At 59.0% G+C, this 115,343-nt stretch carries 100 protein-coding genes, 3 tRNA genes and 2 pseudogenes (2 of these 105 cut by a window edge); 40 read left to right on the plus strand and 65 right to left on the minus strand.

What is annotated here, in order from left to right; translation table 11 throughout:
• The 8 genes from lptC to F6R97_RS10260 all read left to right on the plus strand — a co-directional run.
• Window positions 1–190: the end of an LPS export ABC transporter periplasmic protein LptC gene (gene lptC / locus F6R97_RS10225; RefSeq protein ID WP_038978969.1), read on the plus strand. Its footprint begins 383 nt before the window's first position; only the last 190 of its 573 coding nucleotides appear in the window; the start codon falls outside the window, past its left edge; its stop codon occupies window positions 188–190.
• The gene (lptA, locus tag F6R97_RS10230; protein ID WP_038978968.1) at window positions 177–725 is read left to right on the plus strand and encodes a lipopolysaccharide transport periplasmic protein LptA; all 549 of its coding nucleotides are present in this window, start codon (window positions 177–179) and stop codon (window positions 723–725) included. Before lptC ends, lptA begins: the two co-directional genes overlap by 14 nt.
• Entirely contained in the window at window positions 725–1,450 is a 726-nt protein-coding gene (gene lptB / locus F6R97_RS10235; RefSeq protein WP_007901537.1) for an LPS export ABC transporter ATP-binding protein, read from the plus strand. Before lptA ends, lptB begins: the two co-directional genes overlap by 1 nt.
• Window positions 1,451–1,635: 185 nt before the next feature.
• Complete coding sequence (locus tag F6R97_RS10240; protein ID WP_038978967.1) at window positions 1,636–3,129, plus strand: RNA polymerase factor sigma-54; 1,494 nt, start codon at window positions 1,636–1,638, stop codon at window positions 3,127–3,129.
• A 79-nt stretch (window positions 3,130–3,208) separates the two neighbouring features.
• Window positions 3,209–3,517 carry a ribosome hibernation-promoting factor, HPF/YfiA family gene (gene hpf, locus F6R97_RS10245; protein WP_003178005.1) on the plus strand — a complete coding sequence of 103 codons (309 nt, stop codon included), beginning with the start codon at window positions 3,209–3,211 and terminating at the stop codon, window positions 3,515–3,517.
• Window positions 3,518–3,529: 12 nt separating this feature from the next.
• On the plus strand, window positions 3,530–3,994 hold the full coding sequence (gene ptsN, locus F6R97_RS10250) for a PTS IIA-like nitrogen regulatory protein PtsN (protein WP_007901530.1): 465 nt from the start codon (window positions 3,530–3,532) through the stop codon (window positions 3,992–3,994).
• A gap of 2 nt (window positions 3,995–3,996) precedes the next feature.
• Window positions 3,997–4,854, plus strand: a complete 858-nt coding sequence (gene rapZ, locus F6R97_RS10255) for an RNase adapter RapZ (protein WP_008008622.1) — start codon at window positions 3,997–3,999, stop codon at window positions 4,852–4,854.
• 15 nt (window positions 4,855–4,869) lie between these two features.
• Window positions 4,870–5,145 (plus strand): HPr family phosphocarrier protein, encoded by a 276-nt coding sequence (locus F6R97_RS10260; protein WP_030128014.1) that lies wholly within the window; start codon window positions 4,870–4,872, stop codon window positions 5,143–5,145.
• A 99-nt stretch (window positions 5,146–5,244) separates the two neighbouring features.
• On the opposite strand, the gene F6R97_RS10265 is transcribed toward F6R97_RS10260, so the two are convergent.
• The 6 genes from F6R97_RS10265 to pmbA form a co-directional block, all read right to left on the minus strand.
• Window positions 5,245–6,138 (minus strand): ZIP family metal transporter, encoded by an 894-nt coding sequence (locus F6R97_RS10265; RefSeq protein ID WP_038978966.1) that lies wholly within the window; start codon window positions 6,136–6,138, stop codon window positions 5,245–5,247.
• Window positions 6,139–6,166: 28 nt separating this feature from the next.
• On the minus strand, window positions 6,167–6,778 hold the full coding sequence (locus tag F6R97_RS10270; RefSeq protein WP_315866484.1) for a superoxide dismutase: 612 nt from the start codon (window positions 6,776–6,778) through the stop codon (window positions 6,167–6,169).
• 1 nt (window position 6,779) lies between these two features.
• The gene (locus F6R97_RS10275; RefSeq protein ID WP_038978964.1) at window positions 6,780–7,220 is read right to left on the minus strand and encodes a hypothetical protein; all 441 of its coding nucleotides are present in this window, start codon (window positions 7,218–7,220) and stop codon (window positions 6,780–6,782) included.
• 27 nt (window positions 7,221–7,247) lie between these two features.
• Window positions 7,248–8,624 carry a class II fumarate hydratase gene (locus F6R97_RS10280; RefSeq protein WP_038978963.1) on the minus strand — a complete coding sequence of 459 codons (1,377 nt, stop codon included), beginning with the start codon at window positions 8,622–8,624 and terminating at the stop codon, window positions 7,248–7,250.
• Window positions 8,617–9,012 carry a hypothetical protein gene (locus tag F6R97_RS10285; RefSeq protein WP_050682828.1) on the minus strand — a complete coding sequence of 132 codons (396 nt, stop codon included), beginning with the start codon at window positions 9,010–9,012 and terminating at the stop codon, window positions 8,617–8,619. Before F6R97_RS10285 ends, F6R97_RS10280 begins: the two co-directional genes overlap by 8 nt.
• A 215-nt stretch (window positions 9,013–9,227) precedes the next feature.
• A complete protein-coding gene (gene pmbA / locus F6R97_RS10290; RefSeq protein ID WP_038978961.1) occupies window positions 9,228–10,574 on the minus strand; it encodes a metalloprotease PmbA in 1,347 nt (448 codons plus the stop codon).
• 108 nt (window positions 10,575–10,682) lie between these two features.
• On the opposite strand from pmbA, the gene yjgA reads away from it, so the two are divergent.
• Window positions 10,683–11,207, plus strand: coding sequence for a ribosome biogenesis factor YjgA (yjgA, locus tag F6R97_RS10295; RefSeq protein ID WP_007901505.1), 525 nt, complete (start codon window positions 10,683–10,685; stop codon window positions 11,205–11,207).
• Between the two features lie 51 nt (window positions 11,208–11,258).
• Here the strand turns inward: yjgA and tldD are convergent, their stop codons facing one another.
• The 8 genes from tldD to mreB all read right to left on the minus strand — a co-directional run bounded on the left by tldD (window position 11,259) and on the right by mreB (window position 22,644).
• On the minus strand, window positions 11,259–12,701 hold the full coding sequence (gene tldD, locus F6R97_RS10300; RefSeq protein WP_038978960.1) for a metalloprotease TldD: 1,443 nt from the start codon (window positions 12,699–12,701) through the stop codon (window positions 11,259–11,261).
• A gap of 12 nt (window positions 12,702–12,713) precedes the next feature.
• Window positions 12,714–13,568, minus strand: a complete 855-nt coding sequence (locus F6R97_RS10305; RefSeq protein ID WP_315866485.1) for a carbon-nitrogen hydrolase family protein — start codon at window positions 13,566–13,568, stop codon at window positions 12,714–12,716.
• 175 nt (window positions 13,569–13,743) lie between these two features.
• On the minus strand, window positions 13,744–17,547 hold the full coding sequence (locus F6R97_RS10310; RefSeq protein WP_315866486.1) for a YhdP family protein: 3,804 nt from the start codon (window positions 17,545–17,547) through the stop codon (window positions 13,744–13,746).
• A 75-nt stretch (window positions 17,548–17,622) separates the two neighbouring features.
• Complete coding sequence (gene rng / locus F6R97_RS10315) at window positions 17,623–19,080, minus strand: ribonuclease G (RefSeq protein ID WP_008067330.1); 1,458 nt, start codon at window positions 19,078–19,080, stop codon at window positions 17,623–17,625.
• 57 nt (window positions 19,081–19,137) lie between these two features.
• On the minus strand, window positions 19,138–19,734 hold the full coding sequence (locus F6R97_RS10320) for a Maf family protein (RefSeq protein ID WP_038978957.1): 597 nt from the start codon (window positions 19,732–19,734) through the stop codon (window positions 19,138–19,140).
• Window positions 19,735–19,823: 89 nt separating this feature from the next.
• Window positions 19,824–20,315, minus strand: coding sequence for a rod shape-determining protein MreD (mreD, locus tag F6R97_RS10325; protein ID WP_038978956.1), 492 nt, complete (start codon window positions 20,313–20,315; stop codon window positions 19,824–19,826).
• A complete protein-coding gene (gene mreC / locus F6R97_RS10330; protein WP_315866523.1) occupies window positions 20,315–21,463 on the minus strand; it encodes a rod shape-determining protein MreC in 1,149 nt (382 codons plus the stop codon). The genes mreD and mreC overlap by 1 nt, the downstream gene beginning before the upstream one ends.
• A 143-nt stretch (window positions 21,464–21,606) precedes the next feature.
• The gene (gene mreB, locus F6R97_RS10335; protein ID WP_002555108.1) at window positions 21,607–22,644 is read right to left on the minus strand and encodes a rod shape-determining protein MreB; all 1,038 of its coding nucleotides are present in this window, start codon (window positions 22,642–22,644) and stop codon (window positions 21,607–21,609) included.
• A 210-nt stretch (window positions 22,645–22,854) separates the two neighbouring features.
• Between mreB and gatC the strand changes: the two genes are divergently transcribed.
• The 6 genes from gatC to F6R97_RS10365 all read left to right on the plus strand — a co-directional run bounded on the left by gatC (window position 22,855) and on the right by F6R97_RS10365 (window position 28,075).
• On the plus strand, window positions 22,855–23,142 hold the full coding sequence (gatC, locus tag F6R97_RS10340) for an Asp-tRNA(Asn)/Glu-tRNA(Gln) amidotransferase subunit GatC (protein WP_007901429.1): 288 nt from the start codon (window positions 22,855–22,857) through the stop codon (window positions 23,140–23,142).
• A gap of 16 nt (window positions 23,143–23,158) precedes the next feature.
• Window positions 23,159–24,610 carry an Asp-tRNA(Asn)/Glu-tRNA(Gln) amidotransferase subunit GatA gene (gene gatA / locus F6R97_RS10345; RefSeq protein ID WP_038978954.1) on the plus strand — a complete coding sequence of 484 codons (1,452 nt, stop codon included), beginning with the start codon at window positions 23,159–23,161 and terminating at the stop codon, window positions 24,608–24,610.
• 10 nt (window positions 24,611–24,620) lie between these two features.
• Window positions 24,621–26,066 carry an Asp-tRNA(Asn)/Glu-tRNA(Gln) amidotransferase subunit GatB gene (gene gatB, locus F6R97_RS10350; RefSeq protein WP_048396576.1) on the plus strand — a complete coding sequence of 482 codons (1,446 nt, stop codon included), beginning with the start codon at window positions 24,621–24,623 and terminating at the stop codon, window positions 26,064–26,066.
• Between the two features lie 148 nt (window positions 26,067–26,214).
• Window positions 26,215–26,589, plus strand: a complete 375-nt coding sequence (locus tag F6R97_RS10355) for a septal ring lytic transglycosylase RlpA family protein (RefSeq protein WP_315866487.1) — start codon at window positions 26,215–26,217, stop codon at window positions 26,587–26,589.
• A gap of 50 nt (window positions 26,590–26,639) precedes the next feature.
• A complete protein-coding gene (locus F6R97_RS10360) occupies window positions 26,640–27,701 on the plus strand; it encodes a calcium/sodium antiporter (RefSeq protein ID WP_052965592.1) in 1,062 nt (353 codons plus the stop codon).
• Complete coding sequence (locus F6R97_RS10365) at window positions 27,698–28,075, plus strand: carboxymuconolactone decarboxylase family protein (RefSeq protein ID WP_050682830.1); 378 nt, start codon at window positions 27,698–27,700, stop codon at window positions 28,073–28,075. Before F6R97_RS10360 ends, F6R97_RS10365 begins: the two co-directional genes overlap by 4 nt.
• Window positions 28,076–28,163: 88 nt before the next feature.
• On the opposite strand, the gene F6R97_RS10370 is transcribed toward F6R97_RS10365, so the two are convergent.
• The 5 genes from F6R97_RS10370 to kdgD all read right to left on the minus strand — a co-directional run bounded on the left by F6R97_RS10370 (window position 28,164) and on the right by kdgD (window position 34,844).
• On the minus strand, window positions 28,164–29,105 hold the full coding sequence (locus F6R97_RS10370; RefSeq protein WP_315866488.1) for an AEC family transporter: 942 nt from the start codon (window positions 29,103–29,105) through the stop codon (window positions 28,164–28,166).
• Between the two features lie 184 nt (window positions 29,106–29,289).
• A complete protein-coding gene (garD, locus tag F6R97_RS10375) occupies window positions 29,290–30,843 on the minus strand; it encodes a galactarate dehydratase (protein ID WP_038978949.1) in 1,554 nt (517 codons plus the stop codon).
• Window positions 30,844–30,854: 11 nt separating this feature from the next.
• A complete protein-coding gene (locus F6R97_RS10380) occupies window positions 30,855–32,216 on the minus strand; it encodes an MFS transporter (RefSeq protein ID WP_315866489.1) in 1,362 nt (453 codons plus the stop codon).
• A gap of 209 nt (window positions 32,217–32,425) precedes the next feature.
• A complete protein-coding gene (locus F6R97_RS10385) occupies window positions 32,426–33,871 on the minus strand; it encodes an aldehyde dehydrogenase family protein (protein ID WP_315866490.1) in 1,446 nt (481 codons plus the stop codon).
• A gap of 61 nt (window positions 33,872–33,932) precedes the next feature.
• Window positions 33,933–34,844 (minus strand): 5-dehydro-4-deoxyglucarate dehydratase, encoded by a 912-nt coding sequence (gene kdgD, locus F6R97_RS10390; protein ID WP_048396583.1) that lies wholly within the window; start codon window positions 34,842–34,844, stop codon window positions 33,933–33,935.
• A 235-nt stretch (window positions 34,845–35,079) separates the two neighbouring features.
• On the opposite strand from kdgD, the gene F6R97_RS10395 reads away from it, so the two are divergent.
• Window positions 35,080–36,411: a hypothetical protein gene (locus F6R97_RS10395; RefSeq protein ID WP_048396585.1), complete on the plus strand. Its 1,332-nt coding sequence runs from the start codon at window positions 35,080–35,082 to the stop codon at window positions 36,409–36,411.
• A 14-nt stretch (window positions 36,412–36,425) separates the two neighbouring features.
• Window positions 36,426–36,617: a hypothetical protein gene (locus tag F6R97_RS10400; RefSeq protein ID WP_038978944.1), complete on the plus strand. Its 192-nt coding sequence runs from the start codon at window positions 36,426–36,428 to the stop codon at window positions 36,615–36,617.
• Window positions 36,618–36,754: 137 nt separating this feature from the next.
• Here F6R97_RS10400 and F6R97_RS10405 read toward each other — a convergent pair whose 3' ends face one another.
• The 4 genes from F6R97_RS10405 to F6R97_RS10420 all read right to left on the minus strand — a co-directional run bounded on the left by F6R97_RS10405 (window position 36,755) and on the right by F6R97_RS10420 (window position 41,315).
• Window positions 36,755–37,504, minus strand: coding sequence for a FadR/GntR family transcriptional regulator (locus F6R97_RS10405; protein WP_038978943.1), 750 nt, complete (start codon window positions 37,502–37,504; stop codon window positions 36,755–36,757).
• A gap of 171 nt (window positions 37,505–37,675) precedes the next feature.
• Window positions 37,676–39,403: an ABC transporter ATP-binding protein/permease gene (locus F6R97_RS10410; RefSeq protein WP_038978942.1), complete on the minus strand. Its 1,728-nt coding sequence runs from the start codon at window positions 39,401–39,403 to the stop codon at window positions 37,676–37,678.
• Between the two features lie 96 nt (window positions 39,404–39,499).
• Window positions 39,500–40,060 (minus strand): response regulator transcription factor, encoded by a 561-nt coding sequence (locus tag F6R97_RS10415; RefSeq protein WP_007901386.1) that lies wholly within the window; start codon window positions 40,058–40,060, stop codon window positions 39,500–39,502.
• Complete coding sequence (locus tag F6R97_RS10420; RefSeq protein WP_030128039.1) at window positions 40,053–41,315, minus strand: ATP-binding protein; 1,263 nt, start codon at window positions 41,313–41,315, stop codon at window positions 40,053–40,055. Before F6R97_RS10420 ends, F6R97_RS10415 begins: the two co-directional genes overlap by 8 nt.
• 377 nt (window positions 41,316–41,692) lie before the next feature.
• On the opposite strand from F6R97_RS10420, the gene F6R97_RS10425 reads away from it, so the two are divergent.
• Entirely contained in the window at window positions 41,693–42,409 is a 717-nt protein-coding gene (locus F6R97_RS10425) for an SIMPL domain-containing protein (RefSeq protein ID WP_038978941.1), read from the plus strand.
• 275 nt (window positions 42,410–42,684) lie between these two features.
• Here the strand turns inward: F6R97_RS10425 and F6R97_RS10430 are convergent, their stop codons facing one another.
• On the minus strand, window positions 42,685–43,110 hold the full coding sequence (locus F6R97_RS10430; RefSeq protein WP_231669679.1) for an NIPSNAP family protein: 426 nt from the start codon (window positions 43,108–43,110) through the stop codon (window positions 42,685–42,687).
• A 94-nt stretch (window positions 43,111–43,204) separates the two neighbouring features.
• Window positions 43,205–43,567, minus strand: a complete 363-nt coding sequence (locus F6R97_RS10435) for a DUF6124 family protein (RefSeq protein ID WP_050681315.1) — start codon at window positions 43,565–43,567, stop codon at window positions 43,205–43,207.
• A gap of 544 nt (window positions 43,568–44,111) precedes the next feature.
• Here F6R97_RS10435 and F6R97_RS10440 point away from each other — a divergent pair.
• The 9 genes and pseudogenes from F6R97_RS10440 to F6R97_RS10480 form a co-directional block, all read left to right on the plus strand.
• Window positions 44,112–44,387 (plus strand): annotated as a pseudogene (locus F6R97_RS10440) (ABC transporter substrate-binding protein); the annotation flags it as partial.
• A 258-nt stretch (window positions 44,388–44,645) separates the two neighbouring features.
• Complete coding sequence (locus F6R97_RS10445) at window positions 44,646–46,271, plus strand: ABC transporter substrate-binding protein (protein WP_050681313.1); 1,626 nt, start codon at window positions 44,646–44,648, stop codon at window positions 46,269–46,271.
• Window positions 46,272–46,570: 299 nt separating this feature from the next.
• The gene (locus F6R97_RS10450; RefSeq protein ID WP_315866491.1) at window positions 46,571–48,172 is read left to right on the plus strand and encodes an ABC transporter substrate-binding protein; all 1,602 of its coding nucleotides are present in this window, start codon (window positions 46,571–46,573) and stop codon (window positions 48,170–48,172) included.
• 172 nt (window positions 48,173–48,344) lie between these two features.
• On the plus strand, window positions 48,345–49,781 hold the full coding sequence (locus F6R97_RS10455; RefSeq protein WP_038978935.1) for an OprD family porin: 1,437 nt from the start codon (window positions 48,345–48,347) through the stop codon (window positions 49,779–49,781).
• 75 nt (window positions 49,782–49,856) lie between these two features.
• Entirely contained in the window at window positions 49,857–51,452 is a 1,596-nt protein-coding gene (locus F6R97_RS10460) for an ABC transporter substrate-binding protein (protein WP_315866492.1), read from the plus strand.
• 73 nt (window positions 51,453–51,525) lie between these two features.
• Window positions 51,526–52,536: an ABC transporter permease subunit gene (locus F6R97_RS10465; protein WP_038978933.1), complete on the plus strand. Its 1,011-nt coding sequence runs from the start codon at window positions 51,526–51,528 to the stop codon at window positions 52,534–52,536.
• Between the two features lie 10 nt (window positions 52,537–52,546).
• Window positions 52,547–53,458: an ABC transporter permease subunit gene (locus F6R97_RS10470; RefSeq protein WP_038978932.1), complete on the plus strand. Its 912-nt coding sequence runs from the start codon at window positions 52,547–52,549 to the stop codon at window positions 53,456–53,458.
• Window positions 53,459–53,468: 10 nt separating this feature from the next.
• The gene (locus F6R97_RS10475; RefSeq protein WP_050681312.1) at window positions 53,469–54,437 is read left to right on the plus strand and encodes an ABC transporter ATP-binding protein; all 969 of its coding nucleotides are present in this window, start codon (window positions 53,469–53,471) and stop codon (window positions 54,435–54,437) included.
• Entirely contained in the window at window positions 54,437–55,417 is a 981-nt protein-coding gene (locus tag F6R97_RS10480; RefSeq protein ID WP_305448184.1) for a peptide ABC transporter ATP-binding protein, read from the plus strand. The genes F6R97_RS10475 and F6R97_RS10480 overlap by 1 nt, the downstream gene beginning before the upstream one ends.
• A 173-nt stretch (window positions 55,418–55,590) precedes the next feature.
• Here F6R97_RS10480 and F6R97_RS10485 read toward each other — a convergent pair whose 3' ends face one another.
• Both F6R97_RS10485 and F6R97_RS10490 read right to left on the minus strand, forming a co-directional pair.
• Window positions 55,591–55,806: a hypothetical protein gene (locus F6R97_RS10485; RefSeq protein WP_038978929.1), complete on the minus strand. Its 216-nt coding sequence runs from the start codon at window positions 55,804–55,806 to the stop codon at window positions 55,591–55,593.
• Window positions 55,807–56,120: 314 nt separating this feature from the next.
• Window positions 56,121–57,704, minus strand: coding sequence for a peptide chain release factor 3 (locus F6R97_RS10490; protein WP_038978928.1), 1,584 nt, complete (start codon window positions 57,702–57,704; stop codon window positions 56,121–56,123).
• 442 nt (window positions 57,705–58,146) lie between these two features.
• On the opposite strand from F6R97_RS10490, the gene F6R97_RS10495 reads away from it, so the two are divergent.
• The 6 genes from F6R97_RS10495 (at window position 58,147) to F6R97_RS10520 (ending at window position 65,927) form a co-directional block, all read left to right on the plus strand.
• A complete protein-coding gene (locus F6R97_RS10495) occupies window positions 58,147–58,863 on the plus strand; it encodes an ABC transporter permease (protein ID WP_007900385.1) in 717 nt (238 codons plus the stop codon).
• Window positions 58,864–58,883: 20 nt separating this feature from the next.
• Entirely contained in the window at window positions 58,884–59,777 is an 894-nt protein-coding gene (locus tag F6R97_RS10500) for a glycine betaine ABC transporter substrate-binding protein (protein ID WP_315866493.1), read from the plus strand.
• A gap of 12 nt (window positions 59,778–59,789) precedes the next feature.
• Window positions 59,790–60,443: an ABC transporter permease gene (locus F6R97_RS10505; protein WP_038978925.1), complete on the plus strand. Its 654-nt coding sequence runs from the start codon at window positions 59,790–59,792 to the stop codon at window positions 60,441–60,443.
• Entirely contained in the window at window positions 60,440–61,597 is a 1,158-nt protein-coding gene (locus tag F6R97_RS10510) for an ABC transporter ATP-binding protein (protein WP_315866494.1), read from the plus strand. Before F6R97_RS10505 ends, F6R97_RS10510 begins: the two co-directional genes overlap by 4 nt.
• Before the next feature lie 467 nt (window positions 61,598–62,064).
• A complete protein-coding gene (locus F6R97_RS10515; protein ID WP_038978923.1) occupies window positions 62,065–63,228 on the plus strand; it encodes a type III PLP-dependent enzyme in 1,164 nt (387 codons plus the stop codon).
• 170 nt (window positions 63,229–63,398) lie between these two features.
• A complete protein-coding gene (locus tag F6R97_RS10520) occupies window positions 63,399–65,927 on the plus strand; it encodes a PepSY domain-containing protein (protein WP_038978922.1) in 2,529 nt (842 codons plus the stop codon).
• Window positions 65,928–66,105: 178 nt separating this feature from the next.
• Here the strand turns inward: F6R97_RS10520 and F6R97_RS10525 are convergent, their stop codons facing one another.
• The 4 genes from F6R97_RS10525 to ptsP all read right to left on the minus strand — a co-directional run bounded on the left by F6R97_RS10525 (window position 66,106) and on the right by ptsP (window position 73,341).
• Entirely contained in the window at window positions 66,106–67,647 is a 1,542-nt protein-coding gene (locus F6R97_RS10525; RefSeq protein ID WP_315866495.1) for an alkaline phosphatase D family protein, read from the minus strand.
• A 140-nt stretch (window positions 67,648–67,787) separates the two neighbouring features.
• Window positions 67,788–69,527, minus strand: a complete 1,740-nt coding sequence (locus F6R97_RS10530) for a PTS fructose-like transporter subunit IIB (protein WP_038978920.1) — start codon at window positions 69,525–69,527, stop codon at window positions 67,788–67,790.
• Between the two features lie 11 nt (window positions 69,528–69,538).
• Complete coding sequence (gene pfkB / locus F6R97_RS10535) at window positions 69,539–70,480, minus strand: 1-phosphofructokinase (protein WP_315866496.1); 942 nt, start codon at window positions 70,478–70,480, stop codon at window positions 69,539–69,541.
• Window positions 70,480–73,341 (minus strand): phosphoenolpyruvate--protein phosphotransferase, encoded by a 2,862-nt coding sequence (gene ptsP / locus F6R97_RS10540; RefSeq protein WP_315866497.1) that lies wholly within the window; start codon window positions 73,339–73,341, stop codon window positions 70,480–70,482. The genes pfkB and ptsP overlap by 1 nt, the downstream gene beginning before the upstream one ends.
• 301 nt (window positions 73,342–73,642) lie before the next feature.
• Between ptsP and cra the strand changes: the two genes are divergently transcribed.
• The gene (gene cra / locus F6R97_RS10545; protein WP_038978917.1) at window positions 73,643–74,638 is read left to right on the plus strand and encodes a catabolite repressor/activator; all 996 of its coding nucleotides are present in this window, start codon (window positions 73,643–73,645) and stop codon (window positions 74,636–74,638) included.
• A gap of 3 nt (window positions 74,639–74,641) precedes the next feature.
• Complete coding sequence (locus tag F6R97_RS10550) at window positions 74,642–75,418, plus strand: TatD family hydrolase (RefSeq protein ID WP_048396614.1); 777 nt, start codon at window positions 74,642–74,644, stop codon at window positions 75,416–75,418.
• 210 nt (window positions 75,419–75,628) lie between these two features.
• Here the strand turns inward: F6R97_RS10550 and F6R97_RS29560 are convergent, their stop codons facing one another.
• The 5 genes and pseudogenes from F6R97_RS29560 to F6R97_RS10570 all read right to left on the minus strand — a co-directional run bounded on the left by F6R97_RS29560 (window position 75,629) and on the right by F6R97_RS10570 (window position 81,553).
• A complete protein-coding gene (locus F6R97_RS29560) occupies window positions 75,629–76,342 on the minus strand; it encodes a methyl-accepting chemotaxis protein (RefSeq protein ID WP_390176102.1) in 714 nt (237 codons plus the stop codon).
• 144 nt (window positions 76,343–76,486) lie between these two features.
• Window positions 76,487–77,656: pseudogene (locus tag F6R97_RS29565) on the minus strand (HAMP domain-containing protein); the annotation flags it as partial.
• A 216-nt stretch (window positions 77,657–77,872) separates the two neighbouring features.
• Window positions 77,873–78,709, minus strand: a complete 837-nt coding sequence (ampE, locus tag F6R97_RS10560; protein WP_038978914.1) for a regulatory signaling modulator protein AmpE — start codon at window positions 78,707–78,709, stop codon at window positions 77,873–77,875.
• A 2-nt stretch (window positions 78,710–78,711) separates the two neighbouring features.
• On the minus strand, window positions 78,712–79,281 hold the full coding sequence (gene ampD, locus F6R97_RS10565; protein ID WP_038978913.1) for a 1,6-anhydro-N-acetylmuramyl-L-alanine amidase AmpD: 570 nt from the start codon (window positions 79,279–79,281) through the stop codon (window positions 78,712–78,714).
• A 64-nt stretch (window positions 79,282–79,345) separates the two neighbouring features.
• Window positions 79,346–81,553 (minus strand): DUF1631 domain-containing protein, encoded by a 2,208-nt coding sequence (locus F6R97_RS10570; protein ID WP_315866499.1) that lies wholly within the window; start codon window positions 81,551–81,553, stop codon window positions 79,346–79,348.
• A gap of 364 nt (window positions 81,554–81,917) precedes the next feature.
• Between F6R97_RS10570 and nadC the strand changes: the two genes are divergently transcribed.
• The gene (gene nadC, locus F6R97_RS10575; protein WP_048396619.1) at window positions 81,918–82,766 is read left to right on the plus strand and encodes a carboxylating nicotinate-nucleotide diphosphorylase; all 849 of its coding nucleotides are present in this window, start codon (window positions 81,918–81,920) and stop codon (window positions 82,764–82,766) included.
• 50 nt (window positions 82,767–82,816) lie between these two features.
• Here the strand turns inward: nadC and F6R97_RS10580 are convergent, their stop codons facing one another.
• A complete protein-coding gene (locus tag F6R97_RS10580) occupies window positions 82,817–83,122 on the minus strand; it encodes a DUF6388 family protein (RefSeq protein WP_030128074.1) in 306 nt (101 codons plus the stop codon).
• Between the two features lie 284 nt (window positions 83,123–83,406).
• Between F6R97_RS10580 and F6R97_RS10585 the strand changes: the two genes are divergently transcribed.
• Entirely contained in the window at window positions 83,407–83,952 is a 546-nt protein-coding gene (locus tag F6R97_RS10585; protein ID WP_315866500.1) for a hypothetical protein, read from the plus strand.
• A gap of 9 nt (window positions 83,953–83,961) precedes the next feature.
• Here F6R97_RS10585 and F6R97_RS10590 read toward each other — a convergent pair.
• The 16 genes from F6R97_RS10590 to rlmE all read right to left on the minus strand — a co-directional run bounded on the left by F6R97_RS10590 (window position 83,962) and on the right by rlmE (window position 99,576).
• Window positions 83,962–84,037: transfer RNA gene (locus tag F6R97_RS10590), tRNA-Thr, on the minus strand.
• 211 nt (window positions 84,038–84,248) lie between these two features.
• Complete coding sequence (pnp, locus tag F6R97_RS10595; RefSeq protein ID WP_038978909.1) at window positions 84,249–86,354, minus strand: polyribonucleotide nucleotidyltransferase; 2,106 nt, start codon at window positions 86,352–86,354, stop codon at window positions 84,249–84,251.
• 195 nt (window positions 86,355–86,549) lie between these two features.
• Entirely contained in the window at window positions 86,550–86,819 is a 270-nt protein-coding gene (gene rpsO / locus F6R97_RS10600; RefSeq protein WP_003177875.1) for a 30S ribosomal protein S15, read from the minus strand.
• 142 nt (window positions 86,820–86,961) lie between these two features.
• The gene (truB, locus tag F6R97_RS10605) at window positions 86,962–87,879 is read right to left on the minus strand and encodes a tRNA pseudouridine(55) synthase TruB (protein ID WP_008067213.1); all 918 of its coding nucleotides are present in this window, start codon (window positions 87,877–87,879) and stop codon (window positions 86,962–86,964) included.
• 3 nt (window positions 87,880–87,882) lie between these two features.
• Window positions 87,883–88,284 carry a 30S ribosome-binding factor RbfA gene (rbfA, locus tag F6R97_RS10610; RefSeq protein ID WP_030128077.1) on the minus strand — a complete coding sequence of 134 codons (402 nt, stop codon included), beginning with the start codon at window positions 88,282–88,284 and terminating at the stop codon, window positions 87,883–87,885.
• A gap of 159 nt (window positions 88,285–88,443) precedes the next feature.
• Complete coding sequence (gene infB / locus F6R97_RS10615; protein ID WP_038978907.1) at window positions 88,444–90,975, minus strand: translation initiation factor IF-2; 2,532 nt, start codon at window positions 90,973–90,975, stop codon at window positions 88,444–88,446.
• 27 nt (window positions 90,976–91,002) lie between these two features.
• Window positions 91,003–92,484 (minus strand): transcription termination factor NusA, encoded by a 1,482-nt coding sequence (nusA, locus tag F6R97_RS10620; RefSeq protein ID WP_007900474.1) that lies wholly within the window; start codon window positions 92,482–92,484, stop codon window positions 91,003–91,005.
• 47 nt (window positions 92,485–92,531) lie between these two features.
• Window positions 92,532–92,990 (minus strand): ribosome maturation factor RimP, encoded by a 459-nt coding sequence (rimP, locus tag F6R97_RS10625; protein WP_010463487.1) that lies wholly within the window; start codon window positions 92,988–92,990, stop codon window positions 92,532–92,534.
• Window positions 92,991–93,128: 138 nt separating this feature from the next.
• Window positions 93,129–93,205, minus strand: a tRNA-Met gene (locus tag F6R97_RS10630).
• Window positions 93,206–93,301: 96 nt separating this feature from the next.
• A tRNA-Leu gene (locus F6R97_RS10635) sits at window positions 93,302–93,387 on the minus strand.
• A 22-nt stretch (window positions 93,388–93,409) separates the two neighbouring features.
• Entirely contained in the window at window positions 93,410–93,793 is a 384-nt protein-coding gene (gene secG / locus F6R97_RS10640; RefSeq protein WP_030128079.1) for a preprotein translocase subunit SecG, read from the minus strand.
• 4 nt (window positions 93,794–93,797) lie between these two features.
• Window positions 93,798–94,553 carry a triose-phosphate isomerase gene (gene tpiA, locus F6R97_RS10645; RefSeq protein WP_315866501.1) on the minus strand — a complete coding sequence of 252 codons (756 nt, stop codon included), beginning with the start codon at window positions 94,551–94,553 and terminating at the stop codon, window positions 93,798–93,800.
• Between the two features lie 66 nt (window positions 94,554–94,619).
• On the minus strand, window positions 94,620–95,957 hold the full coding sequence (glmM, locus tag F6R97_RS10650) for a phosphoglucosamine mutase (RefSeq protein WP_038978905.1): 1,338 nt from the start codon (window positions 95,955–95,957) through the stop codon (window positions 94,620–94,622).
• Between the two features lie 16 nt (window positions 95,958–95,973).
• Window positions 95,974–96,825, minus strand: coding sequence for a dihydropteroate synthase (gene folP / locus F6R97_RS10655; protein ID WP_048396626.1), 852 nt, complete (start codon window positions 96,823–96,825; stop codon window positions 95,974–95,976).
• Between the two features lie 8 nt (window positions 96,826–96,833).
• The gene (gene ftsH, locus F6R97_RS10660; protein WP_030128083.1) at window positions 96,834–98,744 is read right to left on the minus strand and encodes an ATP-dependent zinc metalloprotease FtsH; all 1,911 of its coding nucleotides are present in this window, start codon (window positions 98,742–98,744) and stop codon (window positions 96,834–96,836) included.
• A 202-nt stretch (window positions 98,745–98,946) separates the two neighbouring features.
• A complete protein-coding gene (rlmE, locus tag F6R97_RS10665; RefSeq protein ID WP_007900501.1) occupies window positions 98,947–99,576 on the minus strand; it encodes a 23S rRNA (uridine(2552)-2'-O)-methyltransferase RlmE in 630 nt (209 codons plus the stop codon).
• A gap of 101 nt (window positions 99,577–99,677) precedes the next feature.
• Here rlmE and F6R97_RS10670 point away from each other — a divergent pair, with 101 nt between their 5' ends.
• Window positions 99,678–99,986 (plus strand): YhbY family RNA-binding protein, encoded by a 309-nt coding sequence (locus F6R97_RS10670; RefSeq protein WP_007900503.1) that lies wholly within the window; start codon window positions 99,678–99,680, stop codon window positions 99,984–99,986.
• A gap of 9 nt (window positions 99,987–99,995) precedes the next feature.
• Here F6R97_RS10670 and F6R97_RS10675 read toward each other — a convergent pair whose 3' ends face one another.
• The 8 genes from F6R97_RS10675 to grpE all read right to left on the minus strand — a co-directional run bounded on the left by F6R97_RS10675 (window position 99,996) and on the right by grpE (window position 110,460).
• The gene (locus F6R97_RS10675; protein ID WP_315866502.1) at window positions 99,996–100,400 is read right to left on the minus strand and encodes an MFS transporter; all 405 of its coding nucleotides are present in this window, start codon (window positions 100,398–100,400) and stop codon (window positions 99,996–99,998) included.
• A 28-nt stretch (window positions 100,401–100,428) separates the two neighbouring features.
• Window positions 100,429–100,905 carry a transcription elongation factor GreA gene (gene greA / locus F6R97_RS10680; RefSeq protein WP_010463507.1) on the minus strand — a complete coding sequence of 159 codons (477 nt, stop codon included), beginning with the start codon at window positions 100,903–100,905 and terminating at the stop codon, window positions 100,429–100,431.
• Window positions 100,902–104,123 carry a carbamoyl-phosphate synthase large subunit gene (gene carB, locus F6R97_RS10685; RefSeq protein ID WP_038978902.1) on the minus strand — a complete coding sequence of 1,074 codons (3,222 nt, stop codon included), beginning with the start codon at window positions 104,121–104,123 and terminating at the stop codon, window positions 100,902–100,904. Before carB ends, greA begins: the two co-directional genes overlap by 4 nt.
• 117 nt (window positions 104,124–104,240) lie before the next feature.
• Window positions 104,241–105,377 carry a glutamine-hydrolyzing carbamoyl-phosphate synthase small subunit gene (carA, locus tag F6R97_RS10690; RefSeq protein ID WP_038978901.1) on the minus strand — a complete coding sequence of 379 codons (1,137 nt, stop codon included), beginning with the start codon at window positions 105,375–105,377 and terminating at the stop codon, window positions 104,241–104,243.
• Between the two features lie 259 nt (window positions 105,378–105,636).
• Entirely contained in the window at window positions 105,637–106,443 is an 807-nt protein-coding gene (gene dapB / locus F6R97_RS10695; RefSeq protein ID WP_048396633.1) for a 4-hydroxy-tetrahydrodipicolinate reductase, read from the minus strand.
• Window positions 106,444–106,452: 9 nt separating this feature from the next.
• Complete coding sequence (gene dnaJ / locus F6R97_RS10700) at window positions 106,453–107,577, minus strand: molecular chaperone DnaJ (protein ID WP_007900528.1); 1,125 nt, start codon at window positions 107,575–107,577, stop codon at window positions 106,453–106,455.
• A 297-nt stretch (window positions 107,578–107,874) separates the two neighbouring features.
• On the minus strand, window positions 107,875–109,791 hold the full coding sequence (gene dnaK, locus F6R97_RS10705; RefSeq protein ID WP_038978899.1) for a molecular chaperone DnaK: 1,917 nt from the start codon (window positions 109,789–109,791) through the stop codon (window positions 107,875–107,877).
• Window positions 109,792–109,893: 102 nt separating this feature from the next.
• Window positions 109,894–110,460 (minus strand): nucleotide exchange factor GrpE, encoded by a 567-nt coding sequence (grpE, locus tag F6R97_RS10710; RefSeq protein ID WP_038978898.1) that lies wholly within the window; start codon window positions 110,458–110,460, stop codon window positions 109,894–109,896.
• Window positions 110,461–110,701: 241 nt separating this feature from the next.
• Between grpE and recN the strand changes: the two genes are divergently transcribed.
• On the plus strand, window positions 110,702–112,375 hold the full coding sequence (gene recN / locus F6R97_RS10715) for a DNA repair protein RecN (protein ID WP_038978897.1): 1,674 nt from the start codon (window positions 110,702–110,704) through the stop codon (window positions 112,373–112,375).
• Between the two features lie 75 nt (window positions 112,376–112,450).
• On the opposite strand, the gene fur is transcribed toward recN, so the two are convergent.
• The gene (gene fur / locus F6R97_RS10720) at window positions 112,451–112,855 is read right to left on the minus strand and encodes a ferric iron uptake transcriptional regulator (RefSeq protein ID WP_003197684.1); all 405 of its coding nucleotides are present in this window, start codon (window positions 112,853–112,855) and stop codon (window positions 112,451–112,453) included.
• 97 nt (window positions 112,856–112,952) lie between these two features.
• On the opposite strand from fur, the gene F6R97_RS10725 reads away from it, so the two are divergent.
• Window positions 112,953–113,480 (plus strand): outer membrane protein assembly factor BamE, encoded by a 528-nt coding sequence (locus tag F6R97_RS10725; protein ID WP_038978896.1) that lies wholly within the window; start codon window positions 112,953–112,955, stop codon window positions 113,478–113,480.
• Window positions 113,481–113,541: 61 nt separating this feature from the next.
• Here the strand turns inward: F6R97_RS10725 and F6R97_RS10730 are convergent, their stop codons facing one another.
• The 3 genes in view from F6R97_RS10730 to F6R97_RS10740 are tightly spaced (at most 7 nt apart) and all read right to left on the minus strand, a layout consistent with a single transcriptional unit that may run on beyond the window.
• Window positions 113,542–113,856: an RnfH family protein gene (locus F6R97_RS10730; protein ID WP_048396636.1), complete on the minus strand. Its 315-nt coding sequence runs from the start codon at window positions 113,854–113,856 to the stop codon at window positions 113,542–113,544.
• On the minus strand, window positions 113,849–114,283 hold the full coding sequence (locus tag F6R97_RS10735; protein ID WP_030128093.1) for a type II toxin-antitoxin system RatA family toxin: 435 nt from the start codon (window positions 114,281–114,283) through the stop codon (window positions 113,849–113,851). Before F6R97_RS10735 ends, F6R97_RS10730 begins: the two co-directional genes overlap by 8 nt.
• A gap of 7 nt (window positions 114,284–114,290) precedes the next feature.
• A protein-coding gene (locus F6R97_RS10740) for a sodium-dependent transporter (protein WP_038978894.1) crosses the window boundary here: on the minus strand, window positions 114,291–115,343 show its 3' portion. Its footprint extends 351 nt past the window's final position; 1,053 of the gene's 1,404 nt are visible here — the last part of the coding sequence; the start codon falls outside the window, past its right edge; the stop codon is at window positions 114,291–114,293.

Here is a 115,343-nt window from a genome sequence, read left to right on the forward strand (position 1 = left end):
GAACCGCAAAACCCTGATTACCACCACCCGTATGACAGTGTTCCCGCAGCAGCAATATGCGCAGACCGATCAACCCGTTAGAATCGACGGCGCTGGCGGTGTATCGACAGGCAACGGAATGAAAGCGTACTTGAAAGAAAGCAGGATACACCTGCTATCGAACGTAAGAGGACAGTATGAGGCTCGTTAAAACCCTCCCTATTTTGCTCAGTCTGGGCGCAGCACTGGGAAGCGTGAGCGCCTGGGCTCTGCCGAACGATCAAGAGCAGCCCATCCGCATTCAGGCCGACGATGCCCAACTGGACGACAAGAACGGCGTTGCTACCTATAAAGGCGATGTGATCATTACGCAGGGCTCGATGAAGGTCACCGGCAATACCGTGACCATCACCCGCACCCCGGCCGGCGACATCGACGTGGTGACCTCGGTGGGCAACCTCGCCTACTTCGAGCAACTGCAAACGGCGGGCGATACCAAGCCGGTTCAGGGCTACGGCGTAACTATTCAGTACCACGCCTCGCAGAACCGCGTCGTGCTGATCGATCGCGCCAAAGTCATCGATAAAGACAACAACGTCACCCAAGGCGAGAAAATCGTCTACGACACCGTCAAAAAGCTTGCGAGCGCCGGTCGTGCCACGGGCAACAAGGTCACCGAGTCGCGCCCTCGCATCGACATGGTGATCCAGCCGAAGAAGAAAACCGACGAGCAAAAGGCCCAGTAATGGCAACTCTGAAAGCTCAGCATCTGGCCAAGAGCTACAAGAGCCGTCAGGTCGTGCGCGACGTCAGCCTGTCCATCGACAGCGGTCAGATCGTCGGCCTGCTTGGCCCTAACGGTGCCGGTAAAACCACCTGCTTCTACATGATTGTCGGCCTGGTACAGGCCGATCAGGGCCGCGTACTGATCGATGACCTGGACGTCAGCCACCAGCCGATGCACGGTCGTGCGAAGGCGGGTATCGGTTATCTTCCGCAAGAAGCGTCGATCTTCCGCAAACTGTCGGTGGCCGACAACATCATGGCCATCCTCGAGACTCGCAAGGAACTCGACAAGGCCGGTCGTCGCAAAGAGCTGGAAAGCCTGCTGCAGGAATTTCACATCCACCACATCCGCGACAACCTTGGCATGAGCCTGTCCGGTGGTGAACGCCGCCGCGTGGAAATCGCCCGGGCACTGGCCACCAATCCGAAATTCATCCTCCTCGACGAACCCTTCGCCGGCGTAGACCCGATTTCGGTGGGCGACATCAAGCAGATCATTCATCATCTCAAGGCCAAAGGCATTGGTGTGCTGATCACGGACCACAACGTCCGCGAAACCCTGGATATCTGCGAAACCGCCTACATCGTCAACGATGGCCAACTGATCGCTGAAGGTGACTCCGCCACCATCCTGGCCAATGAACTGGTCAAGGAAGTGTATCTGGGTCATGAGTTCCGCCTGTAAGCACTGAGGTGCCCGGGTCGCCGAGAGAGCGCTCGCTTCAATAAAAAAATCAATAAGTTTTTATTGTTACAGCGCTCTAGGCAAACACTCCAGTTTCAGGCATATAATTTGCTTATGTTTGGCGCTTCGGCGCCCTGTAGTGGATGGCGCATGTGCGCCGGCGAATAAGGTGTTAAGCCCCTGCCATGAAACCATCGCTAGTCTTGAGAATGGGCCAGCAGCTGACGATGACACCGCAGCTGCAACAGGCCATCCGCCTGCTCCAATTGTCGACCCTGGACCTGCAACAGGAAATCCAGGAGGCCCTGGAGTCCAATCCGATGCTCGAACGCCAGGAAGAAGGCGACGACTTCGATAACGCCGACCCCTTGGCCGATAGCGCCGAACAGAAACCCAACGCCGACATTCAGGAACCCTCCTACCAGGAAACCGCCCCAACGGTGGATAACCTCGAGGAAGGCGACTGGAACGAGCGTATTCCCAACGAATTGCCCGTCGACACTGCCTGGGAGGACGTCTACCAGACCAGCGCCAGCAGCCTGCCGAGCAACGATGACGACGAGTGGGATTTCACCACCCGCACATCGGTCGGTGAAAGCCTGCAAAGCCATTTGCTCTGGCAACTGAACCTGGCACCGATGTCCGACACCGATCGCCTGATCGCCGTGACCCTGATCGACTGCATCAACAATCAGGGCTACCTGGACGAAACCCTCGAGGAAATCCTCGAAGCCTTCGACCCGGAACTGGACATCGAACTGGACGAAATCGAAGCCGTCCTGCACCGCATCCAGCAATTCGAACCCGCTGGCATCGGCGCCCGCAACCTCGGCGAATGCCTGCTGCTGCAACTGCGCCAGCTGCCCGCCAAGACCCCTTGGCTGGCCGAGGCCAAGCGCCTGGTCACCGATTACATCGACCTGCTCGGCAGCCGCGACTACAGCCAGCTGATGCGCCGCATGAAGCTCAAGGAAGATGAACTGCGTCAGGTCATCGAATTGGTCCAGAGCCTCAACCCGCGCCCGGGTTCACAAATCGAGTCCGCCGAAGCCGAATACGTCGTTCCCGACGTGATCGTGCGCAAGGACAACGAGCGCTGGCTGGTGGAGCTGAATCAGGAATCGGTGCCACGCCTGCGGGTCAACGCCCAGTACGCCGGTTTCGTGCGTCGCGCCGATACCAGCGCTGATAACACGTTCATGCGTAATCAGTTGCAGGAAGCTCGCTGGTTCATCAAGAGCCTGCAAAGCCGCAATGAAACCCTGATGAAAGTCGCCACCCAGATCGTCGAGCATCAGCGCGGCTTTCTTGAATACGGTGACGAAGCCATGAAACCGTTGGTGCTGCATGACATCGCCGAAGCGGTGGGCATGCACGAATCGACGATTTCACGGGTGACCACGCAAAAATTCATGCATACCCCACGGGGCATCTATGAACTGAAATACTTTTTTTCCAGCCACGTCAGTACCTCCGAAGGCGGTGAATGCTCGTCCACGGCGATCCGCGCGATCATCAAAAAACTGGTTGCCGCGGAAAATCAGAAAAAGCCGTTGAGTGACAGCAAGATCGCTGGTTTACTGGAGGCACAAGGCATTCAGGTAGCCCGTCGCACCGTCGCCAAGTACCGCGAATCCCTGGGGATCGCGCCTTCCAGCGAACGGAAGCGGTTGATGTAGCCGCCGGGCTCGCCACAGCGTTCCAGTGGCAGGCATTTCTGCCTGCCGCTTTATGCACTGGCAACGAAGGAGAAGCTGTATGCAAGTCAACATCAGTGGACACCAACTGGAAGTGACCGAACCCCTGCGCACCTATATCGGCGAAAAACTCGACCGATTAGAGAGGCATTTCGACAAGATCACCAATGTACAAGTCACGATGAACGTCGAAAAACTGCTGCAGAAGATCGAAGCCACGCTGCATATTCCCGGCGGAGAAGTGGTCGCCAATGCCGAGCATACGGACATGTATGCCGCCATCGACCTGCTGACCGACAAGCTGGATCGCCAACTCAAAAAGCATAAGGAAAAGACCCAGAGCCTCCTCCAGGGCGCAACCGGTCGTTAACCCCCCCAATCCATGATCCGACTAGAAACCATCCTGACCCCCGGCCGTTCTCAAGTGAACGCGCCGGGTGGCAGTAAAAAGAAAGCCCTCGAGCAAATTGCCAACCTTATCCACCGCGAAGTACCGGATCTGGAAATGCAGGACGTCTTCGAGGCCCTGATTGCCCGTGAGAAACTCGGTTCTACCGGTTTCGGCAACGGCATCGCCATCCCCCACTGCCGGCTCAAAGGCTGCACCTCGCCAATCAGTGCGCTGCTGCACCTGGAAGCCCCTATCGATTTCGACGCCATTGATGGCGCACCGGTTGACCTGCTGTTTGTGCTGCTGGTCCCGGAAGCCGCCACCGATGCACATCTGGAATTGCTCCGCCAGATCGCCAGCATGCTTGATCGCAAGGAGGTGCGTGAAAAACTGCGCAGCGCCCCGAGCAATGAAGCGTTGTATCAGGTTGTCCTGGACGAGCAGAACGGTCACTAATCATGCGCCTGATCATCGTCAGCGGCCGCTCCGGCTCAGGTAAAAGCACCGCCCTCGATGTTCTCGAGGACAACGGCTACTACTGCATCGACAACCTGCCTGCCGGCTTGCTGCCGGAACTGGCCGAACGCGCGCTGATTCACACCGAGTTGGCACAACCGTTGGTGGCCGTGTCCATCGATGCGCGTAACTTGCCAAGCCACCTGTCACGGTTCCCCGAATTGCTGGAAGAGGTCCGCAGCCGGCATATCCAGTGCGATGTGCTGTACCTGGACGCCGACGAAGAAACCTTGCTCAAACGCTTTTCGGAAACCCGCCGTCGTCACCCGCTGAGCAGCGCCAATCGCTCGCTGGCGGAAGCGATAGAGGACGAAACCAATCTGCTGGGGCCTATCGCCGATCTGGCCGACCTCAAGGTCAATACCACCAATCTGAACCTGTATCAGCTACGCGATACCATCAAGCTGCGCCTGCTGAATCAGCCGGAGCCCGGTACTGCGTTCCTGGTGGAATCTTTCGGGTTCAAGCGTGGCATGCCGGTGGACGCCGATCTGGTGTTCGACGTGCGCTGCCTGCCCAACCCTTATTGGAAGCCGGAGCTACGGGCACAGTCCGGGCTCGATCAACCGGTGGCCGAATACCTGGCGGCACAGCCTGACGTCGAAGAGATGTTCCAGGACATTTCCTCCTACCTGCTCAAGTGGCTGCCCCGCTTTGCCGCCAGCAACCGCGCCTATGTCACCATTGCCATTGGCTGCACCGGCGGGCATCACCGCTCTGTCTACCTGACCGAACGTCTGGGTCAGGTCCTGCAAAAAACCCTGAAGAACGTCCAGGTCCGCCACCGCGACCTCAGCTAAAGGATTCACATCGCGATGCCTGCTCTGGAAATCGAAATCATCAACAAGCTGGGCCTGCATGCCCGCGCGTCTGCAAAATTCGTTGGGGTCGCCGGTCAGTTCAAGGATTGCACGATCAGGGTAGGACGCACGCCAGAATCCGTGGTAGACGGTAAAAGCATCATGGCGATGATGATGCTGGCCGCTGGCAAGGGCACAAAAATCCACCTGAGTACCGAAGGCGAGCAGGAGCAGGAAGCGCTGGATGCACTGGTGGCGCTGATCAACAACTACTTCGACGAAGGCGAATAAAAGCCAAAAGATCGCAGCCTCGTTCCACTCGACAGCTCCTACAGGATCGGCGTAGGAGCTGTCGAGTGAAACGAGGCTGCGATCTTTTGATCTTGTTTTTCAAGCCAACGCCGTATCCATCACCATCATCAGACAAAACCCGATCAGCAGCCCTAGACTGGCCAGTTTATCGTGACCATGGCGACGCGATTCAGGGATGACTTCGTGAGTCACCACCAGCAGCATCGCACCGGCTGCCAGTGCCAGCCCCAAAGGCAACAGTAGTTCGGCCAGACTCACCAGCCAGGCGCACAACAGTGCAAAGACCGGCTCGACCAATCCTGACGCAGCACCGATCAGGAACGCCTTGACCCGCGACATCCCTGCTCCGGCCAACACCAACGCAATCACCAGCCCTTCCGGCACATCCTGCAAGGCGATGCCCATGGCCAGGCTGTCGGCGTCAGGCATGCCACCGCCGGCCGAGACGCCGACCGCCATGCCTTCGGGGATGTTGTGGGCGATGATGGCAAACACAAACAACCAGATTCGCGGTGGAATCACTGGTCGCGCCAACGTTCCCACGAGCATTTCAGGCGTAGCGCCGGACACCTTGCGATCCACCAGAAACAACCCGAATGCGCCCAACAGGATACCGAAGCTGATCAGGCCGCTGGCCGCCCAAGGCGTCAGGCCGAGGTTTTCGGCCGCGGCAATGCCCGGCACAATCAGCGAAAACGCCGTCGCCGCGAGCATCACTCCGGCCCCGAAACCGAGCAATATATCGCTGACTATCTGAGGTATCTGCCGAATCACCAGCACCGGCACCGCGCCCAAAGCTGTACCCAAGGCACAAATCGCCCCGCCTTGCAGGGCACGCTGCAGTTTCGGTTCGAGGTCCAGCCAGCTCAGCCCTTGGGCAGCCAATAACGTCATGCCCGCCAGCAGTAACAGCGATCCCAGTGCGTAACGAAACATCCGTCCACTTCCGACCGCCAGTGTTTCAGTGCCCATAGTCAGCCCTGGATTGTTTTATAGAGACTTAAACCAGCGCAGCCTGATAACGCGCGGCAACTTCGGGCCAATTGATCACGTTGTAGAACGCATTGATGTATTCCGGACGGCGGTTCTGATAACGCAGGTAATAAGCGTGCTCCCAAACGTCCAGGCCGAGAATCGGCGTATTGCCGTTCATCAATGGGCTGTCCTGATTGCCGCTGCTTTCAACGATCAAGGTCTTTTGCGGTGTCACGCTCAACCAGGCCCAACCGCTGCCGAAACGGGTCAGCGCAGCTTTGGTGAAGGCTTCCTTGAAGTTGTCGAGACCACCCAGCTGTTCGTCGATTGCCTTGGCCAGTACGCCTTCAGGTTGACCACCGCCGTTGGGTACCATGACTTCCCAGAACAACGAATGGTTGGCATGCCCACCGCCCTGATTGATCACCGCCGCGCGAAGTTTTTCCGGCAATTGCTGGACAGCCGCCACCAGTTTTTCCACCGGCCATTCAGCAAATTCAGTGCCTTCGACTGCAGCGTTGAGGTTGTTGATGTAGGTCTGGTGGTGTTTGGTGTAGTGAATTTCCATGGTCTGCGCATCGATGTGCGGTTCCAGGGCGTCGTAGGCGTACGGCAAGGCAGGCAAGGTAAAAGCCATTTCAATGAACTCCATGTTGTAAGGGCGCAGGCTGATGCGAGGGCGAAGCGGTGTCGGTGTGCAACAAACGATGGGTGCGCGGATACTCGCCGTGATCGCTGATGAAATTCAGCAGCTCGACATAGGTTTTGCTGCTCTGGCGCAGCGCGGCTTCACGCAAGGCCGGCGCCAGTCGCGGGTCCTGCATGGTCCGCAACAGTCGTTGATGGATCGCGCACAGGTACTCGGCGCTCTCCTCCGGCTGGTTCAGGCGCAAGTGCAGGTCCGCCAGGTTATGGTGGGAAATCACGCAAGCCGCCACCGCTTCGTCGGCATCCGCCCAGCGCTCGAACAACACCTGAGCCAAGGCCAATGCCTGCAAATAAGCCTCGCGGGCATCAACGAGTTCGCCCAGCATGAAATGGCGGTTGGCCCTTTCGATCGTGCGTTTCCAGTGCTCCATGGTGAGCCTCCAAAGCGGTAGCAATGATTACACGCCGCCTGCGGTGAGCTTCTCTGGGTTGAGCAATTCTTCCAGTTGGCTGCGCGTCAGGTCGGTGTGTTCCAGGGCGACGTCGATCACCGGCCGGCCCTGCTGATAAGCCTTCTTGGCAATTTCAGCGGCATTTTGGTAACCAATGATCGGGTTGAGTGCAGTGACCAGAATCGGATTGCGCGACAACGCTTCCTTGAGCCGGGCCTCGTTGACCTTGAAGCTGGCGATAGCCTTGTCGCCCAGCAGCCGGCTGGCGTTGGCCAGCAACTCGATACTGCTCAGCAGGTTCTGGGCGATGATCGGCAGCATGACGTTTAGCTCGAAGTTGCCCGACTGACCGGCGACGGTGATCACCGTGTCGTTGCCGATCACTTGAGCAGCGACCATCGCGGTAGCTTCCGGGATCACCGGGTTGACCTTGCCGGGCATGATCGACGAGCCCGGCTGCAAGGCTTCGAGTTCGATTTCACCGAGACCGGCCAACGGGCCGGAATTCATCCAGCGCAGATCGTTGGCGATTTTCATCAAGGAAACCGCCGTGGCCTTGAGCTGCCCTGAAACGCTGACCGCCGTGTCCTGCGAGCCGATCAGCGCAAACAGATCCTTGCCCGGTGTGAACTGCACCTGAGTCAGTTGGCTGAGTTGCTGGCTGAAACGCGCCGCAAATTCCGGATGGGCATTGATCCCGGTGCCCACCGCCGTGCCGCCCTGTGCCAGGGATTGCAGGCTAGGCAGCAGATCCTGCAGGTGACCGATATTGGCCTTGAGTTGTTGCGCCCAACCATTGAGCACCTGGCTCATGCGCACGGGCATGGCGTCCATCAAATGAGTACGCCCGGTTTTGACGAACGGATGAACCTGCTCGGCCTTGCGCTCGATCACCTGCACCAGATGCACCAGCGCCGGCAGCAACTGCTCATGCAAGCTCAATGCGGCGCTGACATGAATGGTGGTCGGGATGATGTCATTGCTGCTTTGGCCGCAATTGACGTGATCGTTGGGATTCACCGGCTCGCCCAGCAAGCGGCTGGCCAGGGTGGCGATCACTTCGTTGGCGTTCATGTTGGAGCTGGTGCCGGAACCGGTCTGGAAGATATCCACCGGGAAGTGCTGCATGAAGTCGCCTTCGAGCAGGCCTTGAGCCGCATCGACGATCGCCTTGCCTTGGGATTCGCTGATCTGTTTGAGCTCGACGTTGGCTCGGGCGGCAGCAGCCTTGGCCAGAATCAACGCGCGGATGAACTGCACGGGCATCGGCTTGCCGCTGATCGGGAAGTTATCCACCGCGCGTTGGGTTTGCGCGCCGTAAAGGGCGTCCACCGGGACCTGAAGTTCGCCCATGCTGTCGCGTTCGATACGTGTGTTACTCATCGGGAGATCCTTGCACCAGTTCTATGAGAGAAATCGAAGGTTGCAACTCGCAAGTCGCCAGTTGCCAGGCGTAGCTTTGCCAACGTTTGAGGCGGCAGTCGCAGAGTGATTGCCGTTCGAGATCGCGTAGCGGTCGCCAGGCCTGGTCGAGACACAGGCTGCGCCAGTGCCAGGGCAGCGCGACGTCGGCGGCAGTGTCGAGCAATAAACGGAAGGAAGTTTCGGCGATGGTCCAGGGTGAGGTGGCCGTGCAACAGCCCAGATACCGGCCTTCAGCCAGATAATGTTCGATCAGGCGTGGCTCGTCAGGGTCCATGGCGCAACGGATCTGGCGACTCATCCAGCGCCAGCTTTCGAGGTAAGGCTGCTCGTGCAAGGCAGAACTCATGATCCGGGCTCATTCGGTAATGAGATTTATTATTAGATGATAATGAGAACCAAAACAAGCATGTAAATAAAGATCAAAAGATCGCAGCCTTCGGCAGCTCCTACATGGGCTCGGAGTGCATCTTGTAGGAGCTGCCGAAGGCTGCGATCTTTTGATCCACAAAAAAGGCGCACCACCTCATGGGTGGCGCGCCTTTTTGGTGCCGCAGTCGGAGGTTAGCTACCCGCCACTGTCATTCGTTCAATCAACACCGAACCGGTGCGAATGTTGCTGCGCAATTCCAGGTCATTACCGACCGCAATGATCTGCTTGAACATGTCGCGCATGTTGCCGGCGATGGTCACTTCCTGGACCGCGAACTGGATTTCGCCGTTCTCGACCCAGAAACCCGCCGCGCCACGGGAGTAATCGCCAGTGACCATGTTCAGGCCCTGCCCCATCAGTTCGGTGACCAGCAGGCCACGGCCCATACGGCGCAGCAAGGCGGCCTGATCTTCATCGCCATGGGTAACGAACAGGTTGTGCACGCCGCCGGCGTTGGCGGTGCTCGGCATGCCCAGCTTGCGGCCGGAGTAGGTGCCGAGTATGTAGGACACCAACTCGCCCTTCTCCACGAACGGCTTGGCGTAGGTCGCCAAGCCATCGCCGTCGAAGGCCGAACTGCCCAAGGCGCGCATCAGATGTGGACGTTCATCAATGGTCAACCATTCCGGGAACAGCTTCTGCCCCAGCGTGCCTTCGAGGAACGACGATTTGCGGTACAGACTGCCGCCGGAAATCGCCGACAGGAAACTGCCGAACAAACCACCGGCCAATTCCGCGGAAAACAGCACCGGCACTTCACAGGTCGGCACCGGACGCGCGCCCAGACGGCTCGCCGCCCGTTGCGCGGCACGTTGGCCGATGCTCTCCGCAGAGGCCAGCAAGTTGCCCTGACGGTTCACGTCATACCAATAATCGCGCTGCATCTGGCCATCGGCTTCGGCGATCATCACGCAGCTGAGGCTGTGACGAGTCGACGCGTAACCACCGATAAAACCGTGGCTGTTGCCGTAAACCCGGCAGCCCTGGTGAGTGCTGAGGGTGGTGCCGTCGGCATTCTTGATCCGGCTGTCGGTGGCAAACGCCGCCGCTTCACAGGCCAGCGCCTGCTCGATGGCTTGCTCCGGGGTAATGTCCCATTGATGGAACAGGTCGAAATCCTGCAGATCCTTGGCCATCAACGCGGCATCCGCCAAGCCCGAGGCTTCGTCTTCGGAGGTGTGCTTGGCAATGGCCAGCGCGGCGGCGACGGTTTCGCGAATTGCTTCCGGACCACTGGCCGAGGTGCTAGCCGAGCCTTTGCGCTGCCCCACATACAAGGTGATGCCAAAGCCCTGATCGCGATTGAACTCAACGGTTTCGACTTCCCGCTGACGCACCGTGGTCGACAGGCCCTGCTCCAGCGACACGGCCACTTCACAGGCACTGGCGCCCTGGCGCTTGGCTTCAGCGATGATCTGCTCGACTTGTTCTTGCAGTGCCGGCAACGCTTGTGGGCCGACGCTTTCAACTGCACTCATGCTGTTCTCCACTCAAATTCTGCTTTCGGCTAGGGCCTTCGAGCGACCGGGCCGGACAAGCGGCCCCCGACTGGTTATCATGGCGGCGTTTCTTTGCGGACGGCCACCATGGTTGATTCTTACGACGACTCCCTCGATACGGGAGAAAAAAGCAAATCCCAGGTTAAACGCGAGCTTCATGCTCTGGTTGACCTCGGCGAGCGCCTTACAACGCTCAAGCCTGACTTGCTGGCAAAACTGCCGTTGACCGACGCTATGCGCCGGGCCCTGGCCGATGCGCCGAAGCACACCGCGAATATCGCGCGTAAACGGCACCTTATGTTCATCGGCAAACTGATGCGCGATCAGGACACTGACGCCATTCTGACTCTGCTCGATCAACTGGATGCCTCCACTCGGCAGTACAACGAACGTTTCCATGGACTGGAACGCTGGCGCGATCGCTTGATCGCGGGCGACGATGCAGTCCTGGAGAAGTTCGTGCTCGACTACCCGGAAGCTGATCGTCAGCAATTGCGCTCCCTGATCCGTCAGGCCCAGCACGAACTGGCGACCAACAAGCCACCGGCCTCGAGCCGTAAAATCTTCAAGTACATCCGTGAGCTGGACGAGACTCAACGCGGTCTGCGTTAAGTCCCGAATCGGGTGAGTTGCCAAGCGGCTCACCCGAAGCTCCATCCCTTCTTACGATCCTGTACCACCTACAGTGATCGCATCGATTTTCAGCGTTGGCTGGCCGACACCCACCGGCACCGACTGCCCATCCTTGCCACACGTTCCCACACCGCTGTCCAGCGCCAGATCGTTACCGACCATCGACACCTTGCTCATGGCTTCCGGCCCGTTGCCGATCAACGTCGCGCCTTTGACCGGGGCAGTAATCTTGCCGTCTTCGATCAGGTACGCCTCGCTGGTGGAGAACACGAACTTGCCGCTGGTGATGTCCACCTGACCGCCGCCGAGGTTGGCGCAGTAGATGCCCTTTTTCACCGAGGCGATGATTTCCGCCGGGTCGCTTTCGCCAGCCAGCATGTAGGTGTTGGTCATGCGCGGCATCGGCAAGTGCGCGTAGGATTCGCGACGACCGTTGCCGGTGCGGGCTACGCCCATCAGGCGCGCATTGAGCTTGTCCTGCATATAACCTTTGAGCACGCCGTTTTCGATCAGTGTGGTGCACTCGGTCGGCGTGCCTTCGTCGTCGACGCTCAGCGAACCACGACGCCCGGCAAGGGTGCCGTCATCGACGATGGTGCAGAGCTTCGAAGCAACCATCTCGCCCATGCGCCCGCTGTAGGCCGAACTGCCCTTGCGGTTGAAATCGCCTTCCAGGCCATGGCCGACGGCTTCGTGCAGCAACACGCCGGACCAACCCGAGCCCAACACCACCGGCAACGTACCGGCCGGGGCCGGAATCGCTTCCAGATTCACCAGCGCCTGACGCAACGCTTCGCGGGCATAGCCCATGGCGCGGTCATCGCTGAGGAAATAGCGGTAATCGGTGCGACCGCCACCGCCATGACCACCGCGCTCACGACGGCCATTTTGCTCGACGATCACGCTGACGTTAAAACGCACCAGCGGCCGCACATCCGCCGCCAGGCCGCCGTCGGTGGAAGCAATCAAGATCCGTTCCCAGACTCCGGCCATGCTCACGGTGACTTGCTGGATACGCGGGTCCAGGGCACGAGTCGCCACATCGATACGCTTGAGCAGCTCGACTTTTTCGGCACGACTCATCACTTCCAGCGGGTTATCCGGCCCGTACAACTGGGCGACATCCTGAGTCGTGAAGGCTTGCACCGTGCCGTTCTGCCCAGCGCGGGAGATCGAACGTGCCGCACGGGCTGCGGCGCCGAGGGCTTCGAGGGTAATGGCATTGCTGTAGGCAAAACCGGTTTTCTCACCCGATTGCGCACGCACGCCGACACCCTGGTCGAGATTGAAGCTGCCTTCCTTGACGATCCCGTCTTCCAGTGCCCAGGACTCGGAAATCTGCCCCTGGAAATACAGGTCGGCGGCATCGATGCCCGGGCCGGCCAGATCGCCGAGCACACCTTGCAGGCTCTCGATCGTTACGCCGCCGGGCGCCAGGAGGTGTTCACTGACGGAGGACAACAACTCGCTCATATGCTTTACGCCTTAAATTCGTCGTTCTGATGCAGGTCGCTGAGCGCCCTGCGAGAAAAAGCGCCGGTGAGTGGACACCGGCATCCGCGCCCTGATGGACGCCTGTTCGCTGCTGTCGCGTTCGGCCAGCAGCACGGCCTCGCCCTGATCCTGTTGTGCCAGCACCCGCCCCCATGGGTCAACGATGGCGGCATGACCAAAGGTTTCTCGTGGCCCCGGATGCGTCCCACCCTGGGCGGCCGCGAGCATGTAACACTGAGTCTCGATGGCCCGCGCGCGAATCAGCACGTCCCAATGAGCCGCGCCGGTCACCGCGGTAAAGGCCGACGGCGCGGTAATCAACTCCGCGCCGGCCGCACGCAATTCACTGTAGAGCTCCGGAAATCTTAAGTCGTAACAGACGGTCAGACCGACTCGACCGACGGGCGTGTCGGCAACCACCACACCACTGCCAAAAGCATAGTCATCGGATTCGCGATAACGCCCGCGATTGTCCGCCACGTCTACGTCGAACAGATGCAGCTTGTCGTACCGCGCCACGGTTTCACCCTGGTCATCGACCAGCAACGAGCATGCATGCACTTTGGCCGTCGGTTGATCCACCGGCGGCAACGGCAATGTGCCGGCCACTATCCATAACTTGAGGTCGCGGGCGGCGTGTTTCAACCATGGCAGGATCGGGCCTTCGCCCAAGGCTTCGGCGCGGCCGATGTCGGCAATGTCGCGACGGCCCATGGCAGCGAAATTTTCCGGCAGCACGGCAAGCCGCGCGCCACCGGTCGCCGCCTGCTCAAGCAGACGACGGGCCTGGGCCAGATTGGCCAGCACGTCGCTCTGGCTGACCATTTGAATCACCGCTACAGACATGGCCTATTCCCTATGTGAAATCTACGCATACCTGTAGGAGCTGCAGAGTGAAACGAGGCTGCGATCTTTTGACCTTGATCTTTAAAGTCAAAAGATCGCAGCCTGCGGCAGCTCCTACAGGGGTAAGCGGCGCCGCATAAAAACATGCTACTCCATAGGTGCGCAGGATGGCTTTTCAAAAAGGCTTGTCGAAGGTGATTTTCGGTTCTTTCCATGGGCCTTTGACGGTGTATTTGACGCTGGCGAAGCGCGCCACGCGGTCACCGATCAGCTTATCGATCAGGAACAACGCCCCGCCGACGGCCGGTGCACCGACGATCAGCGCGGCAATCGGCAGGTTGTTAGTCACCGGTAAAGTCACCAACAACTTGGCATCGACCTGATCACCCACCAGGTCCAGTGTGCCGTTGAGCTCCACATTGCTCGACGGACCGGTCAGCAGAATCGGTTCACGGGTCACGTAGACCCCGTTACTGGCGACCAGCAGGCCTTTGACCCGGTCATAGCTCAAGCCTTTGCCGAACAGGTCGGAAAAGTCCAGGCGCAAGCGGCGGCCGATGGAGTTGAAGTTGAGCAGACCAAATACCCGCAGCGCCTGAGCGCTGCCCTCGACTTCAACAAACTGACCTTTATTGAGTGACGCATCAAGACTGCCGGAGAAGCGCTTGGTCGCCAGCCACGCCGGTGACCCAGGCCAGCGACCGTCGACATCCATATGAAACTCTTCACTGGTGACGCTCGGCGCAAACCCCCAGCCCTTGAGCACGTCGGCAAGGTTCCTGCCACTGACTCGGCCCTTGTACCAACTGCCGGAATTACCCGGCGTGCCTTCCCAGCCACCGCTGCCCCGCAAGAGGATGCCCTTGAGGCCCAGATCAAGGGCATTGAAGGCGACACCCTTGGCGGTCGGTCGAACTTTCAGGTGCCACGCGCCCACCAGATCCGGGCCCTGGAACAGCTGATTGATGGTGACATCCAGCGCCGGGATCTTCGTCGGGTCCACCGTGGCCAGCGGATCCGGCGAATTCTCGTCAGCCAGCGCCGTAGGGTCTCGTGCCGGCAAACGTACGTATTGCAGATTGACCGCAATCGGTGCAGCTTTCGCATCGGGAATTGCGACGCTGCCCTTGGCCTGCTGACTATCGAGTTGCAGGGCCCACGCGGCCGGTTTGCGCGCCAACTGCACCGACGCCTGATCCAGGGTGGTGCCAAAACCGCTGAGCTTGCCAATCTTCAAATCCGCGCCACTGAGCAACTGCTTGGCACTGCCGCCCGGATCCTGGCCAGCATATTTGGTCACCAGATCCTGCCAAGGGGCGACATCCAGCTCGGACAGTACGCCACGCACGCGCAAACCTTTGGCGCCAGGCAACACCGCACTGCCGCCACCGAGAAACAACTCGCCGCGACCGTCGGCGAAATCGCCGGTCGGTGCCGCAAACGTGAAGCTTGCCAGTTCACCATAGGTGGCCCAGTAACGCCGCTCGGCTCCTTGCAGGGTCATGCGGAACACGGTATCGCGCCCGACATCGGCGGCCATGCCGAACGGCGCCGGCAAATCCACCGCCACGCCTTTGAGGTTGGAGCTGACCATCAATTGACTGTCGGCGCCATCAAGGTTTAGCTGCAGCTGATAAGGGATCATCCCCGTCACCGGCAATGGCTGAGTGACATTCAGCCATTCGGTGAGTTTCTTGACCTCGACCTCACCCGATGCGGCAACCCGAGTGTTGAGCTTGCCCGGGCTGCCTTCGGCGAAGATCTGTGCTGTCACCGGCTTGTCGAAGGCTCGCGCCGTGATCTTTTGCCCGCTCAGACCCTTGGTGCTGTCGAAACGGAAATCGCCCTTGAGTTGTGTCAGTTCCAGGGTGGGCTCACTGAGCTTCAAACGGGCCTTGGCGGTCTTGAAGTCGACGAGGATTTTCGGCTGCTCGCCTTTGACCAGCGGGATATCGAGCTTGAGCTTGCCTTGCAGTTCGCCTTCGCCCTCCCAACCGGCGAACGTGTCGGCAGTGCCGATCGGCGCTTCCTGCAAAATCTTCAGGCCATCGCCCAACCCGCCATCAAAGGCGCCGTCGAGGAACAGATGACTGCTCTGCCCAGGGGGCACACGGGGAATATTGACGTAGACATCACGGACCTGAGTGTCGAGCAATTGGCCCTTGCTCGCGAGAATCCGCACACCGCTGTCTTCGATGAACACATCGCCGCTGACCTTGCTGACATGCGGCCAGCCCGGCTGAAACGCCAGCTCGGCATCGTGGACCTTGAAAAACAGGCTGATGCTGCGAGCCGTTTCGGCGGCGCCGTGGTTGAGCGAACCCTGGTACTGGAAGAAACCTTCATCCACCGCGCCTTTGAGAATCGCGGTGCGCAGCCATTCGTCCAGGCCCGGGCTGAGAACCGTTGGCAGGTATTTGGCGGTGTAGCGACCGTCGCCGTCGACCAGGCCGACCCGCAGGTCCATGTAGTCTTCCTGGGTGTGATCGAAATGCAGGCGGATCAGGAAGTCGCCGGCAATCTTGCCCTCCTCGCCCAGCACCTTCAGGTACGGCGAGATCAGGGTGAAACGTTCTTTGTCGAGTTTCCAGGTCAACCGGGCATTGGCCTGAATGTATTGCCATGGCTTGGCGAAAATCGGGTCCAGGTGCAGGGAGAAATCCTTGCTGTCCATGCGCAGCTCACCTTGCCCGAGATCGCCGCTGATGCTGCCACTGACATTTCGCACCGCTGGTGCACCGCGATAAGCGTCGAAGCCGACCTTTTCCAGATTGGCGGCAAAGCTGAATTTGCTGTCATCGGTAGCGGCTGGGCGGAAGTCGATCAGCACGTTGCGCAAAACTCCGGTGACCTTGAGCCGCTCGACCGCCGTGGCGACACCTTCGGGCAGTGGGCCCAGTGCGTTCAGCAGCGGAGTGAGCGGTGTGAGATCGAGACGGTCGGCTTGCAGATGCAAGAGCTCTGGCACCTTGTCTGTCGCGGCAGTTTGTTGAAATTGCAGTTTCGATTCCCAGCGGGTGTCACCCAGGCTCATCGCCAGAGAATCCAGGGTCACCAGAACGCCTGTGGAACTGCGCTGGAAATACCCGTTGAGCGCCAGATTGTTGATCTGGATCGGATTGCGCTCGGCATAGGCGCCCTTGAGTTGCGGCGCGTTCAAACGAATCGCGGCGCGTTGCAGGGTGCCCTTGCTCCAGTTCACCCAGAGCTCGCCACCGGCCTTGATCTCGGAGAAGTTCCATTGCTGGGTCAGACGCTCGGGCAACCATTTCGACCAATCACTCTGCGGCAGGCTCAGGTAAGCGTCCGCTTCGCCGTCCTTCCATTGAGCAGCGCGCAAACGGGTGCGCAGGCTCATCGCCACCGGCTGGCCGTCGGGCAGGGTCAAACGGGCATCGAGCCGCTGGCGGGATGGACCGGTTTTCAGATTCAGGCCGACGTACGTCAGGGTCAGCGGCGACTCCCCCAGCGGCTGCAAGGTGATCTGGCTGTCGAGTACCGACAGCTGCTGGACCCTCTGCATGCGATTGAGCAACTGCTCCGGATTTAGCGGCTGGTCCTGCTGCACCGGCAAGCCTTCCAGCGCCCAATGACCGTCTTCACCTTCCTTGAGGCTGATCTTCAGGCCGTTGAGTTCCAGGTGTGCGATGCGCACTTCGCGCGCCAGCAGGCTGGCCCAGAGATCCGGCACCGCGCGCACCTGATCCAGGCGCAAGGCATTGGAACCCTCGCCGACCATCACGTCATGGGCCAGCAGAACCGGAGCGAGGCCGCTCCAGTTGCCTTCCAGCTTGCCGATCTGCAGGGGCATGCCCAAGGCAACGCTGGCGTTGTCTTCGACGTCGGCACGGTACTCGGCCACCAGCGGCGTCAGCTCCCGGCCGAGGCTGACAAACAGCGCCATCAGCACCAAAACCAACGCACACAGGCCCAGACCCCAGCGGGTCAGTGCGGCCAAAATGCGTGTCAGACGGTCCATGTCAGTTGGCTCCCATGGCAAAAATACTGCAAAAAGCTGAGGCCAGCCGTTCTAGTGGAGTTGAAACACAACGATTCAGAGCAACACCACGTCGTATTGTTCCTGGGAATACATGGTTTCCACCTGGAACCGAATGGTGCGTCCGATAAAGCCTTCGAGCTCGGCGACGTTGCCCGACTCTTCGTCGAGCAAACGGTCGACCACTTTCTGATTCGCCAGCACCCGGTAGCCTTCGGCCTGATAAGCCCGGGCCTCACGCAGGATTTCGCGGAAGATTTCGTAGCACACGGTTTCCGGAGTCTTGAGTTTGCCGCGACCCTGGCAGCTGCTGCACGGTTCGCACAGCACTTGCTCAAGACTTTCGCGGGTGCGCTTGCGGGTCATCTGTACCAGGCCCAACTCGGTGATGCCGATGATGTTGGTCTTGGCGTGATCGCGTTCCAGTTGCTTCTCGAGCGTGCGCAACACCTGACGCTGATGCTCTTCATCTTCCATATCGATGAAGTCGATGATGATGATCCCGCCCAGGTTACGCAGGCGCAGCTGACGGGCAATGGCGGTGGCGGCTTCGAGGTTGGTCTTGAAGATGGTTTCTTCGAGGTTGCGATGACCGACGAAGGCCCCGGTATTGACGTCGATGGTGCTCATGGCTTCCGCCGGATCGACCACCAGATAACCGCCGGATTTGAGCGGCACCTTGCGTTCCAGGGCTTTCTGGATTTCGTCTTCGACGCCATATAAGTCGAAGATCGGCCGTTCACCTGGGTAATGCTCCAGACGGTCGGCGATTTCCGGCATCAGTTCGGCGACGAACTGCGTGGTTTTCTGGAAAGTTTCCCGCGAATCGATGCGGATCTTCTCGATCTTCGGGCTCACCAGATCGCGCAAGGTACGCAGCGCGAGGCCGAGGTCTTCGTAGATCACACTCGGCGCGCTGATGGTCTTGATCTGTTCGTTGATCTGGTCCCAGAGCCTGCGCAGGTAGCGGATGTCCATGAGGATTTCATCGGCCCCGGCCCCTTCGGCAGCAGTGCGCAGAATAAAACCGCCGGCTTCCTTGATGCCTTCTTTGGCCACGCAGTCGGTGACCACTTGCTTGAGGCGTTCACGCTCGGCTTCGTCCTCGATCTTCAGGGAAATACCAACGTGGGCGGTGCGCGGCATGTACACCAGATAGCGCGACGGAATCGACAGTTGCGTGGTAAGGCGTGCGCCTTTGGAGCCGATCGGGTCCTTGGTGACTTGCACCACCAGGCTTTGACCTTCATGAACCAGCGCGCTGATGCTTTCCACCGTCGGGCCTTCGCGAAGGGAAATCTCCGAGGCATGAATGAACGCTGCGCGATCCAGCCCGATATCGACGAAGGCCGCCTGCATGCCCGGCAATACCCGCACGACCTTGCCTTTATAGATGTTGCCGACGATCCCGCGCTTTTGCGTGCGCTCGACGTGGACCTCTTGCAGGACACCGTTTTCGACCACCGCCACGCGCGATTCCATCGGCGTGATGTTGATCAGGATCTCTTCACTCATGGCAGGGTCTCGTTCAGGCATGTTCACGATAATGGCCGCATCTTGTCAGTACGACGCTCAGCGCGCGTTAAGGGTTTGCCAACAGGGTATGCCGAAATGGCCGAGCAGCTCGCAGGTTTCGCACAGCGGCAATCCGACCACCGCCGAATAACTGCCGTTGAGCCCGGCGACGAACACCGCGCCCAGCCCTTGAATCCCGTAGCCGCCAGCCTTGTCCCGAGGTTCGCCGCTGGCCCAGTAGGCCGCCGCTTCGTCGCGGTCGATATTGCGAAAACGCACCAGGCTGCGCACCACCAAAGACTCGCAGCGCTCGCCATCGCGCACCGCAATCGCTGTCAGCACTTCATGTTCGCGCCCGGACAACAGCATAAGCATGGCGCATGCGTCGGCTTCGTCCACCGGCTTGCCGAGAATTTTCCCGTCCAGCACTACGGCGGTGTCGGCACCCAGCACGCAGAAATCGGCGTCGGACACGACCGTCCCGTGCCCGGCCTCGGCCTTGCCGCGCGCCAGACGCTCGACATAGGCCGATGGGCATTCTTCAGGTAAAGGGGTTTCATCGATGTCCGCGCTGATGACGGAGAACGACACGCCGATCTGCGTGAGCAGTTCACGCCGACGCGGCGAGCCTGAGGCGAGGTACAGCTGCTTCATCAAGACATCTCCCTGCTAGTGCCCTGTCTCACAAATACTGTTCCTTTTTGGCGAGACAGGGCACCGGCGCGAGCACATGCCTGACCGAATTAATTGATTTTGTAGCGTCGACGCAAACCGCGCAAACCGTAGCTGATCCATGGCCAGAGCAACGCGCTGACCAGTGCCGGCAACACCAGCGCGAGGGTCGGCTGACGATTGCCGGTCAGGGCGCTCAGCCACAACTGAACCAGTTGGGCGAGACCGAAGATCACCAGGATCACCAGGCTCTGTTGCCACATCGGGAACATGCGCAGGCGCTGTTGCAGCGACAGCACCAGGAAGGTAATGAGCGTGAGGATCAACGCGTTCTGGCCCAGCAACGTGCCATACAGCACGTCTTCGGCCAGCCCCAGGCACCAGGCGGTCACCATGCCGACTTTCTGCGGCAGGGCCAACGCCCAGAAGGCCAACAGCAAGGCCAGCCACAGAGGACGCAGGATTTCCATGAACTGCGGCAATGGCGAAACGCTGAGCAGCATGCCAATGGCGAAGGTCAACCAGACCATCCAGCCGTTTCGGGAGGAAGTTGCACCGCCCATTATTCTCTTCCCCCAGTGGTAGCCGGCGCGGAGACAGGCGGTTTGGCAGCAGGCTTCACGGCAGCGGGCTGAGCCGTCGGTGGTTTGGCGGCGGCTGGTGCCGACGCGGGTGGCTTGCTGGCAGCATGGGCAGCGGCCGGTTTTGCCGGGGTCGCGGCAGCAGGTGCGACAGCAGGCGCAGCGGCCGGAACAGCCGGAGCAGCGACCGCAGCCGGTATCACCGACACGGCAGGTTTGGGCACGGTTGCTGGAATGATCGGCCCACCGCCGTGCTGGTCTAGCGCTTCCTGAGCCTGGGCGGCTTCGTTGGCGCGTTCCTCAGGCGTGCGGCCATCACTGAACACCAACAGCAGATAACGGCTGCGGTTCAACGCGGCGGTCGGCACCGCACGAACGATGGCAAATGGCTGACCGGAATCGTGAATCACTTCCTTGACCGTCGCCACCGGGTAACCCGCAGGGAAACGCTGGCCAAGACCGGAGCTGACCAGCAGATCGCCTTCCTTAATGTCGGCGGTATCAGCCACATGCCGCAGCTCAAGGCGTTCCGGGTTGCCGGTGCCGCTGGCAATCGCCCGCAGACCGTTACGGTTCACCTGCACTGGGATGCTGTGGGTGGTGTCAGTCAGCAACAGTACGCGAGAGGTGTACGGCATCAACTCCACCACCTGCCCCATCAGGCCGCGGGCATCGAGCACCGGCTGACCGAGGACCACGCCGTCGCGCTCACCTTTATTGATGATGATGCGATGGGTAAAGGGGTTGGGGTCCATGCCGATCAACTCGGCCACTTCGACCTTTTCGTTGACCAGCGCGGAAGAGTTGAGCAACTCGCGCAGCCGAACGTTCTGCTCGGTGAGGGCGGCCAGCTTTTGCATGCGCCCCTGCAACAGCAGGTTTTCGGTTTTGAGTTTTTCGTTTTCGGCGACCAGTTCGGTCCGGCTGCCGAATTGGCTGGCCACACCTTGCCATAGCCGCTGCGGTAGATCGGTGATCCAGTAAGACTGCATCAGCACCAGCGACATTTGGCTACGCACTGGCTTGAGCAGTGTGAAGCGGGCATCGACCACCATCAGCGCGACCGATAGCACGGCCAGCACCAACAAGCGCACGCCCAGTGAGGGGCCTTTGGTGAAAAGCGGTTTAATAAGCCGCTCCTCCCAGGCAAATGTTCTCTTTATTCATACGGCATCAAACCGGCCTGGATGCAGACTGACAGAAGATAAACGCCAACAGGCAGCACTGCAAAGTGCTGCCTGTGCGCTCAACAGCATAGAGGCGATCCGGCGACTTATTCGCTGGAAAGCAGATCCATGGTGTGTTTATCCATCATTTCCAATGCACGACCACCGCCGCGAGCAACGCAGGTCAGCGGGTCTTCGGCGACGATCACCGGCAGACCGGTTTCCTGGGCCAGTAACTTGTCGAGGTCGCGCAGCAAGGCGCCACCACCGGTCAGTACCAGGCCACGTTCGGCGATATCCGACGCCAGCTCCGGAGGCGATTGCTCCAATGCACTTTTCACAGCCTGAACGATGGTGGCCAGGGACTCTTGCAGAGCTTCCAGCACTTCATTGGAGTTCAGGGTGAATGCGCGTGGAACGCCTTCGGCCAGGTTACGGCCGCGAACATCGACTTCACGAACTTCGCCGCCCGGGTAGGCCGTACCGATTTCCTGTTTGATACGCTCGGCGGTGGATTCGCCGATCAGGCTGCCGTAGTTGCGACGCACATAGGTGATGATCGCTTCGTCGAAGCGGTCGCCGCCAACCCGTACGGATTCGGCATAAACCACACCGTTGAGGGAGATCAGCGCGATTTCAGTCGTACCGCCACCGATATCGACAACCATCGAACCGCGAGCCTCTTCAACCGGCAGGCCAGCACCGATCGCAGCAGCCATCGGCTCTTCGATCAGGAATACTTCACGGGCACCGGCACCAAGGGCCGATTCACGGATGGCACGACGCTCAACCTGGGTCGATTTGCATGGAACGCAGATCAGCACACGAGGGCTAGGCTGCAGAAAGCTGTTTTCGTGAACCTTGTTGATAAAGTACTGCAGCATTTTTTCGCAGACGCTGAAGTCGGCGATCACACCGTCCTTCATCGGACGAATGGCAGCAATGTTGCCCGGCGTACGGCCGAGCATGCGCTTGGCCTCGGTGCCGACAGCAACGACACTTTTCTGGTTACCGTGTGTCCGAATAGCCACAACGGAGGGCTCATTCAGGACGATACCGCGCTCGCGCACGTAAATAAGGGTGTTGGCAGTGCCCAGGTCAATGGAAAGATCGCTGGAAAACATGCCACGCAGTTTCTTGAACATGGGAAAGGGACCCTAGGCAACGCGTGGGTAAAAAAGTGCGGCAAACTCTAACAACGACAGGGATTTTGGGCAAGGCGCCAATATGTTAAATTGGCCGCTTTTCTGTGCACCAAGCACCACAATCGCGGCCCTGAGACCGTAGATATGCGGTAGTGTTCCGACAATCTAACACACGGACGCGGTCCGTTTTGTTTTCCACTGGAGAATCCCATGGCGCTTGAACGCTCCGACGTGGAAAAAATCGCTCATTTGGCCTGCCTTGGCCTCAATGATGCCGATCTTCCACACATCACTTCGGCCCTGAACAGCATTCTCGGGCTGGTCGACGAAATGCAAGCGGTCAATACCGACGGTATCGAGCCGCTGGCCCACCCACTGGAAGCCAGCCAGCGCCTGCGTGCAGACGTCGTGACCGAAACCAATCATCGCGAGGCCTATCAGTCCATCGCACCAGCGGTCGAAAACGGCCTGTATCTGGTTCCGAAAGTCATCGACTAAAGGGAAAGAGCCTGCAATGCATCAATTGACTCTGGCCGAGATCGCCCGCGGACTCGCCGATAAAAAGTTTTCTTCCGAAGAGCTGACCAAAGTCCTGCTGGCGCGTATCGCCCAGCTCGACCCGCAGCTCAACAGTTTCATCAGCCTCACCGAAGACCTGGCGCTCCAGCAGGCGAAAGCCGCTGACGCTCGTCGGGCCAATGGTGAGAGCGGCGCCCTGCTCGGCGCGCCGATCGCCCACAAAGACCTGTTCTGCACCCAGGGCATCCGCACCAGCTGCGGCTCGAAGATGCTCGACAACTTTAAAGCACCGTACGACGCCACCGTGGTCGCCAAACTGGCTGCTGCCGGGGCCGTGACCCTGGGCAAGACCAACATGGACGAATTCGCCATGGGGTCGGCCAACGAGTCGAGCTACTACGGCGCGGTGAAAAACCCGTGGAACCTGGAACACGTTCCGGGCGGCTCGTCTGGCGGTTCGGCTGCTGCGGTTGCCGCTCGTCTGTTGCCAGCGGCGACGGGCACCGACACTGGCGGTTCGATTCGTCAGCCCGCCGCGCTGACCAACCTCACCGGCCTGAAACCGACGTACGGTCGCGTTTCGCGCTGGGGCATGATCGCCTACGCGTCCAGTCTCGATCAGGGCGGCCCATTGGCCCGCACCGCCGAAGACTGCGCGATCCTGCTGCAAGGCATGGCCGGTTTCGACCCGCAGGACTCCACCAGCATCGATGAGCCCGTGCCTGATTACAGCGCCGGCCTCAACGGTTCGCTGCAAGGCCTGCGCATCGGCGTGCCAAAGGAATACTTCAGCGCCGGTCTGGACCCACGTATCGCCGACCTGGTCATGGCCAGCGTTGAAGAGCTGAAAAAGCTCGGCGCCGTGGTCAAGGAAATCAGCCTGCCGAACATGCAGCACGCCATCCCTGCGTACTACGTGATCGCCCCGGCGGAAGCGTCTTCCAACCTGTCGCGTTTCGACGGCGTGCGTTTCGGCTATCGCTGCGAAGACCCGAAAAACCTGGAAGACCTGTACAAGCGTTCCCGTGGCGAAGGTTTCGGCCCGGAAGTGCAGCGCCGGATCATGGTCGGTGCCTACGCGCTGTCGGCCGGTTACTACGACGCCTACTACCTGAAGGCGCAGAAGATTCGTCGTCTGATCAAGAACGACTTCATGGCGGCCTTCAATGAGGTCGACATCATCCTCGGCCCAACCACGCCGAACCCGGCCTGGAAGCTCGGCGCCAAGAACAGCGACCCGGTCGCTGCGTACCTGGAAGACGTCTACACCATTACCGCCAACCTCGCCGGTCTGCCGGGCTTGTCCATGCCTGCAGGTTTTGTCGATGGCCTGCCGGTCGGCGTGCAGTTGCTCGCCCCGTATTTCCAGGAAGGCCGCCTGTTGAACGTTGCCCATCAGTATCAGCTCAACACTGACTGGCACACCCGCACCCCAACCGGCTTCTGAGGAGAAACACATGCAATGGGAAGTCGTGATCGGGCTGGAGATTCATACCCAGCTCACCACCCGGTCGAAAATCTTTTCCGGTAGTTCCACCACCTTCGGTTCCGAGCCGAACACCCAGGCCAGCCTGGTAGACCTCGGCATGCCCGGCGTATTGCCGGTGCTGAACCAGGAAGCAGTGCGCATGGCGGTGATGTTCGGCCTGGCCATCGATGCCGAGATCGGTCAGCACAACGTGTTCGCCCGTAAAAACTATTTCTACCCGGACCTGCCCAAGGGCTACCAGATCAGCCAGATGGAATTGCCGATCGTCGGCAAGGGCCACCTGGACATCGCCATGGAAGACGGCACGATCAAACGTGTCGGCGTGACCCGTGCGCACCTGGAAGAAGACGCCGGCAAAAGCCTGCACGAAGAGTTCAACGGTGCCACCGGCATCGACCTGAACCGTGCCGGTACGCCGCTGCTGGAAATCGTTTCCGAGCCGGACATGCGCAGCGCCAAGGAAGCCGTGGCCTACGTCAAAACGATCCATGCGCTGGTGCGTTACCTCGGCATCTGCGACGGCAACATGGCCGAAGGTTCGCTGCGTTGCGACTGCAACGTGTCGATCCGTCCAAAGGGCCAGGTTGAGTTCGGTACGCGCTGCGAGATCAAGAACGTCAACTCGTTCCGCTTCATCGAGAAGGCAATCAACACCGAAGTGCAGCGTCAGATCGAGCTGATCGAAGACGGCGGCAAGGTGATCCAGCAGACCCGTCTGTACGATCCGAACAAAGACGAAACCCGTCCGATGCGCAGCAAAGAGGAAGCCAACGACTACCGTTACTTCCCCGATCCGGACCTGCTGCCGGTGGTCATCGAGGACTCGTTCCTCAACGACGTGCGCGCCACCCTGCCGGAACTGCCACCGCAGAAGCGCGAGCGTTTCCAGGAACAGTTCGGTCTATCGGTCTACGACGCCAGCGTCCTGGCCACCAGCCGCGAGCAAGCCGATTACTTCGAGAAAGTCGCGAGCATCGGCGGCGACGCCAAACTGGCGGCCAACTGGGTGATGGTTGAACTGGGCAGCCTGTTGAACAAGCAAGGCCTGGACATCGACCAGTCGCCGGTTTCGGCCGAGCAACTGGGCGGCATGCTGCTACGCATCAAGGACAACACCATCTCCGGCAAGATTGCCAAAGTGGTCTTTGAAGCCATGGCCAACGGCGAAGGCAGCGCGGACGAGATCATCGACAAGCGCGGCCTCAAGCAAGTAACCGACACCGGCGCGATCTCGGCGGTGCTGGACGAAATGCTCGCGGCCAACGCCGAGCAGGTCGAACAATACCGCGCGGCAGACGAAGCCAAACGCGGCAAGATGTTCGGCTTCTTCGTCGGCCAGGCCATGAAAGCCTCCAAAGGCAAGGCCAACCCGCAACAGGTCAACGAACTGCTTAAAAGCAAGCTCGAAGGCTGATGAGAATGGAGCCAGCATTCAAACCTGGCTCCATTCCCTGTGGGAGCGGGCTTGCTCGCGAATGCTGTTCGGCACTCAATACAAGGTTGACTGTCAGAATGCATTCGCGAGCAAGCCCGCTCCCACATTTGTTTCCGGGATACCTTTTATGAAGCGTCTGCTCAGTGCCTGCGCCCTGCTCTCTCTGCTGGCCGGTTGCGCCAACACGGATATTGTTGATCCACACGGCTACGACAAGACTGGCGTAGCTTCGTATTACGGCGCCAAACACCATGGCAAACGCACCGCCAGTGGCGAGCGTTTCAACCAGCACGGCCTGACCGCCGCCCATCGCCAGTTGCCGTTCGGCACCCGAGTGAAGATTACCAACCTGAATAATGACAGGTCCTGCGTGGTGCGCGTCAACGACCGCGGGCCATACTCTCGTGGGCGCCTGATCGACGTGTCACGCGAAGCGGCCGAACAGTTGGGCATGCTGCGCAGTGGCACCGCGAAAGTTCGCGTGCAAGCCCTCGACGACTGATAGACGGAGCGCTGACTATTTTCGGACTTGCCGATTTACCCCTGATCAGCGTGATTGAATTGTTCAGCGGTCTGTTTTTACTGATCGCCGGTGCCGAACTGATGGTGCGCGCCGCTGTGCGCCTGGCCGCGCGACTGCATGTGCGGCCGCTGATCATCGGCCTGACCATCGTGGCCCTCGGCAGCAGCGCACCGCAGATGGCGGTCAGCCTGCAAGCCACCCTGGCGCAAAACGCCGACATCGCCGTCGGCAGCGTGATCGGCAGCAGCATCTTCAACATCCTCGTCACCCTCGGGCTCTCGGCGCTGATTATTCCGCTGCGGGTTTCGCGGCAATTGGTGCGCCTGGATATTCCGCTGATGATCGGCGCCAGCCTGCTGGTGTTCGTACTGGCTTGGAATGAAGAACTGAACCGCACAGACGGCATTATTCTGTTAGGCGCGCTGGTGCTGTATCTGGGCTTGCTGCTGCGCCAGTCGCGGCACTCGGCCCGTCCGTCATCGAGCGCTCATGACGCACCGCAGGCACCATGGTTCAGCAGCTTGCTGATGATCGTCGCCGGGCTGGCGATGCTGGTGTTCGCCGGGCACTTGCTGCTCGGCGCCGCAGTGGCGGTCGCGACCGACCTGGGGTTATCGGAGCGGATCATCGGCCTGACCATCGTCGCTGTCAGCACGTCCTTGCCGGAGCTGGCCACTTCGTTGATCGCCGCGTTGCGCGGTCAGCGGGACATCGCGGTGGGCAACGTGATCGGCAGCAACCTGCTCAACCTCTTGGGCGTGCTCGGGCTCACTGCATTGATCGCGCCGTCGCCGCTGTCGGTCTCGCCGAACGCCCTGGATTTCGACCTGCCGGTGATGCTCGGTGTCGCGGTGCTGTGCCTGCCGGTGTTCTATTCCGGCTACCGGGTGACGCGCGCCGAAGGCCTGCTGTTTTTGGGTTTGTACCTGGCCTATGGGCTGCACGTGGTGTCGTTCACCACCGGCATGCCGCTGGCCGGCAAGCTTGAACACCTGATGCTGTTTTTCGTCCTGCCGGCGCTGGGGGCGTTTTTGCTGTTCACGTCGCTGCGCGCCTGGCGTCGCCAACACCACAAGAGGGAACTGCCATGAGCACTGATAAAAAGGCTGGGGTTGAAGTCCGCCGCCAAGTGATGGGCGACGCCTTCGTCGACCGCGCCTTGGGCAACGCCACCGAGTTCACCCAGCCGCTGCAGGACTTCGTCAATGAACACGCCTGGGGCGGTGTCTGGAATCGCGAAGGTCTGTCGCTGAAAACCCGCAGCCTGATCACCCTCGCCGCGCTGACCGCGTTGAAGTGCCCGCAAGAATTGAAAGGCCATGTGCGTGGCGCGCTGAACAACGGCTGCACCGTGGAAGAGATTCGCGAGGCGCTGCTGCATTGCGCGGTGTATGCCGGCGTGCCGGCGGCGATCGATGCGTTTCGGGCGGCGCAGGAAGTGATCGACAGTTACCAGAAACCGTAGGAGCTGCCGAAGGCTGCGATCTTTTGATCTTGATTTTCGGCGCGCTCGAAGGTGGCAAAGATCAAAAGATCGCAGCCTTCGGCAGCTCCTACATCCACCCACCCCACTGCAACAAAAAGATCCCGACGTTGGTGGTGACCGCCGCCATCAGCGTGGTAATCACGATGATCGCCGCCGCCAGTTCATGATTGCCGTTGGCCTGCCGGGCCATGACAAAACTGGCCGCAGCGGTCGGGCTGCCGAAGTACAGAAACAGAATCCCCAGCTCCGCCCCACGAAAGCCCCAGAGCCAGGCACCCAGCGTCGCCAGCACCGGCAAGCCGATCATCTTCACCAGGCTTGAACTCAGCGCCATCGTGCCGCTTTTGCGCATCGCCGCCAGCGACAACGTGCCACCGATGCAGATCAACGCCAACGGCAAGGTGGTTTGTGCCAGGTACTGGCCGGACGTTTCCAGCCACCCCGGCAAACCGATTTTGAAATAGGCAAACGGCGCCGCCGCACACACGCTGATGATCAGCGGGTTGACCATCACGCTTTTGCAGATGCTCCACGGATCAGACTTGATCACCGGGCTGTAGACCGCCAACACGATGGTCGAAAGCGTGTTGTAGAACAGGATCACCAACGCTGCGAGAATGGCCCCGAGGGAAATCCCGTAGTCGCCGTACATGCTCGCCGCCAGTGCCAGACCGATTACGCCGTTGTTGCCGCGAAACGCGCCTTGGGTGTAGATGCCCCGGTCTTCCCGCGGACATTTCCAGATCGCCCAGCCCCAGGCAATCGCAAAACACAGCAGCGTCGCGATCGAGAAGTAGATCAGCAGCGCCGGTTGCAACGCCGCGTGCAGGTCGGCATGCAAGATGCCCAGAAACAGCAACGCCGGCATGGTGACGTTGAACACCAGGGCCGACGCGGTATGAATGAAATTGTCGTTGATCCAGTCGATGCGCTTGAGCAGCGCCCCCAGAAACAGCATGGCAAACACCGGCGCGGTGATGTTCAGGGTTTCGAGGAAAATAGCCAGCATGCCGGGAGAACCTTGGGTGGGCGTCGTTAGGGGGCTAATGATAAGCCACCAAGTCCCCTGCCGTCTGGTAGATCGCCATCGCGGGCAAGCCCGCTCCCACAGTGATCTTCGGTGTTCACACAATTTGTGCAACAAAGAAGCCCCTGTGGGAGCGGGCTTGCCCGCGATGAACGATAACGCGGTCTTACGTTATCGGCGCAGGGTTGAACAAGGTAATGTCGTTATGCAGCTTATGCTGCTCCGCCCACGTCTGTTTCTTGCCGCTGGCCACGTCCAGGTAGTAGTGGAACAACTCCCAGCCAAGCTCCTCAATCGACGCCCGCCCGGTGGCAATCCGCCCGGCATCGATGTCAATCAGGTCGGGCCAGCGCTGCGCCAGTTCTGTGCGGGTCGACACCTTCACCACCGGCGCCATCGCCAACCCATAAGGCGTACCCCGCCCGGTGGTGAACACATGCAGGTTCATCCCCGCCGCCAACTGCAACGTCCCGCAGACAAAATCACTGGCCGGGGTTGCGCAGAAAATCAGCCCTTTGCGTTTGAAGCGCTCGCCAGGGCCCAGCACCCCATTGATCGCGCTGCTGCCGGATTTGACGATCGAGCCCAGAGACTTCTCGACAATGTTCGACAACCCGCCCTTCTTGTTCCCCGGAGTGGTGTTGGCACTGCGATCCGCTTCGCCCTTGGCCAGGTAACGGTCGTACCAGTCCATTTCCCGCACCAGTTCCTGAGCCACTTCCTCAGTTTCGGCGCGGGACGTCAGCAGGTAAATCGCATCACGCACTTCGGTGACTTCGGAAAACATCACCGTCGCCCCCGCCCGCAACAACAGGTCTGAGGCATAGCCGAGCGCCGGATTGGCAGTGATGCCAGAGAACGCATCGCTGCCGCCGCACTGCATGCCGAGGATCAGCTCGGACGCCGGCACGGTTTCCCGACGACGCAGATCGAGCTTCTTCAAACGAGTCTCGGCCAGCGCCATGATCTGCTCGATCATCTCGGTGAAACCGTGACTGGAATCCTGCAAGCGGTACAGCCACGGATCGCTTAAATCCACCGAGCTGTCGTTCTCGTGCATCACCTGCCCGGCCTGCAATTTCTCGCAGCCCAGGCTGATCACCAGTGCTTCGCCCCCCAGGTTCGGGTTGCGCGCCAAGTTGCGCACGGTACGAATCGGGATGTACGCGTCGGTGGCGGTGATCGCCACGCCGCAACCGTAACTGTGGGTCAGCGCCACCACGTCGTCGACGTTCGGGTACTTGGGCAGCAACTCGTCCTTGATGCGCTTCACCGCATGATCCAGCACGCCGGTAACGCACTGCACGGTGGTGGTGATGCCGAGAATGTTGCGCGTGCCGACGGTGCCGTCGGCGTTGCGATAACCCTCGAAGGTGAAGCCTTCCAGCGGTGCCTGCGCGGCCGGCACTTCGGTGGACAGCGGCAGGCTGTCCAGCGGTGGCGCGGTCGGCATGCGCAGTTGATCTTCCTTGACCCAGCTGCCGCGAGGAATCGGCTGCAACGCGTAGCCAATGGTCTGGCCGTAACGAATCACTTGGCCGCCTTCGGGAATGTCCTCGAGCGTGACCTTGTGGCTCTGCGGCACGAAATCCACGGTGACCAGGCCATCGGGGAATTCCGTGCCGGCCGGCACGCCCTGATCGTTGACCACGATCACCACATTGTCCCGCTCGTGCAGGCGGATGTAGCGCGGCGAGTCGGAATGTTCAATCAACTGCATGACGCCGCTCCTCAGAAATGCGCTTCAGATAACTTATTGTTGGTTTCAGGACCGCTGACTGGCGGCTCTTTGAGCACCACACGCTTGATCGGGCCAACGATCACCAGATAGCTGAAGACGGCTACCAGCGCGTTGCAACCGACGAACACCAGCGCCCATTTGAACGAGCCGGTGGAGCTGATGATGTAACCGATTACGATCGGCGTGGTGATCGACGCGATGTTGCCGAAGGTGTTGAACAGGCCACCGCTGAGACCGGCGATCTGTTTCGGCGAGGTGTCGGACACCACCGCCCAGCCCAACGCACCGACGCCTTTGCCAAAGAATGCCAAGGCCATGAAGCCGACGACCATCCATTCAACGTCTACATAGTTGCAAGCCACGATGCTACTGGAAACCAGCAAGCCAGCGATGATCGGCGCCTTGCGGGCGAAGGTCAGCGAATGGCCTTTACGCAGCAGGTAATCGGAAATCACCCCGCCGAGCACCCCACCGATAAACCCGCAGATCGCCGGCAGCGAGGCAATGAAACCGGCCTTGAGGATGGTCATGCCGCGCTCCTGCACCAGATACACCGGGAACCAGGTCAGGAAGAAGTAGGTGATGCCGTTGATGCAGTACTGGCCCAGGTACACGCCGAGCATCATGCGGTTGGTCAGCAGCTGGCGGATGTAGTCCCACTTCGGACCGTCGCCCTTTTTGCCTTTGTCCTGGTCCATGTCGACCATGCCGCCGTTGTCGGCGATATGCTTGAACTCGGCATCGTTGATCATCGGGTGTTGGCGAGGGCTGTAGATCACCTTCAGCCAGATGCCCGAGAAGACGATGCCGATCACGCCCATGACGATGAACACGTGCTGCCAACCGAAGCTGTAGACGATCCAGCCCATCAGCGGCGCGAACAACACGGTGGCAAAGTATTGCGCCGAGTTGAAGATCGCCGAGGCGGTACCGCGTTCAGCAGTCGGAAACCAGGCCGCTACGATGCGTGCGTTGCCGGGGAAGGATGGCGCTTCGGCCAGGCCCACCAAAAAACGCAGCATGAACAGCGCAACCACGGCCGTGGACATGCCGAACTCACCGACATAGCCCTGCAGCACAGTGAACAGCGACCAGGTGAAAATGCTCAGCGCGTAGATTTTTTTCGAACCGAAACGGTCCAGCAGCCAGCCACCGGGAATTTGCCCGGCCACGTAGGCCCAACCGAATGCGGAGAAGATATAACCGAGGGTGACCGCGTCGATGCCGAGGTCTTTTTGCAGGCTGGAGCCGGCGATTGCGATGGTGGCCCGGTCGGCATAGTTGATCGTGGTCACCAGAAACAGCATGAGCAGGATCAAATAGCGGACGTGAGTCGGCTTGGTCGATTGCATTGTAGATGTACTCCCACTGATTATTTTTATGCGCGGGTGAAGCTGTTTTTGTCCGTGCGTAGGAGCTGCCGAAGGCTGCGATCTTTTGATCTTTAGCGTCCTTGAGGGCACCAAAATCAAGATCAAAAGATCGCAGCCTTCGGCAGCTCCTACGCCGGTTTGCGGTATCGGCACCACCGGGGAGGCATCAGATACCGCGGTGTTTCCTGTCAGGAGCCGATGTAGCTGGTCTTCACGACCGTATAAAACTCTTGCGCATAGCGACCTTGCTCACGTGATCCATAGGATGAACCTTTACGCCCACCGAACGGAACGTGGTAATCCACGCCGGCGGTCGGCAGGTTGACCATCACCATCCCGGCCTGGGAGTGGCGCTTGAAGTGGTTGGCGTACTTCAGCGACGTGGTAGCGATGCCCGCCGACAGACCGAACTCGGTGTCGTTGGCCATGGCCAGCGCCGCCTCGTAATCGGCGACGCGAACGATATTGGCCACCGGTCCGAAGATCTCTTCGCGGCTGATACGCATCGCAGCTTCACTGTCGGCAAACAGCGTCGGGGCGAGGAAGTAGCCTTCGGTGTCGCAGGTCACCAAGCCACCGCCGCTGACCAAACGCGCACCTTCGGACTGGCCGATGTCGATGTACTTCATGTCTTGTTCAAGCTGAGCCTGCGAGACGACCGGACCGATATCGGTGCCGGTTTTCAGCGCGTGGCCGACCTTGATCGACTTCATGCGCTCGGCCATGGCTTCGACGAATTTGTCGTGAATCCCGGCGGTGACGATGAAGCGGCTCGACGCGGTGCAACGCTGGCCGGTGGAGTAGAACGCGCTCTGTACCGACAGCTCGACCGCTTGCTTGAGGTCGGCGTCATCGAGAATGATCTGCGGGTTCTTGCCGCCCATTTCCAGCTGAACCTTGGCTTGGCGCGAGACGCAACTGACAGCGATCTGGCGACCCACGCCCACGGAACCGGTGAAGCTGATGCCGTCGACTTTCGGGTTCTGCACCAGCGCATCGCCAACCACGCGACCGCTGCCCATCACCAGGTTGAACACACCGGCCGGGAAGCCTGCGCGGGAGATGATTTCCGCCAGCGCCCAGGCACAGCCCGGCACCAGATCAGCAGGCTTCAGCACGACGCAGTTGCCGTAAGCCAGGGCCGGAGCGATTTTCCACGCCGGGATCGCAATCGGGAAGTTCCACGGGGTGATCAGGCCGACCACACCCAACGCTTCACGGGTCACTTCAACGTTGACGCCCGGACGCACCGACGGCAAATAGTCGCCGGACAGGCGCAGGCATTCACCGGCGAAGAACTTGAAGATGTTGCCGGCGCGAGTCACTTCGCCGATGGCTTCGGGCAGAGTCTTGCCCTCTTCCCGGGCCAGTAAAGTGCCGAGCTCTTCGCGACGGGCGAGGATCTCGCTGCCGACTTTATCCAGTGAATCGTGACGTGCCTGAATGCCCGAAGTGGACCAGGCCGGAAACGCGGCGCGAGCGGCGTCGATGGCGGCGTGGACCTGAGCCAGATCAGCCTTGGCGTAATCGCCGATGGTATCGGTCAGCTCGGACGGGTTGATGTTGGCGCAGTAATCACTGCCCGCCACCCATTCGCCGTTGATGTAGTTATTAAAACGCTTGGCATTTGCCACGGGATGTTCTCCTCACGCAAAAGGCCGCTGAATACTCAGCGGCCTTGTTTAATCGGATGTGTTACTGCGCACCTTGCTTGTCGATCAGCGCCGCGAGCATTTCGTACTCTTCGCCCGTCAGATCGGTCAGCGGCGCACGCACAGGACCTGCGTCATAACCGGCAATTTTTGCCCCGGCCTTGACGATGCTCACGGCGTAACCGGCCTTGCGGTTACGGATGTCCAGGTACGGCAGGAAGAAGTCGTCGATGATCTTGCCAACGGTGGCGTGATCTTCGCGAGCAATGGCGTGGTAGAAATCCATCGCGGTTTTCGGGATGAAGTTGAACACCGCCGAGGAGTAAACCGGCACGCCCAGCGCCTTGTAGGCCGCAGCGTAGACTTCAGCGGTCGGCAAACCGCCCAGGTAGCTGAAGCGATCACCGAGGCGGCGACGGATCGACACCATCAACTCGATATCGCCCAGGCCATCCTTGTAACCGATCAGGTTGGGGCAGCGCTCGGCCAAACGTTCCAGCAAAGGAGCGGTCAGGCGGCAGACGTTGCGGTTGTAGACCACCACGCCGATTTTTACCGATTTGCATACCGCTTCAACGTGGTCGGCAACACCGTCCTGGCTGGCTTCGGTCAGGTAGTGCGGCAGCAGCAACAGGCCTTTGGCGCCCAGACGCTCGGCTTCCTGAGCGTATTCGATGGCTTGACGAGTCGAACCGCCGACACCGGCCAGGATCGGTACGCTGGTCGCGCAGGTGTCGACGGCTGTCTTGATGATTTCCGAATATTCGCTGGCCGCCAGAGAGAAGAACTCACCGGTGCCGCCCGCGGCGAACAATGCCGAGGCGCCGTATGGGGCCAGCCATTCGAGACGTTTGATATAGCCCGCGCGATGGAAATCGCCCTGAGCATTGAAGTCGGTGACCGGGAACGACAGCAGGCCGGAAGAGAGGATGGACTTCAGTTCTTGTGGATTCATTATTCGAACACCCTGGGTAGCAACGTTGTGTGAGAAAACCGTTCAGCCTTCGCCGAAGTTGTAGGTCATCGTACAACTTAAAATACAACCGTCAACTGCATTTCATCGCGAGCCGCAAAATTTGCGTCGGAAAAAGTAATTCCTTGACGTAGGAAAGTTCTCATCTATGATCCATACAACTGTATATACATACAGTTAATTTGGATTCTACCTACGACATATCAAGGAGCTAGAAATGTCAGGTCTACACGCACAACCGAAGGAAAATACCCGACAGGTCATTGCCGATCTGGATGATCTTTTTACCACGCACGGCATCGCTATTTCTGGCGACGGCGACACGCTTAAACTCACCGCCTGCAGCCATCACGGCCTCAAACATCAGCGCCAAGGCCTGCTGCAGTCGCCACCGAAAAAATCGCTGCAAGGCTTGCCCCGGCTGAGGTTCGAGGGTGCAGAACATACCGCGATCGGCGACAGCACCTTGCTGCGCTTCGTCAAGGATGCACCTGCCATACCGGCCTCGCAGGTGGAGTTGCACCTGCCCAATGGCTTGGCATTGACCTATGGACAAGTGATTGCACTGGGAGGGGATTTTTATGGAATTCCCGACCAACCGATCTGCGAGGGCGCAACAGCGGCGGACCGAATCCAGCGCTTTACCAACGCCTTCAACTCCCTGGCGGTACTGCCAGCCTCAAACGCCGAGGCGAAGTTGATCCTCGGCGTCATGCAGAAGGAAATCGCCGCCATCAATCAAGCGATCAGGGACGGCAAACAGCCTCACGAAGCTTATGACGCCCTCGGTGATACGTTGTCGGAAGAGTGGAACAAGATCACCGGCGGCGGCAGTTTCGTCTCGGCACTGTTCCCTTTGGGGCGTTATCTGAAGCTGGCCGCCAACAATGCCGACCACTTTGCCGAATGGGCGTTGCTGGCCTACATCGCCGGGCACACGGCGGCGCTGCAACAAGCAGTGCTGGCCCACAACAGCGGCGATGAAAAGCAGTTGGAGCTGGCCTATGCGATGAACGCTTTTGCCGATCACTACCTGACCGACCTGTATTCCGCCGGCCACCTGCGAGTACCGCGCAAACAATTGGCGGCGGTGGTTACGCCCAGCGATCTCGGTTCGCTGATCACCCGCTTCATGCACGATGAAGACAGCAAGTTCGGCCTCAATGTGAGCAACGGCAACGGCGATCGCTGGCACGCCTACGGCGACAAGCGCTACTTCGACGCCATCGACAGCGCCAATCGCACCCAAGTCAATCAAGCGGTTCAGGTGTCTGCGGATGAAGTGTTCGCGGCGTACCTCAGTGGCATCACCCCGTCGGCCGGCAGCTTCGCTGCTTTGAAAAGGCTGCCCGACCTGCAAGCGGTACTGAACCCGGCCGGCAATTTTTCGCCACTGTTCAAGGTCGAGGGCAACAAGGTGTTGCGGCGCAAGGACGTCAACAACTTGAACGACACTGCCACCGTGGACGACTGGTGGGGTTGGAGCACTTATTTGCTGCTCAAGGACTACCAACCGACCGGCGTGCTGAATTCAGCGGCCAATGCCTGATAAGGAGATCACTGATGACTATCAAATTGAAACTGGAACTGGCTTCTGGCCAATCGCTGAAAGGTGCGCCGCTGGAGTTGCTGTCCAAAGGCGTGCCGATTGCCCGGGCGCTTGTGGATGAACGCGGGCATGCGGTTTTCGATGCCAAACCAGGGGCTGCTGAGTTGGCGGTGAGGGTGGATCGGGGAATTTTGAAGACAATCTGAAAGATTAATTGAAGGCTACTGGCCCCATCGCGGGCAAGCCCGGCTCCCACAGGTTCTGTATGTGTTCACACTATTGTGATCGACACAAAACCTGTGGGAGCCGGGCTTGCCCGCGATGGCGTCCTTTCTGGCGACGCTCAGCCCCGCTGTGCCTGCGCCTCTTCATGCGCCTGGCGCAGCCGCTCGCGGCTATTCGTCAGGTGCAACCGCATGGCCGCCCGCGCCGCATCGGAATCCTGGCGGGCAATCGCGTCGTAAATCTCTTCGTGCTCGCGGCTCAGGCGACTCATGTAGTGCTGCTGATCATCATGGGCCAGGCGCGCGGAGTTCAGGCGCGTGCGCGGAATGATGCTGGTGCCCAGGTGGGTCATGATGTCGGTGAAGTAGCGGTTGCCGGTGGCCAGGGCAATTTGCAGGTGGAACTGGAAGTCCGAAGCCACCGCATCGCTGGCGTGGGAGGCGCTTTCATTCAGCGCGTCCAGCGCCGCTCGCATCAACGCCAACTGCTCAGCGCTGCGACGTTGCGCGGCAAGGCCGGCGGATTCCACTTCCAGGCTGATGCGCAATTCCAGAATTGCCAATACGTCGCGCAAGGTCACCACGGTGGCCGGGTCGATACGGAAACCGCTCGGGCTCGGGGTATCGAGCACGAAGGTGCCTATGCCGTGACGGGTTTCAACCTGGCCTGCGGCCTGCAAACGGGAAATCGCTTCGCGCACCACGGTGCGGCTGACGCCATGGGCATCCATGATCGCCGACTCGGTGGGCAATTTGTCGCCACGTTTGAGATGACCGTCGCGGATCTGCTCGGACAGCACCGTCACCAGTTCCTGAGCGAGGCTGCGGCGCTTGCGAGGGAGGCGAGGTGCGTCGATCGGGTTTTCCATGGTGAACGTCTTTTCTCGAAAGTTACGGCTGAAACCGCATCATAGCTCAACGCGGTTGTACGATCACCACCACTCCCTGTGGGAGCGTGGCTTGCCCGCGATGAACGATAACGCGGTCCTCAGTCAGAAACCGCGTGAAGGCCATCGCGGGCAAGCCACGCTCCCACAGGTTCAGGCGGTCACTGTTTGGTCCACCAGATGGCCATTCTCGATACGCACATGCCGTGGATGGAAACGCTTCAGGCTGCTGCGATGCCCGACGCTGACGATGCTCAGCCCCGGCAACTCATCGATCAATGCCTGATACAGCGACGCTTCATCCTCTTCGTCCATCGCCGAAGTGGCTTCGTCCATGTACAGCCATTGCGGTGCATAGAGCAGCGCTCGGGCGAAGGCCAGTCGTTGCTGCTCACCCGGCGAGAGCATGCGCTGCCAGTGATTGGCTTCATCCAGACGCGAAACCAGGTGCGGCAAGCGGCAGGTTTCCAGCACGTGGACGTAGCGCTCGTGCGGGTAGGTATCGCCCGGCTGTGGATAACTCAGCGCCTCGCGCAGGCTGCCAATCGGCAGATAGGGTTTTTGCGGCAGGAACAGGTAACGCCCCGTCGGCAGACGGATGCTGCCGTGGCCAGCCGGCCAAAGATGCCCCATCGCCCGCAGCAACGTCGATTTACCGCTGCCGGAACGACCGCTGAGCATGACGCGCTCGCCCTCCTCCACCGTCATGTCGGCGTTGGTCAGCAGATGACGACCGTCAGCGAGGTCGAGGCCAAGGTTATGCACCTTCAACGCCGTGCCCTGATTCTGCACGTCGATGGCCGGTGCGCGGTCTTCGTTGTCGGTCATGGCCTGGCGGAAACTCAACAGTCGATCACAGGTGGCGCGCCAGGAGGCAAGGCTCTGGTACGCACTGATAAACCAACTGAAACTTTCCTGCACGTTGCCGAACGCCGAACTGATTTGCATCAGTTCACCGAGTTCGATCTTGCCGGACAAGTAACGCGGCGAAGCGACGATGAACGGAAAGATGATGGCAGCCTGATTGTAACCGGCGGTGAAGAAAGTCAGTCGTTTGGACACCTTCATGATGTCCCAGAAGTTATGCCAGACCATCCCGAAGCGACTGTTCAAGCGACGATTTTCATTGGGTTCGCCGTTGTACAGCGCAATGCTTTCGGCATTCTCGCGAATCCGCACCATCGAGAAACGCAGGTCGGCTTCGAAACGTTGTTGCTGGTTATTCAGACCGATCAAACGGCGGCCTATCAGATGCGTCAACCAGCTACCGATCACGGCATAGACCAGCACACACCAGAACATGTAGCCGGGAATGGTAAAGCCGTACACTTCGATACTGCCCGACACACCCCACAGAATGATCGAAAACGATACCAGGCTGACAATGTTGCGAAGCAAACCAATGCCCAGCTCCAGCGTGTTCGAGGTGAAGTTGTTGAGGTCTTCGGAGATCCGCTGGTCCGGGTTATCGGTATAACCGCCCTGCTCCATCTGGTAGTAATTCTTGTTGCCGAGCCAGCGGGCGAAATGTTTTTCCGTCAGCCAGGCACGCCAGCGAATGGTCAGCATCTGGGTCAGGTAGAGCCGGTACACCGCACCGACAATCGCGACGGCTGCGATCCCGCAGAAATACAGAATCAACCGCCAGAACGCCGCTTCGTCCTTTTGTTGCAGGGCGTTGTAAAAATCCTTGTACCAGGTGTTGAACCACACCGAAATTCCTACGCTGACCAGTGACAGCGCAATGACCGCGATCAGCAACGTCCAGGCCTTGCCCTTCTCTTCACTGCGCCAGTAAGGCGTAATCATCGCCCAGACTTTGCGAAAAAACTGCCCGCGCACAGCATCGTTGACCGCGGAATATTCAGCGTTCTGATTCATGGATAAGGCTCGATAAAGAAAAGAACACACACGAGCCGATCATAAATGATCGGTTCGTGTTATCGCGAGGGCTGGCGATAATCGTTCAGCATCCGTTCAGCGACGGACCGGGCGCTTCTGCAGTTTGCGCTGCAGCGTGCGGCGGTGCATGCCCAAGGCGCGGGCAGTAGCGGAGATGTTGCCTTCGTGCTCGGTCAGTACACGCTGAATGTGCTCCCACTGCAGGCGGTCCACGGACATCGGGTTTTCCGGCACCAGCGTGTCGAGGTCGGCGTGCTCGGAGAGCAACGCGGCCAACACGTCATCGGCGTCCGCCGGTTTGCACAGGTAATTGCAGGCGCCGCGCTTGATTGCCTCGACGGCGGTGGCAATGCTCGAGTAGCCGGTAAGGATCACCACGCGCATTTCCGGGTCGAGTTCGAGCAACTTGGGCAGCAACACCAAGCCCGAATCGCCGTCCATTTTCAGATCAAGGGCGGCGTAATCCGGAATGTCAGCCTGGGCGATGGTCAGGCCTTCTTCGGCGGAACCTGCTGTGCTGACGCGAAAACCGCGGCGGGCCATGGCGCGGGCCATCACCCGGGTGAAGGTTGCGTCGTCATCTACCAGCAGCAAATGCGGCAGTTCTTCGCCTTCGACTTGGATCTCGTCACTCATGTTCGTCTCCTCGGGCGACACGGGGCAGGCGCAGCTCGGTCAGCGTGCCACCTTCCTCATGACTGTAGAGTTTCACTGAGCCGCCGGCGCGTGTCACGCTGGCCTTGCTCAAAAACAGGCCCAGGCCGAAACCTTTGCCCTTGGTGGTAAAAAACGGTTTGCCAATCTGCTCGGCAATGGCCAGTGGTACGCCGGCGCCATGGTCACGAATGCTGATGGTCAAGTCCTCGGCATTCCAGTCCAGGGTTACTTGCAAGCCTTCGGGGCACGCATCGGCGGCATTGTTCAGCAAATTCAGCAGGGCTTGGGTCAGGTCCGGCGGCGGCGCCATGCGCGGCACGGTCCCCTGGCCCAGGCGCTGGAAGCGGTAACTGGCTTCCGGGCGCATCAGGTGCCAGCGGTTCAGGGCTTCGTCGAGCCAGTCGGTGACGTCCTGCATCTCCACCGCCAGACGACGATTGGCTTCCGCCGCCCGAACCAACTGCTGCAAGGTCTCTTTGCAGAGTTTGACCTGATCCTGCAGCACGCTCAAATCGTCCTGCAACAGCGGGTCGGGATGGTCCTGACGCATTTCCTTGAGCAACACGCTCATGGTCGCCAGCGGTGTGCCCAATTCATGGGCGGCGCCGGCAGCCTGGGTCGCGACGGCCAGCAATTGCTGATCGCGCAGGCCTTCTTCGCGACGAATGGCGCGCAATTCTTCCTGACGACGCAGCTCTTCGGCCATGCGGGCGGCGAAGAATGTGATGACCGCCGCCGCCAGGGCGAAGCTCAGCCACATGCCGTAGATCTGAAGGTTCTCCCGGGCGATCGGGAACGTTTCCAGCGGGTAGAACCGCGCCAGCAGCAACGTATAAAGCGCCAATGCGATACCCGACAGAATCACCGAATAGCGCCACGGCAGTGTCACGGCAGCGATAGTCAGCGGCACCAGGTAATAAGAAACGAACGGGTTGGTCGAACCGCCGGAGAAGTACAGCAAGGCACTGTGGATAAACAGGTCGCAGGCCAGTTGCAGTGCATATTCAAGCTCGGTGACTGGCCAGGAGGTACGCAAGCGTACGGCGGTGAACACGCAGAGCAGAATCGAGCAACCGAGGGTCATTGCCAGTTGCACCCACGGCAACGGCAGCAGGTCGAACCAGTAGGCCAAACCTACGGAACCGGCCTGAGCGGCCAGCACCAACGTGCGGATGAACGTGAGCCGCCAGAGGTTCTGGCGAGTGGCGGAAGTGATTTGAACGGGGGCGAGCATGAGCTCTCCTGATGAGCGCTCCAGGCGGATCGCACGGAGTATAACCAAGCCACGGGCCTGAGAGGCGAAAGTGCGGCAAACGACCACAGCCACCAAGCAATGTATCTGTGAAGAAGTAACCCTGTGGCGAGGGGGCTTGCCCCCGTTCGGCTGCGCAGCAGTCGCAGATCGGCTGACGCGGTTTGTCTTATAAAACACGGTGGCAGGTTTTGGGACTGCTTCGCAGTCCAACGGGGGCAAGCCCCCTCGCCACAGGGTCACCAGCATTCCATCTGTATAGAAGTTGTAACTGTGCGAACCGGATCATTGAAGCTAGAGTCTGATGGTTTCACGCAGGTTCGGACCTTAACCCCTGCGCATCGTCCAAGGAGCTTTTCATGCACACATTGCGCCGCAGCGCCGCCCTTCTTGCCTTAAGCGTTGGCACCGTCGTCAGCCTCCCGGCCCTGGCCGTCGACGAACTGCATTACAACCAGATCTCCCTGCGCGCCGAAGTCAGCCAGGAAGTGGCCCGCGACCTGATGATCGTGACCCTCTACACTGAAGAGCAAAACACCGACCCGGCCAAACTCGCCGCCGACGTCAGCACCACCATGAACAAAGCACTGGCCCAGGCGAAAGAAGTCAAAGACATCACCCTGCGCCAGGGCAGCCGCAACAGCTACCCGATCTACGACACCAAAGGCCAGAAAATCACCGGCTGGCGTGAACGCGCTGAACTGCGCCTGGAAAGCTCGGACTTCGCCGCCCTCTCCAAACTCACCGGCGAACTGCTCACCGACCTGAAAATGGGCGGCATGGACTTCGCCATTGCCACCCCAACCCGCAAGGCCAGCGAAGACGCCCTGCTCAAAGAAGCCGTGACCGCCTTCAAGTCCCGCGCCCAACTGGCCACCGACGCCCTGGGCGGCAAAAGCTACAAAATCGTCAACCTGAACCTCAACAGCAACGGTTATCCACAACCGTACATGCGCGGGCCGATGATGATGAAAGCTGCCGGCATGGATTCCGCGCCGGTGACGCCCGAGGTTGAAGCGGGCACCAGCCAGGTCAGCATGACGGCGGATGGGGCGATTGAAGTGTTGATGCAGTGATTCGATAAGTCTGTACAAAAAAACGGCGATCACCGAAGTGATCGCCGTTTTTTATTGCCTGCCCGAAACCACGCCCCTGTAGGAGCTGCCGAAGGCTGCGATCTTGGCATTATCTCTGGCACCGAAGTCATTGCGCGAAGGAAGATCAAAAGATCGTCCGAACGCGGCCCGAGCCTTCGGCAGCTCCTGCAGTCAGCCCTGCGAATCGACCTTGCTCAACGCACGATTAACCGACAACCTGGTGAATGTCAGTGAATGGCGACCCTGATTGAGCATCAACCCTGGATAGATTTACGGGAAGCTCTGATGGCATCAATCGCGTCTTGAGTGAGCGCCATAACTGTCGTTGTACTTACTTCAATCCGACTGATGATGTCTGCTCTCGGACCTTGCTTCCAGTCAGTGCTTGAGTAAAAAAGATCTTGAGAGGCGTGCCGATGGCTCTCGCTCTCATAGGAGCGAATCAAGTGATAGCTGTCATCGTCATGCAAAGAGCCGCCATAAGAAACGACATCCATGCCAGCCTTCAAGTGAAGCGGAACGCTTACTTCCCGCATTATTCGATGGAAATCCAATCCTGATCCCGGTTTCAAGGTGTACATCAGGATTTCAACAATTCGAGTCATTCCAAATTTTCCATGTGGGATTTCAAGTTCCTGCCTAAGGATTTGTGCTGGCTGATCTGCCGCCTTCGCGGGCAAGCCTCGCTCCTACGGGGAACGGGATGAACACAAATGCTGCGTACAACCAAATCCCGTAGGAGCGAGGCTTGCCCGCGAAGAACGATAACGCGGTCTACGCCGGATCGACGTTATCCAACGCTCGGTTCACCGCCAATTCCGCCAACATGATGATCTGTTGAATTGCCAACGCCGTATGACGCTGCGGACCGATCAGATTGTTGGCGAAATCGGTGGCCAGGACACTCGCTGAGGCCAACGATTCGTAGGCGTGGGCCAGCAGGCTTTCGGTGCCGGCACCCGGGGCGACCATGAACATGGTGCTGGGGCGGCGCGGTTTTTCTGTGTATTGCGTGGGGGGATCGAGGTAGTAGTCGAGGGCGCGTTTTATGGCTTCGCGGTCTTTGAGTAATTCTTCGGTGCGCGAAGCGTTGGGGGTGGTGGTGTTGAAGGGTGGATCCGGGATTAACTTATCCATATAAAAACTCCTACTTGCGAGTGGGAGCCATCCATTTGTCGTTTCCACACGACAAAAAGGTGGCAGCTGTACGCAGGGTGGAAAACCGGTAAGTAGGCACCCGGCCAGACCGAAGTCTGCCCACGCACAGCCGCCATAACGCAGTTTGCAGACGAAAGAAGACATCGGCAACGATTACGGTGGTGATGCAATGCAACTACTTAAGGGTCAGGTTTCCACACCTGCTCGCTGGTTTTGCAGCGACAGCCAAAGATTAGAAGGCCCACGTCCGACCGACAACCTGAAAATCGCGTGGGAAAGTTCCATGTTTTGACACATCCATTAAACATTCAAAAGCGGAACCCGGAGCGTGCCTGGCGGCATTCCCACGCGGGAGAGTGGGAGCGATAAATCCCACGTCTGACACCGAATTATCGTCTGACACGGATTACTTGTAGGAGCTGTCGAGTGAAACGAGGCTGCGATCTTTTGATCTTAAAAAACAACGTCAAAAGATCGCAGCCTTCGGCAGCTCCTACATGGGGTTGTGTACACCCGCGATAGATTGTTCGGCTGTCAGGCCGTCTTCGCGGGCAAGCCTCGTTCCTACAGTGGAGCGGTGTGCCCCGCCCCTCGCCACTCGTTGCAAGCCAAGGTGTCCACGGACAAACAGCAGCGGGTCAACCTGTACCAACAGGCACAGCAAATCCTTAAGCAACAGGTGCCAATTACACCGATTGCGAATTCGACAGTGTTCCAGCCACTGCGCAAGGAAGTGACCGACTTCAAGATCAGCCCGTTCGGCCTCACACCCTTCTATGGGGTGGGTATAAATAAGTAACACCAAGCTCCAACCGGGTGCGCCAAACACCCCGGCCGCCCCTTGTCGGTGCGCGATTTGCACCGTAAAAAACCTGCGCAAACGGTCAAATACACCAGTATTTATACATATGCGACATTAAGGTACGTTCGTTCCACTGTTTAAGGTTTGTAGCCATTCAGGATCTTGCATTGGGTATGGCCCCTGCATAAGTATCCGCAGGTCGACTCACGAGGTCGTCCTCTAATTCCAAAAATGACAACAAATCATGAGGCCACCATGCTTAAACACGCGGTCATTCCGTTTTTAGTCGGCGCAAGCTTATTAGCCAGCGCACCTTTCGCCGTCGCTGCGACTAACCTGGTGTTTTGCTCCGAAGGGAGCCCGGCCGGTTTCGATCCTGGTCAGTACACCACCGGAACCGACTTCGACGCCTCTGCAGAAACCATGTTCAACCGCCTGACCCAGTTCGAGCGCGGCGGCACCGCCGTTATTCCTGGCCTGGCGACCAAGTGGGACATTTCCGATGACGGCCTGACTTACACCTTCCACCTGCGTGAAGGCGTCAAGTTCCACACCACTCCGTACTTCAAGCCAACTCGTGAGTTCAACGCCGACGACGTGCTGTTCACCTTTAATCGCATGGTCAACAAGGATGACCCGTTCCGTAAGGCGTACCCGACTGAATTCCCGTACTTCACCGACATGGGGATGGACACCAACATCACCAAGATCGATAAAGTCGACGACCACACCGTCAAGTTCACCCTCAAAGAGGTTGATGCCGCGTTCATTCAGAACATGGCCATGAGTTTCGCCTCGGTCCAGTCCGCCGAGTACGCTGCCCAGCTGCTCAAGGAAGGCAAACCTGCCGACATCAACCAGAAGCCGGTCGGCACTGGCCCGTTCGTGTTCAAGAGCTACCAGAAAGACTCCAACATCCGTTACACCGGGAACAAGGACTACTGGAAGCCTGACGACGTGAAGATCGACAACTTGATCTTCGCCATCACCACCGACCCGTCGGTGCGTATTCAGAAGCTGAAGAAGAACGAGTGTCAGATCACTCTGTTCCCACGTCCGGCCGACCTGAAGGCGCTGAAGGAAGACAAGACTCTGAAGGTGCCTGACCAGGCCGGTTTCAACCTGGGCTACATCGCTTACAACGTGATGGACAAGGTCAAGGGCAGCAACGAGCCAAACCCGCTGGCCGACCTGCGAGTTCGTCAGGCGCTGGACATGGCAGTCAACAAGCCGCAGATCATCGACTCGGTTTATCAGGGCGCGGGCCAACTGGCCGTCAACGCCATGCCACCAACCCAGTGGTCTTACGACACCACTATCAAGGATGCGCCGTACAACCCTGAGAAAGCCAAGGAGCTGCTCAAGGAAGCCGGCGTCAAGGAAGGCACCGAAATCGTTCTGTGGGCGATGCCGGTACAGCGTCCGTACAACCCGAACGCCAAACTGATGGCTGAAATGCTGCAGTCCGATTGGAAGAAGATCGGCCTGAACGTCAAGATCACCAGCTACGAATGGGGCGAGTACATCAAACGCTCCAAAGGCGGCGAGAACCAGGCGATGATCATCGGCTGGAGCGGCGACAATGGTGACCCGGATAACTGGCTCAACGTGCTGTTCGGTTGCGACTCGTTGCAGGGCAACAACTTCTCCAAGTGGTGCGACAAGAAATTCGACGGCATCGTTAAAGAAGCCAAGCGCACTACCGATCAGGCCAAGCGCACCGAACTGTACAAACAGGCGCAACACGTCCTCAAAGACGCCGTTCCAATGACACCTATCGCTCACTCGACGGTGTTCCAACCCATGCGCGACAACGTGCAGGACTTCAAGATCAGCCCGTTTGGCTTGAACTCCTTCTACGGCGTCAGCGTCAGCAAATAAGGTTTGGCAACGGCGACGTCATTAACGTCGCCGTTGCTTTATCTGCCGAGAAAGTAGGAATTCACTGACAGCCAAATCCACTGCGCACCACAGCAGAGGCTTAGGACGCGTCGCCTTTTCCTACGAGTTTTTCAGGCGTTTACGCATTTACTGCCAGACCCACGGCTCATACCGTCGGGATCTGACCAGTTCATGCGTGGGCTCTCGGTTTGCTGCATGCAATGGTTTGAGAGCAATGAAGCCCCACGTCCCCGGAAGGGACAACGGCTCATTGCACAACACTAAAAAGAGGGAGCGTCATGCGCCATACCTTGGTTTTATCCGCATTGCTGGGCACCGGCCTGCTGGCCGTCACTTCCATTAGCCAGGCCGCCAATAACAGCCTGGTGTTCTGCTCCGAAGGCAGCCCGGCGGGCTTCGACACCGCGCAATACACCACGGCGACCGATAACGATGCCGCCGAGCCGCTGTACAACCGATTGGCAGAGTTTGAAAAAGGCGCCACCAACGTCGTACCTGGCCTGGCCACTAGCTGGGATATTTCCGAGGACGGCCTCAAGTACACTTTTCACCTGCGCGAAGGGGTGAAATTTCACACGACCAAATACTTCACACCGACTCGCGATTTCAACGCCGATGACGTGCTGTTTACCTTCAATCGCATGCTCGATCCTCAGCAACCCTTCCGCAAGGCTTATCCAACCGAGTTCCCGTATTTCAACGGAATGAGCCTGAACAAGAACATCGCCAAGGTCGAGAAGACCGGGCCGCTGATCGTGGTGATGACGCTCAACAGCGTCGACGCCGCGTTCATCCAGAACATCGCCATGAGTTTCGCCGCGATCCTTTCCGCCGAATACGCCGACCAGTTGCTGGCCTCCGGCAAGCCGAGCGACATCAACCAGAAGCCGATCGGCACTGGCCCGTTCGTGTTCAAGAGCTACCAGAAAGATTCCAACATCCGTTACAGCGGCAACAAGCAGTACTGGGACCCGAGCCGGGTCAAGCTCGACAACCTGGTTTTCGCCATCAACACCGACGCCTCGGTGCGCGTGCAGAAGCTCAAGGCCAACGAATGCCAGATCACCCTGCACCCGCGCCCGGCCGACGTGACCGCGCTGAAAAACGATCCGAAACTGCAACTGATCGAGAAGCCCGGCTTCAACCTCGGTTACATCGCCTATAACGTGCGGCACAAACCGTTCGATCAGCTCGAAGTGCGCCAGGCGCTGGACATGGCGGTGAACAAGCAAGGCATTCTCAACGCCGTCTATCAAGGCGCCGGTCAACTGGCGCAAAACGCCATGCCACCGACCCAATGGTCCTACGACGAGACGATTAAAGACGCCGCCTACAACCCGGAAAAAGCCAAGGAACTGCTCAAGGCTGCCGGTGTGAAGGAAGGCACCGAAATCACCCTCTGGGCCATGCCGGTCCAGCGTCCGTATAACCCCAACGCCAAGCTGATGGCCGAAATGCTCCAGGCGGATTGGGCGAAGATCGGCCTCAAGGTCAAGATCGTCAGCTACGAATGGGGCGAGTACATCAAGCGCACCAAGAACGGCGAGCACGACATCAGCCTGATCGGCTGGACCGGTGACAATGGTGATCCGGACAACTGGCTCGGCACGCTTTACAGCTGCGATGCCATTGGCGGCAACAACTACTCCATGTGGTGTGATCCGGCTTACGACAAGCTGATCAAGCAGGCCAAGGTCGTGACCGACCGCGACCAGCGCACCGTGCTCTACAAACAGGCGCAGCAGTACCTCAAGCAGCAGGTGCCGATCACGCCGGTCGCCCACTCGACGGTCAACCAGCCGTTGAGCGCCAAAGTCGAAGGATTCAAGGTGAGTCCTTTCGGTCGCAATGTGTTCTCGGGCGTCAGTATCGACCAATAACCGATTAGCCAGAACGCTGGGGGCGGATTCCGCCCTCACGCAAGCGTATTGCCGTAATTCGCCAATCTGGTCTATAGCAAACGTTTGCGATGCCTGTATGAGTTGCAAAACCAAATAGCCGGATCACCAAAAAAGACCGGCATTAAAAAAAAGAAAGTAAGGAGCTTCACCCATGAAACTGAGCAGCACCGCGTTATTGGCCTTGGCCATCAGCAGCGTGACCGCTACGGCGTACGCTGAATCCCAGAGTCAGGCTTTCACCCCGGTTACCGTGAAAGAGAAAAGTGCTCAGAGTGAAGCCACAGGCTTTGTCGAAGGCCAATCGATCACAGGGAGCACGCGTAACTGGTATGCCAACGAGCAACTGAAACGTGGTTCCAAGTTCAGCTACCAAAAAAACGGTTCACCGACCCCAACTGATCGTCGTATCAACTGGGTCCAGGGCACCATCATCAAGTACAACTCGGGGTTCACTGAAGGCACTGTTGGTTTCAGCACCGAAGTAGCTGCCTACAATGCTATTGCCCTGGACCGTGATCGCAAAGACCTGGCGTCCGCAAACGGCGGTGCTCCAGAACCAGGTCGTGGTGGCCGCGGCAACAACCGTACGCTGACCAAAAATGGCGGCGACGCAGTAGGCCAGTGGAGCAAACTGGGCCTGGCCAACGTCAAGGCCCGTGTCTCCAACACCACCCTGACCGCCGGCCGCCAGAACTTCAGCAGCCCACAGGTCGACGTCATCGGTAACCGTCCTCTGCCGTCGAGCTTCGAAGGTGTGAGCCTGCACAGCGAAGAGCTGGAAAACCTGTCTTTTGACATCGGCACCTTCGACCGCAACTCTCCTCGTACGGAACAAAGCCAGCGCAAGTTCCGCTCCGAATACGGTAACGGCGAGGCCGAAGCCGACCACATCTACACTGCGGGTCTCACTTATCAGCCATTCGCCAGCCTGACCACCAGCCTCTGGGGCACCCAGGCTGAAGACCTGTGGGACCAGTACTACTTCGGCGCCAGCCATGTGTTGGGTGACAGTTCGGTACTGAGCCTGACCACCGGCTTGAACTACTACAAAACGGTCGATTCGGGTTCGGCCAAACTGGGTGAAATCGACAACGACACTTACTCCCTGTCGCTCGGCCTGACCCACCAGGCCCACAGCCTGACCTTCTCGTACCAGGAAGTGAACGGTAACGAGTACTTCGACTACCTGCACGAAACCAACGGCATCTACCTGGCCAACTCCCTGCTGTCGGACTTCAACGGCCCGAACGAGAAGTCCTTCCAGATCGCTTACGGTCTGAACATGGCTGAATACGGCGTTCCAGGCCTGAAATTCAACATCTACCAGGCTCGCGGCTGGGGTATCGACGGTACTCACTACAATGGCAACAAAGGCGTGGCCGACAAAGGTTACGACGGCATCCAGATTCAAGATGGCGAACACCATTACGAATACGGCATCGGCGCTTCGTACGCCGTGCAGAGCGGTCCACTCAAGGCCACCGCTATTCGCGCCACCTACACCGCTCACCGCGCCAGCGAAAACCAGTCTGATGGCAGCATCAACGAGTTCCGTCTCGTGACCACCATTCCGTTCAACATTTTGTAAAACGCACGCCTGCGGCTGACTCATGATGAGTCGGCCGTCTGGCTTTTCTGTTCAACCGATTGCAGAGGGCTCTAGATGAAAATGCTTCCCCTACGAGCGGCCATCGCTGCCGCGTTGCTGAGTGTCGCCGTCGGCGCCTCGGCCAAACCCTTGGTGGTCTGTACCGAAGCCAGTCCGGAAGGCTTCGATATGGTCCAGTACACGACTGCAGTCACCGGCGATGCGGTGTCCGAAACCATTTTCAATCGTCTGGTGGGCTTCAAGCCAGGCACCACTGAAGTAATTCCGGCATTGGCCGACTCGTGGGACATCAGCGAGGACGGTCTGACCTACACGTTCCACCTGCGCAAAGGCGTCAAGTTTCACACCACCGATTATTTCAAGCCGACCCGCGACATGAACTCCGACGACGTGGTCTGGAGCTTCCAGCGTCAACTGGACCCGAAACACCCATGGCACAAACTGTCGAGCGTGGGCTTCCCGTACTTTGAAAGCATGGGCTTCAAAGAGCTGCTCAAAAGCGTCGAGAAGGTCGACGACAACACGGTCAAATTCACCCTGACCCGCCGTGAAGCGCCGTTCCTGGCCGACATCGCCATGGCCTTCTCCTCGATCTACTCCGCCGAGTACGCCGATCAGTTGCTCAAAGCCAACAAGGCCGGCGACCTGAACAGCAAGCCAATCGGCACCGGCCCGTTCGTCTTCCAGCGTTACGCCAAGGACGCTCAGGTCCGCTTCAAGGCCAACCCGGATTACTTCGGTGGCAAGCCCCCGGCTGATCCGCTCATATTCGCGATCACCATCGACAACAACGTGCGCCTGCAAAAACTGAAGGCCGACGAATGCCAGATCGCGTTGTATCCCAAACCCGATGATGTCCCTAGTATCAAAGCCGACCAGAACCTGAAGGTCGACGAACTGGCCGCAATGACCACCAGCTACACCGCGATGAATACCACTCGCAAATACATGAGCGATGTACGCGTACGCAAGGCGATAAACATTGCATTCGACAAGCCGACTTACGTCACTAGTTTGTACGGCAAGGGCAACGCCGTCATTGGTACCGTTCCCTATCCTCCGACCCTGCTAGGCTTCAACGACAAACTGAAAAACCCACCGCGCGACCTTGATAAGGCCCGTGAACTTCTCAAGGAAGCGGGTGTACCGGAAGGTACCGTGCTGACGCTGTTTACCCGCAACGGCGGCGGCCCCACCAACCCGAATCCACTTCTGGGCGCGCAAATGATGCAGTCGGATCTGGCACAGATCGGGCTCAAGCTCGACATCCGGGTCATGGAATGGGGAGAGATGCTCAAGCGTGCCAAGAATGGCGAGCACGACTTGGTATCGGCAGGCTGGGCCGGCGATAACGGCGACCCGGATAACTTTCTTACGCCGAACCTGAGTTGCGACGCAGCGAAAAACGGCGAAAACTACGCCCGGTGGTGCAACAAGGAATTCCAGGACTTGATCGACAAGGCTCGCGGCGGCACTGACCCGGCTGCCAGGGCGGCGCTCTACGAACAAGCGCAGGAAGTTTTCGACAAGGACCAGCCATGGATTCCCATGGCCTATCCGAAAATGTTCACGGCAATGCGCAAAAACGTCGAGGGCTACCACCAGAGTCCTCTCACAACCAATAACTTCGCCACCACCCAGGTGAAGTAGATAAGAAACGCCCGGCATCGCTGACCCCAGCACTGCCGGGCACGCCTAACCGGCTGATGAGGTACCACACAAGATGTTTAGTTTTATTGCCCGCCGATTGGGGTTACTGATCCCCACGTTCTTCGGCATCACCTTGCTGACTTTCGCGTTGATTCGCATGATTCCAGGCGACCCCGTGGAGGTAATGATGGGCGAACGCAGAGTCGACCCCGAAATGCATGCTCAGGCAATGGAACGCCTAGGTCTGAACAAACCCCTGTATGCCCAATATCTGGATTACATCGGCAAGTTGGCCCACGGCGATCTCGGCGAATCCCTGCGTACCCGTGAAAGCGTCTGGACCGAGTTCAGCTCTCTATTCCCCGCGACCCTGGAGCTGTCCATGGCCGCCCTGTTGTTCGCCGGCATCCTGGGCCTTCTGGCCGGGGTGATCGCGGCACTCAAGCGAGGATCCCTGTTCGACCATGGGGTGATGGGCATCTCCCTGGCGGGATACTCGATGCCGATCTTCTGGTGGGGCCTGATCCTGATCATGTTCTTCTCGGTGAGCCTGGGCTGGACCCCGGTGTCCGGGCGGATCGACCTGCTCTACGACATCGAGCCGCGCACTGGCTTCATGCTGATCGATACGCTGCTGGCCGATGACGTCGGGGCGTTCTTCGATGCCCTGCATCACCTGATCCTGCCGGCCATCGTGCTCGGCACCATCCCGCTGGCGGTGATCGCGCGGATGACCCGTTCGTCGATGCTCGAAGTGCTGCGTGAAGACTACATCCGTACCGCACGCGCCAAAGGCCTGTCGCCCTCGCGCGTGGTGTTCGTTCACGGCCTGCGTAACGCACTGATTCCGGTGCTGACCGTCGTCGGCCTGCAAGTCGGCACACTGCTGGCCGGTGCGGTCTTGACCGAAACTATTTTCTCTTGGCCCGGCATCGGCAAATGGCTGATCGAAGCCATTGGCGCACGGGACTATCCCGTGGTGCAGAACGGCATCCTGTTAATCGCCTGCCTGGTGATTCTGGTCAACTTCGTAGTGGACGTCCTCTACGGCTTTGCCAACCCACGCATCCGTCATCAGCGCTGAGATCAAGACCATGACCACTCTCACTACACCGGTAGCAGTCGATCAAAGCCTGCTGTACCCGTCTCCGTACAAAGAATTCTGGCAAGCGTTCTCCAAGAACAAAGGCGCCGTCGCCGGCCTGATGTTCATGCTGCTGGTGATTTTCTGCGCGATCTTCGCTCCATGGGTCGCACCGCATAACCCGAGCGAGCAGTACCGCGACTTCCTGCTGACCCCGCCGTCCTGGCTGGAAGGTGGGCAAATCCAGTTCCTGCTCGGCACCGATGAACTGGGTCGCGACCTGCTGTCGCGACTGATCCACGGTTCGCGCCTGTCCCTGCTGATCGGCTTGTCGTCGGTGGTGATGTCGCTGATTCCGGGCATCCTTTTGGGTCTGTTCGCCGGGTTCTTTCCGCGCGTGCTCGGCCCGACCATCATGCGTCTGATGGACATCATGCTGGCCCTGCCGTCCCTGCTGCTGGCCGTGGCGATTGTCGCCATCCTCGGCCCTGGCCTGATCAACACCATTATTGCCATCGCCGTGGTTTCGTTGCCGTCCTATGTTCGTCTGACCCGCGCCGCGGTCATGGGCGAATTGAACCGCGACTACGTGACCGCCGCGCGCCTGGCCGGTGCCGGTCTGCCACGCCTGATGTTCGTCACCGTGCTGCCCAACTGCATGGCGCCGCTGATCGTTCAGGCCACGCTGAGTTTCTCCTCGGCGATTCTCGATGCCGCGGCACTGGGCTTCCTCGGCCTTGGCGTACAACCGCCAACGCCTGAATGGGGCACCATGCTGGCTTCGGCTCGTGACTACATCGAACGTGCCTGGTGGGTGGTGAGCTTGCCTGGCTTGACCATTTTGCTCAGCGTGCTGGCAATCAACTTGATGGGCGACGGCCTGCGCGATGCGCTAGACCCGAAACTCAAGAACGCCGCCTGAGGAGATTAAAATGTCACTGTTAGAAATCAAGAATCTCAACGTTCGCTTCGGCGACGCCAACGCCGTTCCGGTGGTCGACGGTCTCGACATTACCGTGGAGAAAGGCGAAGTGCTGGCCATCGTTGGCGAATCGGGTTCCGGCAAGTCCGTGACCATGATGGCGCTGATGGGCCTGATCGAGCATCCAGGGATCGTCACTGCCGACGCCCTGAATTTCGACGGCAAGAACATGCTCAAGCTCAGCAACCGTCAACGTCGGCAAATCGTCGGCAAAGACCTGGCCATGGTGTTTCAGGACCCGATGACCGCGCTGAACCCGAGCTACACCGTCGGTTTCCAGATCGAAGAAGTGCTGCGCCTGCACCTGAAAATGTCCAGTAAACAAGCCCGCAAGCGTGCCATCGAACTGCTGGAAAAAGTGGAAATCCCGGGCGCCGCCAGCCGTATGGACGCCTACCCGCATCAACTCTCCGGCGGCATGAGCCAGCGTGTTGCTATCGCTATGGCGATTGCCGGCGAACCGAAACTGCTGATCGCCGACGAACCGACCACCGCGCTGGACGTAACGATTCAGGCACAGATCATGGACCTGCTGCTGGCCCTGCAAAAAGAGCAGGACATGGGCCTGGTGCTGATCACCCACGACCTCGCGGTCGTGGCCGAAACCGCCCAGCGCGTGTGCGTGATGTACGCCGGCCAAGCGGTGGAAGTCGGTCAGGTGCCACAACTGTTCGACATTCCGGCGCACCCGTACAGCGAAGCACTGCTCAAGGCCATTCCGGAACACAGCCTGGGTGCCGCGCGCCTGTCGACACTGCCGGGCATCGTTCCCGGTCGCTACGACCGCCCGCAAGGCTGCCTGTTGTCACCGCGCTGCCCCTACGTGCAGGACAACTGCCGCACCCAGCGTCCGGCCCTTGACCAGAAAAGCAACAGCCTCGCCCGCTGCTTCTACCCGTTGAATCAGGAGGTGGCGTAATGGCCGTCGTACTTACCGCCCGCGACCTGACCCGTCACTACGAAGTGTCCCGTGGCCTGTTCAAGGGGCATGCGACCGTGCGCGCCCTCAACGGTGTGTCGTTCGAACTGGAAGCCGGCAAGACCCTCGCCGTCGTGGGCGAATCGGGTTGCGGCAAATCCACCCTGGCCCGTGCCCTGACGCTGATCGAAGAACCGTCCTCCGGTTCCTTGAAAATCGCCGGGCAGGAAGTCGCCGGCGCCGACAAGGCTCAACGCAAGCAACTGCGCAAAGACGTGCAGATGGTGTTCCAGAGCCCGTACGCGTCGCTGAACCCACGGCAGAAGATCGGTGATCAGCTTGCAGAGCCTTTATTGATCAACACCAACCTCAGCGCCTCGGAACGTCGCGAGAAAGTCCAGGCAATGATGAAACAGGTGGGCTTGCGTCCCGAGCACTACCAGCGCTATCCGCACATGTTTTCCGGCGGTCAGCGCCAGCGGATCGCCCTGGCCCGCGCAATGATGCTGCAACCGAAAGTGCTGGTGGCGGACGAACCAACCTCGGCGCTGGACGTATCAATTCAGGCGCAGGTACTCAACCTGTTCATGGATTTGCAGCAAGAGTTCAACACCGCCTACGTGTTCATCTCCCACAACCTGGCCGTGGTGCGTCACGTCGCCGATCACGTGATGGTGATGTACCTCGGTCGCCCGGTGGAAATGGGCCCGAAAGAGGATATCTACACCCGCCCTCTGCACCCGTACACCCAGGCGCTGTTGTCGGCCACTCCGACCATCCACCCGGATCCGGACAAGCCGAAAATCAAGATCGTCGGTGAATTGCCCAACCCGCTGAACCCGCCGTCCGGCTGCGCCTTCCACAAGCGCTGCCCGTACGCGACCGAGCGCTGCAGCGTCGAAGAGCCGGCCCTGCGCCTGCTCGACACCCGCCAGGTGGCTTGTCACTACGCCGAGCAATTCCTCGACGGCGCGGCATAAAATGTGGGAGCGGGCTTGCTCGCGAAAGCGGTCTGTCAGTCGACATTGATATTGACTGGCATGACGCCTTCGCGAGCAAGCCCGCTCCCACAGAGATACTTGACCTGTTCACCAACCCCTTTTATTCCGATTGCGCATCAGTCGGGGAGAGGGGTTTTTCTTTTGTCCGTCATTTACGTTTGCGTGTCTTCCTCATCCTCTTCCTCATCGACGTCTGGGTCGTCCTCATCTGCTTCGGTCGCAGCGATCATCAGCTCGCTGTGCACGCCTTGCCCGTTCAAGGCCTGTTTTTCATGGTTCTCACATTCCGCCCACGCCACCGCCGACGTGCCGAGGGACAGCATCACCAAAACCTTAAGCAACAACACAATTCGTTGATAAATACTCATAGTCGATTCCATCCTTTCTTGAGTGACGCGTGGATGCCTGAAAGGTACTGAGTGAAATTTAGTTCCGATTGACCGGGTTCTCCAGACAGGACGCTACCGGGTAGCAGAAAATCCCGCTGGCGAAGAGATTGGTTTGGAATAGGAGTTATGCCGAAAAGATCAAACACCAAATCAAAAGATCGCGGCCTTCGGCAGCTCCACACGGAATCGAGTACACCTGTAGGAGCTGCCGAAGGCTGCGATCTTTTGATCTTTTCCATAAAAAAGGCGAAGCCCGAAAGCTTCGCCTTTTATGTACCAACCACCTTTACCGCTTAGTGATGCTCACGCGTCGCACGGAATTTCACATCCGGCCAACGCTCTTCCATCAGCGCCAGGTTGACCCGCGTCGGAGCCAGGTAGGTCAGGTGACCACCGCCATCGACCGCAAGGTTTTCCACGGCCTTGACCCGGAATTCCTCAAGCTTCTTCTTATCGTCGCAATCAATCCAGCGCGCGGAATAAACAGTGATCGGCTCATACGAGCACTCGACCTTGTATTCCTCTTTCAAACGGCTGGCGACCACATCGAACTGCAGCACACCAACGGCGCCGAGGATGATGTCGTTGCTGCGCTCGGGGAAGAACACCTGAGTGGCGCCTTCTTCGGCCAGTTGCTGCAAGCCCTGACGCAGTTGCTTGGATTTCAGCGGATCACGCAGACGCACGCGACGGAACAGTTCCGGGGCGAAGTGCGGAATGCCGGTGAAGCCCAGGACTTCGCCTTCGGTGAAGGTGTCGCCGATCTGGATGGTGCCGTGGTTGTGCAGGCCGATAATGTCGCCGGCAAACGCTTCTTCCAGTTGCTCACGCTCGGAAGAGAAGAACGTCAGCGCATCGCCGATCCGCACGTCTTTGCCGGTGCGCACGTGGCGCATTTTCATGCCTTTTTCGTACTTGCCGGAGCAGATCCGCATGAAGGCGATGCGGTCGCGGTGTTTCGGGTCCATGTTCGCCTGAATCTTGAACACGAAGCCGGCGAATTTCTCTTCAACCGGTTCCACGGTGCGTTCGTTGGCGACACGGGCCAGCGGTTTCGGCGCCCAGTTGACCACGGCGTCGAGCACGTGATCGACACCGAAGTTACCCAGTGCGGTACCGAAGAATACCGGGGTCAGTTGGCCGTCGAGGAATTCCTGTTGATTGAATTCGTGGCAGGCGCCCTGCACCAGTTCCAACTGATCAACGAAGCGATCGTACTCGTCGCCCAAGTGCGCGCGGGCTTCATCGGAGTCGAGCTTCTCGATGATTTTCACATCGGTGCGCTCGTGGCCGTGGCCAGCGGTGTAGACGATGATGTAATCGTCGGCGAGGTGGTAAACACCCTTGAAATCGCGGTAGCAACCGATCGGCCAGGTGATCGGCGCAGCCTTGATCTTCAGGACCGCTTCGATTTCGTCGAGCAGTTCGATCGGGTCACGAATGTCACGGTCGAGTTTGTTGATGAAGCTGACGATCGGCGTGTCACGCAGACGGCAGACGTCCATCAGCGCGATGGTCCGTGGCTCTACACCCTTACCGCCGTCGAGGACCATCAATGCCGAGTCCACTGCCGTCAGAGTGCGGTAGGTATCTTCGGAGAAGTCTTCGTGGCCCGGGGTGTCGAGCAGGTTGATCATGTGTTCGCGATACGGGAATTGCATGACCGACGTGGTAATCGAGATACCACGCTGCTTTTCCATTTCCATCCAGTCGGAGGTGGCATGGCGGTCGGATTTTCGAGATTTCACCGTGCCAGCAATCGCAATCGCCTTGCCCATCAGCAAGAGCTTCTCGGTGATGGTGGTTTTACCGGCATCGGGGTGGGAAATAATGGCGAAAGTGCGGCGTTTCGCGACTTCGGCGGCCTGTTTGGTCATGGGAAATCGCCTGGCAGGTGATTCAAAAAAGGGCGGCGAGTATAGCGCAAACCGTGCCCTACGGACCACCGTCCGTAGGGCTTCCCTACCACCGCATTCCCTGTAGGAGCTGCCGAAGGCTGCGATCTTTTGATCTTGTTTTTTTTCAAGACCACCGAAGATCAAGATCAAAAGATCGCAGCCTTCGGCAGCTCCTACGGTGGCTAAATGCTGTTAATTATGGAACCTTTTAAAAGGTGCAGACGTCCACTCCCCTGTTACGGCACTCGTACCAGGGGCTGAAAAATCAGCAAGTTAGCCTGACGAGGCTGCGCTTATGGCTCGATTTCATGCCGTTTTACCGGCACTGATAGAGCTGCTTTTCGCGAACACCGACTTCGGCAGCCAGGAATGGCATTGCCACACGAAGCGGTGTCCGCCGACTGAAAAAAGGAGTCCGCCTGTGGCTATTCGCTATGGCAAAGGGCTGATAGGAGGTGCGGTTGTCGTCGCCCTTCTGGCCCTGCTGGTCCACTGGATTGGCATCAACACGATCGAACAGTACCGCGACGATTTGTTGTTTTACCTGCAAGCTCATCTGATTCTCGTCCTCGTTTCCATGCTGGCCGCCCTTGTAGTGGGCATACCCGCCGGCATCTTCCTCAGCCGCCCGACCATGGTGGGCCGCGCTGAACGCTTCATGCAGATCTTCAACATCGGCAACACCGTGCCGCCTCTTGCCGTACTGGCCATCGCCCTGGGTATCCTCGGCATCGGCAGCGGCCCTGCGATCTTCGCTTTGTTCCTCGCCTCACTGTTGCCGATTGTGCGCAACACCTATGAAGGGCTGAAAAACGTTCAGGGTTCGCTCAAGGAAGCGGCCGTTGGCATCGGCATGACACCGACTCAGGTGCTGTGGCGGGTCGAGCTGCCGAACGCCGTGCCGATCATCATTGGCGGCGTGCGCGTGGCGCTGGCGATCAACGTCGGTACCGCACCGCTGGCGTTCCTGATCGGCGCTAACAGTCTGGGTAGCCTGATTTTCCCCGGCATCGCCCTGAACAATCAGCCGCAACTGCTGCTCGGCGCGGCCTGCACCGCCCTGCTGGCCTTGCTGCTCGACGGACTGGTGACACTCGCCAGCCGCCTCTGGCTCGAACGCGGCTTGCGCCCGTCTTAAGCCTCGGCAAAGGAATAAACATGAAGACATTTAGCTTTTTACTAGGCTGCGCCCTGCTGTTCGCAGGATTTGCCCAAGCCGCTGAAAAACCCGTGATTCGCATTGGCGCCCGGGTGTTCACCGAACAAACCCTGCTGGCAGAAATCACTTCCCAATACCTGCGCACCAAGGGGTACGAAACCCAGGTGACCGGCGGTCTGGGCAGCAACCTGGCTCGCAGCGCCCACGAAAGTGGTCAGCTGGATTTGATGTGGGAATACACCGGCGTGTCACTGGTGGCTTACAACCACGTCACCGACAAGCTCGACAGCGCTCAGTCCTACGCCCGAGTGAAAGAACTCGACGCGAAAAAAGGCCTGGTCTGGCTCACCCCGTCGAAGTTCAGCAACACCTACGCCCTGGCCCTGCCGGAAAACACCGCAAAAGCCTATCCGCAGATCAACACCATCAGCGAGCTGAACACGGTGCTGCAGGCTGAGGCGAAGACCCATCACCTCGTCGCCCTGGACACCGAGTTCGCCAATCGTTCCGACGGTCTCGATGGCATGGTCGATCTCTACGGCATGAACCTGACGCGTAAAAACATCCGTCAGATGGATGCCGGGTTGGTCTACACCGCGCTGCGTAATGGCCAGGTGTTTGCCGGTCTGGTCTACACCACCGACGGTCGTTTGAACGCCTTCAAACTCAAGTTGCTGGAAGACGACAAGCATTACTTCCCCGACTACACCGCCGCCCCAGTGGTGCGTCAGGTTTACCTCGACGCCCACCCGAAACTCGCCGAAGAGCTCAAGCCACTGGCCGAACTGTTCGACGACGCAACCATGCGCCAGCTCAACGCGCGGGTCGATGTCGATCACGAAAGCCCTTCATCCGTTGCCGCTGATTTCCTGCGCCAACACCCCATCAACTGAGGAGGAAAAGACATGGAATTTCTGAACGCCTTTTCCCATCTCGATTGGCCGCAGGTTTTGCACCTGACCGGGCAGCACATCACTCTGGTCGGCATCGCCGTGACCCTGGCGATTCTGGTCGGCGTGCCGCTGGGCATCCTGATGACCCGTTTCCCGACACTGGCCGGCCCGTTGCAAGCCAGCGCTACGGTGTTGCTGACCGTGCCGTCGATTGCGCTGTTCGGCCTGCTGCTGCCGTTCTACTCGAAATTCGGCCAGGGCCTCGGCCCGATGCCGGCGATCACCGCGGTGTTTCTGTACTCGCTGCTGCCGATCATGCGTAACACCTATTTGGCGCTGACCGGCGTCGAACCGGGCATTCGCGAAGCAGCGCGCGGCATCGGCATGACCTTCGGCCAGCGCCTGCGCATGGTCGAGCTGCCTATCGCCGTGCCGGTGATCCTCGCCGGCGTACGCACCGCCGTGGTCATGAACATTGGTGTGATGACCATCGCCGCGACCATCGGCGCCGGTGGCCTCGGTGTGCTCATTCTCGCTTCCATCAGCCGCAGCGACATGTCGATGCTGATCGTCGGCGCCGTGCTGGTCAGTCTCCTGGCCATCTTCGCCGACCTGCTTCTGCAATGGCTGCAACGCACGCTGACTCCAAAAGGATTGCTCAAATGATCGAACTTCAAAACCTCAGCAAGACCTTCCAAAGCAACGGCAAAGATGTGAAAGCCGTGGACTCGGTAAGCCTGACCGTCAATGAAGGCGAAATCTGTGTGTTCCTGGGGCCATCGGGCTGCGGTAAAAGCACCACGCTGAAGATGATCAACCGCCTGATCAAGCCAACCTCGGGCAAGATCCTGATCAACGGCGAAGACACCACTGACCTCGACGCCGTGACCCTGCGTCGCAACATCGGTTATGTGATCCAGCAGATCGGTCTGTTCCCGAACATGACCATCGAGGAAAACATCACCATCGTTCCGCGTCTGCTCGGCTGGGACAAACAGAAATGCCACGACCGCGCCCGCGAGTTGATGAGCATGATCAAGCTCGAACCCAAGCAGTATCTGACTCGCTATCCCCGTGAGTTGTCCGGTGGCCAGCAGCAGCGGATCGGTGTGATTCGCGCACTGGCGGCGGATGCGCCGCTGTTGTTGATGGACGAACCGTTCGGCGCGGTCGACCCGATCAACCGCGAGATGATTCAGAACGAGTTCTTCGAGATGCAACGGGCGCTGAACAAGACCGTGATCATGGTCAGCCACGACATCGACGAAGCAATCAAGCTCGGCGACAAGATCGCGATTTTCCGCGCGGGCAAACTGCTGCAGATCGACCATCCGGACACGCTTCTTGCGCACCCGGCGGATGACTTTGTCAGCAATTTCGTCGGCCAGGACAGCACCCTCAAACGTCTGTTGCTGGTGAAAGCCGAAGACGCGGCGGACAACGCACCCTCGGTGAGCCCGGGAACTCCGGTGGCCGAAGCGCTGGAATTGATGGACGAACACGACCGTCGCTACGTGGTGGTTACCTGCGCCGAGAACAAGGCCTTGGGCTACGTGCGCCGTCGCGACCTGCACCGCCAGACCGGCACCTGCGTGCAATACCTGCGCGAGTTCAACGCCACCGCGGCCTACGACGAGCATTTGCGCATCCTGCTGTCGCGCATGTACGAGTTCAACCGCTCGTGGCTGCCGGTGATGGATGCCGAGCGGGTGTTCCTGGGTGAAGTGACTCAGGAGTCGATTGCCGAGTACTTGAGCTCCGGTAAATCTCGTGGGGGCAAGACCAGTATTGTTTCGCCAGCTGAGACTGCTGTCGCCTAATCTGACGGCTTCGCGGGCAAGCCTCGCTCCTACAGGATTGGTGGCGTGCATTAATTTTTTGCACGACGCCAAACCTGTAGGAGCGAGACTTGCCCGCGAATGGGGCACCACAAATACCCGCCGAATCCCCTCAAATATCCCTCCACAGGGAACATCACACTGTCATGCAGGTCGGTTACATCAGTAGCTACCCAGCACCGCACGACGGAAGCGTGCAAAAACGCGACATTTTTTGTTGATCTCAAGCTCCTCACGCCCTAAAGTTCGCGCCGAACGTCCATGCTGGAAACGATCCATCCGGCTCAAGTACTGACGACGAGACAGCAAGGCCAAGGGAAAGCACCGCTTCCCATGGCCTTTTTGCTTTCGGCGACATGCCTTGGGAAGTAGGCGAACCAAAGTGGGGATACGGAGGACGTTCATTTGCACCCATTGTTAATTTCAGTTTGCCAGTAGGAGTTCCCAGCATGTCGATCAACGTCGAAGACTATTTCGCGCGCGATACCTTCCAGAAAATGAAGGCCTTCGCCGACAAACAAGAAACCCCGTTCGTGGTGATCGACACCGCGATGATCAGCCAGGCCTATGACGACCTGCGCGCCGGTTTCGAATTCGCCAAGGTCTACTACGCAGTCAAGGCCAACCCGGCCGTTGAAATCATCGACCTGCTCAAAGAGAAAGGCTCGAACTTCGACATCGCCTCGATCTACGAGCTCGACAAAGTGATGAACCAGGGCGTCGGTCCGGATCGCATCAGCTACGGCAACACCATCAAGAAATCCAAAGACATTCGCTACTTCTACGAGAAGGGCGTGCGTCTGTATGCCACCGACTCCGAAGCCGACCTGCGCAACATCGCCAAGGCAGCTCCAGGCTCGAAAGTCTACGTGCGCATCCTGACTGAAGGCTCGACCACCGCCGACTGGCCACTGTCGCGTAAATTCGGCTGCCAGACCGACATGGCCATGGACCTGCTGATCCTCGCTCGCGACCTGGGCCTGGTGCCTTACGGCATCTCGTTCCACGTCGGCTCGCAGCAGCGCGACATCAGCGTCTGGGACGCAGCGATCGCCAAGGTCAAAGTGATCTTCGAACGCCTGAAAGAAGAAGACGGCATCGTCCTCAAGCTGATCAACATGGGCGGTGGCTTCCCGGCCAACTACATCACCCGCACCAACAGCCTGGAAACCTACGCTGAAGAAATCATCCGTTTCCTCAAGGAAGACTTCGGTGACGACCTGCCGGAAATCATTCTGGAACCAGGCCGTTCGCTGATCGCCAACGCCGGTATTCTGGTCAGCGAAGTGGTGCTGGTCGCCCGTAAATCCCGTACTGCCGTAGAGCGATGGGTGTACACGGATGTGGGCAAATTCTCTGGCCTGATCGAAACCATGGACGAAGCCATCAAGTTCCCGATCTGGACCGAGAAGAAAGGCGAGATGGAAGAAGTGGTTATCGCCGGTCCAACCTGCGATAGCGCTGACATCATGTACGAAAATTACAAGTACGGCCTGCCGCTGAACCTGGCGATCGGTGACCGTTTGTACTGGTTGTCGACCGGTGCGTACACCACCAGCTACAGCGCCGTTGAGTTCAATGGCTTCCCGCCGCTGAAGTCGTTCTACGTGTAAAAACCACACGCAGAAATCAAAAAGCCCATGACGTGTCATGGGCTTTTTTGTGTCTGACGCTCCACGCTGTCGCTCCATCGGGTTTTTGTGTGTAAAAAAGAATGCTTCTCGACAACTCACGGCATAATGCGCACCGTGATGATGACTTTTGAACGAACAAGGCGAGCGACGTGTTGAAGAAATCCCTGTTCCAGTTGCACTGGTTTTTCGGCATCAGCGCCGGACTGGTCCTGGCCCTGATGGGCATCACCGGGGCGGCGGTATCGTTCCAGGATGAAATCCTGCGAGCGTTGAACCCTTCTGTGCTGCACGTCGAGAAGCAGATTGCCGGCGTACTGCCGCCTGTCGAGCTGGTGGAAAAAATCGAAGGCGCTTCGGGTAAAAAAGTCTCGATGCTCTGGGTCGAGACCGACAGCGGCAACGCCGCGCGGGTGATCTTCACGGCGCCACCCGGTGAACGTCGCGGGCCGATGCGTTACTTCGACCCGTACACCGGCGAGTTCATGGGTGACGTCACGGGCCAGGATTTCTTTGGCCTGATGCTGCAACTGCACCGGATCCTGGCCATGGGCGATATCGGCCGGCAGATCACCGGCGCCTGTACGCTGATTCTGGTGTTCTTCTGTTTGTCCGGCCTGTATATGCGCTGGCCGCGTCAGTGGAAAAACTGGCGCGCCTGGCTGACCCTCGACTGGAACAAAAAGGGCCGCAGCTTCAACTGGGATTTGCACTCGGTGGCCGGTACCTGGTGCCTGATGTTCTATCTTTTGGCGGCGCTGACCGGGCTGACCTGGTCGTACGAGTGGTACAACAAGGGCCTGACGCGGCTGCTTTCCGATTCGCCACAGAACGAACGAGTACGCAGTGGTCGTGGGCCTGCGCCAAGCGGCCCAGCCCCCACTGCCGACTACGCGGCGATATGGAGCAGCATCTACAGCGCCGCGGGCCCCGGGCTTTCGTCCTACAACGTGCGTATGCCGCCCGTGGCCGGACAACCGGCAACGGTGTTCTACCTGCTGAAGAACTCACCCCACGACATGGCACGGAACCAGCTCACCCTCGATCCGGCGACCGGCATCGTCAGCCGTCATGACCGCTACAGCGACAAGAGCCTCAAGGCGCAGTTGCTGACCAGTGTCTACGCGCTGCACGTCGGCAGTTATTTCGGGATTATCGGGCGGATTATCGTGACGATCGCCGCACTGGCCATGCCGCTGTTTTTCATCACCGGCTGGTTGCTGTACCTGGACCGTCGACGCAAGAAACGTCAGATCAAGGACGCCCGCAAAGGCCTCGCGCAACCGGGCAGCGACGCGCCGGCATGGCTGATCGGCTTCGCCAGCCAGAGCGGGTTCGCCGAACAACTGGCTTGGCAGACCGCCGGGCAATTGCAGGCCGCCGGGTTGCCGGTGAAGGTCCAACCGTTGGCCAATGTCAGCGAACAGGATCTGCAGGATTCCAGCAACGCGCTGTTTGTGGTCAGCACCTTCGGCGACGGTGAAGCGCCGGACAGCGCCCGAGGATTCGAACGCAAAGTACTGGGTCGTGCACTGAGCTTCGACAGCCTTAACTATGCCGTGCTCGGCCTCGGTGACCGTCAGTATCAACACTTCTGCGGCTTCGCCCGCCGCTTGCACACCTGGCTGGGCGAGCACGGCGGCAAGACCTTGTTCGCCCCGGTGGAAGTCGACAGCGGCGACCCCTACGCCCTGCGCCACTGGCAACAGCAACTCGGCCTGCTGACCGGACAGGCGCCGGTAGATACCTGGCAAGCGCCAAGCTACGACAACTGGACCCTGACCCGCCGCGAATTGATGAACCCGGACAGCAGCGGTTCGCCTGTGTATTTGCTGGGCCTCAGCGCCCCCACCACCAGCAGCTGGCTGGCCGGTGATCTGGTGGAAGTACTGCCGCGCAATTGCCCGTGGGCCATCGAGCATTTCCTCGACGGCCTGGGGATCGACGGTCGGGCCACGGTTGAGTTCGATGGCCTGTCGCAAACGCTGGAGCAAGCCCTGGCCAGCCGCCAACTGCCCGAGAGCCGCGCCCATCTGGTCGGCCTGCACGCGCAAGCGCTGGCGGACGCCCTGGTGCCGTTGGCCATGCGCGAATACTCCATCGCCTCGATCGCCGCCGACGGCGTGCTGGAATTGATCGTGCGTCAGGAATTGCACGCCGACGGCAGCCTTGGCGTCGGTTCCGGCTGGTTGACCGAACACGCTCCCGTGGGTAGCAGCATCAGTTTGCGGGTACGACGTAACAGTGGTTTCCATCTACCGAACGAACCGGTGCCGATGATCCTGCTAGGCAACGGCACCGGGCTGGCCGGGTTGCGCAGTTTGCTCAAGGCGCGGATTGCCGATGGGCAGCAGCGTCACTGGCTGCTGTTCGGTGAGCGTAATCGAGAACACGATTACCTGTGCCGCAATGAGCTTGAGGAATGGTTGACTGCCGGGGATCTGGAACGACTGGACCTGGCGTTCTCCCGAGATCAGGCCGAGAAGATCTATGTGCAAGATCGGCTGCGCGAGTCGGCCGATGAGTTGAAAAAATGGCTGGCCGATGGCGCCGTGATTTACATCTGCGGCAGTTTGCAGGGGATGGCTTCAGGGGTGGATCACGCGCTTAACGAATTGCTTGGCATTGAAGAAGTCGACCGCCTGATCGAACAAGGCCGCTACCGCCGCGACGTCTACTGACACCCTTGATCCCTGTGGGAGCGGACTTTTGTGGCGAGGGGGCTTTCCCCCGTTTGAGTGCGTAGCACTCACAAGATCTTTGGTACATCTGAGATTTTGGGGCCGCTTCGCAGCCCAACGGGGGCAAGCCCCCTCGCCACAAAAGCCCGCTCCCACAGGGTTGGTATCGATCAGCCCCTCAAACCGGCTGCAACTTGCGCTCAAACACCCCCACCCCATCCAGATCCCTCAACACCACGCTCATCTCCCCAGTCTGCCCGTCGATATTCACCTCGCCAAAAAACTGAAACCCGGCAAACGGCGAGGTGTTCTGCGCCGCTGGGGCTTTCTCGAACACCACTTCGGGGCCGAAGGTTTTATCCAGCGCATTCGGCCCGAAGCTCCCCGCATTCAGCGGCCCGGCGACAAATTCCCAGAACGGTTCAAAGTCCTGAAACGCCGCGCGATCCGGGTGGTAATGGTGCGCCGCGCAGTAATGCACATCCGCCGTGAGAAATACGAAATTACGCACCTGCTGCGCCCGCAGAAAACCGAGCAATTCAGCGATTTCCACTTCACGGCCCTGAGCCGGACCAGGGTCACCATTGGCCACCGCTTCCCACCGCGCCACACCGGGGCGGACTTCACCGTCGGGTACGCCGAGGCCGATGGGCATGTCGGCGGCGATAACTTTCCATTGGGCCTGGGAGCCTTTCAATTCGCGTTTGAGCCAGTCCAATTGTTCGCGACCGAGAAACGGTTTGGCGGCACCCAGGTTGTCGTCATTGGCTTCGCGATAGCTGCGCATGTCGAGCACGAACACATCAAGCATCGGCCCATAACTCAGCTTGCGATAAATCCTCCCGCCGTCATCGGCACTCTGCAAGCGCATCGGCGCATATTCCAGCCAGGCCTGGCGCGCACGGCCCACCAGGCTGTGGATATCTTTGCTCTTGTAGCGCTCATCCAGTTGTTTGCCCGGCGACCAGTTGTTCACCACTTCGTGGTCATCCCATTGCCAGATCTGTGGGACTTCGGCGTTGAAGCGGCGGATGTTTTCGTCCATCAGGTTGTAGCGATAATTGCCGCGATAGTCGTCGAGGGTTTCGGCGACTTTGCTCTTGGCTTCGCTGGTGAGGTTGCGCCACACCCGGCCGCTCTCTGTTGTGAGCTGCGCAGGTACGGGACCGTCGGCGTAGATGGTGTCGCCACTGTGGATAAAAAAATCCGGCAGGCGCAAACGCATGGCTTCGTAGATGCGCATGCCGCCGATGTCCGGATTGATGCCGAAGCCCTGGCCGACCGTGTCGCCACTCCAGACGAACCGAATATCCCGCCGAGCGGTTGGCACACTGCGCAGATGACCGAACCAGGGTTCACTGGCAACGCCGCTTTGGGCGTCTTCGAAAGTCACACGGTAGAAAATCGCCTGATCGGCGGGCAGGCCAGTGAGCTCGACCCGGGCGGTGAAGTCGGTGCGGGCATCGGCCAATGGAGAGACGAATCGACGAGGGTTACTGAACAGGCTGCGCGTGTCCCATTCCACCACCATCCGCGCCGCACGATCGCTACGGCTCCAGATCATCGCCCGGTCGCCCAACAGGTCGCCGGACTGCACGCCATCGGTGAGTTGTGGCCGATCCTTGACCGAAGCAATCACCGCCGGCGCCAGGCCAGGCATCAACAGCCCAGCGCCAACGACCTGCATGACACGACGACGGCTGAGGTCGAATTCGCTCATGGTGTTCTCCCTGAAAAAGGAAAACTTAAGCATGGCTGTATGAATCAGGTATGACACAAAAAGATCGCAGCCTTCGGCCGCTCCTACAGGTGTACACATAACCCAATGTAGGAGCTGCCGAAGGCTGCGATCTTTTGCTTTTAAGCCTTGGCCGGCTCCAGCGCCAACTCCACCGTCTCAGGCCGTTTGAGCACCGAATACGTCACCGCCGTCAGCAAACTCCCGGCCACGATCGCCAGCAGATACAACAGCGCATGGTTGATCGCATTCGGGATCAGCATCACGAACAACCCACCGTGCGGCGCCATGAGTTTGCAGCCGAAGTACATCGACATCGCGCCGGTCAGCGCGCCGCCGGCGATGCTCGCCGGAATCACCCGCAGCGGGTCTTTGGCCGCGAACGGAATCGCCCCTTCGGAGATAAAGCACAGCCCCAACACCAGCGCCGCTTTACCGGCCTCGCGTTCAGTCTGGGCGAACTTGCGTCGGGCAATGAACGTAGCGATGCCCAAGCCAATCGGCGGCACCATACCGGCGGCCATGGTCGCGGCCATCGGTGCATAACTTTGCGACGCCAGCAGCCCCACCGAAAACGCATAAGCCGCTTTGTTGATCGGCCCGCCGAGGTCGACGCACATCATGCCGCCCAACAGCACACCGAGCAGAATGGCGTTGGTGGTGCCCATGCTGTCGAGGAAGTGCGTGAGCCCCGCGAGCATCCCGGCCACCGGTTTGCCGACCACGTAGATCATCACCAGACCGGTGAACAGGCTCGCCAGCAACGGGATGATCAGGATCGGTTTCAGCGCCTCGAGGCTCTGCGGCAAACGCGCATAACGGTTGATCGCCTGGGCCGCATAACCGGCGATGAAACCGGCAATGATCCCGCCGATGAAACCGGCGCCCAGGGTGCTCGCCAGCAAACCACCGATCATCCCCGGCGCCAGACCCGGGCGGTCAGCGATCGAGTAGGCGATGTACCCCGCCAGCAGCGGCACCATCAGTTTGAACGCGGTGTCGCCGCCGATCTGCATCAGCGCAGCCGCCAGCGTGCCTTCCTCCTTGAACGCGGTGATGCCGAACACGAAGGACAAGGCGATCATCAGACCGCCCGCCACCACCATCGGCAACATGTACGACACACCGGTCAGCAGGTGTTTGTAGATGCCGGTCTTCTCTTGCTTGGCCGGGCCTTTGGCGCCGGTCGAAGCGCTTTCCTGCTTGCCTTCGGCCAGGGCTTTGTTCAGCGTCGCTTCGGCTTGTTTCAGCGCAATGCCGGTGCCGCAGCGGTAGATTTTCTTGCCGGCGAACCGCTCGGTGGCGACTTCGATGTCTGCCGCCAACAGCACCACGTCGGCATCGGCAATCGCCTCTGCGCTGAGTGGATTGCGCGCGCCGACCGAGCCCTGGGTTTCCACTTGCAGATCGTAGCCCAGACGCTTGGCCGCTTGCTGCAAGGCTTCGGCGGCCATGAAGGTATGGGCGACGCCGGTCGGGCACGCGGTGACAGCCACCAGGCGTGGCGCGTTTTTAACCACGGCAACCGGCTCGGCGATGGCTTCAGGCGCGACGTAAACCTCAGCCTCTTCCACCCCGCGACGCAGCACCGCTTCGACATCTTGCAGGGCCTGGGCCGGAGTGCTCTGGAACACTCGTTTACCGACGAACCGCGACATATCCACCGGCGCGCTGGTGACCAGCAACACCCACTCGGCGGCTTCAATGGTCGCGGCCGACAGCTGACGTTCCGGATGGGCCGCATCAACGACTTCGACACTGGTGCTCCAACCCTGACGCTGGGCCGCTGCATCAAGCAGACGAGCGCACAGCACACTGGTGACCATGCCGTTCGGGCAGGCCGTAACAATGGCTAACTTCATTGCAAACCCTCTTATTGTTCTGTCAGGGGGCGCAGGCGCACGCCCTGTTCGAGGTGCGCCAGTTGCGCGGCGTCACCGATACCAAAACCGATCTGGGTGACGGCCATGGCGGCAATCGCGGTGGCGGTGCGCAAGGTTTGTTCGGGCGTGTCGGCGCTGAGCAAACCGTGGAGCATTCCCGCCAGCAATGAATCACCCGCACCCACGGTACTGATCACGCTGACCTTGGGCGGCGTGGCGTGCATGGCCGAGCCGACACTGAACCAGTTCACCCCGTCGGCACCGTCGGAAATCACCACGTGCTCGATGCCATGCGCATGCAAGCGGCTCGCTGCCTCCGCTTGGGCGCCCACGGAAACCACCTCGCAATCCAGCGCTTGCGCCAGTTCTTCGGTGTTGGGTTTGATCAGCCACGGGCCGGCAGCCAAGCCAGCGCGCAAGGCTTCACCGCTGGTGTCGAGCGCCACTTTCAAACCGCGTTTTTTCAAGCGCTGGATCAACTCCCGCAACCACTGAGGATTCACGCCACGGGGCAAACTGCCGGCCACGACGACCGCGTCATGCCCTGGAGCAATCTGATCGAGTCGATCGAGCAAGGCCTGCTGCGCCGCTTCACTGACCCTCGGCCCTGGACCGTTGATATCAGTGATACGCCCATCGCTTTCCGCCAGTTTGATGTTGCTGCGGGTCTCGCCGGGGACACGGACAAACGCGTCGGTAAAACCGCGTTTGGCAAACAGGGTTTCGAACGCCTGAAGGTTGTCTTCCCCGAGAAAACCGCTGACGGTCAGCTGATGCCCGAGGTCGGCCAGCACCTGCGCCACGTTCACCCCTTTGCCGGCGGCGTGGGTGTGCATTTCGTCGCTGCGATTGACCTGACCGGGGGTAAGTAGCGGCAATTGAACGGTGAGGTCCAGCGCCGGGTTAAGGGTCAGGGTTAAGATCTTGGCCATTACAGGGCCTCCACTAATGCACGAACTTCGTTCGCGCTGCCCACGGCCAGGGCCTGTTGGGCAAGGGTTTGAGTCTGGGTCAGGCTGAGTTCACGAATGCGCGCCTTGACCTCGGCAATGCTGCGGCCCGACACGCTCAACTCATCCACACCCAGGCCCACCAGCACCGGTACCGCCAGCGGATCGGCCGCCAGCTCACCGCACACGCCGACCCACTTGCCATGAGCATGAGCCGCACGCACGGTGATGTCGATCAGTTGCAGCACCGCCGGATGCAAGCCGTCAGCCTGGGCCGACAAGGTCGGATGACCACGGTCGATGGCCAGGGTGTATTGCGTCAGGTCGTTGGTGCCGACACTGAAAAAGTCCACTTCCTTGGCCAGCACCGGCGCCAGCAAAGCGGCCGACGGCACTTCGATCATGATCCCCAGTTGCAGGTCCGCGACCGGGATTTCCAGGCGCAGACGTTCGGTCATGTCCCGAGCCTGACGCCACTCATCGACGCTGCCGACCATCGGGAACATGATCCGCAATGGACGGCTGTCAGCCGCACGCAGCAAGGCGCGCAACTGCGCTTCCATGACCTGCGGACGTTGCAGGGTCAGGCGAATGCCACGTACGCCGAGGAACGGGTTTTCTTCTTTCGCGATCGGCCAGTACGGCAGCGGTTTGTCACCACCTACATCAAGGGTGCGCACCACCAGCGGTCGACCGGCCAGGCCATCGAGCACACGACGGTATTCGACTTCCTGAGTCGCCTCGTCCGGCGCTTGGGAGTGAGCCATGAAGATCAGTTCGGTGCGCAGCAGGCCAATGCCTTCGGCGCCCTGCTCCACCGCACTGGTGACGCCGGCGCTTTCACCGATATTGGCGAACACTTCCACCGCGTGGCCATCGGTGGTCAGCGCCGGTTGATGGCGTTGTTCGGCGGCGGCTTTCAAGCGCAGTTCGCGGGTGTCGCGTTCTTCGGTGGCGCGCTGCAAGGTCGCGGCATCGGCGTCCACGTGCAGGCGACCGCGTTGGCCATCGATCAACAACGGCGTGCCCGGTTTCAACAGCAACACCGCGGCACCTGCGCCCACTAGCGCCGGAATACCCAAGGCCCGGGCGACGATGGCGCTGTGGGCCGTGGCGCCACCGCGAGCGGTGAGGATGCCGGCGACGCGCGTCGGATCGAGACGTGCCACGTCGGATGGGCCGACTTCGTCCATCACCAGAATGTACGGCTGCTCTGGCTCGGCTGGCGTTTCGACGCCACTCAATTGCGCCAGCACCCGTCGGCCAATGTCGCGCAAGTCGGCGGCACGTTCGGCGAGCAAGGCGTCCTGCAGCGATTCCTGTTGTTTGGCGGCCGCTTCAATCACCGCCATCCACGCCGCTTCGGCGCTTTCGCCTTGCTTGAGGCGGGTGTCGACTTCGTCGGTCAGTTCCGGGTCGTCGAGCATTTCCTGGTGGGTGATGAAAATCTCGCGAATCGCTTTGGCCTTGCTGCGCTCGATCAGGCCTTCGATGTCGCGACGCACATCCGCCAACGCATGCTTGAGACGTTCGCGCTCGATGGCGGCAGACTCACCGCGCAGCGGGTAATCAATGACTTGCAGCACTTGGATATGCGCCGGGCCGATGGCGATCCCTGGCGCGGCAGCAATCGCCTGAATCAAACTGCCGGAGACCGGTGCGAGCAGCACTTCGGCAACATCGGCGATCACTTCGCGCTGTTGGCTCACTGCCGGCAGCGGCTCGACTTCTTCACCGAGGCCTTCTTCGATGGCCGCCAGCAAGGCCGGCAAGGCGTCGGCGGCGATGGTTGGTTCGGCGATGAATTCCAGCACCTGACCGCGACGGGCGCCGAGACTGAGCAGTTTGCTCAAACTCTTCACCGACACCGCGCTGTCGTGGCCATCGACGATACGCACGCGGATTTCGCCTTCAAAACTTTTCGCCAGCTGCGCGAGAATCTTCGCCGGGCGCGCATGCAGACCGTGGGCGTTGGCCAGGGCAATGCGTGCGCTTGGCCAATCCGCCGGCACTTCACCGCCGAGGACTTCCAGCACCGCGCGGCTGCTGGTGGCACGGCCCAGTTCATGACCACGGCCTTCGATCAGCAACGCGCAAAGGCGTTCGAGCAGCGCCTGATGGGCTTCACCGAGGCTGGCCAAACAGAACAGCCCGCTCAACGGCTGACCGAGGTAGCGCATGGGTTTGTCCGGGGTAACGAACGCCAGGCCCGGACGCTTCACCGTTTGTTCGCTGTGCAACCACCACAGGCCATCGCCCAGCGGCAGCGCGTCGACCTGCTGCAAGACGCCGGCAAAACCATTGCTCACGCAATCGGCCTGACGCAGCAAGCGGGCACCGCGCCAGACCAGTTCTTCGAAGTCATCAGCGGAAACACCGAGGCCGATCATCTGTGCGTCCAACGCCAATTCTTGCGGCGCGCCTTGCAGCAGTTTCAACAAGGCTTCGGCGGAACTGGCGCGGCGCAGGGCCTGGCCCAGATCGGTTTCACCGAGGGCGCGGGTCAGCAGTTGCAACAGGCGCAGGTGTTCATCGGATTTGGCGGCGATACCAATCGCCAGATAAACGATCTGGCCATCGCCCCAGTCCACGCCGTCAGGAAACTGCATCAACCGCACGCCGGTGGAAAACACCAGATCGCGGGTTTCCGGGGTGCCGTGTGGGATGGCAATACCTTGGCCGAGAAAGGTCGAGCCCTGGACTTCCCGGGCCTGCAAGCCCGCGAGGTAACCATCGGCCACCAGGCCATCGGTCACGAGTCGGTCAGCGAGTAATTGCAGGGCGGTGGCTTTATCCACAGCCGACTGGCCCATGGATATCTGCTCTATGGTGAGCTCGAGCATGCTTTCTCCTTTTTGGCGCCGTGTGACGCCAGGTATTGTTTTGATTGATTCAGCTTAGGCCCTTGGGAGCGCCTTTTCAGGGGCAGTTTTGGCGGTTTCGCGGCAGAACCGTCCAAAGCGACCTGTAACGTAGAAAATACGCCTGCTGAAACGTTTAATCTAGAATGTTAGGCACGTTACTCGATAATGTCTCATCCTTGAAGTCCAATTGTCGGATGTGCTGCGACAATGGTCGCCTGCCCGAATCGGGTAGGATTGGCGAAAATGTCGGGCAAGCTCGAACAAATAAGGAAAACCCGGGTTGAAACTCAGTGATATTGCACAGTTGGCCGGCGTCTCCGTGACTACCGCCAGTTATGTCATCAATGGCAAGGCTGAACAGCAACGGATCAGCAGCGCCACCGTCGAGCGTGTGCGCGCAGTGGTCGAACAACATGGCTTCACACCCAACCCTCAGGCCGCCGGGTTGCGCAGTCGGCACACCCGCACCTTGGGCTTCATTCTGCCGGACCTGGAAAACCCCAGTTACGCGCGAATCGCCAAACTGCTGGAACAAGGCGCCCGGGCTCGCGGCTATCAATTGCTGATCGCCAGCTCCGACGATGCGCCGGACAGCGAACGGCAATTGCTGCAACTGTTCCGCGCCCGCCGCTGCGATGCGCTGATCGTCGCCAGTTGCCTGCCGGCCGGCGATGACAGCTACCGTCAGTTGCAGGCCAAAGGCATTCCGATCATCGCAATCGACCGGGTGATGGAGCCTGAGCACTTTTGCTCGGTGATCAGTGACGACCGCGAAGCCAGTCTGCAGCTTACCCGCAGCCTGCTGGACCCGTTGCCCAAGCAGATCGCGCTGATCGGTGCCCGTCCCGAATTGAGTATCAGCCAGGAACGGGCGGCAGGTTTCAAGCAAGCGCTGAACGGCTTCAAAGGCGAGGCGCTGATCGAACACGGCGAGTCGTTCAGTCGAGAGTGCGGCAAACAATTGATGGAAGAGTTGCTTCAGCGCCTGGGCCATTTGCCGGATGCGTTGGTGACTACATCCTACGTGCTGCTTCAGGGCGTGTTCGATGCCTTGCACGACTTCCCGCTGAAGACCCGCCCGCTACGCTTGGGCACCTTCGGTGATACGCAGTTGCTGGACTTCCTGCCACTGCCGGTCAACGCCATGTCCCAGCAGCATCAGCTGATCGCCGACAAGGCTTTGCAACTGGCGTTGGCGGCCATTGAACAGGCCGATTACCAACCCGGCGTGCAGGCCATCGCGCGGACCTTCAAGCAGCGTATTCATCAGGACTGAGCCGTGGAACTGATCGACACCCACACTCATCTGGATTTCCCGGATTTCGACGTGGATCGTCAGGCGCTGCTGGCCGAGAGCCGCGCCCTCGGCGTGCGACGGATGGTGGTGCTGGGGGTTTATCAGGCCAATTGGCAGCGGGTCTGGGATCTGGTGCAAAGCGATCCCGATCTGCATGCGGCGTTCGGTTTGCACCCGGTGTATCTGGATGACCATCGCCCTGAGGATTTGACCGAACTCGGTGACTGGTTGACGCGTCTGGCGGGCCATCGACAGTTATGCGCGGTGGGTGAGATCGGTCTGGATTACTTCATCGAAACTTTGGATCGTGAACGCCAGCAAGCGCTGTTCGACGCCCAACTGCAATTGGCGGCGGACTTCAATCTGCCGGCGCTGATTCACGTGCGACGCAGCCATGCAGCGGTGATTGCCACGCTCAAACGGTTTCGCTTGAAACGCGCGGGGATCATTCATGCCTTCGCCGGTAGCCAGGAAGAGGCCCGCGAATACATCAAGCTGGGTTTCAAACTCGGCCTCGGCGGCGCCGCGACCTGGCCGCAGGCCCTGCGCATGCACCGCGTGCTCGCCGGTTTACCCGTTGAATCGGTGGTACTGGAAACCGACTCACCGGACATGGCCCCCGCCATGTTCCCCGGCCAACGCAATAGCCCGGCGCATTTGCCGGCGATCTGCGAGGCACTGGCCGCCCTCATGGCGATCAGCCCCGAACAACTGGCTGCCACCAGCACGGCCAATGCGTGTGAGTTGTTTAACTGGTGATCAGTCGCCACACACATTCCCTGTGGGAGCGGGCTCTGTGGCGAGGGGGCTTGCCCCCGTTGGGTCGCGAAGCGGCCCCCGGCGCCCGTCCAGTCAAACCAAGTTGTCTGGTTTACGACTGCTTCGCAGCCGAACGGGGGCAAGCCCCCTCGCCACAGGTAAGCCCCCTCGCCACAAAGGCTCGCTCCCACATTTGTTTCGCGGTGCTTTTTAAACCCGGAAGGCGCTGATCAATTGTTTGAGCTCCACCACCTGCGCCGACAACGCACGACTGGCATCTTCAGTCTGGTGCGCGCCCTCGGCGGTGCGCTCACCGGCTCGGTTGATCTCGACGATGTTCTGGTCAATATCGTGAGCCACGGCGGTCTGCTGCTCTACCGCAGCGGCGATCTGCTGGTTCTGGTCGACGATCATGCCGACGGCGCCGAGGATGTTTTCTAGCGCCTGCTGAACCTTTTCCGACTGCCCGACCGTGCCGTTGGCCATCTGATGGCTGGTGCCCATCGCCTTGACCGCCGCCCCGACACCGCTGTGCAGTTTGGCAATCATCTGCTCGATTTCTTCGGTCGATTGCTGGGTGCGTTTGGCCAGGGTCCGGACCTCGTCCGCCACCACCGCAAAACCACGACCCTGCTCGCCCGCGCGCGCGGCTTCGATGGCCGCGTTGAGCGCCAGCAGGTTGGTCTGTTCGGCGATGCTTTTGATCACTTCCAGCACACGACTGATGGACTGGCTGTCACTGGCCAGTTGGTTGATCACCCGCACCGACTGATCGATTTCACTGGCCAGTGCAGCGATGCTGCCCTGCTGGGACTCCACCAACCCGCGCCCGCTGATGGTTTCGTCGTTGACGCTGTGGGCGCTGCTGACGGCCGCCGCGGCACTGCGCGCCACTTCCAGAGACGTGGCTGACATCTGATTCATCGCCGTGGCGACTTGCTCGATCTGCGTACGCTGCCCCGCGCATGCCTGATTGCTCTGGGCGGACACGTTCTCGACCTGGCCGGCCTGACGCTCGACCTCACTGACGGTTTGGCCCACCCGTTCGATCAGGTCATGGATTTTCTTCACGGTGCCGGTGAATACCTCGCCCAACTCGCCCAGTTCATCGCGACTGTTGGCGCTGAAGGTCACGGTCATATCCCCGGCCGCCACCTTGTCCATCACCGCGCCAAGACGCTTGAGGGTGGTGCGGGTCGAGGCGTAGAAACCGCCATAGAGGTAAAAAATCAACACAAACACCAGCGCCAGCGCCACTGCCTGCAGGATCATGTGGGTGCGGTGCTGCTCCAGCCGCTGCTGCAACTGGGTACCGAGAAACTTCAGGGTGGCTTCATTGAGTTGGTAAGTCTGGTCGATCAGGCCCGTGACCTGATCGTAAAAGGCCTGCCACGGTGCATCGAGTGTGTCAGCCATCACCACCTGTTCTTCGAACAGTTCACTGGCCTTTTTCAGGGAGGCCTTGCTGCTTTCGGCCTGAGCGGCCAAGGTTTCGTGCGCTGCTTTACTGGAGCCCAGAGCATCCTGCAATTTCAGACCGTATTCGGCCTGCAGCTTTTCGATCTGCACCAGCAATTCATCGAAACGGGTGCTCGAGGCCGAATTGAGAAAGCCCTGCCCCAACGTGTAAGAACCCATCGCCCGGCCTTCGCCGAGCGTCTGGGTGACGGCTGGCGTGACGTTGGTAATGAGCTCGCTCAACTGACGCATGTCGCTCTGGCTGTCGCGGCTCAGGCCAGCCTGACTGGCGATGATCTGGCTGAAAATCTGCGTGTTGCCGAGCAACTTACCGATCAGCGCACTTTTGCTTTGCAGGGAAGTTTCCGCCTGCTGAGCCTTGAACGCGGCGATCATTTCATCGCGCTTGCCATCGAAAAAGGTGATTTGCTCCGGGTCAGTGGTCATCGCCGCCAGCCCTTGCAAACGGGTCAGAACGCTTTGCTCCAGGGCGCTGATATTCGATTCGACATTGCCTGCCTTGCCGGACTGGCCAAGGGTAACGTTGATCTGCACCAGATTGTTCAGGGTTTCCAGATCCCGGCGCAGGCTCAGGCCGCTGCCCAACAGGTCGAGGCTCTGCAGCTCGACCCGCGTGCCCTGGAATTCGCGATAGGAATCGCGCACCAGATAGAAGTTGGTCACCAGCATCGGCACGAGGAACAGCACGCTGATCAGGCTGAACTTCATGCCGAAACTCAGGCGGTTCATCAGCGCGACGGCGGGATAGAGCAAGCTCATCACTGTGAAGTCTCCCTTTGAATTCTTATTTTTATGGCAGGCGCGCAGAGACAGCAGATAGCCACTATTGGCGCTATCTCTGTATAGCTTAAATCGGAGGAAGGTTTTGTAACTTAAGGTTAACGAAAAAGATCGCAGCCTTCGGCAGCTCCTACAGATTCACACGATTCCTGTGGAGCTGCCGAAGGCTGCGATCTTTTTGATTCAAAGCAGAAATCAGGACAAAACAGTCCACAACGCGAACCCGGCATACCAAAGCACTGCCGCGCGCAGCAGCAGTTCCCAGATCCGGTCGAGGCTGTTGATGCCGTCCGGCCCGACCACCGGCGCTGGAATTTCACCGGCCACCAACCCGACCTTCTCGATCAGTTGGGCGGCGCTGATGTTCCAGTTCAGTAGCTCGTGCAGCATCACCCGGCCGACTGCGACAAAGTTGCCGACCAGCGCAAAACTTGCCGCCAGCAGTCGCACCGGTACCCAATCGAACGCATGACGCAGCTGTGCTGCTCGCTCGACCACGGCCGGGTTCTGCCCGTGCTCCTCGGCCAGCGCCAGCAGTCGATAACTCAACGCAGCAACCGGGCCCAGCAGGAAGTACCAGAAGATCACCGCGAAAAAGCTCTGATAGGCCTGCCACAGCAGATGCCCTTCAACTCGCTCCAGCAGTTGCTCGCCGCTGTCCGCGCAAATATTCAGGTCGCGCTTGGCCACATGGGCGGCGGCTTGCAGGTCTTCCCGGCGCCAGGCATCGCGGAACGGCCCGAGGTCGGCCAGCAGATCACCACGGCCCAGACTGTAAATCACCACCAGGAGGTGCACCGGTAACGCCAGCAAACCGTAGGCTACCGGCTCCAGCACCACCAACAGCAAACCCAACAGCGCCACCGGCAACAACACCAGCACCACCAGTATCAGCCACGGACGGTTTGTCATGCGTGGGTTGGCTTCAAGCTTGTGCAGCTCACGCACCCAACCGCCATCACGTTGAACCCGATGGCGAAGGGCCGAGAATTTCTCGATCCACACCGCCAACAGCAGCACCAGAAAACTCATTGTTACTCCTTTTTTTCCAGAGCAGCTTTTGCCAGAGCCACGCGATAGCGTGCCCAGTCAAACGCCGGTCCCGGATCAGTCTTGCGCCCGGGTGCGATGTCGCTATGCCCGCAGATGCGTTGCGCGGTGATACCCGTGAAGGCGCTTTGCAGCTGTCGCGTCAGGTCCGTCAACACTTGATATTGGGCGTCGGTGAACGGCAGATCATCCGTGCCTTCAAGCTCGATGCCCACGGAAAAATCGTTACAGGTTTCCCGTCCTTCGAAACACGAGACGCCAGCGTGCCAGGCACGCTCAAGACAAGAGACAAACTGAGTGACGGTGCCGTCACGTTCAATCAGAAAATGCGCAGACACCCGCAGGTCGGCTATTCCTGCAAAGTAGGGATGTTCCGTGACATCCAGACGATTCTGGAAAAACTCCTGCACCTTGCCGGTCAGAAACTGCGCTGGCGGCAAACTGATGTTGTGGATCACCAGCAGGGAAATTTCGCCCTCGGGGCGCGCATTGAAGTTGGGCGAGGGGCATATGCGCACGCCCTGACACCAACCGCTCGCGGGGTCCAACTGCATACAGGTTCCTTCAACGACGACTGTGTTGGTGCCCAGTATGCCGCGATAGACCCTCGGCGCGCGATCACTTGCCGTGATTGAGACGCCGCAGGTTGCCCAGCACCGACTCCAGCGCCCGGTCGAACAGCAAGGTGTCGTCCAGCGTTCGCACCGCGCCACGCCGGAACTCCAGGGCCAGACCGCTACGGCTGTGCTCCAGCACTTTCATCCCGGTACGGTTGACGAAGATGTATTTGTCGGTGGCTTCGATGATCGCCGCCAGCTTGCAGCGCAGGGTGTTTTCCTCGTCTTCTTGAAACTCGACCCAGCAGCCCAGGTGCAACTGATCGACCTGAAGCAGAGCAACATCGTCCTCCGGCAAACGCATCGATGCCGTTTCGACCGGACCTTCGTCAGCGGTGCGAAGCACGACTTGCTGCTGCACGTCGACCATCATCAGTGCGTCAACGACCGTGTTTTTCCGGCCTGGCCGTTCGAACAGCTGAACGTGCAAGGCTTCCAGCTCACTGAAAAACTCACTGGTGGCGAATGGGTCGAATGCCGAGCTGCTCAACCCATCGCGCAACGACTTGAGCAACCCCGGCACCAGCGACAACAAGCGCAGGCTCGCGTCAGGTTCGTCATGGTGCTGCACGCTCCAGATCAATTGCGCCATGGTCTGCACATCGGCGTGCCATTCGGCGGATTGATCACCGTGCTTGAGGCAGGTCAGCAACAACACCTTGCTCCAGGCTCCCTGGACAAACGCCACCACGCTGTGCGGCAGCACCTTGCCCACCAACGCCTGGTTCAGCGCCTGCTCGACGCGCTGACGCGCCAGTTCGGTCCTGGCGCGGCCTTCTTCGGCGTCACGGGTGCGTTGCTCGAGTAATTCGCTGCGACGGCGTTCGTCACTGGTGAAGGCAAGAAAATCCGCCAGCAATTCGGAAAAGATCGCCGGGTCATCGACAAAGTCGTTCAGCAAACGCTGCACCACTTGCTCGATGCGCAGGTACAGGCTGTCGCGCTCATGGTCATCGCACTCGCCCCAGCCCATGGCCGCAGCGGCGATTTCGTTGAGCAAACGCCGGGCGGGATGGCTGCTGCGGCTGAAAAAACTTTTGTCGAGCACCGCGACTTTCAGCATCGGAATCTGCAAACGGCCGATCAGCGCCTTCAGGGAGTCCGGCAGGTTACGGTCATCGAGGATGCATTCGAAGAGCATGGCGATCAGGTTGATCACGTCTTCGTCGGCCACCCCCACCACGCGCGACTTGCCGCTTTTGACGCTAACGCGGGTCAGCAGTTGTTCGAGCTGGTTACGCAGATCGAAATCGTCCTGAGCCGCCAGCGCCGGCACGTATTGCTGCAAGTGCGAGAGCAGGCGCAGCAGGTCGCGGGTTGAAATGGGCTGGGTCTGGGCACTGACTTCCAGGGTCGGCGCAACGCTGCCACGCACATGGAACAGCAACTCCTGCAATGCGGCGAAGACTTCCTGCACGTCCTCGTCGATCTGCGTATTGCCAGCCCGCACGCCTGTCTCAGCGGGGTCAGCACGAACACTCGCAGCCGCCCGATCGGTGGCACGCCGCGCCGGGGCGGGCTTGAGGTCCGGCAGCACGCCGGTGGCGATCAGCAGTTGATTGGCTTCGGCGTAAAGCTGATCAGCATTGCTGAGCACATAGCGCTCGAACAGCTTGAGGATGATCAGCTTGACCTTGATCTCCATGCCCAGGTTGCGCCCGGCCTGCAAGAAATACTCGCAGAGCAGCGTCGGCCCCAAGGGGTTGTGCTGCTCGACCAGCGTCTTGCTCAGCAGTGTGCTGAGCCGGGCGGTGAGCTGGTCGAGGGCGAAACCGTCGCGATTCAGCACTTTGCCGACCATGGCCTCCACCGCCACGTTGCGTTCCATGTCGTCGCTGGGCACCGACGTCGAGGCATCGAAAACCAATGTCCGGGGCAAGGCAGTTTGAGAAATGTCGTACTGCGCGAGGCTGACGAAGGCCTCGAAGAATTGCTCGAGAAATCCGCGTTCGATGCTTTTGCGCTTGAGGCGCAAATCGCGCATGGCCTCGAAGAAGATGTTTTGCTCGACATTGTTTCGGGCTCGGTCGGCCATTTCGAACAGGGTGTCGTCGGCGTTATCGAACAGCTCCTGCAAACCTTGCTTGAGCTGTTGAGCAGCCTTGTCGCGAACCTGAAGCAGAATCACGGGCAGGCGGGCGAGCGGCGAGTGAGTCGCCTGGTCGGTAGCGGCCTTGTGCAAAGGCACTACATTCCCGTCGTTGTGCATCCAAGCCTCCTGAAACGGTGATTCTTCGGTTCGGTTCGGTGAGAAAGATCGAGCACGCAGGCCACACAGCCGGCGCTCAACGGGGACAGTCGCCACCCGTTGTCATTCAATAATAAGGAATCCAGAGTTACGTCAAAGCTATGACGTCAAATGCAAGGCGAATTATCTGCAAAAGACTCTCCTTGTGCCAGCAGACTCTGCCCTTCCCCAAGAAATAGACGTTTATGAGGGCCCCTTGCTTAGCGACGGTTGCTCGCGCCAATCGACCAAATGCAGGTTGGCAAGCGATGGAATAGCCGTTGATGCCTTGGGTTGCCTCGCAGCATGGCCCTATAATCGGACCACTTTGTTTGTGGAGCCCGTTATGCCGAATCTACGTCTCGCCGATTTGACCGCCGAAATCGAAGCCAACGTGCGCCGTGCGTTGCTCGAGGACATCGGCAGCGGCGACATCACCGCGCAACTGATCCCGGCTGAACGCCTGGCCAAAGCCACCATCATCACTCGCGATGCCGCCGTCATTAGCGGCACCGCTTGGGTCGATGCCGTGTTTCGGCAGCTGGATCCGCGGGTTGCGGTGCACTGGCAGGTAGCCGATGGTGAACGGGTGAAACCCAATCAGGTGCTATTCCATCTCGAAGGCCCGGCACGCTCGCTGCTGACGGGTGAACGCAGCGCTCTTAATTTCCTGCAATTGCTGTCCGGCGTGGCCACTCGCGCGCAGTACCTGGCCGATTTCGTCGCCGAGACTCAGGTGAAGTTGCTCGACACCCGCAAAACCCTGCCGGGGCTGCGCCTGGCCCAGAAATACGCCGTGACTTGCGGCGGTTGCCATAACCACCGCATCGGCCTGTATGACGCCTTCCTGATCAAGGAAAACCATATCGCCGCCTGCGGTGGCATTCCTGAGGCTATCGCGGCCGCGCACAAGATCGCCCCGGGCAAACCGGTGGAGATTGAAGTGGAGAGTCTGGAGGAGCTGAAGGAAGCACTGGCGGCGGGTGCCGACATCATCATGCTCGATGAACTGAGCCTGGATGACATGCGTGAAGCCGTGCGCCTGAACGCCGGCAAGGCAAAACTGGAGGCCAGCGGTGGTATCAACGAAAGTACGTTGCTGCCAATCGCCGAAACCGGGGTGGATTATATTTCGATTGGTGCGATGACCAAGGATGTGAAGGCTGTGGATCTGTCGATGCGACTGAGTCTCTGATCACGCCTTTGATATAAAAAATGCCAGCCTGATGAAGGCTGGCATTTTTTTTAGACCACCAGATTGTTCATCTCGCAGTACTCTTCCCACTCGACGCCCAATACCTCGGCCGCCTCCTTGTGCAGCGCCAGGCGCGCGGCCTCGAACTCTTCGGGGGTTGTGGTGTATTTGAGCGTCAGTTCCCACGGCTGCAAGCCCTGAGCTTCCGCCTCATCCTCGAACGCCCACTGGATCTGGTCTTTCTGATCGTCGGCGGGCAAGTCCTTGATCTCTTCCAGCAACTGGGGCGCGTCCAGCACGTATTTTTTCAGGGCTTCTTCGTGTCTGGCTTCTTGGGTCAATTCTTTAACGGTCATGGCGTTCTCGCTGATCTGGGGAATGGAAGATGGATCTGGATCATCAAGGATCTCTCTGACGCAAAAAACCGTTTGAAGCCCGGTTTGTCTGGCCTTCAGAACCATTCGGGATCATCTGAAAACTGCTGGGCGATGCTCATGCAGACAACGAATATAGGACGTTTTGTCGATGAATTACACGGGTCTTTACATAAAAAACCACCTGAAAGAAGCCGTGGGAACATAAGTCGAAATCCCAAGTCATAGCGATGTGCCACATCGGCACTTCACAAGGAACCCCAGTGATGCGCATTTTTTCGAAGCTTTTGTCTACCCAGCTTGCCACCGCTACCCTCCTGCTTGGCAGTCTGACATTGGCCAGCGCGGCTCAAGCGGCTGTCGAAGTCACCTCTGACCCTTCGCTGTACTCCGACAAAATCTCCGCCCTCCACAATTCATTCGGCAAGGACACACTCGTCAGAACCAGCGTCAGCATCGATGACCTGGAAAACCTGCAAAAAACCGTGAAGGCCAACGCCAGCGAACTGGAAAGCCAGAAGCGCATCATCAGCGAGCAGGCCCGTCAGATCGAAGAACTCAAACGCAACAGCGGTTCCAGCTCAAACTCCAGCAGCAAAGAGATTGACGATCTCAAGCGCACGGTCAATGAGCAGGAGCGCGATCTGAACAACCTTGGCAAGCAAGTGGAAGAGCTAAAGCGCAACAACGGCTCCAGCTCAAGCTCGAACAGCAGCGAAATCTCCAGTCTCAAACGGGAGATCAGCGATCAGGATCGCGCGATGGATCAACTCAAGCGCACCGTCGAGGATCTGAGCAGAAAGGTGAAATGAAGAAGAGAATGGTGCCCGAGACAGGAATCGAACCTGCGACCTTCGCGTTACGAGTGCGCTGCTCTACCGGCTGAGCTACACGGGCTGTGGGCTAAACCTAGCACTGGCTTCGGGGTCCGGCAACTTGGCGCACCGCAAAATCAAAAGATCGCAGCCTTCGGCAGCTCCTACATTGGGCTTGTGTAGGAGCTGCCGAAGGCTGCGATCTTTTGATCTTTCTGCACATAAAAAAATGCCCCGCCGTTTTCACGGCGGGGCATTTTTATAACGTTGAAGCGGTCAGGCGAAGGGGGTGATTAAACGCCCGAAGCCTTGGCTGCTGCTACGTCTTTGATGGACAGCTTGATACGGCCGCGGTTGTCCACGTCCAGTACCAGTACTTCCACTTCCTGGCCTTCTTTCAGGATGTCGGTCACTTTCTCAACGCGAGCATCGCTCAGCATCGAGATGTGAACCAGACCGTCCTTGCCCGGCAGGATGTTGACGAATGCGCCGAAGTCGACGATGCGCTCAACCTTACCAACGTAGATCTTGCCGATTTCAGCTTCTGCGGTGATGCCCAGAACGCGCTGACGTGCCGCTTCAGCCGCTTCCTTGGTTTCGCCGAAGATCTTGATCGAACCGTCGTCTTCGATGTCGATCGAAGCCTTGGTTTCTTCACAGATCGCACGAATGGTCGCGCCGCCTTTACCGATGACATCACGGATTTTGTCGGTGTCGATTTTCATCGCGATCATGGTCGGAGCGTTTTCCGACAGCTCGGTACGGGACTGAGCAATGATCTGGTTCATCTGACCGAGGATGTTCTGGCGCGCTTCCAGGGCTTGGCCCAGAGCGATTTCCATGATTTCTTCGGTGATGCCTTTGATCTTGATGTCCATCTGCAGCGCGGTAACGCCTTTGGCAGTACCCGCTACTTTGAAGTCCATGTCGCCGAGGTGGTCTTCGTCACCCAGGATGTCGGTCAGGACGGCGAATTTCTCGCCTTCTTTAACCAGACCCATGGCGATGCCGGCAACCGGTGCCTTCATCGGAACGCCGGCATCCATCAGCGCCAGGGAAGCGCCGCAGACCGAAGCCATGGAGCTCGAACCGTTGGACTCGGTGATTTCCGACACAACACGGATGGTGTACGGGAACACGTCGGCAGCAGGCAGCATGGCCTGAATCGAACGACGGGCCAGACGGCCGTGACCGATTTCACGACGACCAGCGCCACCCATGCGACCACACTCACCTACCGAGAACGGAGGGAAGTTGTAGTGCAGCATGAACGGGTCTTTTTTCTCGCCTTCCAGGGTGTCCAGCAGTTGTGCGTCACGGGCGGTGCCCAGAGTGGCAACAACAAGAGCCTGGGTTTCGCCACGGGTGAACAGAGCCGAACCGTGAGTCTTTGGCAGGACACCGACTTCGATGTTCAGCGGACGTACAGTCTTGGTGTCGCGACCATCGATACGCGGCTTGCCGTTTACGATGTTTTCGCGAACGGTGCGGTATTCGATTTCGCCGAAAGCAGCTTTGACTTCAGCGGAAGTCGGCTGACCTTCTTCACCGGACAGGTTGGCAACCACCTGGTCTTTCAGTTCGCCCAGACGAGCGTAACGGTCGGCCTTGATGGTGATGGTGTAAGCCTGGGAGATCGCGTCGCCGAACTCGGCACGGATAGCGCCCAGCAGAGCGGTAGCTTCTGGTTGTGGAGCCCAGGCCCAAGTCGGCTTGGCAGCTTCGGCAGCCAGTTCTTTAACAGCGTTGATCACAACCTGGAATTCGTCTTGAGCAAACAGTACCGCGCCCAGCATCTGGTCTTCAGTCAGCTCTTTAGCTTCCGATTCAACCATCAGAACGGCATCCGAAGTACCGGCAACGACCATGTCCAGGCTCGAAGCTTTCAGTTGCTCGTAAGTCGGGTTCAGCAGGTAACCGGTGCTTTCATGGAACGCAACGCGGGCAGCGCCGATCGGGCCATCGAAAGGAATGCCGGAGATGGCCAGGGCAGCCGAGGTACCGATCATCGCAGCGATGTCCGGATCGGTCTTCTTGCTGGTGGAAACGACGGTGCAGACAACCTGCACTTCGTTCATGAAGCCTTCTGGGAACAGCGGACGGATCGGACGGTCGATCAGTCGGGAAGTCAGGGTTTCTTTCTCGGAAGGACGGCCTTCACGCTTGAAGAAACCGCCAGGGATCTTACCGGCAGCGTAAGTCTTTTCCTGGTAGTGAACGGACAGAGGGAAGAAGCCCTTGCCTGGATCGGCTTGTTTGGCACCAACGACGGTCACCAATACGCTGACGTCGTCGTCAACGGTGACCAATACTGCGCCGGAGGCCTGACGGGCGATACGGCCAGTCTCGAGGGTAACGGTCGACTGACCGAACTGGAATTTTTTGATTACCGGGTTCACGGTGTCCTACCTTCTTTTGTGGCTCTTGGGGAACTTGTCTTCTTGCGAAATTCTTGGGCAATGTCGGGAATCGGCCCAACACCTGTCCAGGGTAAAACGTGTATCCAGATAAAACTTGAGGCTGGGAGCCTGCCATGCGCCAGCGGGAAACCCACTGACGCACGACAGACAACCAACCTCTAGCGCAATCGCTTATTAGCGACGCAGACCCAGGCGACCGATCAGAGTCTGATAACGACCCAGATCCTTGCCTTTCAGGTAGTCCAGCAGCTTACGGCGCTGGTTTACCATGCGGATCAGACCACGACGGGAGTGGTGATCTTTACCGTTGGCCTTGAAGTGACCTTGCAGCTTGTTGATGTTGTGGGTCAGCAGTGCAACTTGCACTTCTGGCGAACCAGTGTCACCAACAGCTTGCTGGTAGTCAGCTACGATTTGAGCTTTTTCTTGAACGTCGAGAGCCATGAGGCAATCCTTTTATCAGGAAACTGTTTCAAAGAAACAGCTTCAACAGGCCAGGGACAAATCCCTGTATCTATAAATGAGTAGTGACCATGCCTGTTAACAGCCACACTCGCCGGCCTGCTGTTACACAGGCCGGTTTCGGTCATTCTGACCGAATCAGTCGACGCGGCGCGATGCGCCCGTCTTCGCTCACTTCACCGATACCGATGAAGCGACCGTTGTGATCCTGTACCCGTACCATGCCGAACTTCGGTGCATCCGGGGCGCGTACCGGTTGGCCGTTAAGCCAGTAGAACGCGCTGTGCTCCGAAAAATGCAACAGTGGCCAGTCCAGCAGGCCGCTGTCCGATGGCATCAGGAAGCGGTCGACCGCCTCGTTGCCGCCTTCGGCATGTACCGCTTCCAACTCTTCAAGCGTGACAGTCTGCGCCAGCGTGAAAGGCCCGGCCTGGGTACGTCGCAATTCTGCAACGTAAGCGCCACAACCGAGTTGCTCACCGATATCCTCCACCAGGGTGCGGATATAGGTGCCTTTGCTGCAATCCACCGCAAGCCGCGCAGTATCACCCTCAAAGGCCAGCAATTCCAAGCGCGCAATAGTAACAGAACGCGGTTCGCGCTCCACTACTTCGCCCGCACGGGCCAGCTTGTACAGCGGCTGGCCATCACGCTTGAGCGCCGAGTACATCGGCGGTATCTGACTGATTTGCCCACGAAATTTCGGCAGCACAGCTTCGATATCGGCGCGACCAACGGTCACCGGGCGTTCCAGCAAAACTTCACCTTCGGCATCGGCCGTGGTGGTGGTCTTGCCCAGTTGCGCCAGGGTTTCATAAGCCTTGTCGGAATCGAGCAGGTATTGCGAGAACTTGGTGGCCTCGCCGAAGCACAACGGCAGCACGCCGGTGGCCAGCGGGTCAAGACTGCCGGTGTGCCCGGCCTTCTCGGCGTTGAGCAACCAGCGGACCTTCTGCAATGCCGCGTTGGAGGTGAACCCCAGCGGCTTGTCGAGCAGGATGATGCCGCTGACGTTACGACGGATACGTTTGACCTGAGCCACCGATTACTCCTTGGCGTCTTCGGGTTCAGCCGCAACCGGGTGCTGATTGTCTTCAGCCACCGCACGCTCGATCAGGGCCGACAGATGCGCGCCACGCACGACGCTTTCGTCGTAATGGAAGTGCAACTGCGGAACGCTGCGCAACTTCATTTCGCGAGCCAACTGCATGCGCAGGAAACCGGCGGCGGAGTTGAGCACCTTGATGCTTTGCGCGATGTCTTCAGCGCTGTCCTGGCCCATCACGGTGATGAAGATCTTGGCGTGACCGACGTCACGGCTGACTTCAACAGCGGTAATGGTGACCAGGCCGACGCGCGGGTCTTTGACTTCACGACGGATCAGCTGTGCCAGCTCACGCTGCATCTGATCGCCGATACGTTGGGTACGGCTGTATTCTTTTGCCATGTCTTGTTACCTGTTACTGCCCCACGGTGAAACCCGAGGGGTCTGAAAGCGGCAAACGCCCGGCCTGACAAAAGCCAGACCGGGCGTTGCGTTTAGAGTCCGGACGTTGCGCCGCGCATCTGCATGCGGCGGCTCATCGTGGCCCTTGAAGTGCGCGAGTTAGAGGCTGCGAGCAACCTGAACCTTCTCGAAGACTTCGATCTTGTCGCCGACTTTGACGTCGTTGTAGCTCTTCACGCCGATACCGCACTCCATGCCGGCACGTACTTCGGAAGCGTCATCCTTGAAGCGGCGCAGGGATTCCAGCTCGCCTTCGAAGATAACGATGTCTTCACGCAGTACACGGATTGGACGGTTACGGTGAACAACACCTTCGATAACCATGCAACCGGCGATCGCGCCAAACTTCGGCGAACGGAACACGTCACGCACTTCAGCGGTACCCAGGATGTTCTCGCGAACATCGCTGCCCAGCATACCGGTGAGGGCTTTCTTGACGTCTTCGATGATGTCGTAGATCACGTTGTAGTAACGCATATCCAGACCTTCCTGCTCGACGATCTTGCGAGCGCCAGCATCGGCACGCACGTTGAAGCCGAACAGTACAGCGTTGGAGGCCAATGCCAGGTTGGCGTCGGATTCGGTGATACCACCGACACCGCCACCCACTACACGCACTTGCACTTCGTCGTTACCCAGGCCGTTCAAGGCACCGTTCAACGCTTCCAGCGAACCACGGACGTCGGATTTGAGGACGATGTTGAGCGTCTTCTTCTCTGCCTGGCCCATGTTTTCGAAGATGTTTTCCAGCTTGCCGGCGTGAGCACGGGCCAGCTTGACTTCGCGGAACTTGCCTTGACGGAACAGAGCCACTTCACGGGCTTTCTTCTCGTCGGACAGCACGCTCATCTCATCGCCAGCGTCCGGGGTACCGTCCAGGCCGAGGATCTCGACAGGGATGGAAGGACCGGCTTCTTTGATCGGCTTGCCGTTCTCGTCGAGCATGGCGCGAACGCGGCCATAGTTCGAACCGACCAGCACCATGTCGCCTTGGCGCAGGGTACCGTCTTGAACCAGAACGGTTGCAACCGGGCCACGACCTTTGTCGAGACGCGATTCAACCACGACGCCACGGCCAGGAGCCGAAGGGGTCGCTTTCAGTTCGAGAACTTCAGCTTGCAGCAGAACAGCTTCGAGCAACTCGTCCACGCCAGTACCGACTTTCGCCGAAACCGATACGAACGGGGTGTCGCCGCCCCACTCTTCCGAAGTCACGCCGTGAACCGACAGTTCGCTACGGATGCGATCGAGATCGGCGCCCGGCTTGTCGATTTTGTTCACAGCAACGACCAGTGGAACACCGGCAGCCTTGGCGTGCTGGACAGCTTCAATGGTCTGCGGCATTACGCCGTCGTCCGCTGCAACTACCAGGATCACGATGTCAGTTGCCTTGGCACCACGAGCACGCATGGCGGTAAACGCGGCGTGACCCGGGGTGTCGAGGAAAGTGACCATGCCGCGATCAGTTTCAACGTGGTACGCACCGATGTGCTGGGTGATACCGCCGGCTTCGCCAGCAGCTACCTTGGCACGACGGATGTAGTCGAGCAGCGAGGTTTTACCGTGGTCAACGTGGCCCATTACGGTCACAACCGGTGCACGGGAGAACGTCTCACCTTCAAACTTCAGGGACTCAGCCAGGGAATCTTCCAGGGCGGTGTCGCTGACCAGGGTCACTTTGTGGCCCAGTTCTTCGGCTACCAGCTGAGCAGTTTCCTGATCAAGCACCTGGTTGATGGTCGCTGGAGTACCCAGTTTGAACATGAACTTGATGATTTCAGCAGCCTTGACCGACATCTGATTGGCGAGATCGCCAACGGTGATGGTCTCGCCAATCTGCACATCACGCACGACAGGGCCGGTTGGGCTCTGGAAACCGTGGGCGTTGCGTTTCTTCAGCTTGGCCTTGCCGCGACCACCACGACGGAAGCCATCGCTTTCTTCGTCGGTAGTACGTGGCGCAACACGTGGCGCAGGCGCTTTCTCTTTGACCGAAGCACGATGCGGAGCGTTTTTGCGCTCGCCATCGCCACCGCCGCTGCGACGATTGTTATCGTCGGCACGTGGTTTGTCCGGACGGCGTTGTTCGTTCTGCTTGTTGCGAACATCAGCAGACGGTGCTGGTGCAGCAGCCACAACCGGCGCGCTTTCACGCACTGGCTCGGCAACGGCAGCAGGCGCTGCAACAGCGTCGGTAGTACCGTTTTGCGCAGCAGCAGGCTGGCGACGCGCTTCTTCTTCGGCGCGACGCTTGGCTTCTTCTTCAGCCTTCTGACGTGCAGCATTTTCTACTGCGCGGCGTTCTTCCAGTTCGCGTTTGCGCTCGGCTTCGATTTCTTCCGGGCTGCGTTGTACGAAGACTTTCTTCTTCCGTACTTCAACGCTGATGCTCTTGCTACCAGCAACACGCAGGGTGCTGGTGGTTTTGCGCTGCAATGTAATCTTGCGCGGTTCTTCCACTTTCGCCTTGTGGCTGCTCTTCAAGTGAGTCAGCAAAGACTGCTTCTCACTATCGCTCACACCTTCATCGGCGGCGGTGTGCGGCAGACCTGCCTCACGCATCTGCTGCAACAGGCGCTCTACCGGTGTTTTGACCTCATCGGCCAGTTGTTTCACCGTGACTTGCGTCATGCACTTCTCTCCTCAGGCCGCGCCTAATTACTCGAACCAATGGGCTCGGGCGGCCATGATCAACTTGCCGGCACGATCATCGTCAATGCCGTCGATGTCGAGCAGGTCGTCAATAGACTGCTCGGCCAGGTCTTCGCGGGTAATTACGCCGCGCACCGCCAGTTCCATCGCCAAATCCTTGTCCATACCCTCAAGCGAGAGCAGGTCTTCGGCCGGATGGGCGTCTGCCAGCTTTTCCTCAGTAGCGATGGCTTTAGTCAACAAACGATCCTTGGCGCGAGCGCGAAGCTCGTTGACGGTTTCTTCGTCAAAGCCGTCGATGTTGAGCATTTCTTCCAACGGTACGTAGGCAATCTCTTCCAGGCTGGTAAAGCCTTCATCTACCAGCACCTGTGCCAGGTCTTCGTCGACTTCCAGCTCGTCGATGAAGTTGCGCAGGATGTCGCCGGTTTCTGCTTGCTGCTTAGCCTGGATGTCCGATTCGGTCATCACGTTCAGGGTCCAGCCAGTCAACTGGCTAGCCAGACGCACGTTCTGACCACCGCGACCGATGGCCTGAGCAAGATTGTCTGCGCCAACGGCGATGTCCATTGCATGGGCATCTTCGTCGACGATAATTGCCGCCACTTCAGCCGGCGACATTGCATTGATCACGAACTGAGCCGGGTTATCGTCCCACAGAACGATATCCACACGCTCACCGCCCAATTCGCCCGACACTGCCTGGACGCGCGAACCGCGCATACCGATGCAAGCGCCTTGCGGATCAATGCGTTTGTCCTTGGAGCGGACCGCGATCTTGGCGCGCGAACCCGGGTCGCGGGACGCAGCCATTACTTCGATCAGGCCTTCAGCGATTTCCGGCACTTCGATGCGGAACAACTCGATCAGCATTTCCGGCGCGGTACGCGACAGGATCAACTGAGGGCCGCGGTTCTCGGTGCGGATTTCCTTGAGCAGCGCACGCAGACGCACGCCAACCCGGAAGGTTTCGCGAGAAATGATGTCTTCACGGGCCAGCAACGCTTCAGCGTTATTGCCCAGATCGACGATCACGTTGTCGCGGGTGACTTTCTTCACGGTGCCGGAGATGATTTCTCCCAGGCGCTCGCGATAGGCGTCAACGACTTGAGCACGCTCGGCTTCGCGAACTTTCTGCACGATGACCTGCTTGGCGGTCTGTGCAGCAATGCGGCCGAACTCGATGGATTCGATCTTTTCTTCGACAACATCGCCGACCTTGGCACCAGGATGCGTTTCTGCAACCTTGCTCGGCCAGGTTTCGATGGCCGGATCGTCCAGGTCTGCTTCTTCGACGACCGTCCAGCGACGGAATGTCTCGTAAGCACCGGTGTGGCGATTGATTTCCACACGCAGATCGACTTCGTCCTCAAAACGCTTTTTGGTAGCAGTGGCCAGGGCCAGCTCCAGCGCTTCAAAAATTACGTTTGCCGGTACGCCCTTTTCATTGGATACCGACTCAACAACCAGCAGTACTTCTTTGCTCATCGTACGCCTCGCCTTTCGCAAGCCATTGGATCCGCGGGATCCGCGTCTCAGTCAAAACTGGGAATAATGTTGGCCTTGTCGATCATATCGATCGGCAACAGGAACTCATGGTCTTCAACCTGCACCACGACGTCCTGCTCTTCTACACCGCGCAGAAGGCCCTGAAAGTTGCGCCGACCTTCAAAAGGCGAGCGCAGCTTGATCTTCACTTGTTCACCGGCAAATTTTGCAAACTGCTCAATAGTGAACAGTGGGCGTTCCATGCCAGGCGAGGAAACTTCAAGGGTGTATTCAACGGCGATCGGATCTTCAACATCCAGTACACCGCTGATCTGACGGCTGACGATGGCACAATCGTCCACCAGCACGCCGCCCTCTTTATCAATATAAACGCGCAACATTGAGTGGCGACCTTGAGCCGAAAACTCAATACCCCAGCATTCATAGCCTAGGGCCACGACCACCGGGGCCAGCAAGGCCTGCAACTCTTCTAGCTTGCTCGACACCTGAACCCCCTCGTGCATGTATGTGCATGCTGTGCAAAATAAAAAAATGGGCGAAACGCCCATCCTTGAAACGCCGTTGAACAGCGGCGTTGAAAGTGTCCAGCTAACAAAAAGCCCCTGAAAAGGGGCTCCTTAAACTGGTTGCGGGGGCCGGATTTGAACCGACGACCTTCGGGTTATGAGCCCGACGAGCTACCAGACTGCTCCACCCCGCGACAAAGCTGGGGCGGAAGTATACGACCGATCCCTGACAGGGTCAATGTAACCTTCCACCTACAAGAAAGCCCGCAACAGCGGGCTCTCCTGATAATTGGTACCGAGAAGGGGACTCGAACCCCTACACCCTATGGGCACAACCACCTCAAGGTTGCGTGTCTACCAATTCCACCACCTCGGCAATACTACGTTTGAAACCCTTCTTACTTTTGCTCTTGAGCTGGAGGCACGTCAGTCGCTGGAGTAGCCGACTTTTGCTCTTGAAGCACCGGGACATCATCAGAAGCCGGTTGTTGCTTTGGAACTTCCAACACTGCTGGATTTGGCAAACCTACTTGAGTCAGCTCATGAGCCTTCTCTTTAGCAAAGTAACCTAACCCCAAGCTGGTTATGAAGAAACCGGCGGCAAGTATAGCAGTAAACTTACTAAGAAAGGTAGAGGAACCTTGGCTTCCGAACACAGTATTTGAAGCACCTGCTCCGAAAGACGCGCCAGCATCCGCACCTTTACCCTGCTGCAGCAAAACCAGAGCAACTACGCCCAATGCACCCAGCAGATGAAAAACGACTACGACTGTTTCCAGCATTTTTTCAGTTTCCCGCGGCGCGACAAATCGCACCGAACTCATCTGCATTCAGGGAAGCTCCACCAATGAGCCCCCCATCGATATCCGGCATGCCGAACAGTTCGACCGCATTGGCCGCCTTCACGCTGCCGCCGTATAGAAGCCGCACACCTTGCGCGACTTCAGAATTCTCTGCCGCCAACTGAGCGCGAATGGCTGCATGCACATCCTGCGCCTGCTGCGGCGAAGCAGTCAGCCCGGTGCCTATGGCCCAGACCGGCTCGTAAGCGATTACTGCCTTTGCAAAGACACCCACACCCAGCTCCTCAATGATACTGCCAAGCTGACGCCCGACAACCTCAAGAGTTTTTCCAGCTTCGCGCTCTTCGAGGGTCTCCCCTACGCACAACACCGGAATCAAGCCACATGCCTGCGCCGCTGCGAACTTGCGAATCAGCATTCCATCCCGCTCGCCCATTATCTGACGGCGTTCAGAGTGCCCGACAAGCACCAGGGAACAACCTGCATCCACCAACTGACTCGGCGCAATTTCACCGGTCAATGCACCTTGCATGGATTCCACTGCAGAATTCTGCGCGCCGACCGAAATCGACTTGCCTTTCAAGCCATCAATCACTTGATTGATATGCAAGCAAGGCGGGAATACCGCGACATCAACACCGCTTGGCAAGGCCAGATGACTAAGGCCATTGATCAGCTCAGCGACGCTGGCGCGGGTACCGTGCATCTTCCAGTTACCAGCTACCATAGGGCGACGCATGCTGTACCTCGTCGGTCAAAGTGGGCGCAGATGTTACCCAACACAATCATGGCTGGCAAGCCGAAATCAGGCAGAAACTTCAGTTACCAGTTTTGCCAGCTCTTCGGCGTAACCGCGAACCTGCATTTCGTCCTCGCCTTCGACCATGACCCGCACCAGCGGCTCTGTCCCGGACTTGCGCAACAGCACGCGCCCACGACCGGCCATCGCCTGGGTAACACGGTCACTCGCTTCCTTGACTTTCGGATGCTCGAGCGGACTCGCACCACCACCAAACCGGACATTGATCAGCACCTGAGGACACTTGCGCAGCGCCTGACGGGATTGAGCCAGGCCTTCTGTGCGTCTCTTCAGCGCCATCAACACCTGCAGCGCAGCAATGATCGCATCACCAGTGGTGGTGTGACTGAAGCAGACAATGTGCCCCGAATTCTCCCCACCCACCTGCCAATCGCGCTCCAGTAACTCGGAGATCACGTAACGGTCGCCAACGTTGGCGCGCACAAAAGGAATTGCCAGATCCGCCAGGGCCAATTCCAGCCCCAGGTTACTCATCAGCGTACCGACCACACCGCCCTGCAACTTGCCACGCTCTTGCAGATCGCGAGCAATGATAAACAACAACTCATCGCCGTCGACGACAGTGCCAGTGTGATCAACCATCTGGACCCGGTCACCATCACCGTCAAAGGCAATACCCAAATCGGCGTGCTCGGCCAATACGGCAGCTTGCAATGGCTCCATATGGGTCGAACCGCAATTCTCATTGATGTTCAGGCCATTAGGATGAGCAGAAAGCACAACGACATCGGCCCCCAGCTCACGGAACACACTAGGCGCCACTTTATAGGTCGCACCATGGGCACAGTCGATCACGATCTTCAGCCCTGCGAAACTGGTGCCGGTCGGAACGCTGCTCTTGCAGAATTCGATATAACGGCCCGAGGCATCGTTGATTCGCGATACTTTGCCGATCTTGCTCGACTCAACCACGGTCATCGGGGTGTCGAGCAACTCTTCAATCATCAATTCGACTTCATCCGGAAGCTTGGTGCCCTTCCCGGAGAAAAACTTGATGCCGTTGTCGTCATGAGGGTTGTGCGAAGCGCTGATCACGATGCCGGCTTCGGCATGAAAGGTACGTGTCAGATAGGCGATGGCCGGCGTCGGCATCGGCCCCAGGAGCATCACATCAGCACCTGCCGAGGTCAGCCCGGCCTCAAGCGCCGATTCGAACATGTAACCGGAGATCCGGGTGTCCTTGCCCACGAGCACCTTGCAGGCACCCATGCTGCGAAATGCCATGCCTGCCGCCCAGCCAAGCTTGAGCATGAAATCAGGAGTAATCGGGTATTCACCGACCCGACCACGAATGCCGTCGGTGCCAAAGTATTTTTTGCTCATAAGTACTCCATCATTCTTATTCGGCTGATTCTACTGCGGCAATCATTCGCACTACGTCGACCGTTTCAGCCACATCATGGACGCGCAATATACGCGCCCCCTTGATTGAAGCCAGTGCCGCGAGCGCTAAACCGCCATGCAGGCGCTCTCCCACCGGCCGATTCAAGGCATGCCCGATCATGCTCTTTCGCGAAACCCCGACCAACAGGGGCCGCCCCAAGGCATGCAAGGCCTCCATATGCTTAAACAAGCTCAAGTTGTGCTGCAAGGTTTTCGCGAAGCCGAAGCCCGGATCGAGGATGATCCGCTCGGCGGGAATGCCTACCGACGCACACTGGAGCATCCGCTCGGCGAGAAACTCGCCAACCTCTTTCGTCACATCCTGGTACTGCGGATTGTCCTGCATGTCGCCCGGCTCACCGAGCATATGCATCAGACACACCGGCAAACCGGTGGCTGCAGCCGCATCCAGAGCTCCGTCCCGGCGTAACGAACGCACATCATTGATCAAACCCGCCCCCAGCCTTGCGGTTTCACGCATGACCGCCGGTGTGGAGGTATCGACCGAGATGATCACATCGAGTTCACGACTGATGCGCTCAACGATAGGCGCTACACGCTCGAGCTCTTCAAGCGGTGAAACCGCCCCGGCACCGGGCCGGGTCGATTCGCCACCAACGTCGATCAGCGTCGCGCCAGCCGCCACCATCGCCTCGGCGTGACGCAGGGCTGCATCCAGCTGACTGTATTGGCCGCCATCGGAAAAGGAGTCGGGAGTGACATTGAGAATGCCCATGACATGCGTCTGGGCCAAATCAAGAACCCGGTTGCCGCAAGGCAACCGGGTCGAAGACCGAACAGAAGTCATTTCAAACCTTATACATCAGCAGCCGGGCCACCGATTGGCGTTTCCGGACGCCCATCCTGCACCGCCGGAGGCGTACCGGAAGTATCGCTGCCGCCAGACCAGTCGCGAGGCTCGCGAGGCGCACGACCCGCCATGATGTCATCGATCTGATCAGCATCAATCGTCTCGTACTTCATCAAGGCATCTGCCATGGCGTCGAGCTTGTCGCGGTTATCCGTGAGGATCTGCTTGGCCGTGCCGTAGCACTGATCAATGATGCTGCGCACTTCGGAATCGATCAGTTTGGCTGTCTCGCCGGAGAAGCTGGCATGTTGACCACCGCCGCCACGACCGAGGAACACTTCGCCCTCTTCTTCGGCGTACATCAACGGACCGAGCTTTTCCGACAAGCCCCACTTGGTCACCATATTCCGTGCGATCTGGCTGGCACGCATGATGTCGTTGGATGCACCAGTGGTGACACCGTCGAAACCCAGGGTCATTTCTTCAGCGATACGACCGCCGTACAGCGAGCAGATCTGACTGATCAGCGCACGCTTGGACAGGCTGTAGCGATCTTCTTCCGGCAGGAACATGGTCACACCGAGCGCGCGACCGCGCGGGATGATCGACACTTTGTAGACCGGATCATGCTCAGGAACGACACGACCGACGATAGCGTGGCCAGCTTCGTGATAAGCAGTGTTCTGCTTCTCTTTCTCGGACATGACCATGGATTTGCGCTCGGCACCCATCATGATCTTGTCTTTGGCCAGTTCGAACTCTTTCATCTCGACGATGCGCTTGCCGGCACGGGCTGCGAACAACGACGCCTCGTTCACCAGGTTGGCCAGGTCGGCACCGGAGAAACCAGGAGTACCACGTGCGATCACGGCCGGAGCGACGTCGTCACCCATTGGCACTTTGCGCATGTGGACTTTGAGAATCTGCTCGCGACCACGGATATCCGGCAGACCGACCACGACCTGACGGTCGAAACGGCCCGGACGCAGCAATGCAGGGTCCAGCACGTCGGGACGGTTGGTTGCTGCAATGACGATGATGCCGTCATTCATTTCGAAGCCGTCCATCTCCACCAGCAACTGGTTGAGTGTCTGTTCGCGCTCGTCGTGACCGCCGCCCATGCCGGCACCACGGTGGCGACCGACGGCGTCGATTTCATCGATGAAGATGATGCATGGCGCGTGCTTCTTCGCCTGCTCGAACATGTCACGAACACGACTGGCACCGACACCGACGAACATTTCGACGAAATCGGAACCGGAAATGGTGAAGAACGGCACTTTGGCTTCGCCGGCAATCGCCTTGGCGATCAACGTTTTACCCGTACCAGGAGGACCGACCATCAGCACGCCACGAGGAATGCGACCGCCCAGACGCTGGAACTTGCCCGGATCACGCAGGAATTCGACCAGCTCGCCAACTTCTTCCTTGGCTTCGTCGCAACCGGCAACGTCAGCCAAAGTGGTTTTCACCTGATCTTCGGAGAGCAGGCGCGCCTTGCTCTTGCCGAAGCTCATCGGCCCGCCCTTGCCACCGGCACCGCCCTGCATCTGCCGCATGAAGAACATGAAGACGGCGATGATCACCAGGATCGGGAAGCTTGCGACCAGGAGTTGAGTCCAGATGCTTTGCTGCTCAGGCTGTTTGCCTTCAACTACCACATGGTTATCCACGAGATCGCCGATCAGGCCATTGTCCTGGATTGCCGGACGAATGGTCTTGAAGCTGTCGCCATCGTTGCGCTTGCCGGTAATCACGTAGCCATCAACCGCTACGCGCTCGACCTTGCCATCCTTGACCTGCTGGATGAAGTCGGAATAGTTGAGGGTCTGCGGCTCGTTAGGGCTGGAGAAGTTGTTCATCACCGTCACCAGGACAGCCGCGATGATCAACCACAGGATCAGATTCTTTGCCATATCGTTCAATTAACTACCCTCTGAAGCAAGCTCCGCTAATGGCGCGTGCTTCGCATGATATTCACCGGCCTAACTTACTACATTACCTACGGCTCTGGCAGGCGCCGTCTGTAACCCTTTGTGAAACACTTTCTACACAATATTCGCTAATGCTCACGGGACGAAATACGAAAAACCTATCGACCCGCAAAAAAACCTCGATTTACTCACTACGGCCGCGGTAGCCCCAAGCCAGCATGTATTGCTCGCGGGAACTGCCACGGGAAGAGTCCGGCTTGATCATCTGGACCTTGTCGAACTTCTGACGAGCGTCCTTCACGTAAGCATCAAACCCTTCGCCCTGAAACACCTTGATCACGAAATTACCACCCGGCTTGAGTATCCGAGCCGCCAGATCAAGAGCCAGCTCACATAGAAACATGGCTTTTGGCATGTCCACCTCAGGCGTACCACTCATATTGGGGGCCATATCGGAAATCACAAGGTCCACCTGCGAATTACCCACGGCTTCAAGGATCTGAGCGAGCACTTCGTCCTGGGTGAAGTCACCCTGGATGAAAGTCACGTCCGGAATGCTGTCCATTTCCAGGATATCCGAGGCGATCAGACGCCCCTGACCACCGATCAGCCGACTAGTGACCTGCGACCAGCCGCCGGGCGCCGCACCCAGGTCGACAACGCTCATACCCGGACGGATCAGCTTGTATTTCTCCTGGACCTCCAGAAGCTTGTAACTCGCACGCGAGCGGTAACCATCCTTCTGCGCCTGCTTCACATATGGATCATTGACATGTCTTTTCAGCCAACCAAGGCTTGTCTTGGAACGCGCCATTGGGCACCTCGATGATAAGGGTCGTGATTAATTGGGCGGATCCACGAACCCTCGGGTAAAATGGCCGCCATTTTACAGAATCCAGACTAAAGGGTCAGATTATGCCGCTCACTCAAGAGCAGAAGAAACAGTACAAATCCATTGGCCACCATCTGAAACCAGTTTTGATTGTGGCTGACAACGGTTTGACTGAAGGTGTGTTAGCCGAACTTGAACGCGCTTTGGCGGATCACGAGCTGATCAAAATCAAGCTCAACATCCTCGATCGCGAATCGCGCCTGGCAGCCATTGCAGAACTCTGCAAGGCCGGCAAAGCCGATCTGGTTCAGGTCATCGGCAAGATGGCACTGATTTACCGCAAGAACTTCAGCGTCAACAAGCAGCTGTCGAACGTCCATCGCTTCAAGTGATGACAAGGGTCAAGGGTGTGCTTCGCGCACCCTCACACTCCATCCCGGCACCGGTTGCATCACCAGCACCAGCCCGGAAAATCCCAGAACAAGATAGCTGAAAAGCTGCCAATGCGCCGCGTGCGGCCAGCCGACGTGGACCGCGAAATACATCGCACCCCCATACAGCGCCATCATCAGCAGTTGCCCACGAATATCGCGCCATAGACTGGCAAGGCCCTTGGCCTGAACCAGCACCAAAGCCTGAAAACCCACACACGCCGTGGCAAATCCCACCATCAGCGTACTCAGCATGCCTGCGATTTCGTCGATCAGCAGCGGTGCCAGGCCTATTCGACCCAGCACCGGCAGCAGACCGATGTGCAACAGCCACAAGCCGCCAACCCACAACATTTGGGTCAGCTGCCAAAGCATGGCGCCCGCACGTAGCGGGCGCCTTCTTTCAGATGTGGCGAACTTCGACAATCTCATACTCGATAACGCCACCGGGCGTTTTCACGGCGACCACGTCACCCTCTTCCTTGGCAATCAAGGCGCGGGCCAGTGGCGAACCCACCGAAATCTTGCCGAGTTTGAAGTCAGCCTCATCCTCACCCACGATGTGGTAAGTGACGCTTTCATCAGTCTCGACGTTGGCGATTTCAACGGTGGTGCCGAAAATCACTTTGCCGGTATGAGGAATGGTCGTGACATCGATGATGACCTGATTCTGAATCCGGCCTTCGATGTCACGAATCCGCGCCTCGACCATACCCTGCTGCTCACGAGCAGCGTGGTATTCGGCGTTTTCCTTCAAGTCACCCAACTCGCGAGCCGTACCGATGTCCTGGCTGAGCTTCGGACGGACGACCTTGGTCAGATGAGCGTGTTCTTCTTCCAGGGCTTTCGCGCCCTGGACGGTCATTGGGTATTTGATCATGCCTTCAATCCTGCGTGTAGATCCTGCAAGCGGCGCACGGTCTTCTCGGGACCGAACTTCAGCGCTTCGCAGATAGCTTCGCCAGCAGCAATGGTAGTGGTGCAGTAGATCTTGTGCTGCAAGGCATTACGACGAATGGAGTAGGAATCGGCGATCGACTGGCGACCTTCGGTGGTGTTGATGATCAGGGTGACTTCGTCATTCTTGATCATGTCGACCACGTGCGGACGACCCTCGGTCACCTTGTTCACACGACGCACTTTCAGGCCTGCGGCTTCGATCAGCTTGGCAGTACCGGCAGTGGCGACCACTTCGAAGCCCAAGTTGATCAGATCACGGGCCACGCCTGCAACCAGTGGCTTGTCATCGTCACGCACGCTGATGAACGCGGTGCCGCCAGTCGGCAGCACTTCGCTGGCACCCATCTGGGCTTTGGCAAAGGCTTCGCCGAAGGTGTCGCCCACGCCCATCACTTCACCGGTGGACTTCATCTCTGGGCCCAGGATCGGGTCCACGCCAGGGAATTTGGCGAATGGGAACACCGCCTCTTTCACGCTGTAGAAGTTCGGAATGATTTCTTTGGTGAAGCCGATTTCCTTCAGGGTTTTACCGGCCATCACGCGAGCCGCGATCATTGCCAGGGAAACACCGATGCACTTGGACACGAACGGAACGGTACGGGAAGCGCGCGGGTTGACTTCGATGACGTAGATGTCTTCGCCTTGCAGCGCCAACTGAACGTTCATCAGGCCGACAACGCCCAGTTCCAGGGCCATTTTCTTGACCTGTTCGCGCATCTCGTCCTGGATGTGAGCAGGCAGCGAGTACGGCGGCAGGGAGCACGCGGAGTCACCGGAGTGAACGCCGGCCTGCTCGATGTGCTGCATGATCGCGCCGATCACCACGTCAGTGCCGTCGCAGACTGCATCCACATCCATTTCGATGGCGCAGTTGAGGAAGTGATCGAGCAGCACCGGGCTGTCGTTGGACACTTTCACCGCATCACGCAGGTAGCGCTTGAGTTCTTCTTCTTCGTAGACGATTTCCATCGCGCGGCCGCCCAGTACGTAGGACGGACGAACCACCAGCGGGTAACCGATCTTGGCCGCGGCACGAATTGCTTCGTCTTCGCTGCGCACGGTGGCGTTTGGCGGCTGACGCAGGTTCAGACGCTCAACCATTTGCTGGAAGCGCTCACGGTCTTCGGCACGGTCGATGGCGTCAGGGCTGGTGCCGATGATTGGCACGCCGGCTTCTTCCAGGGCACGCGCCAGTTTCAGCGGGGTTTGGCCGCCGTACTGGACGATCACGCCTTTCGGCTTCTCGACGCGGACGATTTCCAGTACGTCTTCCAGGGTGACTGGTTCGAAGTACAGGCGATCAGAGGTGTCGTAGTCGGTGGAAACGGTTTCCGGGTTGCAGTTGACCATGATGGTCTCGTAACCATCTTCGCGCAGGGCCAGTGCCGCGTGTACGCAGCAATAGTCGAACTCGATGCCCTGGCCGATACGGTTTGGACCGCCGCCGAGGATCATGATCTTGTCGCGGCCCGACGGCGCGGCTTCACATTCTTCCTCGTAGGTCGAGTAGAGGTAAGCGGTGTCGGTGGCGAACTCGGCCGCGCAGGTGTCAACGCGCTTGTAGACCGGGAAGATTTCCAGCTTGTGACGGTGGCGACGCAGAGCCTTCTCGGTCACGCCCAGCAGCTTGGCCAGACGCATGTCGGAGAAGCCTTTGCGCTTGAGGCGGAACATCAAGTCGTGGTCGATGCTGGCCAGACCCAGGGTCTTGACCTTCTCTTCTTCCTTGATCAGATCTTCGATCTGCACCAGGAACCACGGGTCGATCATGTTCATGCCGAAAATATCTTCGACCGACAGCCCGGCGCGGAACGCGTCAGCGACGTACCAGATACGCTCGGCGCCCGGCACGGTCAGTTCGCGCTTGAGGATGCTCATGCTTTCCGGGTTGCTCAGATCGAGCTTCTCGTCCAGGCCGCAAACGCCCACTTCCAGACCGCGCAGGGCTTTCTGCAGGGACTCCTGGAAGGTCCGGCCGATGGCCATGACTTCACCGACCGACTTCATTTGCGTGGTCAGACGCGCGTCGGCTTTCGGGAATTTCTCGAAGGCGAAGCGTGGCAGCTTGGTCACGACGTAGTCGATGGACGGCTCGAAGGATGCAGGAGTAGCGCCACCGGTGATTTCGTTCTGCAGCTCGTCCAGGGTGTAGCCGATCGCCAGTTTGGCAGCGATACGCGCAATCGGGAAACCAGTGGCTTTCGAGGCCAGTGCCGAAGAGCGGGATACACGCGGGTTCATCTCGATCACGACCATGCGGCCGGTGTCCGGGCAGATACCGAACTGAACGTTGGAGCCGCCGGTTTCCACGCCGATCTCACGCAGTACCGCCAACGAGGCGTTACGCATGATCTGGTATTCCTTGTCCGTCAGGGTTTGTGCCGGAGCAACGGTGATCGAGTCACCGGTGTGCACGCCCATCGGGTCAAAGTTTTCGATCGAGCAGACGATGATGCAGTTGTCCTTCTTATCGCGGACAACCTCCATCTCGTACTCTTTCCAGCCGATCAGCGATTCGTCGATCAGCAGCTCTTTGGTCGGCGACAGGTCCAGACCGCGGGCGCAGATTTCTTCGAACTCTTCACGGTTGTAAGCGATACCGCCACCGGTGCCACCCATGGTGAAGGACGGACGAATGATGCACGGGAAGCCCAGGCGTTCAAGAACTGCGTTGGCTTCTTCCATGCTGTGGGCGATACCCGAACGCGGGCAGTCCAGACCGATGGATTTCATCGCCTTGTCGAAGCGCGAACGGTCTTCGGCCTTGTCGATGGTGTCCGCGTTGGCGCCGATCATCTCTACGCCGAACTTCTCCAGAACGCCTTCGCGCTCCAGGTCCAGTGCACAGTTCAGAGCGGTCTGGCCACCCATGGTTGGCAGCAGCGCGTCCGGACGCTCTTTCTCGATGATCTTGGCAACGGTCTGCCACTTGATCGGCTCGATGTACGTGGCGTCGGCCATGTCCGGGTCGGTCATGATGGTCGCCGGGTTGGAGTTCACCAGGATGACGCGGTAACCCTCCTCGCGCAGGGCTTTGCAGGCCTGGGCGCCGGAGTAGTCGAATTCGCAGGCCTGGCCGATCACGATCGGGCCAGCGCCGAGAATCAGGATGCTTTTAATGTCTGTACGTTTTGGCATGGGTTGTCACTCAAATCCGCAGGTCAGTCGGCAAGCCGTCTTGTTCAATCTCTGAAGCCTTGAGGGGGCCACCGGTTTCGGGACCGCCCTCAGGCTTCGCTACATCAGGGCGAGCGATTAGCGTCGCTTGGCCATTTCGTTGATGAAGCGATCAAACAGTGGCGCTACGTCGTTCGGGCCAGGGCTGGCTTCAGGGTGACCCTGGAAGCTGAAGGCGCTCTTGTCGGTACGCTCGATGCCTTGCAGGGTGCCGTCGAACAGCGATTTGTGGATCGCCCGAACGTTGCCTGGCAGGGTCGCTTCGTCTACCGCAAAACCGTGGTTCTGGCTGGTGATCATCACCACACCGCTGTCCAGATCCTGGACCGGGTGGTTGGCACCGTGGTGGCCGTGACCCATTTTCAGGGTCTTGGCACCGGAGGCCAGGGCCAGCAATTGGTGACCAAGGCAGATGCCGAACACCGGAATCTCGGTTTCCAGCACGTCCTTGATTGCCTGGATCGCGTAGTCGCATGGCTCAGGGTCGCCCGGGCCATTGGACAGGAACACGCCATCAGGTTTCAGTGCCAGAGCTTCGGCGGCCGGAGTCTGTGCAGGCACCACGGTCACGCGGCAACCGCGCTCGACCAGCATGCGCAGGATGTTCAGCTTGACGCCGTAGTCGTAAGCCACCACGTGGTATGGCAGCTCGGAGGCTTCCAGAGTCGCGTGGCTGTCGGTTTTCAGATCCCAGACAGTCGAGCGCCACTCGTACTTCTCTTTGGTGCTGACGACTTTTGCCAGGTCCATGCCTTTAAGGCCAGGGAAACCCTGAGCGGCGGCGATGGCGGCTTCTTCGGAAATGTTGTCACCGGCCATGATGCAGCCGTTCTGTGCGCCTTTCTCACGCAGGAGGCGTGTCAGGCGGCGAGTGTCGATACCGGCGATTGCCACCACATTGTTGGCTTTCAAGTAATCGGACAGTGACATCGTGTTGCGCCAGTTGCTCGCAACCAGTGGCAGGTCACGGATGACCAGGCCAGCGGACCAGACGCGATCGGACTCGGCGTCTTCCGGCGTGGTGCCGGTATTGCCGATGTGCGGGTAAGTCAGGGTAACGATCTGTTGGGCGTAGGAAGGATCGGTAAGGATTTCCTGATAGCCGGTCATTGCGGTGTTGAACACCACCTCACCAACGGTTTGACCGTCGGCTCCAATGGCTTCGCCGCGAAAAATGCTGCCATCAGCAAGGGCGAGTATGGCTGGCTTAGTCAAGAAGACCTCCCGTAAATAAAGCCTGAAAGGGCGATCGCAGGTTGTAAAAAAGCGGAGTGACGTATGGACACGTCACCCCGCTTCTTCACCGAATTATTCTGCGCGCTTTTAGTGGACACACTAAAGCTGTAGCTTACAGAAAAAGGCATTTTTGGTCTACCGCCAATGAGCCCTAAAGGCCGGAGAATGCGACAGGACGTCGCTTGGCGGAGTAAAACCGGGTCCAAACGCTGAGTTTGAACCCGATTTCGGGCACATCTTACCGCAGGTCGAGCACGTCTTGCATGTCGTAAAGGCCTGGCTCACGACCGTCCAGCCACAAAGCTGCACGTACCGCGCCCTTGGCGAAGGTCATGCGACTGGATGCCTTGTGAGTGATTTCCAGTCGCTCGCCTTCACAGGCGAACAGCACCGTATGATCACCGACCACATCCCCACCGCGAACAGTCGCGAAGCCGATCGTTTCACGCTCGCGCACTCCGGTGTGACCTTCACGGCCATAAACCGCAACCTTCTGCAGATCACGATCCAGCGCATTGGCGATCACTTCGCCCATGCGCAGAGCCGTGCCTGAAGGCGCATCGATCTTGTGCCGATGATGGGCTTCGATGATTTCGATATCCGCGTCATCACCCAGCACACGAGCTGCCATATCGAGCAGCTTCAGCGACAGGTTTACCCCGACACTGAAATTGGCCGCGAACACAATCGCAATATCTTCGCTCGCCTCGACCAGCAACTGCTTCTGCGCGGCGTCCAACCCCGTCGTGCCGATCACCATGGCCTTGCCCGCCTTACGGCAGAACGCCAGGTTTTTCAGCATGACTTCCGGGAGCGTGAAGTCGATCAACACATCGAACTCATCAGCCACCGCATCCAGCTTACCGGACAGCGGCACACCGATTCGCCCCAGCGATGCCAGCTCACCGGCATCCACGCCAATCAGCGTGCTGCCAGGGCGCACAATGGCTGCCGTCAGGCCGGTCAGCGGCGCGCGTTGCTGCACTGCCTCGACCAGAATCTTGCCCATGCGCCCGGCAGCGCCCATCACAGCTATACGTCGCATGCCGACTCCTTACAAATCGCCGAAGAAGCGCTTCACGCCTTCGAACCAACCGGTGGTTTTCGGCGAATGACTGTTGTCACCCGCCAGGGAGCTGCGCAACTCCTCCAGCAATTCGCGCTGACGACGGCCCAGGTTGACCGGGGTTTCGACTGCCACACGGCACATCAGGTCACCAGCACCGCCACCACGAACCGGCGCGACGCCTTTACCGCGAACACGGAACTGCTTACCGGTCTGAGTCCCCTCAGGGATCTTCAGCTTGACCCGACCATCAAGGGTCGGAATCTCAAGCTCGCCGCCCAGCGCTGCGTCGACGAAGCTGATTGGCACTTCGCAGAACAGGTGCTTGCCGTCACGCTGGAAGATCGCGTGCTCGCGCACATTGATCACCACGTACAGGTCGCCCGTCGGACCACCCTGCGCACCCGCCTCGCCTTCGCCAGACAGACGAATACGGTCACCGGTATCAACACCGGCCGGCACTTTCACCGACAGGGTCTTGTACTCTTCGACGCGACCTTCGCCGTGGCAGGAATCGCACGGATCGGAAATGATCTTGCCCTGGCCATGGCAGCGCGGGCAGGTCTGCTGCACCGAGAAGAAGCCCTGCTGCATGCGGACCTGACCGATACCGCCGCACGTCGGGCAAGTGATCGGCGAGGAGCCTTTCTTGGCACCCGAGCCATCGCACGGCTTGCAGTTGACCAGTGTCGGAACGCGGATATTCACGGTCGTGCCGCGCACCGCTTCTTCCAGGTTCAGCTCCAGGGTGTAACGCAGGTCGCTGCCGCGCTGAGCGCCGCCACGAGCACCGCCGCGACCGCCACCGAAGAAGTCACTGAAGACATCGCCAAAGATGTCGGAGAAGTTCTGACCGCCAAACCCGGCACCGCCGCCACCCATGCTCGGGTCGACACCGGCATGACCGTATTGGTCATAGGCCGCGCGCTTGCTGGAATCGGACAGCACTTCGTAGGCCTCGTTGGCCTCCTTGAACATATCTTCCGACGCTTTGTCATCGGGATTACGGTCCGGGTGGTGCTTCATCGCCAGGCGACGGTAGGCCTTTTTCAGGTCCGCTTCGCTTGAACCACGCTCAACACCCAATACTTCGTAATAGTCACGCTTTGCCATAAGTCTTTGCACTCTTAAGGACGTTCGGCAAACCTCTCCTGAGCCTCGCCAAACTCGTTGAGCCCCAATACAGGCCCGGACCCAACTCACGTCAATTCAACGATCCTGGTCTTTGATTCGATGCGGTACTTTCGACTCGAAAAGCAGGAGCATTTCCGGTCATACCGCCAACATCCGAGCGTTGTCGCATGCTGTAAAAATTCGCTTACTCCAGACACGCCAACGCGGGAGCAAGCTCCCGCGCGGCGACATCCTACCAGTCACCGCCTGAAGGCAGTCAACCGGGCGACCAACAACTTACTTGTGGTCTTTGACTTCTTCGAACTCGGCATCGACAACGTCGTCAGCCTTTTCAGCCGATTCGTCTTTCGGCGCCGCGCCTTCAGCTGGCTGAGCCTGGTCGGCGTACATTTTCTGAGCCACTGGCGCGGAAACCTTGGACAGCTCTTCAACCTTGGCTTCGATAGCGGCCTTGTCATCGCCTTTGATGGCGGTTTCCAGGGCAACTACAGCTGCTTCGATTGCAGTCTTCTCTTCAGCGCTCACTTTGTCGCCAGCATCAGCGACCATTTTGCGCGTCGAGTGAACCAGGGCATCGCCTTGGTTACGGGCGCTGGCCAGCTCTTCGAACTTGCGGTCTTCTTCAGCATTCACTTCAGCATCGCGAACCATCTGCTGAATTTCTTCCTCGGACAGACCGGAGTTGGCCTTGATCACGATCGACTGAGTCTTGCCGGTAGCCTTGTCTTTCGCGCCGACATGCAGGATGCCGTTGGCGTCGATGTCGAAGGTCACTTCGATTTGTGGCACGCCACGTGGCGCTGGTGGAATCTCGGCCAGGTCGAACTTGCCCAGGGACTTGTTCTGTGCGGCTTGCTTACGCTCACCTTGCAGCACGTGAATGGTCACTGCGCCCTGGTTGTCGTCGGCAGTCGAGAACACTTGCGATTTCTTGGTAGGAATCGTGGTGTTTTTCTCGATCAGCGCGGTCATTACGCCGCCCATGGTTTCGATACCCAGGGTCAGCGGGCTGACGTCGAGCAGCAGAACGTCTTTCACGTCACCAGCCAATACCGCGCCCTGGATAGCAGCACCCATGGCAACAGCTTCGTCAGGGTTGACGTCTTTACGAGCTTCTTTACCGAAGAAATCGGTCACCAGCTTCTGAACCAGTGGCATACGGGTCTGACCACCGACCAGGATCACGTCGTTGATCGCGCCAATTTCGATACCGGCGTCTTTCATCGCAATGCGGCAAGGTTCGATGGTGCGCTGAACCAGGTCTTCAACCAGCGCTTCGAGCTTGGCGCGGGAGATTTTCACGTTCAAGTGCTTAGGACCGGTAGCGTCTGCAGTGATGTACGGCAGGTTCACGTCGGTCGACTGGCTCGAGGACAGTTCGATCTTGGCTTTCTCAGCGGCTTCTTTCAGGCGCTGCATGGCCAGCGGGTCACCCTTGAGGTTCATGCCGCTTTCTTTCTTGAACTCGTCAACGAGGTAGTCGATCAGACGAATGTCAAAGTCTTCACCGCCCAGGAAAGTGTCACCGTTGGTGGCCAACACTTCGAACTGGTGCTCGCCATCGACTTCAGCGATTTCGATCACGGAAACGTCGAAAGTACCGCCGCCCAAGTCGTAAACGATCACGGTGTGATCGCCTTTCGCCTTGTCCATACCGTAGGCCAGTGCGGCTGCGGTTGGTTCGTTGATGATACGTTTAACGTCCAGACCCGCGATGCGGCCGGCGTCTTTGGTGGCTTGACGCTGGCTGTCGTTGAAGTAGGCCGGAACGGTGATCACCGCTTCGGTCACTGGCTCGCCGAGGTAGTCTTCGGCGGTCTTCTTCATTTTCTTCAGAATTTCAGCCGAAATTTGTGGCGGCGCCATTTTCTGGCCGTTCACTTCAACCCAGGCGTCGTTGTTGTCAGCCTTGACGATCTTGTAAGGGACCATCTGGATGTCTTTCTGTACGACTTCTTCGTCAAAACGACGACCAATCAGACGCTTCACCGCGTACAGGGTGTTATGCGGATTGGTCACTGCCTGACGCTTGGCCGACTGGCCAACCAGAATTTCGCCATCATTGGCATAAGCGACGATCGACGGCGTGGTACGCGCGCCTTCAGCGTTTTCAATAACTTTGGCTTTGCCGTTTTCCAGCACGGAGACGCAGGAGTTGGTAGTCCCCAGGTCGATACCGATAATTTTGCCCATGTTCACTCTCCCGAAACTTTGGATTTGGATGCCGCAGTAGTGGTGGCTGACTGCGGTAGCACTTAAACGCTTGACTTCTAAATGGGGGCCTTGCGGCTAATTTCAAGCCTGCTCGTCAATCGAAGGCGAAACCGGTGCAGGTGCCTTGCTGACCACGACCATGGCCGGGCGCAGCAGGCGACCGTGAAGCTGGTAGCCCTTCTGAAACACCTTGAGCACGCTGTTTGGCTCGACGTCGGCGCTTTCCTGCATGGCCATTGCCTGGTGATGCGAGGCGTTGAAGGGTTCGCCTTCAGGATCGATCGCTTCCAGGTGATAGCGCTTCAGGGTGTCCTGGAACATTTTCAGGGTCAGCTCGATCCCTTCGCGCATCGGACGAATGTTTTCGTCGTCAGGGCTGGATAGCTCCAGACCGCGCTCCAGGCTGTCGATGATCGGCAGCAGATCGCCAGCGAACTTTTCCAGGGCGAATTTGTGAGCCTTTTCAACGTCCTGCTCGGCACGGCGGCGGACGTTCTGCAGATCGGCGGCTACACGCAAAGCCTGATCCTGCGCACCAGCCAATTGCTCTTCGAGCACTTGTACACGAGCCGCCAGGTCTTCACCCGAAGCCTCGGGGCCCTGGTTGGCGTCTAGATTTTGCGTATCCACTGTCTGTTCGTCAGCCATAGATTTCTCCTTCCAATATCGTCCGCGAGCTCAACTCGCGCTTCTGCCCCGGTATATGGGGCCGCAAAATTCAGCTTCAAGGGCTATTTGATCATTAACCCTACAAAAAACAGCTGCATTGTCATTCCTCATCGCACTAAGGATTTCCTTCAATCAAGCAAATCGACCTAAGAGGGGGCATTGTCAGCTCGAAACAAAACACTGTATAAATAACCAGACCTAAAGCCTGGGAGCGGCCTTTATGCTGGTGCACCTGTCCGTACATAACTACGCCATCGTTGAACATCTCGATCTCGAACTCGATCGCGGGATGAGCGTGATCACAGGGGAAACCGGCGCCGGCAAGTCGATCATGCTCGATGCCCTGGGCCTGACCCTGGGCGATCGCGCCGACAGCGGCGTGGTCCGCCCGGGTGCGGACAAGGCCGATATCCTGGCCACCTTCGATCTGGTCGACATCCCGGAAGCCAGCGCCTGGCTGGCCGAACGCGACCTCGAAAACGACGGCCCGTGCATTTTGCGCCGAGTGATCACCGCTGAAGGGCGATCCCGCGGCTATATCAACGGCACCCCCTGCCCCCTCGGTGACTTGAAAGCCCTGGGCGAATTGCTGATCGATATCCACAGCCAGCACGAACACCAGTCCCTGCTGAAAACCGATACTCACCGACGCCTGCTCGACGAATACGCCGGTGCCACGGACCTGGCCCGCCAGGTGCAATTGGCTGCCCAACGCTGGCGCCAGACCCGCCAGGAACTGGAACGCCTTTCCAACTCCGGCGACGAACAGCGTGCGCGTCATCAGTTGCTCAGCTATCAACTCGAAGAACTGGAAAACCTCGGCCTCGGCGAAAACGAGCTGGAGCAGCTGGAACAGGAACACAAGAACCTGACCAACGCCGAAACCCTGCTGGGCATTTGCCGGCAAGTGGTCGAACAATGCAGCGAAAGTGATTCCGGCAACGTACTGAACGCGCTGACCGCCAGCCTTAACCGCCTATCGAGCGTGAACAATTCGATCGGCGCCTTGGGCGAAGCCAGCAGCCTGCTGACCAGCGCGCAGATTCAGGTTGAAGAAGCCGTAGGCGAGTTGAACCGTTTTCTCGACAATTTCGACGCCGATCCGGCCCGCCTTCAATACCTGGAAGAGCGCCTCGATGCCATCTACACCCTGGCGCGCAAACACCGCATCCAGCCGACCGAAGTCGCCGAGATGCAGCAGAAGCTACTCGATGAAATCGAAACCCTGAATGCCAACGACGAATCCATCGAACGACTGAGCGATGAGCTGGCCTCCTACGCCCGCCATTATCAGGAGAAAGCTCGGGATCTGAGCGACCTGCGGCACCAAGCCTCGAGCAGCCTGGCCTGTGCCGTGGAACAGGAAATCCAGCGCTTGGGCATGCCCGGCGGCCGATTCACCATCGAACTTCGTCCCAACAGCGGCGACGAACTGCTGCCCAACGGGCTCGAACAGGTAGAACTGCTGGTGAGCGCCAACCCCGGGCAACCATTGAAAGCCCTGGCGAAAGTGGCGTCGGGTGGCGAACTGTCGCGTATCAGCCTGGCGATTCAGGTGATCACTGCACAGACCTCGCGCGTGCCGACCCTGGTGTTCGATGAAGTGGACGTGGGTATCGGCGGCCCGACCGCCGAGATTGTCGGCCAGTTGCTGCGACGCCTCGGGGAGCGTGGGCAGGTTCTGACCGTGACTCACTTGCCGCAAGTGGCGGCGCAGGGGCATCAACATCTATTTGTACACAAGGTCCGCGGTGAAGACGCCACGCATACAGCCGTCTCCAAACTGAGCAAGACCGATCGTGTCGAAGAAGTGGCACGGATGCTGGGCGGCATCGATCTCACCAAGGAATCCCTGGCTCACGCGAAAAAAATGGTCGTTACCGCGAAAATTTAAGAACGGCAGAAAGCACGAAGGCGACCCTGGGGTCGCCTTCGTTCGTTTCGCGAACCAGAAGTTCGCGCGACATGCTTACTTTTTCTTGCGCACGTACAGCACAAGATTGTGATCAACCATCTCGAAGCCATACTTGTCGACGATTGCTTTCTGCAGCCGCTCGATTTCTTCGTCGAAGAATTCGATCACTTCACTGGTCTCGACGTTGACCATATGGTCGTGATGCTTGCCGTCGTCCAGCTCGAAGACCGCATGGCCTCCGTCGAAGTTGTGCCGCACCACAAGGCCAGCTGCCTCGAACTGGGTCAGAACACGGTAAACCGTGGCCAGACCGACGTCCTCACCAGCCTCCATCAGCGCCTTGTAGACATCCTCGGCGCTCATGTGGCGTTGCTCGGCGGAATCGAGCATTTGCAGAATTTTGACCCGTGGAAGGGTCACTTTGAGGCCGGCTTTGCGTAGTTCGCTATTTTCAACCATGGTCAGCTTTCTCGCGATGCTGCTTCGCAGCTTCTCTTAATGCGGGTATGATCGGCGTTTACGTTGTCCCAGCCAAGATAGTGGAAGTCGCCCACCGATGCAAAACACCAAGCTCTTGCTAACCAGTTTCACCTTTGTGGGACTGCTCGCACTCGCCGGTTGTTCATTCCCCGGGGTTTACAAAATCGACATCCAGCAGGGCAATGTCGTCACGCAGGACATGATAGACCAGTTACGCCCGGGAATGACCCGCCGGCAAGTACGGTTTATCATGGGTAACCCTCTGCTGACCGACACGTTCCATGCCGATCGCTGGGATTATCTGTACAGCCTGCAACCGGGTGGCGGTGAACGCCAACAGGAACGCATTAGCGTTATCTTCAACCCAAATGATCAACTTGTCAGCCTCTCTGGCGATTTCATGCCAGGCGTGAGCCGCGACGAAGCCATTCTCGGCAAGGACAGTGACACTACCGTGACCACGCCTGCCGAAAACGCCGAGAAGCCGAAGCCGGAAAAACCGGTCAAGCCAGGGTCGTTGCTGGACCAGATCCAGAAGGACGTGGACAACGTGGAAACCGTTCCAGTCCCGACGCCAGAACCGTTGGAAACCTCGCCGCAATAATTTGCGACGCAATAAAAAACCCGGCATGTCCGGGTTTTTTATTGCCTGCCATTTAACCGGATCACTGATTCCGGGCTTTGGCCTCGGCCGCTTTGGCGGCGCGCAACCGGCGAACTTCTTTCGGATCGGCGAGCAACGGTCGGTAAATCTCGAGGCGATCCCCTGCCTGAACCGGACGATTGGCCGGCTCAGCGATCACTTTGCCAAAGATTCCAACCGGACAACTGGTCAGATCCAACTCAGGGAATTCGCTGTTCAGGCCAGATCTGAGCAACGCATCTCGCACCGTTGCGCCCACCGGCACCGTTACGGTCAGCAGTACCTGGCGATCAACAGCGGCATACACCACTTCGACCTTGATCATTGCCTCAACCATGCATCTGTTTCGCGCGCTGGCAAAAAGCGTCCATCAGCGTATTCGCTGCCTGATTGAACAAAGGCCCCAACGTCGCACGCACCAGCGGTCCCGAATAGTCGAATGACAAGTCCAGACTGATCTTGCAGGCCTTCTCGCCCAATGGCTTGAATACCCAGACGCCGTGCAACTGGCTGAATGGACCTTCCTCGAGGTTCATCTCGATCGAACGTCCTGGCACCAGGGTGTTACGCGTCACGAAGTGCTGACTAAGGCCACCCTTGGCCACGCCGACGCTGGCACGCATAAGCTCAGGAGTGCTTTCCAGGACTTCCGCCGACGAGCACCACGGCAGGAATTCCGGATAGCGGGCCACGTCGTTGACCAGGTCATAAAGCGCTTGTGCCGGATACGGCAGCAGGGCCGAACGTTGAATGTGTGTCGTCATGTCAGCGTTACTTCCACAGCTGGGCGGCAAACACTACAAGAATGCCGATGGGCGCCACATAGCGCATCAAGAACAGGGACAGGGCGAACAGCACCGGACGGCGGATCGACAATTCGTCGCGCACCGCTTCACGCCCCATCACCCAGCCCGCAAACACCACGAAACACAAACCACCGAGTGGCAACATGATCCGCGAGGTGAAGAAATCGATCACACCAAAGAAATCCAGACCACCGGCTGCTCCCCATTGATAGAGGTGGAACATCCCGCCTTCGTTCACGAAAAACTTGGCTTGCTTCCAGATATTGAAGGAAAACACGGTGCCCAGACCGACGAACCAGCAGATGAACGCCAACCAGAAGGTGACCCAGGCGCGACTGATCTTCGTGCGCTCAACCAGGTAAGCCACCATCGGCTCGAGCAGGGAGATCGCCGAACTCCAGGCCGCAATCGCTACCAGCACGAAGAACACTACGCCCATCAACTGGCCGAACGCTACGTTGCCAAAGGCAAATGGCAGGCTGACGAACATCAGGCCAGGACCTTCGCTCGGGTTCAGGCCCGCGGCGAACACAATCGGAAACAATGCCAGACCCGCCACCAGGGAAACGAAGGTATCGAGCAGCGCCACGCCGACCACAGTCCCGGAAATCGACGAACTCTTCGGCATATAAGCGCCGTAGATCATGATCGAGCCGACGCCCACGCTCAGGGAAAAGAAAGCGTGCCCCATCGCTGGCAGCAAGCCGTCGAGGACTTTTTCCGGATGGAAGTCGAACATGAAATGCACGCCCTCCATGAAATGGCCCGTGGTCATGCTGTAGCCCAGCAATACAAGGATCATCACGAACAGCAGCGGCATCATAATCCGCAGGCTGCGCTCCAGCCCGGCGACCACGCCCTTGGCGATCACCACGGCGGAGAGGAGCATGAAAATCGTATGCCAAAGTGTCAGACGCCAGGGATCGGCGATCACACTGCCAAAGTAAGCGCCGACCTGATCAGGCGTCGCCCCCTGGAAGTCGCCACGCCCCATGTCGATGATGTAATCCAGCGACCA

Source organism: Pseudomonas sp. JV414, from assembly GCF_032424305.1.
GTDB classification, from domain to species: Bacteria; Pseudomonadota; Gammaproteobacteria; order Pseudomonadales; family Pseudomonadaceae; genus Aquipseudomonas; species Aquipseudomonas lini.

Bases quoted from the DNA above. Each gene is read 5' to 3' on its own strand.
- lptA (WP_038978968.1), top strand. From the start codon at position 177: ATGAGGCTCGTTAAAACCCTCCCTATTTTGCTCAGTCTGGGCGCAGCA.
- lptB (WP_007901537.1), top strand. From the start codon at position 725: ATGGCAACTCTGAAAGCTCAGCATCTGGCCAAGAGCTACAAGAGCCGT.
- F6R97_RS10240 (WP_038978967.1), top strand. From the start codon at position 1,636: ATGAAACCATCGCTAGTCTTGAGAATGGGCCAGCAGCTGACGATGACA.
- hpf (WP_003178005.1), top strand. From the start codon at position 3,209: ATGCAAGTCAACATCAGTGGACACCAACTGGAAGTGACCGAACCCCTG.
- ptsN (WP_007901530.1), top strand. From the start codon at position 3,530: ATGATCCGACTAGAAACCATCCTGACCCCCGGCCGTTCTCAAGTGAAC.
- rapZ (WP_008008622.1), top strand. From the start codon at position 3,997: ATGCGCCTGATCATCGTCAGCGGCCGCTCCGGCTCAGGTAAAAGCACC.
- F6R97_RS10260 (WP_030128014.1), top strand. From the start codon at position 4,870: ATGCCTGCTCTGGAAATCGAAATCATCAACAAGCTGGGCCTGCATGCC.
- F6R97_RS10265 (WP_038978966.1), bottom strand. From the start codon at position 6,138: ATGGGCACTGAAACACTGGCGGTCGGAAGTGGACGGATGTTTCGTTAC.
- F6R97_RS10270 (WP_315866484.1), bottom strand. From the start codon at position 6,778: ATGGCTTTTACCTTGCCTGCCTTGCCGTACGCCTACGACGCCCTGGAA.
- F6R97_RS10275 (WP_038978964.1), bottom strand. From the start codon at position 7,220: ATGGAGCACTGGAAACGCACGATCGAAAGGGCCAACCGCCATTTCATG.
- F6R97_RS10280 (WP_038978963.1), bottom strand. From the start codon at position 8,624: ATGAGTAACACACGTATCGAACGCGACAGCATGGGCGAACTTCAGGTC.
- F6R97_RS10285 (WP_050682828.1), bottom strand. From the start codon at position 9,012: ATGAGTTCTGCCTTGCACGAGCAGCCTTACCTCGAAAGCTGGCGCTGG.
- pmbA (WP_038978961.1), bottom strand. From the start codon at position 10,574: ATGAGTGCAGTTGAAAGCGTCGGCCCACAAGCGTTGCCGGCACTGCAA.
- yjgA (WP_007901505.1), top strand. From the start codon at position 10,683: ATGGTTGATTCTTACGACGACTCCCTCGATACGGGAGAAAAAAGCAAA.
- tldD (WP_038978960.1), bottom strand. From the start codon at position 12,701: ATGAGCGAGTTGTTGTCCTCCGTCAGTGAACACCTCCTGGCGCCCGGC.
- F6R97_RS10305 (WP_315866485.1), bottom strand. From the start codon at position 13,568: ATGTCTGTAGCGGTGATTCAAATGGTCAGCCAGAGCGACGTGCTGGCC.
- F6R97_RS10310 (WP_315866486.1), bottom strand. From the start codon at position 17,547: ATGGACCGTCTGACACGCATTTTGGCCGCACTGACCCGCTGGGGTCTG.
- rng (WP_008067330.1), bottom strand. From the start codon at position 19,080: ATGAGTGAAGAGATCCTGATCAACATCACGCCGATGGAATCGCGCGTG.
- F6R97_RS10320 (WP_038978957.1), bottom strand. From the start codon at position 19,734: ATGAAGCAGCTGTACCTCGCCTCAGGCTCGCCGCGTCGGCGTGAACTG.
- mreD (WP_038978956.1), bottom strand. From the start codon at position 20,315: ATGGGCGGTGCAACTTCCTCCCGAAACGGCTGGATGGTCTGGTTGACC.
- mreB (WP_002555108.1), bottom strand. From the start codon at position 22,644: ATGTTCAAGAAACTGCGTGGCATGTTTTCCAGCGATCTTTCCATTGAC.
- gatC (WP_007901429.1), top strand. From the start codon at position 22,855: ATGGCGCTTGAACGCTCCGACGTGGAAAAAATCGCTCATTTGGCCTGC.
- gatA (WP_038978954.1), top strand. From the start codon at position 23,159: ATGCATCAATTGACTCTGGCCGAGATCGCCCGCGGACTCGCCGATAAA.
- gatB (WP_048396576.1), top strand. From the start codon at position 24,621: ATGCAATGGGAAGTCGTGATCGGGCTGGAGATTCATACCCAGCTCACC.
- F6R97_RS10355 (WP_315866487.1), top strand. From the start codon at position 26,215: ATGAAGCGTCTGCTCAGTGCCTGCGCCCTGCTCTCTCTGCTGGCCGGT.
- F6R97_RS10365 (WP_050682830.1), top strand. From the start codon at position 27,698: ATGAGCACTGATAAAAAGGCTGGGGTTGAAGTCCGCCGCCAAGTGATG.
- F6R97_RS10370 (WP_315866488.1), bottom strand. From the start codon at position 29,105: ATGCTGGCTATTTTCCTCGAAACCCTGAACATCACCGCGCCGGTGTTT.
- garD (WP_038978949.1), bottom strand. From the start codon at position 30,843: ATGCAGTTGATTGAACATTCCGACTCGCCGCGCTACATCCGCCTGCAC.
- F6R97_RS10380 (WP_315866489.1), bottom strand. From the start codon at position 32,216: ATGCAATCGACCAAGCCGACTCACGTCCGCTATTTGATCCTGCTCATG.
- kdgD (WP_048396583.1), bottom strand. From the start codon at position 34,844: ATGAATCCACAAGAACTGAAGTCCATCCTCTCTTCCGGCCTGCTGTCG.
- F6R97_RS10395 (WP_048396585.1), top strand. From the start codon at position 35,080: ATGTCAGGTCTACACGCACAACCGAAGGAAAATACCCGACAGGTCATT.
- F6R97_RS10400 (WP_038978944.1), top strand. From the start codon at position 36,426: ATGACTATCAAATTGAAACTGGAACTGGCTTCTGGCCAATCGCTGAAA.
- F6R97_RS10405 (WP_038978943.1), bottom strand. From the start codon at position 37,504: ATGGAAAACCCGATCGACGCACCTCGCCTCCCTCGCAAGCGCCGCAGC.
- F6R97_RS10410 (WP_038978942.1), bottom strand. From the start codon at position 39,403: ATGAATCAGAACGCTGAATATTCCGCGGTCAACGATGCTGTGCGCGGG.
- F6R97_RS10415 (WP_007901386.1), bottom strand. From the start codon at position 40,060: ATGAGTGACGAGATCCAAGTCGAAGGCGAAGAACTGCCGCATTTGCTG.
- F6R97_RS10420 (WP_030128039.1), bottom strand. From the start codon at position 41,315: ATGCTCGCCCCCGTTCAAATCACTTCCGCCACTCGCCAGAACCTCTGG.
- F6R97_RS10425 (WP_038978941.1), top strand. From the start codon at position 41,693: ATGCACACATTGCGCCGCAGCGCCGCCCTTCTTGCCTTAAGCGTTGGC.
- F6R97_RS10435 (WP_050681315.1), bottom strand. From the start codon at position 43,567: ATGGATAAGTTAATCCCGGATCCACCCTTCAACACCACCACCCCCAAC.
- F6R97_RS10445 (WP_050681313.1), top strand. From the start codon at position 44,646: ATGCTTAAACACGCGGTCATTCCGTTTTTAGTCGGCGCAAGCTTATTA.
- F6R97_RS10450 (WP_315866491.1), top strand. From the start codon at position 46,571: ATGCGCCATACCTTGGTTTTATCCGCATTGCTGGGCACCGGCCTGCTG.
- F6R97_RS10455 (WP_038978935.1), top strand. From the start codon at position 48,345: ATGAAACTGAGCAGCACCGCGTTATTGGCCTTGGCCATCAGCAGCGTG.
- F6R97_RS10460 (WP_315866492.1), top strand. From the start codon at position 49,857: ATGAAAATGCTTCCCCTACGAGCGGCCATCGCTGCCGCGTTGCTGAGT.
- F6R97_RS10465 (WP_038978933.1), top strand. From the start codon at position 51,526: ATGTTTAGTTTTATTGCCCGCCGATTGGGGTTACTGATCCCCACGTTC.
- F6R97_RS10470 (WP_038978932.1), top strand. From the start codon at position 52,547: ATGACCACTCTCACTACACCGGTAGCAGTCGATCAAAGCCTGCTGTAC.
- F6R97_RS10475 (WP_050681312.1), top strand. From the start codon at position 53,469: ATGTCACTGTTAGAAATCAAGAATCTCAACGTTCGCTTCGGCGACGCC.
- F6R97_RS10480 (WP_305448184.1), top strand. From the start codon at position 54,437: ATGGCCGTCGTACTTACCGCCCGCGACCTGACCCGTCACTACGAAGTG.
- F6R97_RS10485 (WP_038978929.1), bottom strand. From the start codon at position 55,806: ATGAGTATTTATCAACGAATTGTGTTGTTGCTTAAGGTTTTGGTGATG.
- F6R97_RS10490 (WP_038978928.1), bottom strand. From the start codon at position 57,704: ATGACCAAACAGGCCGCCGAAGTCGCGAAACGCCGCACTTTCGCCATT.
- F6R97_RS10500 (WP_315866493.1), top strand. From the start codon at position 58,884: ATGAAGACATTTAGCTTTTTACTAGGCTGCGCCCTGCTGTTCGCAGGA.
- F6R97_RS10505 (WP_038978925.1), top strand. From the start codon at position 59,790: ATGGAATTTCTGAACGCCTTTTCCCATCTCGATTGGCCGCAGGTTTTG.
- F6R97_RS10510 (WP_315866494.1), top strand. From the start codon at position 60,440: ATGATCGAACTTCAAAACCTCAGCAAGACCTTCCAAAGCAACGGCAAA.
- F6R97_RS10515 (WP_038978923.1), top strand. From the start codon at position 62,065: ATGTCGATCAACGTCGAAGACTATTTCGCGCGCGATACCTTCCAGAAA.
- F6R97_RS10525 (WP_315866495.1), bottom strand. From the start codon at position 67,647: ATGAGCGAATTCGACCTCAGCCGTCGTCGTGTCATGCAGGTCGTTGGC.
- F6R97_RS10530 (WP_038978920.1), bottom strand. From the start codon at position 69,527: ATGAAGTTAGCCATTGTTACGGCCTGCCCGAACGGCATGGTCACCAGT.
- pfkB (WP_315866496.1), bottom strand. From the start codon at position 70,480: ATGGCCAAGATCTTAACCCTGACCCTTAACCCGGCGCTGGACCTCACC.
- ptsP (WP_315866497.1), bottom strand. From the start codon at position 73,341: ATGCTCGAGCTCACCATAGAGCAGATATCCATGGGCCAGTCGGCTGTG.
- F6R97_RS29560 (WP_390176102.1), bottom strand. From the start codon at position 76,342: ATGAATCAGATGTCAGCCACGTCTCTGGAAGTGGCGCGCAGTGCCGCG.
- ampE (WP_038978914.1), bottom strand. From the start codon at position 78,709: ATGAGTTTTCTGGTGCTGCTGTTGGCGGTGTGGATCGAGAAATTCTCG.
- ampD (WP_038978913.1), bottom strand. From the start codon at position 79,281: ATGCAGTTGGACCCCGCGAGCGGTTGGTGTCAGGGCGTGCGCATATGC.
- F6R97_RS10570 (WP_315866499.1), bottom strand. From the start codon at position 81,553: ATGCACAACGACGGGAATGTAGTGCCTTTGCACAAGGCCGCTACCGAC.
- nadC (WP_048396619.1), top strand. From the start codon at position 81,918: ATGCCGAATCTACGTCTCGCCGATTTGACCGCCGAAATCGAAGCCAAC.
- F6R97_RS10580 (WP_030128074.1), bottom strand. From the start codon at position 83,122: ATGACCGTTAAAGAATTGACCCAAGAAGCCAGACACGAAGAAGCCCTG.
- F6R97_RS10585 (WP_315866500.1), top strand. From the start codon at position 83,407: ATGCGCATTTTTTCGAAGCTTTTGTCTACCCAGCTTGCCACCGCTACC.
- rpsO (WP_003177875.1), bottom strand. From the start codon at position 86,819: ATGGCTCTCGACGTTCAAGAAAAAGCTCAAATCGTAGCTGACTACCAG.
- rbfA (WP_030128077.1), bottom strand. From the start codon at position 88,284: ATGGCAAAAGAATACAGCCGTACCCAACGTATCGGCGATCAGATGCAG.
- infB (WP_038978907.1), bottom strand. From the start codon at position 90,975: ATGACGCAAGTCACGGTGAAACAACTGGCCGATGAGGTCAAAACACCG.
- nusA (WP_007900474.1), bottom strand. From the start codon at position 92,484: ATGAGCAAAGAAGTACTGCTGGTTGTTGAGTCGGTATCCAATGAAAAG.
- secG (WP_030128079.1), bottom strand. From the start codon at position 93,793: ATGCTGGAAACAGTCGTAGTCGTTTTTCATCTGCTGGGTGCATTGGGC.
- tpiA (WP_315866501.1), bottom strand. From the start codon at position 94,553: ATGCGTCGCCCTATGGTAGCTGGTAACTGGAAGATGCACGGTACCCGC.
- glmM (WP_038978905.1), bottom strand. From the start codon at position 95,957: ATGAGCAAAAAATACTTTGGCACCGACGGCATTCGTGGTCGGGTCGGT.
- folP (WP_048396626.1), bottom strand. From the start codon at position 96,825: ATGACTTCTGTTCGGTCTTCGACCCGGTTGCCTTGCGGCAACCGGGTT.
- ftsH (WP_030128083.1), bottom strand. From the start codon at position 98,744: ATGGCAAAGAATCTGATCCTGTGGTTGATCATCGCGGCTGTCCTGGTG.
- rlmE (WP_007900501.1), bottom strand. From the start codon at position 99,576: ATGGCGCGTTCCAAGACAAGCCTTGGTTGGCTGAAAAGACATGTCAAT.
- F6R97_RS10670 (WP_007900503.1), top strand. From the start codon at position 99,678: ATGCCGCTCACTCAAGAGCAGAAGAAACAGTACAAATCCATTGGCCAC.
- F6R97_RS10675 (WP_315866502.1), bottom strand. From the start codon at position 100,400: ATGCTTTGGCAGCTGACCCAAATGTTGTGGGTTGGCGGCTTGTGGCTG.
- greA (WP_010463507.1), bottom strand. From the start codon at position 100,905: ATGATCAAATACCCAATGACCGTCCAGGGCGCGAAAGCCCTGGAAGAA.
- carB (WP_038978902.1), bottom strand. From the start codon at position 104,123: ATGCCAAAACGTACAGACATTAAAAGCATCCTGATTCTCGGCGCTGGC.
- dapB (WP_048396633.1), bottom strand. From the start codon at position 106,443: ATGCGACGTATAGCTGTGATGGGCGCTGCCGGGCGCATGGGCAAGATT.
- dnaJ (WP_007900528.1), bottom strand. From the start codon at position 107,577: ATGGCAAAGCGTGACTATTACGAAGTATTGGGTGTTGAGCGTGGTTCA.
- dnaK (WP_038978899.1), bottom strand. From the start codon at position 109,791: ATGGGCAAAATTATCGGTATCGACCTGGGGACTACCAACTCCTGCGTC.
- grpE (WP_038978898.1), bottom strand. From the start codon at position 110,460: ATGGCTGACGAACAGACAGTGGATACGCAAAATCTAGACGCCAACCAG.
- recN (WP_038978897.1), top strand. From the start codon at position 110,702: ATGCTGGTGCACCTGTCCGTACATAACTACGCCATCGTTGAACATCTC.
- fur (WP_003197684.1), bottom strand. From the start codon at position 112,855: ATGGTTGAAAATAGCGAACTACGCAAAGCCGGCCTCAAAGTGACCCTT.
- F6R97_RS10725 (WP_038978896.1), top strand. From the start codon at position 112,953: ATGCAAAACACCAAGCTCTTGCTAACCAGTTTCACCTTTGTGGGACTG.
- F6R97_RS10730 (WP_048396636.1), bottom strand. From the start codon at position 113,856: ATGGTTGAGGCAATGATCAAGGTCGAAGTGGTGTATGCCGCTGTTGAT.
- F6R97_RS10735 (WP_030128093.1), bottom strand. From the start codon at position 114,283: ATGACGACACACATTCAACGTTCGGCCCTGCTGCCGTATCCGGCACAA.